Annotated in this window: 110 protein-coding genes (2 of these 110 cut by a window edge); 71 read left to right on the forward strand and 39 right to left on the reverse strand. The window is 60.8% G+C overall.

The features are described from left to right. The 11 genes from hpaD (HK439_RS05070) to eutB form a co-directional block, all read right to left on the reverse strand. On the reverse strand, positions 1 to 670 hold the 5' portion of the coding sequence (gene hpaD / locus HK439_RS05070) for a 3,4-dihydroxyphenylacetate 2,3-dioxygenase (protein WP_190290302.1). Its footprint begins 176 nt before the window's first position; 670 of the gene's 846 nt are visible here — the first part of the coding sequence; its start codon is at positions 668 to 670; its stop codon lies off the left edge, out of view. 168 nt (positions 671 to 838) lie between these two features. Beyond that, the gene (locus tag HK439_RS05075) at positions 839 to 2065 is read right to left on the reverse strand and encodes a M24 family metallopeptidase (protein ID WP_190290303.1); all 1227 of its coding nucleotides are present in this window, start codon (positions 2063 to 2065) and stop codon (positions 839 to 841) included. 177 nt (positions 2066 to 2242) lie between these two features. After that, positions 2243 to 3097 (reverse strand): ABC transporter permease, encoded by an 855-nt coding sequence (locus HK439_RS05080; protein ID WP_190290304.1) that lies wholly within the window; start codon positions 3095 to 3097, stop codon positions 2243 to 2245. A 10-nt stretch (positions 3098 to 3107) separates the two neighbouring features. Continuing rightward, a complete protein-coding gene (locus HK439_RS05085; protein ID WP_190290305.1) occupies positions 3108 to 4367 on the reverse strand; it encodes an ABC transporter permease in 1260 nt (419 codons plus the stop codon). Between the two features lie 77 nt (positions 4368 to 4444). Beyond that, on the reverse strand, positions 4445 to 5545 hold the full coding sequence (locus tag HK439_RS05090) for an extracellular solute-binding protein (protein ID WP_190290306.1): 1101 nt from the start codon (positions 5543 to 5545) through the stop codon (positions 4445 to 4447). Positions 5546 to 5630: 85 nt separating this feature from the next. Further along, positions 5631 to 6725, reverse strand: coding sequence for an ABC transporter ATP-binding protein (locus HK439_RS05095; RefSeq protein WP_190290307.1), 1095 nt, complete (start codon positions 6723 to 6725; stop codon positions 5631 to 5633). Positions 6726 to 7094: 369 nt separating this feature from the next. After that, positions 7095 to 8465 (reverse strand): aspartate aminotransferase family protein, encoded by a 1371-nt coding sequence (locus HK439_RS05100; RefSeq protein ID WP_190290308.1) that lies wholly within the window; start codon positions 8463 to 8465, stop codon positions 7095 to 7097. A gap of 49 nt (positions 8466 to 8514) precedes the next feature. After that, positions 8515 to 9996 carry an NAD-dependent succinate-semialdehyde dehydrogenase gene (locus tag HK439_RS05105; RefSeq protein WP_419247576.1) on the reverse strand — a complete coding sequence of 494 codons (1482 nt, stop codon included), beginning with the start codon at positions 9994 to 9996 and terminating at the stop codon, positions 8515 to 8517. Positions 9997 to 10140: 144 nt separating this feature from the next. Beyond that, positions 10141 to 10644, reverse strand: a complete 504-nt coding sequence (locus tag HK439_RS05110; protein ID WP_190290309.1) for an Lrp/AsnC family transcriptional regulator — start codon at positions 10642 to 10644, stop codon at positions 10141 to 10143. Positions 10645 to 10668: 24 nt separating this feature from the next. Then, positions 10669 to 11664, reverse strand: a complete 996-nt coding sequence (locus tag HK439_RS05115; RefSeq protein ID WP_190290310.1) for a cyclodeaminase — start codon at positions 11662 to 11664, stop codon at positions 10669 to 10671. After that, entirely contained in the window at positions 11654 to 12661 is a 1008-nt protein-coding gene (gene eutB / locus HK439_RS05120) for a hydroxyectoine utilization dehydratase EutB (protein ID WP_190290311.1), read from the reverse strand. The genes HK439_RS05115 and eutB overlap by 11 nt, the downstream gene beginning before the upstream one ends. A gap of 172 nt (positions 12662 to 12833) precedes the next feature. Here eutB and HK439_RS05125 point away from each other — a divergent pair, with 172 nt between their 5' ends. The 15 genes from HK439_RS05125 to HK439_RS05195 all read left to right on the forward strand — a co-directional run bounded on the left by HK439_RS05125 (position 12834) and on the right by HK439_RS05195 (position 32267). Next, a complete protein-coding gene (locus tag HK439_RS05125) occupies positions 12834 to 14018 on the forward strand; it encodes a M24 family metallopeptidase (protein ID WP_190290312.1) in 1185 nt (394 codons plus the stop codon). A 13-nt stretch (positions 14019 to 14031) separates the two neighbouring features. Continuing rightward, entirely contained in the window at positions 14032 to 15201 is a 1170-nt protein-coding gene (argE, locus tag HK439_RS05130) for an acetylornithine deacetylase (RefSeq protein WP_190290313.1), read from the forward strand. Then, positions 15198 to 15899, forward strand: coding sequence for a GntR family transcriptional regulator (locus HK439_RS05135; protein ID WP_190290314.1), 702 nt, complete (start codon positions 15198 to 15200; stop codon positions 15897 to 15899). The genes argE and HK439_RS05135 overlap by 4 nt, the downstream gene beginning before the upstream one ends. 147 nt (positions 15900 to 16046) lie before the next feature. Next, complete coding sequence (acsA, locus tag HK439_RS05140; protein ID WP_190290315.1) at positions 16047 to 17798, forward strand: acetate--CoA ligase; 1752 nt, start codon at positions 16047 to 16049, stop codon at positions 17796 to 17798. Further along, positions 17795 to 19822 carry a pyruvate dehydrogenase (acetyl-transferring) E1 component subunit alpha gene (pdhA, locus tag HK439_RS26795; RefSeq protein ID WP_190290316.1) on the forward strand — a complete coding sequence of 676 codons (2028 nt, stop codon included), beginning with the start codon at positions 17795 to 17797 and terminating at the stop codon, positions 19820 to 19822. The genes acsA and pdhA overlap by 4 nt, the downstream gene beginning before the upstream one ends. A gap of 3 nt (positions 19823 to 19825) precedes the next feature. Further along, positions 19826 to 21058, forward strand: a complete 1233-nt coding sequence (locus HK439_RS05150; protein WP_190290317.1) for a dihydrolipoamide acetyltransferase family protein — start codon at positions 19826 to 19828, stop codon at positions 21056 to 21058. After that, complete coding sequence (locus tag HK439_RS05155; RefSeq protein ID WP_190290318.1) at positions 21055 to 21300, forward strand: acyl carrier protein; 246 nt, start codon at positions 21055 to 21057, stop codon at positions 21298 to 21300. The genes HK439_RS05150 and HK439_RS05155 overlap by 4 nt, the downstream gene beginning before the upstream one ends. A gap of 130 nt (positions 21301 to 21430) precedes the next feature. Beyond that, on the forward strand, positions 21431 to 21982 hold the full coding sequence (locus tag HK439_RS05160) for an HPF/RaiA family ribosome-associated protein (protein WP_190290319.1): 552 nt from the start codon (positions 21431 to 21433) through the stop codon (positions 21980 to 21982). A gap of 172 nt (positions 21983 to 22154) precedes the next feature. Next, positions 22155 to 24617 carry a Lon protease family protein gene (locus HK439_RS05165; RefSeq protein ID WP_190290320.1) on the forward strand — a complete coding sequence of 821 codons (2463 nt, stop codon included), beginning with the start codon at positions 22155 to 22157 and terminating at the stop codon, positions 24615 to 24617. A gap of 3 nt (positions 24618 to 24620) precedes the next feature. Next, positions 24621 to 25379, forward strand: a complete 759-nt coding sequence (locus HK439_RS05170; protein WP_190290321.1) for a hypothetical protein — start codon at positions 24621 to 24623, stop codon at positions 25377 to 25379. Positions 25380 to 25476: 97 nt separating this feature from the next. After that, positions 25477 to 25827, forward strand: coding sequence for a c-type cytochrome (locus HK439_RS05175; RefSeq protein WP_235987616.1), 351 nt, complete (start codon positions 25477 to 25479; stop codon positions 25825 to 25827). After that, positions 25824 to 28220: a phosphoenolpyruvate synthase gene (ppsA, locus tag HK439_RS05180; protein ID WP_190290322.1), complete on the forward strand. Its 2397-nt coding sequence runs from the start codon at positions 25824 to 25826 to the stop codon at positions 28218 to 28220. The genes HK439_RS05175 and ppsA overlap by 4 nt, the downstream gene beginning before the upstream one ends. A gap of 390 nt (positions 28221 to 28610) precedes the next feature. Beyond that, entirely contained in the window at positions 28611 to 30524 is a 1914-nt protein-coding gene (locus HK439_RS05185; protein WP_190290323.1) for a TRAP transporter permease, read from the forward strand. Positions 30525 to 30563: 39 nt separating this feature from the next. Next, positions 30564 to 31538 carry a TAXI family TRAP transporter solute-binding subunit gene (locus HK439_RS05190; RefSeq protein WP_190290324.1) on the forward strand — a complete coding sequence of 325 codons (975 nt, stop codon included), beginning with the start codon at positions 30564 to 30566 and terminating at the stop codon, positions 31536 to 31538. A 75-nt stretch (positions 31539 to 31613) separates the two neighbouring features. Further along, on the forward strand, positions 31614 to 32267 hold the full coding sequence (locus tag HK439_RS05195; protein WP_235987618.1) for a dienelactone hydrolase family protein: 654 nt from the start codon (positions 31614 to 31616) through the stop codon (positions 32265 to 32267). A gap of 101 nt (positions 32268 to 32368) precedes the next feature. Here the strand turns inward: HK439_RS05195 and HK439_RS05200 are convergent, their stop codons facing one another. Beyond that, on the reverse strand, positions 32369 to 33757 hold the full coding sequence (locus HK439_RS05200) for a sensor histidine kinase (protein WP_190290326.1): 1389 nt from the start codon (positions 33755 to 33757) through the stop codon (positions 32369 to 32371). Then, positions 33754 to 34422 (reverse strand): response regulator transcription factor, encoded by a 669-nt coding sequence (locus tag HK439_RS05205; protein ID WP_190290327.1) that lies wholly within the window; start codon positions 34420 to 34422, stop codon positions 33754 to 33756. The genes HK439_RS05200 and HK439_RS05205 overlap by 4 nt, the downstream gene beginning before the upstream one ends. A 148-nt stretch (positions 34423 to 34570) precedes the next feature. Here HK439_RS05205 and HK439_RS05210 point away from each other — a divergent pair, with 148 nt between their 5' ends. The 4 genes from HK439_RS05210 to HK439_RS05225 all read left to right on the forward strand — a co-directional run bounded on the left by HK439_RS05210 (position 34571) and on the right by HK439_RS05225 (position 40569). After that, the gene (locus HK439_RS05210) at positions 34571 to 35671 is read left to right on the forward strand and encodes a tricarboxylate transporter (protein WP_190290328.1); all 1101 of its coding nucleotides are present in this window, start codon (positions 34571 to 34573) and stop codon (positions 35669 to 35671) included. Positions 35672 to 35750: 79 nt separating this feature from the next. Further along, a complete protein-coding gene (locus HK439_RS05215; protein WP_190290329.1) occupies positions 35751 to 37766 on the forward strand; it encodes a tripartite tricarboxylate transporter permease in 2016 nt (671 codons plus the stop codon). Positions 37767 to 37793: 27 nt separating this feature from the next. Next, positions 37794 to 38888 carry a 4-oxalomesaconate tautomerase gene (locus HK439_RS05220; protein WP_190290330.1) on the forward strand — a complete coding sequence of 365 codons (1095 nt, stop codon included), beginning with the start codon at positions 37794 to 37796 and terminating at the stop codon, positions 38886 to 38888. 13 nt (positions 38889 to 38901) lie between these two features. Continuing rightward, positions 38902 to 40569 carry a thiamine pyrophosphate-binding protein gene (locus HK439_RS05225; protein ID WP_328804108.1) on the forward strand — a complete coding sequence of 556 codons (1668 nt, stop codon included), beginning with the start codon at positions 38902 to 38904 and terminating at the stop codon, positions 40567 to 40569. A 37-nt stretch (positions 40570 to 40606) separates the two neighbouring features. Here HK439_RS05225 and HK439_RS05230 read toward each other — a convergent pair whose 3' ends face one another. The 5 genes from HK439_RS05230 to HK439_RS05250 form a co-directional block, all read right to left on the reverse strand. Continuing rightward, entirely contained in the window at positions 40607 to 41101 is a 495-nt protein-coding gene (locus tag HK439_RS05230) for a hypothetical protein (RefSeq protein ID WP_190290331.1), read from the reverse strand. Further along, positions 41101 to 41724 carry a permease gene (locus tag HK439_RS05235; RefSeq protein WP_190290332.1) on the reverse strand — a complete coding sequence of 208 codons (624 nt, stop codon included), beginning with the start codon at positions 41722 to 41724 and terminating at the stop codon, positions 41101 to 41103. The genes HK439_RS05230 and HK439_RS05235 overlap by 1 nt, the downstream gene beginning before the upstream one ends. A 126-nt stretch (positions 41725 to 41850) precedes the next feature. Further along, on the reverse strand, positions 41851 to 43032 hold the full coding sequence (locus HK439_RS05240; protein WP_190290333.1) for an osmoprotectant NAGGN system M42 family peptidase: 1182 nt from the start codon (positions 43030 to 43032) through the stop codon (positions 41851 to 41853). After that, complete coding sequence (gene ngg, locus HK439_RS05245; protein WP_190290334.1) at positions 43029 to 44810, reverse strand: N-acetylglutaminylglutamine synthetase; 1782 nt, start codon at positions 44808 to 44810, stop codon at positions 43029 to 43031. The genes HK439_RS05240 and ngg overlap by 4 nt, the downstream gene beginning before the upstream one ends. Before the next feature lie 4 nt (positions 44811 to 44814). After that, positions 44815 to 46590 (reverse strand): N-acetylglutaminylglutamine amidotransferase, encoded by a 1776-nt coding sequence (locus HK439_RS05250; protein ID WP_190290335.1) that lies wholly within the window; start codon positions 46588 to 46590, stop codon positions 44815 to 44817. An 85-nt stretch (positions 46591 to 46675) separates the two neighbouring features. On the opposite strand from HK439_RS05250, the gene HK439_RS05255 reads away from it, so the two are divergent. Beyond that, positions 46676 to 47152 carry a MarR family winged helix-turn-helix transcriptional regulator gene (locus HK439_RS05255; protein WP_190290336.1) on the forward strand — a complete coding sequence of 159 codons (477 nt, stop codon included), beginning with the start codon at positions 46676 to 46678 and terminating at the stop codon, positions 47150 to 47152. Between the two features lie 2 nt (positions 47153 to 47154). Here the strand turns inward: HK439_RS05255 and HK439_RS05260 are convergent, their stop codons facing one another. The 7 genes from HK439_RS05260 to HK439_RS05290 form a co-directional block, all read right to left on the reverse strand. After that, on the reverse strand, positions 47155 to 47709 hold the full coding sequence (locus HK439_RS05260) for a DUF2478 domain-containing protein (protein ID WP_190290337.1): 555 nt from the start codon (positions 47707 to 47709) through the stop codon (positions 47155 to 47157). A 131-nt stretch (positions 47710 to 47840) separates the two neighbouring features. Continuing rightward, positions 47841 to 48647 carry a 2-oxo-hept-4-ene-1,7-dioate hydratase gene (gene hpaH, locus HK439_RS05265; RefSeq protein WP_190290338.1) on the reverse strand — a complete coding sequence of 269 codons (807 nt, stop codon included), beginning with the start codon at positions 48645 to 48647 and terminating at the stop codon, positions 47841 to 47843. Beyond that, a complete protein-coding gene (locus HK439_RS05270) occupies positions 48644 to 49504 on the reverse strand; it encodes a fumarylacetoacetate hydrolase family protein (RefSeq protein WP_190290339.1) in 861 nt (286 codons plus the stop codon). The genes hpaH and HK439_RS05270 overlap by 4 nt, the downstream gene beginning before the upstream one ends. After that, positions 49501 to 50919: a pyridoxal phosphate-dependent decarboxylase family protein gene (locus HK439_RS05275; RefSeq protein ID WP_190290340.1), complete on the reverse strand. Its 1419-nt coding sequence runs from the start codon at positions 50917 to 50919 to the stop codon at positions 49501 to 49503. Before HK439_RS05275 ends, HK439_RS05270 begins: the two co-directional genes overlap by 4 nt. 9 nt (positions 50920 to 50928) lie before the next feature. Continuing rightward, positions 50929 to 51909: a 3,4-dihydroxyphenylacetate 2,3-dioxygenase gene (gene hpaD / locus HK439_RS05280; RefSeq protein WP_190290341.1), complete on the reverse strand. Its 981-nt coding sequence runs from the start codon at positions 51907 to 51909 to the stop codon at positions 50929 to 50931. Positions 51910 to 51932: 23 nt separating this feature from the next. Next, positions 51933 to 53444, reverse strand: coding sequence for a 5-carboxymethyl-2-hydroxymuconate semialdehyde dehydrogenase (gene hpaE / locus HK439_RS05285; RefSeq protein WP_190290342.1), 1512 nt, complete (start codon positions 53442 to 53444; stop codon positions 51933 to 51935). 3 nt (positions 53445 to 53447) lie between these two features. Beyond that, a complete protein-coding gene (locus HK439_RS05290) occupies positions 53448 to 53834 on the reverse strand; it encodes a 5-carboxymethyl-2-hydroxymuconate Delta-isomerase (protein ID WP_190290343.1) in 387 nt (128 codons plus the stop codon). 102 nt (positions 53835 to 53936) lie between these two features. On the opposite strand from HK439_RS05290, the gene hpaR reads away from it, so the two are divergent. After that, positions 53937 to 54389: a homoprotocatechuate degradation operon regulator HpaR gene (hpaR, locus tag HK439_RS05295; RefSeq protein WP_190290344.1), complete on the forward strand. Its 453-nt coding sequence runs from the start codon at positions 53937 to 53939 to the stop codon at positions 54387 to 54389. 15 nt (positions 54390 to 54404) lie between these two features. Here the strand turns inward: hpaR and HK439_RS05300 are convergent, their stop codons facing one another. Then, on the reverse strand, positions 54405 to 55058 hold the full coding sequence (locus HK439_RS05300; protein ID WP_190290345.1) for a GntR family transcriptional regulator: 654 nt from the start codon (positions 55056 to 55058) through the stop codon (positions 54405 to 54407). Positions 55059 to 55356: 298 nt separating this feature from the next. On the opposite strand from HK439_RS05300, the gene HK439_RS05305 reads away from it, so the two are divergent. The 32 genes from HK439_RS05305 (at position 55357) to fliQ (ending at position 84103) form a co-directional block, all read left to right on the forward strand. Further along, entirely contained in the window at positions 55357 to 56568 is a 1212-nt protein-coding gene (locus HK439_RS05305; RefSeq protein WP_190290346.1) for an amino acid ABC transporter substrate-binding protein, read from the forward strand. An 80-nt stretch (positions 56569 to 56648) separates the two neighbouring features. Continuing rightward, positions 56649 to 57512, forward strand: coding sequence for a branched-chain amino acid ABC transporter permease (locus HK439_RS05310; protein WP_190290347.1), 864 nt, complete (start codon positions 56649 to 56651; stop codon positions 57510 to 57512). Next, the gene (locus HK439_RS05315; RefSeq protein WP_190290348.1) at positions 57509 to 58435 is read left to right on the forward strand and encodes a branched-chain amino acid ABC transporter permease; all 927 of its coding nucleotides are present in this window, start codon (positions 57509 to 57511) and stop codon (positions 58433 to 58435) included. Before HK439_RS05310 ends, HK439_RS05315 begins: the two co-directional genes overlap by 4 nt. Then, on the forward strand, positions 58432 to 59166 hold the full coding sequence (locus HK439_RS05320; RefSeq protein ID WP_190290349.1) for an ABC transporter ATP-binding protein: 735 nt from the start codon (positions 58432 to 58434) through the stop codon (positions 59164 to 59166). The genes HK439_RS05315 and HK439_RS05320 overlap by 4 nt, the downstream gene beginning before the upstream one ends. Then, complete coding sequence (locus HK439_RS27220) at positions 59166 to 60353, forward strand: ABC transporter ATP-binding protein (RefSeq protein ID WP_190290350.1); 1188 nt, start codon at positions 59166 to 59168, stop codon at positions 60351 to 60353. Before HK439_RS05320 ends, HK439_RS27220 begins: the two co-directional genes overlap by 1 nt. A gap of 2 nt (positions 60354 to 60355) precedes the next feature. After that, entirely contained in the window at positions 60356 to 61816 is a 1461-nt protein-coding gene (locus HK439_RS05330; protein ID WP_190290351.1) for an aldehyde dehydrogenase family protein, read from the forward strand. Positions 61817 to 61845: 29 nt separating this feature from the next. Beyond that, entirely contained in the window at positions 61846 to 62655 is an 810-nt protein-coding gene (locus HK439_RS05335) for a coniferyl-alcohol dehydrogenase (RefSeq protein WP_209011575.1), read from the forward strand. 12 nt (positions 62656 to 62667) lie between these two features. Beyond that, a complete protein-coding gene (locus HK439_RS05340; RefSeq protein WP_190290352.1) occupies positions 62668 to 64278 on the forward strand; it encodes a flotillin family protein in 1611 nt (536 codons plus the stop codon). A 161-nt stretch (positions 64279 to 64439) separates the two neighbouring features. Next, the gene (flgB, locus tag HK439_RS05345) at positions 64440 to 64817 is read left to right on the forward strand and encodes a flagellar basal body rod protein FlgB (RefSeq protein ID WP_190290353.1); all 378 of its coding nucleotides are present in this window, start codon (positions 64440 to 64442) and stop codon (positions 64815 to 64817) included. A 22-nt stretch (positions 64818 to 64839) separates the two neighbouring features. Beyond that, entirely contained in the window at positions 64840 to 65256 is a 417-nt protein-coding gene (gene flgC / locus HK439_RS05350) for a flagellar basal body rod protein FlgC (RefSeq protein WP_190290354.1), read from the forward strand. A 2-nt stretch (positions 65257 to 65258) separates the two neighbouring features. Continuing rightward, on the forward strand, positions 65259 to 65594 hold the full coding sequence (locus HK439_RS05355; protein ID WP_190290355.1) for a flagellar hook-basal body complex protein FliE: 336 nt from the start codon (positions 65259 to 65261) through the stop codon (positions 65592 to 65594). Between the two features lie 37 nt (positions 65595 to 65631). Then, positions 65632 to 66420, forward strand: coding sequence for a flagellar basal-body rod protein FlgG (gene flgG / locus HK439_RS05360; protein WP_190290356.1), 789 nt, complete (start codon positions 65632 to 65634; stop codon positions 66418 to 66420). Positions 66421 to 66443: 23 nt separating this feature from the next. Next, positions 66444 to 66908 (forward strand): flagellar basal body P-ring formation chaperone FlgA, encoded by a 465-nt coding sequence (gene flgA, locus HK439_RS05365; RefSeq protein WP_190290357.1) that lies wholly within the window; start codon positions 66444 to 66446, stop codon positions 66906 to 66908. Between the two features lie 2 nt (positions 66909 to 66910). Then, a complete protein-coding gene (gene flgI / locus HK439_RS05370) occupies positions 66911 to 68011 on the forward strand; it encodes a flagellar basal body P-ring protein FlgI (protein ID WP_190290358.1) in 1101 nt (366 codons plus the stop codon). A gap of 86 nt (positions 68012 to 68097) precedes the next feature. After that, positions 68098 to 68643: a MotE family protein gene (locus HK439_RS05375; RefSeq protein ID WP_190290359.1), complete on the forward strand. Its 546-nt coding sequence runs from the start codon at positions 68098 to 68100 to the stop codon at positions 68641 to 68643. Beyond that, entirely contained in the window at positions 68643 to 69344 is a 702-nt protein-coding gene (gene flgH, locus HK439_RS05380) for a flagellar basal body L-ring protein FlgH (RefSeq protein WP_190290360.1), read from the forward strand. Before HK439_RS05375 ends, flgH begins: the two co-directional genes overlap by 1 nt. Before the next feature lie 34 nt (positions 69345 to 69378). Then, on the forward strand, positions 69379 to 69891 hold the full coding sequence (locus tag HK439_RS05385) for a flagellar basal body-associated FliL family protein (protein WP_190290361.1): 513 nt from the start codon (positions 69379 to 69381) through the stop codon (positions 69889 to 69891). Continuing rightward, entirely contained in the window at positions 69888 to 70631 is a 744-nt protein-coding gene (gene fliP / locus HK439_RS05390) for a flagellar type III secretion system pore protein FliP (protein ID WP_190290362.1), read from the forward strand. The genes HK439_RS05385 and fliP overlap by 4 nt, the downstream gene beginning before the upstream one ends. A 166-nt stretch (positions 70632 to 70797) precedes the next feature. Beyond that, complete coding sequence (locus HK439_RS05395; RefSeq protein ID WP_190290363.1) at positions 70798 to 71706, forward strand: flagellin; 909 nt, start codon at positions 70798 to 70800, stop codon at positions 71704 to 71706. Between the two features lie 194 nt (positions 71707 to 71900). Next, on the forward strand, positions 71901 to 73541 hold the full coding sequence (gene fliF, locus HK439_RS05400; RefSeq protein ID WP_190290364.1) for a flagellar basal-body MS-ring/collar protein FliF: 1641 nt from the start codon (positions 71901 to 71903) through the stop codon (positions 73539 to 73541). Between the two features lie 2 nt (positions 73542 to 73543). Next, a complete protein-coding gene (locus HK439_RS05405) occupies positions 73544 to 74179 on the forward strand; it encodes a hypothetical protein (RefSeq protein WP_190290365.1) in 636 nt (211 codons plus the stop codon). A 2-nt stretch (positions 74180 to 74181) separates the two neighbouring features. After that, the gene (locus HK439_RS05410) at positions 74182 to 75519 is read left to right on the forward strand and encodes a MotB family protein (protein WP_190290366.1); all 1338 of its coding nucleotides are present in this window, start codon (positions 74182 to 74184) and stop codon (positions 75517 to 75519) included. Continuing rightward, positions 75519 to 76712: a chemotaxis protein gene (locus HK439_RS05415; protein WP_190290367.1), complete on the forward strand. Its 1194-nt coding sequence runs from the start codon at positions 75519 to 75521 to the stop codon at positions 76710 to 76712. The genes HK439_RS05410 and HK439_RS05415 overlap by 1 nt, the downstream gene beginning before the upstream one ends. A gap of 1 nt (position 76713) precedes the next feature. Next, positions 76714 to 78054 (forward strand): flagellar hook-length control protein FliK, encoded by a 1341-nt coding sequence (locus HK439_RS05420; RefSeq protein ID WP_190290368.1) that lies wholly within the window; start codon positions 76714 to 76716, stop codon positions 78052 to 78054. Continuing rightward, positions 78035 to 78583 carry a lytic transglycosylase domain-containing protein gene (locus HK439_RS05425; protein ID WP_235987632.1) on the forward strand — a complete coding sequence of 183 codons (549 nt, stop codon included), beginning with the start codon at positions 78035 to 78037 and terminating at the stop codon, positions 78581 to 78583. The genes HK439_RS05420 and HK439_RS05425 overlap by 20 nt, the downstream gene beginning before the upstream one ends. Positions 78584 to 78742: 159 nt before the next feature. Next, positions 78743 to 80017 (forward strand): flagellar hook protein FlgE, encoded by a 1275-nt coding sequence (locus tag HK439_RS05430; protein WP_190290369.1) that lies wholly within the window; start codon positions 78743 to 78745, stop codon positions 80015 to 80017. Between the two features lie 28 nt (positions 80018 to 80045). Further along, a complete protein-coding gene (gene flgK / locus HK439_RS05435; RefSeq protein ID WP_190290370.1) occupies positions 80046 to 81533 on the forward strand; it encodes a flagellar hook-associated protein FlgK in 1488 nt (495 codons plus the stop codon). 6 nt (positions 81534 to 81539) lie between these two features. Further along, complete coding sequence (locus HK439_RS05440; RefSeq protein WP_190290371.1) at positions 81540 to 82586, forward strand: flagellar hook-associated family protein; 1047 nt, start codon at positions 81540 to 81542, stop codon at positions 82584 to 82586. Positions 82587 to 82640: 54 nt separating this feature from the next. Beyond that, positions 82641 to 82991, forward strand: coding sequence for a flagellar biosynthesis regulator FlaF (flaF, locus tag HK439_RS05445; protein WP_190290372.1), 351 nt, complete (start codon positions 82641 to 82643; stop codon positions 82989 to 82991). A gap of 4 nt (positions 82992 to 82995) precedes the next feature. Next, positions 82996 to 83418 (forward strand): flagellar biosynthesis repressor FlbT, encoded by a 423-nt coding sequence (flbT, locus tag HK439_RS05450; protein ID WP_190290373.1) that lies wholly within the window; start codon positions 82996 to 82998, stop codon positions 83416 to 83418. Between the two features lie 14 nt (positions 83419 to 83432). Next, positions 83433 to 83834: a flagellar hook assembly protein FlgD gene (flgD, locus tag HK439_RS05455; RefSeq protein ID WP_190290374.1), complete on the forward strand. Its 402-nt coding sequence runs from the start codon at positions 83433 to 83435 to the stop codon at positions 83832 to 83834. Positions 83835 to 83836: 2 nt separating this feature from the next. Next, on the forward strand, positions 83837 to 84103 hold the full coding sequence (gene fliQ, locus HK439_RS05460; protein ID WP_190290375.1) for a flagellar biosynthesis protein FliQ: 267 nt from the start codon (positions 83837 to 83839) through the stop codon (positions 84101 to 84103). Between the two features lie 62 nt (positions 84104 to 84165). Here the strand turns inward: fliQ and HK439_RS05465 are convergent, their stop codons facing one another. Beyond that, on the reverse strand, positions 84166 to 85260 hold the full coding sequence (locus HK439_RS05465; RefSeq protein WP_235987619.1) for an isocitrate/isopropylmalate dehydrogenase family protein: 1095 nt from the start codon (positions 85258 to 85260) through the stop codon (positions 84166 to 84168). Positions 85261 to 85439: 179 nt separating this feature from the next. Between HK439_RS05465 and flhA the strand changes: the two genes are divergently transcribed. The 6 genes from flhA (at position 85440) to HK439_RS05495 (ending at position 90082) form a co-directional block, all read left to right on the forward strand. Further along, positions 85440 to 87530, forward strand: coding sequence for a flagellar biosynthesis protein FlhA (gene flhA / locus HK439_RS05470; RefSeq protein WP_190290376.1), 2091 nt, complete (start codon positions 85440 to 85442; stop codon positions 87528 to 87530). Then, positions 87527 to 88303, forward strand: a complete 777-nt coding sequence (gene fliR, locus HK439_RS05475; protein ID WP_190290377.1) for a flagellar biosynthesis protein FliR — start codon at positions 87527 to 87529, stop codon at positions 88301 to 88303. Before flhA ends, fliR begins: the two co-directional genes overlap by 4 nt. Before the next feature lie 5 nt (positions 88304 to 88308). After that, positions 88309 to 88698 carry a flagellar biosynthesis protein R gene (locus tag HK439_RS05480; RefSeq protein ID WP_190290378.1) on the forward strand — a complete coding sequence of 130 codons (390 nt, stop codon included), beginning with the start codon at positions 88309 to 88311 and terminating at the stop codon, positions 88696 to 88698. Positions 88699 to 88816: 118 nt separating this feature from the next. Then, positions 88817 to 89230 carry a rod-binding protein gene (locus HK439_RS05485; RefSeq protein WP_190290379.1) on the forward strand — a complete coding sequence of 138 codons (414 nt, stop codon included), beginning with the start codon at positions 88817 to 88819 and terminating at the stop codon, positions 89228 to 89230. Next, positions 89230 to 89631 (forward strand): hypothetical protein, encoded by a 402-nt coding sequence (locus HK439_RS05490; RefSeq protein ID WP_209011577.1) that lies wholly within the window; start codon positions 89230 to 89232, stop codon positions 89629 to 89631. Before HK439_RS05485 ends, HK439_RS05490 begins: the two co-directional genes overlap by 1 nt. Continuing rightward, entirely contained in the window at positions 89624 to 90082 is a 459-nt protein-coding gene (locus HK439_RS05495; protein WP_190290380.1) for a hypothetical protein, read from the forward strand. Before HK439_RS05490 ends, HK439_RS05495 begins: the two co-directional genes overlap by 8 nt. 196 nt (positions 90083 to 90278) lie before the next feature. On the opposite strand, the gene HK439_RS05500 is transcribed toward HK439_RS05495, so the two are convergent. The 7 genes from HK439_RS05500 to motA form a co-directional block, all read right to left on the reverse strand. Continuing rightward, positions 90279 to 90734 carry a hypothetical protein gene (locus tag HK439_RS05500; protein WP_190290381.1) on the reverse strand — a complete coding sequence of 152 codons (456 nt, stop codon included), beginning with the start codon at positions 90732 to 90734 and terminating at the stop codon, positions 90279 to 90281. 46 nt (positions 90735 to 90780) lie between these two features. Beyond that, a complete protein-coding gene (gene flhB, locus HK439_RS05505; RefSeq protein ID WP_190290382.1) occupies positions 90781 to 91848 on the reverse strand; it encodes a flagellar biosynthesis protein FlhB in 1068 nt (355 codons plus the stop codon). Positions 91849 to 91891: 43 nt separating this feature from the next. Further along, on the reverse strand, positions 91892 to 92926 hold the full coding sequence (locus HK439_RS05510) for a flagellar motor switch protein FliG (RefSeq protein ID WP_190290383.1): 1035 nt from the start codon (positions 92924 to 92926) through the stop codon (positions 91892 to 91894). A 16-nt stretch (positions 92927 to 92942) separates the two neighbouring features. Beyond that, on the reverse strand, positions 92943 to 93218 hold the full coding sequence (fliN, locus tag HK439_RS05515) for a flagellar motor switch protein FliN (protein ID WP_209011591.1): 276 nt from the start codon (positions 93216 to 93218) through the stop codon (positions 92943 to 92945). Between the two features lie 125 nt (positions 93219 to 93343). Next, a complete protein-coding gene (locus HK439_RS05520; protein ID WP_190290385.1) occupies positions 93344 to 93901 on the reverse strand; it encodes a hypothetical protein in 558 nt (185 codons plus the stop codon). Next, positions 93882 to 94838, reverse strand: a complete 957-nt coding sequence (locus HK439_RS05525) for a flagellar motor switch protein FliM (RefSeq protein ID WP_190290386.1) — start codon at positions 94836 to 94838, stop codon at positions 93882 to 93884. Before HK439_RS05525 ends, HK439_RS05520 begins: the two co-directional genes overlap by 20 nt. Before the next feature lie 3 nt (positions 94839 to 94841). After that, a complete protein-coding gene (motA, locus tag HK439_RS05530; protein ID WP_190290387.1) occupies positions 94842 to 95744 on the reverse strand; it encodes a flagellar motor stator protein MotA in 903 nt (300 codons plus the stop codon). A gap of 151 nt (positions 95745 to 95895) precedes the next feature. Here motA and HK439_RS05535 point away from each other — a divergent pair, with 151 nt between their 5' ends. From HK439_RS05535 to HK439_RS05590, 12 genes are all read left to right on the forward strand, one after another. After that, on the forward strand, positions 95896 to 96684 hold the full coding sequence (locus tag HK439_RS05535) for a DUF1217 domain-containing protein (protein WP_190290388.1): 789 nt from the start codon (positions 95896 to 95898) through the stop codon (positions 96682 to 96684). Positions 96685 to 96688: 4 nt separating this feature from the next. Beyond that, positions 96689 to 97414 (forward strand): flagellar basal-body rod protein FlgF, encoded by a 726-nt coding sequence (gene flgF, locus HK439_RS05540; RefSeq protein WP_190290389.1) that lies wholly within the window; start codon positions 96689 to 96691, stop codon positions 97412 to 97414. Further along, entirely contained in the window at positions 97411 to 98124 is a 714-nt protein-coding gene (locus HK439_RS05545; protein ID WP_190290390.1) for a hypothetical protein, read from the forward strand. Before flgF ends, HK439_RS05545 begins: the two co-directional genes overlap by 4 nt. Continuing rightward, positions 98111 to 99433 (forward strand): flagellar protein export ATPase FliI, encoded by a 1323-nt coding sequence (fliI, locus tag HK439_RS05550; RefSeq protein ID WP_190290483.1) that lies wholly within the window; start codon positions 98111 to 98113, stop codon positions 99431 to 99433. Before HK439_RS05545 ends, fliI begins: the two co-directional genes overlap by 14 nt. Positions 99434 to 99783: 350 nt before the next feature. Beyond that, a complete protein-coding gene (locus HK439_RS05555) occupies positions 99784 to 100569 on the forward strand; it encodes a response regulator transcription factor (protein ID WP_190290391.1) in 786 nt (261 codons plus the stop codon). 151 nt (positions 100570 to 100720) lie between these two features. Continuing rightward, the gene (locus tag HK439_RS05560) at positions 100721 to 101692 is read left to right on the forward strand and encodes a GAF domain-containing protein (RefSeq protein ID WP_190290392.1); all 972 of its coding nucleotides are present in this window, start codon (positions 100721 to 100723) and stop codon (positions 101690 to 101692) included. A 176-nt stretch (positions 101693 to 101868) separates the two neighbouring features. After that, on the forward strand, positions 101869 to 102558 hold the full coding sequence (locus tag HK439_RS05565; protein ID WP_190290393.1) for an SRPBCC family protein: 690 nt from the start codon (positions 101869 to 101871) through the stop codon (positions 102556 to 102558). Positions 102559 to 102694: 136 nt separating this feature from the next. Further along, complete coding sequence (locus HK439_RS05570) at positions 102695 to 103183, forward strand: (2Fe-2S)-binding protein (protein ID WP_190290394.1); 489 nt, start codon at positions 102695 to 102697, stop codon at positions 103181 to 103183. Between the two features lie 162 nt (positions 103184 to 103345). Beyond that, positions 103346 to 105706, forward strand: coding sequence for a xanthine dehydrogenase family protein molybdopterin-binding subunit (locus HK439_RS05575; protein ID WP_190290395.1), 2361 nt, complete (start codon positions 103346 to 103348; stop codon positions 105704 to 105706). Positions 105707 to 105823: 117 nt separating this feature from the next. After that, a complete protein-coding gene (locus tag HK439_RS05580) occupies positions 105824 to 106624 on the forward strand; it encodes an FAD binding domain-containing protein (protein WP_190290396.1) in 801 nt (266 codons plus the stop codon). 264 nt (positions 106625 to 106888) lie between these two features. Continuing rightward, a complete protein-coding gene (locus tag HK439_RS05585) occupies positions 106889 to 108640 on the forward strand; it encodes a type I secretion system permease/ATPase (protein WP_190290397.1) in 1752 nt (583 codons plus the stop codon). 2 nt (positions 108641 to 108642) lie between these two features. After that, a complete protein-coding gene (locus HK439_RS05590; protein WP_190290398.1) occupies positions 108643 to 109956 on the forward strand; it encodes an HlyD family type I secretion periplasmic adaptor subunit in 1314 nt (437 codons plus the stop codon). Positions 109957 to 109977: 21 nt separating this feature from the next. Here the strand turns inward: HK439_RS05590 and glp are convergent, their stop codons facing one another. The 5 genes in view from glp to HK439_RS05615 are tightly spaced (at most 34 nt apart) and all read right to left on the reverse strand, a layout consistent with a single transcriptional unit that may run on beyond the window. Further along, positions 109978 to 111183, reverse strand: coding sequence for a gephyrin-like molybdotransferase Glp (gene glp, locus HK439_RS05595; RefSeq protein ID WP_190290399.1), 1206 nt, complete (start codon positions 111181 to 111183; stop codon positions 109978 to 109980). Positions 111184 to 111187: 4 nt separating this feature from the next. Beyond that, positions 111188 to 111697 (reverse strand): cyclic pyranopterin monophosphate synthase MoaC, encoded by a 510-nt coding sequence (gene moaC / locus HK439_RS05600; RefSeq protein ID WP_190290400.1) that lies wholly within the window; start codon positions 111695 to 111697, stop codon positions 111188 to 111190. A gap of 10 nt (positions 111698 to 111707) precedes the next feature. Beyond that, positions 111708 to 112520 carry an indole-3-glycerol phosphate synthase TrpC gene (gene trpC / locus HK439_RS05605; RefSeq protein ID WP_190290401.1) on the reverse strand — a complete coding sequence of 271 codons (813 nt, stop codon included), beginning with the start codon at positions 112518 to 112520 and terminating at the stop codon, positions 111708 to 111710. Between the two features lie 4 nt (positions 112521 to 112524). Then, positions 112525 to 113538 (reverse strand): anthranilate phosphoribosyltransferase, encoded by a 1014-nt coding sequence (gene trpD / locus HK439_RS05610; RefSeq protein WP_190290402.1) that lies wholly within the window; start codon positions 113536 to 113538, stop codon positions 112525 to 112527. A 34-nt stretch (positions 113539 to 113572) separates the two neighbouring features. Then, positions 113573 to 114194, reverse strand: partial view of a SurA N-terminal domain-containing protein gene (locus HK439_RS05615; RefSeq protein WP_190290403.1) — the final stretch only. The gene runs 1277 nt beyond the window's last position; only the last 622 of its 1899 coding nucleotides appear in the window; its start codon lies beyond the right edge, outside the window — the gene reads right to left on this strand; it ends in the stop codon at positions 113573 to 113575.

Below are 114194 nucleotides of genomic sequence, written 5' to 3' on the forward strand. Positions count from 1 at the left end.
ATTCGGGATAACGGCGCTGACGCCACAGATCCAAGACCAGCATGTCCACCTGCCTGTTGAATTCGCTGGAGATGGAGGTCCAGGCATCAGGGCCGAGCTTCTTGTTCGGCCAGAGCTTGTGGGAGAGCGATCCGCTGGCCAGAAGAACCGCCTTTTCGCCTGACTGTTCAACGGCATCCCTGACCGCTTCGCCGACTTTGCGGATCTCGTCGAAGTCGGCAAACAGCGGCGTGGCGATCGAAACCACGGTCTGGGCGCCATCGGTGTTCATGTAGTGCATGGGCACGACGGTACCGTATTCCAGAGCCAGTGTCGGAACATGATGAGAGCGGATCTGCAGGCCCTTGTCCGCTGCCCGGGCGGCAATGGCGTCTGCAAGCGCCGGGTTGCCGGGAACGTCGTACTGGAGATCCTGGATCATGTGCGGCGCTTCGTGGCTGGTATAGGTGCCTTGGTGACGCGCATTGGCATTGATATGAAAACCGAAGTTCGACAGCCAGTGGGTATCGAAGACGATATAGGTCGTCGCGCCGCGGTCGCGGGACCGTTTGCCGATTTCGCGTAGCGACCTGATGGCCCCGTCGCGGCAGCCTTTCAGCGGCCCTTCCATTTCCGACAACAGGATTGAGGGAACATGTGTGATCTTGGCGGCCAGTACGATTTCGCCCATGACGTCCTCCCGGATAACATTGCCTATCTGCGCCGCGGTTGTGCGGCCGTGCAATTAATTGCGATGTTAAATAAACAAAGGCGAACAGGAATTGATCTAGATCATGCCCGGTCCGTGTTCCGGTCCGGTTGGCCGGGAAGCAGGTGAACTTCCCGGCCTGGCCGTCTTTTACGAGGCCACGATGTTATGCTCCGGACCGAAGGGGAAGCCGGTGATGTTTTCCGCCCCCGTTTCGGTGACGATCAGGATGTCGTGCTCGCGGTAGCCACCGGCGCCCGGCTGGCCTTCCGGAACCATGATCATCGGTTCCATGGAGACCACCATGCCCGGTTCCAGAACCGTCTCCACATCCTCGCGCAGTTCCACCGACGCCTCACGTCCGTAGTAGTGGCTGAGGACGCCGAAGGAATGGCCGTAGCCGAAGCTGCGGTATTTCAGCAAATCGTGGCTGCGGTAGATGTCATTGAGCGCGCTGGCGATATCGCAACAGCGCACGCCGGGTCTGATCAGCTTGAGACCGGCCCGGTGAACATCGCAATTGATCTCCCAGAGCCTCAGGTGCGCGTCGGAGGCGTATTCGCAAAACAGCGTGCGTTCGAGCGCCGTATAATAACCGAAGATCATCGGAAAGCAGTTCAGGCTGAGGATGTCGCCCGGTTCGATCTTCTTGTTTGTGACCGGGTTATGGGCGCCGTCCGTATTGATTCCGGACTGGAACCAGGTCCAGGTGTCCATCAGCTCCACGAAAGGGAACGAGCCGGCGATCTCGCGGATCATGGCGTTGGTGGAGGCGATCGCGACCTCGTGCTCGGGTACGCCTGCGGCGATCGCTTCCACGGTGGCCGCCCCGCCGATATCGCAGATGCGGGCGCCCTCGCGGATCAGGACATGCTCCTCAGCGCTCTTGATGGTCCTCTGGGTCATCACGTCGGCGGCAATGTCTACCAGATCTACGCTCGGCAGGGCGGCTTCCAGTTGGGCCTTAAGGTCCAGGGAAACATGATCGAACTCGATGCCGATCCGCTTGATCGACGGATTGGGCATCTTCAGCAGTGACTGGATCGCGAAGAAATAGTTGTCCCGCCGCCAGTCCGTATAGGTGAGGGCATTGCCATGGGTTCTGCGCCAGGGTTGGCCGCCGTCGATCCCGGCGGAGATGGTGGTCGCATCCGTTTCGGTGACCAGAAACCCGTATTTCCGGCCGAACGAACAGTAGAGGAAGCCGGAGAAATAGCAGATGTTGTGGTAGGACGTGAACAGGCAGGCATCGATCCGCCTGGCTTCCATCAGCTTGCGCAGTCTCGACTGCCTGCCGTCCATTTCGGCACCGGAGAAAGGCAAATACGCCTTTTCGCTGTTTTCCATTTCATAGATACGATCCATGTCAGCACTCATCTCGACGTCCTTTCTTCAGAACAGGGCCTTAAACGGAAAACGGGCCGGCCTCTTGAAGAAGAAGCCGGCCCGCCAGGCCTGATTTGATTTTGTTGTCTGCCAGAAAGATCGCTCGGCGATCTTCCTCCGGTGACTGGCGTACCGCCACCGGCCTCGGTGAGGAACAGAAGCGGGGTTTTATCCCGGCGTAAGACCGCGCAGGCGTTCGGACCGCCGGCGCAGAAGTTCAAGAACCGTCAGCAGGACGATGGAGATCGCCACCATCAGAGAGGCGACGGCGAGAATTGTCGGCGAAATCTGCTCGCGCAGGCCGGTAAACATCTGCCACGGCAGGGTTTTTTGGCCGGCGGACCCCAGGAAAAGCACGACAACGACTTCGTCGAAGGAGGTGATGAAGGCAAACAATGCCCCGGAGACGACGCCCGGAATGATCAGCGGCATCTGCACCTTGAAGAACGTCGTGACCGGATTGGCGCCCATGCTGGCGGCCGCCCTGACCAGGCTGCGGTCGAAGCCGACGAGCGTTGCCGTCACCGTGATGATGACGAAGGGCGTTCCGAGGGCCGCATGGGCCAGCACCACGCCCCAGTAAGTGCCCTGCAGGCCGATGCGGGAATAGAAGAAATACATGCCGGCGGCCGAGATGATCAGCGGCACGATCATCGGCGAAATCAGGATGGCCATGATCGCCGACTTGAACGGCACGTGCGACTGGGAAAGGCCGATGGCGGCAAGGGTCCCGAAACCGGTCGCCAGGATCGTCGCCACAGGCGCGATCAGGAACGAGTTGGTCAGCGCCTGTTGCCAGTCCGGATTGGTGAAGAAGTCATGATAATGCTTCAGCGAATAACCGGCCGGGTCGAATGCCAGCATTTCCTTCGTGAAGGTGAAGAAGTCCTCCGCGTTGAAGCTCAGCGGCAGAATCACCAGGATCGGGAAGATCAGGTAGAAAAAGATCAGCCCGCAGATGATCCTGAATCCATAGTACCAGAGACGTTGTCCGGTGGAGGCGTATGCAGGAAGGTCGCTCATCGTCAGCCTCCTAACCGAGCTTCACGTTATCGATGCCCACGATCTTGTCGTAGACGATGAACAGGATAAGAACCGCAGCGAGCAGCATCGTTCCGAGCGCAGCCCCAAGCCCCCAGTTCAGCGAGCTGGAAATATGGTATGCGATCCGGTTGGAGATGAAGATACCGCTGGTGCCGCCGACGAGTTCCGGCGTGATGTAGTAACCGATCGCCAGAATGAACACGAGCACGGCACCGGCGCCGATCCCGGGAACAGATTGCGGGAAATAGACCCGCCAGAAGGCGGTCCAGTCGGTCGCGCCGAGGCTCTTAGCGGCGCGCACATAGGACGGAGAGATCGTCTTCATCACCGAGTAGAGCGGCAGGATCATGAACGGCAGCAGGATGTGGGTCATGGCGATGATCGTCCCGGTCTGGTTGTTGATCATAACCAGCCGGTCTGTATTGGACACGACGCCGATCCAGACGAGGAAATCGTTGATAACGCCTTGTTGCTGCAGCAGGACCTTCCAGGCGGACGTTCTCACCAGCAGGGATGTCCAGAACGGCAGGAGAACGAGGATCATCAGCAGGTTGGACGTTCTGAGCGGCAAGGCTGCAAGAATGAATGCGATCGGATATCCCAGCACGAGGCAGGAAACCGTAATCACGATCGACAGGAACAGGGTTCGGCCGAACAGGAGCAGGTAGACCCGCTGATCCTCCGGCTTCATCTGGATGCCGTCCGGCGTCTGTTGCGCATCGACGGCCGCAAGGTAGTAGCCGGCGGTATAGGGCGGCGAGAACCGTTTCAGCGTTTGCCAGACATCAAGATCGCCCCAGTCCTTGTCGACCTCCAGGAACTGCTCCTTGTAGGGCCCTTCCTTCATCTTCTTGACGTGGCGGCCGGTCTTGCGGAACAGGCTGGACATGCCGGTTTGTTCGTAGTTCAGCCGTGAACCGAGCCGGGTGTGGGTTTTTTCCTTCACGGCGACCTTAAGGTCTGCGGCCAGCGCCGCAAAGACGGCTTCGTCGGGCAATTTCCCGGATGTCGGGTCCCAGCTCGCCAGTGCCTGAACCGTTTTGGGCAGCGTTTCTTCAACGATGCTGTTTTCGACGGAGCGAAGCAGCATGTCCGCAATAGGCAACACGAAGGTGACAATGACGAATAGCAGCAGCGGCGCGATCAACAGGAACGCCCTCAACTTCTCTCGGCGCAGGGCCTTTCGAAGGCTCGCCTTCAAAGGACGTCCGTCCTGTGTCGTCAGAACTGTATCGCTGGCTTCGCTCATTGGACTACCGGTCCCGGTTTATCAGTCAGATGGGTGGACGGGGCCTCATTCGGCCCCGTCCTGCGTCAGGGAGCGGCTTATTTAGCCAGCCAAGCCTGGAACTTGGCGTCGATGTCGTCCCGGTAATCAGCCCACCACTCGTAGTTATAGAGGAAGGTGTTCTTGGCGTTTGCCGGGTCGGTCGGCATGTGCGGAGCCATGTCGATGCCGAGGGTTGCGTGCTTGCCGACCAGCGGAGCGGACGACTTGCGTGCCGGGCCGTAGGAAATGTACTTGGCCTGGTCAGCGAGACGCTGCGTGTCGGTCGCGAACTTCACGAAGTCCTTGACCATGGCAAGACGGTCTTCCGGCAGGCCGGTCGGAATGATCCAGCCGTCAAGGTCGAACACCTGGGCGTCCCAGAGCATGGCGACCGGCTGCTTCTGCTCTTCGATCAGCGAGAACAGGCGGCCGTTGTAGGTCGAGCCGATCACGACTTCCTTGTCGGCGAGAAGCTGCGGCGTTTCAGCACCGGCAGACCACCACACAACCTGGTCCTTGATGGTGTCGAGCTTCGCAAAGGCGCGGGCCTGGCCTTCTTCTGTTTCCAGAACGTTGTAGACTTCGTCCTTCGGAACGCCGTCGCAAAGAAGGGCCCATTCCATGTTGTTGATCGGGCGCTTTTCAAGAGACCGCTTGCCGGGGAAGGTCTTCAGATCGAAGACGTCGCAGATGTCATCCGGTGTCTTGCCGTTCCATTCGGCAACGTCCGTGCGGTAGCCGAAGGTCGTGGAATAGACAATCTGCGGAATAAAGCATTCAGAAACCAGAAGGTCGCCGAAGTCTTCCGAAGCGGGCGTACCGTCCGGAGCCGCTGCGAGGTCCTTGTCGGGATCGATCGGCATGGCGAGGCCTTCGTCGCAAAGACGGATGGCGTCGGATGCCACGACGTCAACGAGGTCCCAGGTGATGTTGCCCGCTTCGTTCATGGCGCGCAGCTTGGCCACGGCCTCGGCAGAAGATTCGTCCCAGATCACGTTGATGTCCGGATGCATCTTCACATAAGGATCGGTGTAGGCGGCTTTCTGGGACGCCTGATATGCACCACCCCAGGACACGACGGTCATGTCTTTTGCCAACGCGGCGGTGCTGAACAGGGCCAGTGCAGACCCTGCAAGAATTGCTGTTTTGAGCTTCATAGATATAGCTCCCTCTTTCTGGTTATGAACGGGGTTCTCCCGTCTTCTCACCCGGGCAGGCACCTGGAGTGCGCCGCCAGTGATCTTATGCAACGGCGTCGAGCGCCTTGCAGTCGTTGAGCGACCAGCCGATCGGGACAATGTCTCCGGTTTCGAGCTTGCGCTTTTCGCCCCGGTTCCGCACCTTGACGACGAATTCGTCATTCCCGGCGACATTCATGCGCACGCGGATGTGGTCACCGAGATAGATAAGTTCCTCGATCCGGCCCTTGACCAGATTGTCCATCTGGTCGCTCGGATCGAACTCGACGCGTTCCGGGCGCAGTGACAGGGTTGTCTTGTCGCCCACGCCGCTGACATTGACCTTGTCGGCCTTCAGCCGGGTGCCGTCGCCGAGTTCCACCAGGCACTGGCTGCCGTTGACCTCGACCACCTTGCCGTCCAGCTTGTTGTTCTCGCCGATGAACTGGGCCACGAACGAGTTTTGCGGATCCTCGTAGAGCGAATCCGGTGTCGACAGCTGCTGAATGATGCCGTCGTTGAAGACGGCAACCCGGTCGGACATGGTCAGCGCCTCGGTCTGGTCATGGGTGACGTAGACGACCGTAACGCCGAGGTTCTCGTGAATGTGCTTGATCTCGTATTGCATCTGCTCGCGCAGCTGCTTGTCGAGAGCGCCGAGCGGTTCGTCCATGAGGACGAGTTCCGGATCGAAGACCAGGGCGCGGGCAACCGCCACGCGCTGCTGCTGACCGCCGGACAATTGGGCCGGGCGCCGGTTCCCGAAATCACCGAGTTCCACCATCTCAAGCGCCCGCTTGACCTTTTCCTGCTGCTCCGCCTTGCCCATCTTGCGAACCTGCAACGGGAACGCCAGGTTTTCGGCAACGCTCATATGCGGGAAGAGGGCATAGTTCTGGAAGACCATGCCGATCCCGCGCTTGTGCGGCGGAACGTTGTTGATCGGCCGGTCGTTCAGGAAAATTTCGCCGTGCGTCGCCGGCTCAAATCCTGCCAGCATCATCAGACAGGTCGTCTTGCCTGATCCCGAAGGCCCGAGCATCGTGAGAAACTCGCCCGGTGGAATGTCCAGATTAAGATTCTTAACGACCAGAGTTTCCCCGTCGTAGCTCTTCTGGACGTTTTCGTAGCGTACTGCCGCGCCCCGGTTATCCGCCATGCTGTCCCCAAGTTCTGACTTTTAATTCTTTTGTCGTCGAAACCTTTCGGCATCCGCACCCTTGATGGGTATCTGTTGATGCCGCTCGGTTAAGTCTCCGAAAGAAAAACAAAATCTGTGCGATAAGGGAAGGGGTTTGGAGGAAAAAAATGAGTAATTTTTGCACTTCGTTGCTTCAAAATTTAGCTCGAGGATATTTTTGCGGAAAATTTTGTTCAACGCAAAAAGGCCGGAGCCGCGAGGCCGGCTTCCGACTTGAAATTGCATTCCGGAAGGAGGCTGATCATAGGATCAGCCGGCGCCTTTCGATATGTACTTCCCGTCACGCGGGGCAGGCCGAACCGATCGGCCCGGCCCGTTCACCCGTCGTTATTTCAGGACCGCCGAAACGGCCTGCCTGGTCGCGTCGACCACCCGGTCGAGTTCGCTCTCCGTGATGCAGAGCGGCGGAGCAAATCCCAGAATGTCGCCCTGCGGCATCGCCCGGCCGATCACGCCTTCCGCCAGCAGCGCGGCGGAAATTTGCGGGCCGACCTTTTTGGCCGGGTCGAAATAGGTCCTTCCGGCTCGGTCCTCGACGAATTCGAGCGCGCACATCAGGCCTTCGCCGCGGATGTCGCCGACATGAGCGTGGTCCTTGAAGGCGTCGGTGAGTGCAGCCTTGAAATAGGCGCCGGCCTTGGCCGCATTTTTGACCAGCCCGAGCTTGTCGATCAGTTCCAGGTTCGCAACGCCGGCCGCCGCACCGATGGGGTGGGCCGAATAGGTCCAGCCATGCCCGATCGGACCGAATTCGTCCGTGCCTTTTTCCAGGACGGTCCAGACCTTGTCGGAGACGATGGAGCCGGAAAGCGGCGCGTAAGCCGACGTCAGGCCCTTGGCGATGGTGATGATGTCCGGCTCCATGCCGTAGTGATCGGACCCGAACATGCTGCCGAGACGCCCGAATCCGGTCACCACTTCATCGGCGATCAGCAGGATGTCGTGTTTTTTGAGGATCGCCTGAATTGCTTCCCAGTAGCCGGCCGGCGGCGGTGTGATGCCGCCGGTTCCAAGAACCGGTTCTCCGATGAAGGCGCCGATCGTGTCGGCCCCTTCGCGCTCGATCAGGGCTTCCAGTTCGGCCGCGCAATAGGCAACGAAGTCGCTCTCCGACATGGACAGGTCATCGCGCCGGAAATAGTCCGGGGCAACCGTATGCAGGACCGTGGAAAGCGGCAGGTCGAACTTCTTGTGAAACAGTTCCAGTCCGGTCAGCGAACCGGTCATGAGGCCTGAGCCGTGATAGCCGCGCCAGCGGGAGATGATCTTCTTCTTCTCAGGACGGCCGATAATGTTGTTGTAGTACCAGACCAGTTTGATGTTGGTTTCGTTGGCATCGGACCCGCCCAGGCCGAAATAGACCTTGGACATATGTTTCGGTGCCCGGTCCATGATCATCTTGGCCAGGGTAATGGAGGCTTCCGTGCCGTGACCGACATAGGCGTGGTAATAGGCAAGTTCCCGCGCCTGTTCGGCGATCGCATCGGCAATTTCCGTCCGGCCGTATCCGACATTCACGCAGTAGAGGCCGGCAAACGCGTCAAGCAGCCGGTTTCCGTCCCGGTCTTCGATGAAGACGCCGGAGCCGCCGGTGACGATCCGGTTCGGGCTCTCGCCGCGCGCATGCTGGGCGAGATGCGTTGAAGGATGGAAAAAACTCGACCTGTCCCATTCATCGAGCCTGTCATTCTTCAACATCGGTCTTCCTTTCCTATGATCAACGTCTGTTTGCAGGTTTGGTTCCGGTTCACGCCCAGTCGCGGCAGACGTATTTCACGTCCATGAAGGCTTCCATGCCGAAGCGGGCGCCTTCACGCCCGATGCCGGACTGTTTCATGCCGCCGAACGGGATCGGCGCGCCGGTCACCTTGGTCCGGTTGACCGCGACCATGCCATAGGCAAGTCTGCGGCTCGCCCGGTAGATCCGGCGCGGATCCTTCGTGTGGAGATAGGCGATCAGCCCGTATTCGGTTTCGTTCGCAATCCGCAGGGCCTCTTCTTCACTATCGAATGCGGCGACCGCGGCGACCGGGCCGAAGGTTTCTTCCCGCATGATCAGGGCGTTGGCGGGAACGTCCGCAAGCACCGTCGGTTCGAAGAACAGGGATCCGACGGCGTGACGTTTGCCGCCGGTCAGAAGTTTCGCCCCGAGGGCGAGCGCATCTTGAACATGCGCTTCCTGCTTTTCGACAGCACGTTCGTTGATCATGGGACCAATATCGCTGTCGATCATCCCGGGGCCCGTCGTCAGTGCGGCGGTGCGTTCTGCAAAAGCGTCACAAAAGGCGTCATAGACGGGCCGCTCGACAAAGATCCGGTTGGCCGCGAGGCAGTCCTGGCCGGAGGTGGCGAACTTGGCGGAAACGGCCTGTTCGACGGCCTTGTCAATGTCCGCATCGGCAAAGACCAGCATCGGGGCATGGCCGCCGAGTTCCAGGACCAGGCGTTTGATGGTGTCCGCGCTGTTGCGGTAGAGCAGGCGGCCGACTTCGGTGGAGCCGGTGAAAGACAGCGCCCGCACCCGCGGATCGTCGGTCCACGGCGGGACGATTTCCGACGCCGTACCGGTCAGGACGTTGAAAACGCCGGCCGGCATGCCCGCCTGATCGGCCAGTTCGGCAAGCGCAAGCGCGGAAAACGGGGTTTCTGCCGAAGGGTGGACCAGGACGGTGCAGCCGGCCGCAAGCGCCGCGGCGGCCTTGCGGGTGATCATGGCGGACGGGAAATTCCAAGGTGTGACCAGAGCCGCAACCCCGACCGGCTCGCGCCACACTTCCATTTCCGCATCCGGCAGGTGAGAGGTGACGCCTTCGATGTTCGGGCGCTTGGCTTCTTCCGCATAGAAGGAAACAAAAGACGCGGCGTAGTCGATCTCGCCACGGGATTCGGAAAGCGGCTTTCCCTGTTCCCGGGTCATGATGACGGCAAGGTCTTCCCGGTTTTCCAGGATCAGATCGTGCCACTTCATCAGATAGGCGGCGCGTTCCTGGGGCAAAAGGGACGCCCAGGGCTCAAAGGCCCGGTCGGCACATGCCACCGCGTCGGCGCTTTGTCCGGCGGAGAGTTTTGCCACATCGCCAAGCCAGGAGCCGTCGGCAGGGTCGGTTACGGCAAATTCGGACCGGGTATCGGAATCCAGCCACCGGCCGTCCACATAGCCGAACCGCCGGATCAGATGGCGGTTGCTGATCTGGGCAAAAAGCGATTTGCAAAGAGGTGCATCTTCAATGGTTTGCACGGTGCTCTCATCCCTGGCTGACTTGAAACAAAGCCTACAGGGACGGGCGAAGACGATTTGATCGAAATTAGGGGGCTTTGCAGATGATTTGACTGAATAGGGGCCTTGTTACCGAGGATCATTCCGTTTCTCGGGCTACCCTTCGGCCGCTTCATCCGAAAACGCCGGCACCAGCTGATCGAGAGGGAGAGACGTCCCGGTTTTCACAGCCTTTGTCATGACATAGGTGAAATAACGCACCACGCCGAGACCCTGGTCGAGAAGGTCGTCAATCAGCCGCTGGTAGGTATCGATATCGCGTGTGACGATCTGAAGAAGGTAGTCGAGACCGCCGCCGATTGCCCAGCACGCGGTTACCTCGTCGCGATCGCGAATTGCCTGTTCGAACCGCTGGAAATATTCCGCCCGGTGATGTTCCAGTTCCATGGTAACGAAAACCGTGACGTGGGGTGCGATCTGCTTCAGGGAGATCCGGGCGTGATACCCCTCGATGATGCCGGCCTTTTCAAGCCTCTCGAGCCGTTTCCAGCAGGGACTCGGACTGAGATTGATTTTCTTGGCAAGGTCCGCCTTTGAAATGCGGGCTTCATTTGCCAGCACCTTCAGGATTTGCAGATCCCGGTCGTCCAATTTCAGCATCGGGTCTTGACCTTAAGTATCGGATCAAACCGAAATTGTGGTGCCGATATCCGTCTTTTCCAGGCGATGCCGGGCAAAGGTCGCGATGGCGGTATCCTGAACGCCTGTGCCGGTAAGATCGCAGAAAGTGATGTCGTCATCCTTCTGGCGGCCATCATGGCTGCGACTGACGACGTCGCCAAGCTCTATTATCGAGTTGCGGTCCTGAATAGCGCCGGCTGCGAGCGCGCTTCTGAGTTCACCGAGCAGCTCGCATTGGGAGATCCGGTCGCAAACCACGAGATCTGCCTGTTTGAGCACGTCCGGATCGATTTCATTCTTGTCGTCCTGATCCGATCCCATGGCGGTAATGTGAAGGCCCGGATGCAGCCAATCGGCCGACAGGACCGGCTCCTTTGCCGGGGTCGTTGTCACCACCAGCTGGCTTTGGGCGACGAGCCGTGACGGATCTTCAACCGCTTCAACCGGAATGCCGAGGCTTTTGGCGAGATCCGTGGCGGTGACTTTCGCCTTTTCCATGTTGCGGCCCCAGACAAGGGCCCTTTCAAACGGCCGCACAAGGTGGGCGGCCTGCAGTTGCAGCCGCGCCTGCACGCCCGTGCCCATGACACCGGCGGTCCTGATCGTCTTCGGTGCAAGGTGTCGCGCAGCCACGGCGCCGGCTGCAGCGGTTCGAACGTCGGTGAGGTAGCCGTTGTCGAGGAACACGGCTTCCACGAGCCCGGTCTTTGCCGAAAACAGGATCATCAGACCGTTGAGGCTCGGCAGACCGATCGACGGGTTGTTGAAGAAACCCGGGCTGACCTTGATCGCAAACCCGTCGAAACCGGGCACATAGGCGGTTTTCACATCGACTTCCGCGTTGGCGTCCTTGAGCGCCATGGACAGCACCGGCGGCATCACGACCTTGCCGGTCGCAAGCAGGCCGAAGGCCTTTTCGACGCAATCGACCGCCGCCGGGTCCAGATGGACCACCCGGCGCAATTCGGTTTCGGTCAGAATTTTCATGTCATGCGTCATAGGCTTTGCCCTGTACGAGTGTGTCGCCGAGTTTGACCGGGCGGCCGCTGATCGCGTCGGTAAACTGGGCCATGTCCACATTGCGCCCGGTCACGATCGTGGCGGTCGGGCCCTTCGGTTTCGGCAGCTTGTCCGCCAGAAGCGCGGCGATGCCGACGACACTGGCTCCTTCGGCAACGTGGCTGTCCTCAAAATAGAGCGTTTGCAAGGCCCGGTAGATCTCTTCTTCGCTCACCAGAACAATATCGTCGAGCAGGGTCCTGCACAGGCTGAAGGAGAGCCGGTTATTCAGGCCGATACCGCCGCCCAGCGAATCGGCGAGACTTGCAACTTCGGTCACCTCGACGGGGCGTCCCGCCTTGATCGACGCATCCATGGCTGCACCGCGGTCCATGGAAATGCCGATCACCCGGATGTCCGGATTGATCGCCTTGGCGGCAAGGGCCACGCCTCCGGCAAGTCCGCCGCCCGACAGGGGAACAAGCAGCATGTCCAGGTCCGGCCGGTCCTGGAGCATCTCCAGTCCGACGGTGCCCTGGCCGCTGATGACATGCCTGTCATCGAAGGGCGAGATGTCGACGAAGCCATCCGTTTCGCAAAGGCGCAGGCACTCGGCCATGGCATCGTCCTGGCTCGTGCCGACGATCCTGACCTCGGCGCCGAGCGCCCGGATCCGGTCGACCTTGTTTTTCGGAACGAGGGACGACATGCAGATGGTCGCCCGGATGCCCTGTTGCCGCGCGGCATAGGCGACCCCGCGTCCATGGTTCCCGGTCGAGCAACAGGTGACCGCCTTCGTCCCCGCCGGCGCGCTCAAGATGGCATTGGTCGCGCCCCGGAGCTTGAAGGCGCCGGTCGGCTGCATGGTTTCCATCTTGAGAAGAAAGGGTACGCCGGCTCTCTCCGACAGGAAGGGGGAGGGGATGAGCGGCGTACGGACGACCTCACCGGCAATCGTCTTTTGTGCGGCGAATACGTCGGCCAGCGACAGGGACATGCGTCGGGGTTCCTCTATCGGGAGCGGTCATCGGGCAAGGGCGTCTTTCTTGTTGTGTACAACATCGCATAAAAATGACGCCGGTCAACGCAATCCTGCGAAAAAAACTTGCATGATTTGTGTTTTAGGGAAACTGTTGTGCACAATAGCGGTGTAGTGGAGACGCGTGACCATGCCAGCGAATGATTTGCCGTTCAGTTCCGCCGAATATGACCGTCGTATTGCCAAGGTCCGCAAGGAAATGGCGCGCCGGGATATCGACGTTCTTTTCATCGAGGATCCGTCAAACATGGCCTGGGTCACGGGCTACGACGGCTGGTCGTTCTACGTCCACCAGGGTGTTCTCGTGTTTCATGACGAGGATCCGATCTGGTGGGGGCGCAGCCAGGACGCCAATGGTGCGCTTCGAACCGTCTGGATGGCGCCGGATCGGGTCGCCAAATATGCCGACAAATACATCCAGTCGAGCCGGCTACACCCCATGGAAACCCTTGCCGCCATTCTTCGCGACAAGGGCTACGGCGGCAAACGGATCGGGGTCGAGCTGGAAAACTACTATTTCACTGCAAAGGCTTTCCTGACGCTCAACGAAGAACTTCCAAATGCCACTTTCGTCGATGCGACGGCGCTTGTGAACTGGCAGCGCACGGTGAAATCTGACGAGGAAATCGTCCATATGCGCAAGGCTGCGCGTATTTCGGAAAAGATCATCGACGGTATTGTCGCACGGGTCGAACCGGGCGTGCGCAAGGTCGATGTCGTTGCCGAAATCTATGCAGACGCCGTCCGGGGCCTGGATGACGCCTGGGGCGATTATCCGGCGATCGTGCCGCTGTTGCCGAGCGGCGCCGATGCCGCTGCCCCGCATCTGACCTGGGACGGTCGGCTGCTTGAGAAAGGCGAGGCCACCTTCTTCGAGATTTCCGGGTGTCACCGCCGCTATCATGCGCCGCTCTGCCGAACTGTCTTCCTCGGCAAGCCGCCGCAATTCATGAAGGAGGCCGAAGCTGCCCTTGTGGAAGGGCTGGAAGCCGGCCTGGAGGCCGCCGTCGCCGGCAACAGGGCGGGCGATATCGCCAGAGCCCTGGCAAAGCCGCTGGAGGCGGCCGGAATCGAACGCGGCTCCCGGGCGGGATATCCGATCGGCCTGTCCTATCCGCCGGATTGGGGCGAACGCACGATTTCGATCCGCGATGAGGACGAAACGATCCTGGAGCCCGGAATGACCTTCCATTTCATGCCCGGCCTCTGGATGGACGACTGGGGGCTTGAGATCACCGAAAGCATTCTGATCAAAGAGAAAGGCCCGGCGGAGTGTTTCTGTTCCAAGCCTCGCAAGCTCTACGTGAAAGACTGACGGGGCGCGTGTCATGAGCCTCATGAACGACACGATCGGGATTCTGGACCGGCTGATCGCTTTTCCGACGGTGTCCACCGACAGCAATCTGGAACTGATCGTCTATGCGTCGGAACTGTTGGAACACCACGGGTTCCGCACGACGGTCTCGCGCGACGACACCGGCAAGAAGGCCAATCTTTTTGCCACGCTCGGTCCGGATGCGCCCGATGGCATCGTTCTGTCGGGCCATTCCGACGTGGTACCGGCGGATGCGGAGGACTGGACATCCGATCCCTTCCGGCTCCGCCAGGATGGCGACCTGCTTTTCGGCAGGGGCACCTGCGACATGAAGGGCTTCATCGCCGCGGTGCTGGCCATGGCGCCGGCCTATGCCGAATTGAACCTTCAGCGTCCCCTGCATGTGGCCCTGACCTATGACGAGGAAACCGGCTGCTTCGGCGCCCGGCATCTGGTCGAGGAACTGAAAGCCCAGGATATCCGCCCCGCGGTTGCCATCATCGGCGAACCGACCATGATGCGGGTGATCGAGGGTCACAAGGGCTGTTACGAATACACCACCTGCTTCCACGGCACGGACGGGCACGGTTCGGATCCCGACCGGGGCGTCAACGCCATCCATTATGCGGTACGTTTCATGACGCGGCTCATGGAACTGGGTGAGACGGTGAAGGCAGGCGCCAAATTCTCCAACGAGCGCTACCAGCCGCCCTGGACGACCGTCCAGGTCGGCCGGATCGAGGGCGGCAAGGCGCGCAACGTGATTGCACGAAACTGTTCGGTGGAATGGGAGATGCGCCCGGTCCGCCAGGCCGATGCCACGATGATCAAGGACGCGCTTGAAGAGTATTGCCGGACGCAGCTCCTGCCCGAGATGCAGGCGGTCTCCGAAGATGCGCGCATTGTTACCGAAATCATTGGGGAAGTTGCCGGACTTGAGGTCATGTCGGACAACGAGGCACGGGATATTGTCTGCCGATTGACCGGGTCGGACCTGTGCGACGTGGTGGCGTTCGGAACCGAAGCGGGCCTGTTCCAGTCGCTTGGCATGTCGGTCGTTGTCTGCGGACCGGGATCGATCGCCCAGGCCCACCAGCCGGATGAATATGTCAGCATCAGCCAGATGCAGTCCTGCCTCGATATGTTGGCCGGTTTGTCGGCAACCCTGGAGCAGCGGTCATGAAACCGTCCGATGAACTGGTCGCTGCGCTCGAAGAGGCCGGCAGTGCCCAGGAACGGTTCGAGATCATGTATGACACGCTCCGCGACCGGATCAGCGTATCGGACTATCCGCCGGGAACGCGGCTCAGCGAAGAGGCGCTTGCCGCCGAGTTCGGAGTGAGCCGCAGCCCTCTTCGCAAGGCGCTCAAGATCCTGGAAGCAGACGGCCTTCTGCAGTCGGTCCAGGGGGTCGGAACGATCGTGACCGATGTCGATCTCGATGAATTGACCCAGGTCTATCAGTTGCGGATGGAGCTCAACGAACTGGTCGGACGGCTCTCGCCGAAACATCCCGACGAGACAACCCTGGCGCTGTTCGAGGACATCAGAAAACGCGCGGAAGCGCTGCGTTCGGCGCCGGACATGAAGATCTTCGCCAGACTGAACATCGATTTCTTCCATGTCTTTGTACGGCTTACCGACAACCAGCCGCTTGTGGAAGTCTCAGAGCGATTGTTTTATCAGACCTGCCGGATCTGGTTGAAAATGATCCCCATGATGGATCTCGCAGAAGAAGTCGCCATTTTTGCGGGCGAGATAGCCGCGATCACCGATGCGGTGCGGCTTGGCGATACGGAAGCCGCCGGTCACATCCGTAGAGCCCATCTTTCCATGGGCTTTGCCCGCCTGAAAGGTCACGCCCGCCGCCACACGTTATAGACGGTTTGGCCGGCTCGTCCGGAAGCAGGCGCAACGTGGCCAGACAGCTGGCCCGGCAAACCATTGATCCACGTCATTTCAAATGCCGTGTCCTCCCGTTAGGCTTTCCGGACAACAAACTGCAACCTGCAGGAAAGGGCCGGGAGGATGGCTCGGGAGATTATCCGTAAGGATACGGCGTATGCCGCGAAGGCGAATATGCCGGACTACGACAAAGAGCGTGCATCCTTCAGTTGGGAGGATGCCAAGGCAGAGCTCGACGGTCTGCCCGGCGGCAAGCTCAATATCGCCCATGAAGCCCTCGACCGGCATATCGCCAATGGCAATGCGGACAAAACCGCGTTGCGCTGGATTTCCAAGGATGGCGAACCGACCGATTTCAGTTATCGGGACCTGATCGGGCAGACCGCCCGTTTCGCCAATGTTCTCCGAAGCATCGGCGTGGAAAAGGGCGAGCGGGTTTATTCGCTGCTCGGCCGCGTCCCCGAACTTTACGTCACGGCTCTTGGAACGCTCAAAGCCGGCAGCGTGTTCTGCCCGATGTTTTCCGCCTTCGGTCCGGAGCCAATCCAGTCGCGTATGGAGATCGGCGGCGGCAAGGTGCTCGTCACCACCAAGGCACTCTACCGGCGCAAGGTCGCCGGTATCCGCGATCGCCTGCCGGAACTGAAGGAAGTGCTGCTGATCGATGGCGACGGCAGCATGGACGGAACCCGCAATCTTGCAGCCTTGATGAAGGACGCATCGCCAGACTTCCCGGTCGAACCGATGGATCCGGAGGATATGGCACTCCTGCATTTCACCAGCGGCACGACCGGCAAGCCGAAGGGCGCCGTTCATGTCCATGGCGCCGTCGTCGCCCACAAGACGACTGGCCGGATCGCCCTCGACCTGAGACCAGAGGACACCTTCTGGTGCACCGCCGATCCGGGCTGGGTGACCGGCACGTCCTACGGCATCATTGCGCCCCTGACGATCGGCGCCACCATGATCGTCGATCAGGCCGAATTCGACGCCGAGCGCTGGTACCGGATCCTGGAAGAGGAAAAGGTCACGGTCTGGTACACGGCGCCGACCGCGATCCGCATGCTGATGAAGGCAGGAGCGGACATGGCGAGGGCCCGTGATCTTTCGCGCATCCGCTTCATGGCAAGTGTCGGTGAGCCGCTCAACCCGGAAGCCGTCGTGTGGAGCAACGATGTTTTCGGCATGCCGTTCCATGATAACTGGTGGCAGACGGAGACCGGCGGTATCATGATCGCCAATTACGCTTCCATGGACGTCAAGCCCGGCTCCATGGGCAAGCCCTTGCCCGGGATCGACGCCGGCATCGTCGCCCGGCAGGACGGCGGGGTGAACGCGGTCGACGATCAGATGGTGATCGGCGAACTGGCGCTGAAGCCTGGTTGGCCGTCGATGATGCGCGCCTATCTGCATGAGCAGGCCCGCTACGACAAATGCTTTGTCGGTGGCTGGTATCTGACCGGCGACCTCGCCATGCGCGACACGGAGGGGTATTTCTGGTTTGTCGGCCGTGCCGATGACGTCATCAAGAGTTCCGGCCATCTGATCGGCCCGTTCGAGGTTGAAAGCGCGCTGATGGAACATGAGGCCGTCGCCGAGGTCGGGGTGATCGGTATTCCGGATGAAACGGCGGGCGAAATCGTCAAGGCCTATGTGGCGCTGAAACCGGGTTACGAGGAAAGTGATGATCTGCGCCTGGACCTGATCGGCCATGCGCGCAAGCGGCTCGGTCCGGCCGTGGCGCCTAAGGAAATCGCCTTCCGGGCGAACCTGCCCAAGACCCGCAGCGGCAAGATCATGCGCAGGCTTTTGAAAGCGCGTGAACTCGGACTTCCCGAGGGCGATATCTCCACCCTGGAGAGTGATGAAAAATGATTGATTCCGGCCCCGCACAAGCTCTGAAAAAAGACCTGAAACCGCACCTGACCCGCGCGCACGCGCTTGACCTGCTCAAGGCGATGATCCGCATCCGGCGTTTCGAGGATAAATGCGCGGAACTCTATACCCGGGAAAAGATCCGGGGCTTCCTGCATCTCTACGACGGTGAGGAGGCGATCGCAGCCGGTGTGATCCCGGTTCTGACCGAAAACGATCGGCTGGTCGCAACGTACCGCGAGCATGGCCATGCCCTGATGCGCGGACTGCCGATGAAAGACGTTCTGGCCGAGATGTACGGCAAGGCGGAAGGCTGTTCCGGCGGCCGGGGCGGCTCCATGCATCTCTTCAGCGCCAAGGCCAATTTCTACGGCGGCAATGCCATTGTCGGCGGCGGCCTGCCGCTCGCCGTCGGACTGGGGCTTGCCGACAGGATGCGGAACGAGGATCGGGTGACTGCCTGCTTCTTCGGTGAGGGTGCGGTCGCCGAAGGCGAGTTCCATGAAAGCATGAACCTTGCCTCGCTTTGGCAGCTGCCGGTTCTCTTCGTCTGCGAGAACAACGGCTATGCCATGGGCTCCGCGCTGGCCCGCACGGAGTCGGAGACGGATATCCACGCCAAGGCGGCGAGCTACGCGGTCCAAAGCGAAGTCGTTGACGGCATGGATATCGTTGCTGTCGAGGCCGCTGCCCGCCGGGCCCTGGCAACGATCCGGGAAACCGGGAAACCGTTTTTCCTGGAATGCCGGACCTATCGTTTCCGGGCCCATTCCATGTTCGATGCCCAGCTTTACCGGGACAAGCAGGAAGTTGAGGAGTGGCGCAGCAAGGGGCCAATCCTGCGTTTCCAGACCTGGCTGGAACAGACCGGAATGCTGCATGCGGCCGACCTGGAGCGGATCGAGGCGGACGTCGAGGCGGAAATCGAAGAGGCGGTGGCCTTCTCCGAGGCGGGAACGCTGGAACCGGTCGGGGACCTGACCAGATATGTCACGGCGCCGGAGAGGCCGGAGCCGCCGGCCGTACCGGAACCTTCGGGCGAAACCATCACCACCACCTATCGGGAAGCGGTCAAAGCGGCGATTTCGGAAGCCTTGAAGCGTGACGACCGGGTGTTCCTGATGGGCGAGGATGTCGGTGCCTATGGCGGCTGCTATGCCGTTAGCATGGGATTGTTCAATGAGTTCGGACCAGACCGGATCCGCGACACGCCCTTGTCGGAGTCCGGGTTTACGGGTGCGGGAATCGGCGCCGCCATTGCCGGCATGCGTCCAATCGTCGAGGTGATGACGGTCAATTTTTCTCTCCTTGCCATCGACCAGATCCTGAACACGGCAGCCACCTTCCGCCACATGTCCAACAACCAGTTCGGCGTTCCGGTGGTGATCCGCATGGCGACCGGGGCCGGCAAACAGCTTGCCGCCCAGCATTCCCATTCGCTGGAAGGCTGGTATGCGCATATTCCCGGGATCCGTGTTCTGGCGCCGGCAACCCTGGAGGATGCCCGGGGCATGCTCTGGACCGCGCTGGAAGACCCGGACCCGGTGCTGATTTTCGAAAATGTCATGCTCTACAACATGGAAGGCCAGCTTGCCGCCAACGCCGGGCCGGTCGATATCGACAAGGCGGCCGTGCGCAGGGAAGGGGGCGACGTGACCCTCGTCACCTATGGCGGCTCCCTGTTCAAGACCCTGGAGGCCGCCGAAGAGCTGGCGAAGGCTGGTATAGATGCAGAAGTGATCGATCTCAGATCGCTGCGCCCGCTTGACATGGAAACGATCCTGGCTTCGGTCAACAAGACCCATTGCGCGTTGATCGTCGACGAGGGCTGGAGAACCGGAAGCCTCTCTGCCGAAATCGGCATGCAGATCGCAGAGAATGCCTTCTTCGACCTCGATGCGCCGCTTGCCCGTGTCTGCAGCGCTGAAGTTCCGATCCCCTATGCCCACCACCTGGAACAGGCCGCAATCCCCCAGGTCGATAAGATTGTTGCTGCCGCTCGGACACTCGTAGGAGGAGCGTGAACGATGGCCGCCTTCGTCATGCCCTCCCTGGGGTCCGATATGGATGCGGGTACCCTGGTCGAATGGTTGAAAAAGCCGGGCGACGAAGTGCACCGCGGCGACATCGTTGCCGTCGTCGAAACCCAGAAAGGTGCGATCGAGATCGAATCCTTTCAGGAAGGGATCCTGACCGGCTACCTGACTGACCTCGGCAAGAAGGTCCCGGTCGGGACGCCGCTTGCAGTGATCAAGGAAGAGGGCAAGGACGATCCGGAAGACGCGGCGCTGCTGAAAGGCGGGGCGCCGGCCGCCGAAACGCCGACGCCCTCCGCGGAAAGCGCCCAGGCTACAACCAAAGCGGCTGCGCCTGTTGCCGAACCGCCTGTCGCAAAACCAGGTGGAGCAGCCGGGGAACGTTTGAAGATCTCGCCGGCGGCGCGACGGTTGGCGCAGACCTCGGGCATCGATCCGACGACGCTCACGGGATCGGGGCCGGAAGGCTCGATCGTTCTCGCCGATGTCATGGCGCGGCTGGAGCAGAAACAGCCCCCGATACGATCTGCGAAAAAGACGCCCCGTGAAGGCGGTGAGCAATTGACCGGGATGCGCGCGGCAATCGCCGCCGCCATGGCGCATTCCAAGCGGGAGATCCCCCATTATTATCTCAGCCAGACGGTCGATCTGACCGATGCGGACGCGTTCGTTTCCGCGATAAATGCCGATCGGCCGCCGGAAAAGCGCGTCTTGTTGGGAGCACTGTTCGTCAAGGCGGTTGCCATGGCGTGCCGGAAATTCCCGGAATTCAACGGTCACTTCGAGGACGAGACGTTTCACGCCTCCAAGGCCGTTCATGCCGGCATGGCGATCAATATCCGCGGCGGAGGCCTGGTTGCTCCGGCAATCCACAATGCCGAAACACTCGATCTCGATACTCTGATGGACAAGATGCGCGATCTGGTGGCCCGCGTGCGGGCAGGGCGGTTCCGGGCTGCCGAGCTTTCCGATCCGACGATTACGGTTTCGAGCCTGGGCGATCGCGGGGTGGAGGCGCTCTACGGAGTCATTTATCCGCCCCAGGTCGCCATCGTGGGATTCGGAACGCCCTTCCTGCGGCCGTGGGAACAGGCCGGCGATGTGGCGCTCAGGCGCGTCGTCACCCTGACCCTTGCCGCCGACCACCGCGTCAGCGACGGCCACAGCGGTGCCCGGTTCCTGAATGCCATCGAAAAGCATCTGCAAAAACCGGAGGAGCTATGACCCGCGAAGAGATTGAAGCCGTGTTGGGCGCAGAATTGCACCAGATTGCACCGGATATCGAAATCGATGACATCGACCGTCAGGAAGATCTGCGCGACGAATTCGACATCGATTCCATGGACTTCCAGAACCTGGTCGGAGCTCTGTCCAAGCGCCTCGGTATCCCGATGCCGGAAGCCGATTACGGTGAAATGGGGTCCTTTGATGCGATGCTGGACTATCTGACCGCCCATGCCGGCTGATCATCCGAAAGTTTGATTACGGTCAATGCCGGACGGTCACAGCGGGAACAGATTTGAATTGTCAAATGACTACAGGCCCGGGCGGCAACCCGAAAACCGCGTAACAGCCGGGCCGGACGGGAGAACGAAAATGGATTCACCGGCAAACATCACTTTCCGCCACATGGAACCGACACCGGCCGTGCGCGACGACATCGAGAGCCGGATCGCCGACCTGGAAAAATTCCACCATCACGTGATCAGCTGCAATGTAGTGGTGAGCGGCCCTTCTCAAAAACACGAAACCGGACAGGAGTTCCATGTCCAGGTGACGGTACAGGTGCCCGGCCAGAACATCACCGTTTCCGACAAACTCGGGCGGAGTGAGGCGACCCCCGATCTCAGCCTGCTTATCAACCGGGTATTTGAGGCGGCCGACCGGCAGTTGCGTGAACGCACAAGGGTCATGGGCGGCCTCGAAGTCAAGCATCATGCGGAGATCATGCACGGCACGATCGACCGGCTGTTCGAAGGTGAGGGGTACGGCTTCATCACGGCAGAAAACGGCGACGAGGTCTATTTCGAGATGGACAATCTCACCAACGGCGACTGGAAGAAGCTTCGCGTCGACATGAAGGTGAAATTCCGCGAAGGCATTGGTGACAAAGGTCCCTACGCGATGAACGTCTCCGTTTCCTCCTGAGCCGGATCTTCGCTTGACATTAACAGGCATTGCCGAAGGCCGAAGTTGGACTTGGCCTTCGCCCTGCCTCAGCCGATAGTCCTTATCGGACAATTGTTTGCGGTTGCCCGGGAGCGCCGGGGAACCGGAACCATTTTGATCCATATGAAGACCGTTTCCACAGGGGACCGCCTTGGCTTCCAAATCTGAGAAATCCGATCCGCAGGCCGGTTCGGCCACCAGCCCGATAAAACCGCTTACGCCCGATCAACTCCTGCGGAAGGCGGATCTTTCGGCACTGGATTTCAAGACCACGCAGGATCTGGAGCCCCTGAAAGGGCTGATGGGTCAACGCCGGGCGATCGACGCAATCAATGTGGCGACGGGCATTGAAAATGTCGGCTTCAATCTCTTCGTCCTCGGCGCTTCGGAGCGTCTGGCCAGAGAAGCGGTCACGGTGACTTTGAAAGGGTCTGCGCAGACCCGGCCCACTCCGCAGGACTGGATCTACGTCAATAATTTCAAGGAACCGCACAAGCCGACCGCCATCGCCTTTCCAGCAGGCCGGGGCGGAAAGTTCAAGGATGCGATGGAAAGCCTGGTCGATGATCTGATGGCTGCCCTGCCGGTCGTCTTTCAAAGCGACGAATATCAGGCACAAAGAAGCGCGGTCGACGAAAAGTACCAGAAACTGCAGGGGGAAGCCTTCGCAGAACTTCAGAAAAAGGCCAGCGAAAAGCAGATCGCGCTGTTGCGCACGCCCATGGGGTTCGCGCTGGTCCCCTCCAAGGAGGGAAAGGTGGTTCCTCCTGAGGAATTCAACAATCTGGATGAGGAAGAGCGGAACAAGATCCAGGCCGTCATCAAGGAACTGGAAGCCGAACTCGAACACATCATTCGTCAGATTCCGCGATGGGAAAAGCAGCGCCGCGAGGAAACCAAGCACCTGAACAGCGAAACGACGCAGGCAGCGGTCGACCCGGAGATCAACGAAATCCTCGCGGAATATTCGGACCTGCCGCGGGTGGTGGAATATCTGGAGGCCGTCCGTGAAGATCTCGTCAAGAACGTCGCGATCTTCATTCTCAGGGATGAGGAAGCGTCGCAAGGAGGCGAGGAAAACTATCCGCTGGGCAATGCGTTCGACCGTTACAAGGTCAACCTGCTGGTCACGCGCGCCGATCACGAGGAAGGGGCGCCGGTCGTCGAGGAATTGCACCCGACCCTGAGCAATCTGACCGGGCGGATCGAACATATTGCCGCCCAGGGGGTCCTTGCGACCAACTTCAGGCTTATCAAGGCAGGCTCGCTTCATCGGGCCAATGGCGGTTATCTGCTTCTGGATGCGCGCGGTCTCCTCACCGAGGCTTTCAGCTGGACCGCCCTAAAGCGGGCGCTTAGAAGCCGGACGATCAAGATCGAGGACATCAATCAGCTGATCGGGCTCACCAGCACCATATCGCTGGAGCCGGAGCCGATCCCGCTGGATCTGAAAGTGGTGCTCTTCGGCGACCGCTACACCTACTATCTGCTGTCGCTTCTCGATCCGGAATTGCAGGAACATTTCAAGGTCCTGGCAGATTTCGAAGACAGCATGGAACGCACACAGGAAAGCGAAGCGCTGATGGCGCGGGCCGTCGCTGCCATCCTGGAGCGCGAGAAGCTTCTGCCCATGGACCGGCACGGTGTGGAACTGGTCGTGGAGAATTCGGCCCGTCTGATCGAGAATGCCGGGAAATTGGGCCTGTCGCCGGATCAGGTCCGCGACCTGCTTGTCGAGGCAAATCACTATGCGCGGGCGGCCGAACGGACCGGGATCGCAAGGGATGACGTCCAAAAGGCGCTTGATCAGCGGATCGACCGGGCCTCGCGAGTGCGCGAACTTCTTCAGGAACAGGTCCTGAAAAAGGTCGCCCTGATCGATACCGAAGGCAGCCGGGTCGGCCAGATCAACGGCCTGAGCGTCATGAAGATCGCCGGCGAATCCTTCGGTCATCCGACGCGGATAACCTGCCGGGTGCGGCCCGGCTCAGGCAAGGTGGTCGATATCGAGCGCGAAGTCGAAATGGGAGGTCCGATCCATTCCAAGGGCGTCCTGATCCTGTCCGGTTTCCTCGCGGGCCGGTTCGCACTCGATGCCCCCATGTCGGTGCAGGCAAGTCTCGTCTTCGAGCAATCCTATGGAGGCGTGGAAGGCGACAGCGCTTCGTCTGCCGAACTCTACACGTTGCTGTCCGCTCTTGCCGACGTGCCGATCCGCCAGGATCTCGCAGTTACCGGTTCGGTCAACCAGCACGGAGACGTCCAGGCGATCGGCGGAGCGAATGAAAAGATCGAAGGCTTTTTCGACATATGCAAGGCAAGGGGCCTGACCGGAAGCCAGGCCGTGCTGATCCCTGCGTCCAATGTCCAGCACCTGATGTTGCGCGCGGATGTGATCGAGGCCTGCGAACAAGGGAAATTTGCCATCTATCCCGTCGCAACCATAGATGAGGGGCTCGAACTGGTGACCGGTCTGCCGGTGGGCAAGCGGGAAGACGACGGACAATTCACCGACGGCTCCATCTACCGGATGATCGAAGATCGGTTGAAAGCCTTTACCCAGGTCAGAAAGAGCATTGCAGAAGGCGGCAAGGGCGAAAAGCCGGGGAACTGAGCCATGATCACCTATTCGCGTCTCGTTTTCGGATTTCATCAGGCCGCGTTCAATACGGCGATCGTTCGCCAGACTGTCGAGGCCGCCGGGCTTCTGGATCTTGAGCTGCACGGCATCTTCGTCCGCGATCCGGAGCTGATGGGGGCTGCACGCCTCGCCGGCCTGCGCGAGTACCGCTTGCTGGGAAACCGCGTGGAAGCGATGGATATCGGATCCCTTGCGGAATCGATCGAGGCGGCGGCCAGGAGGGCGCAGGATCTGGTCGAGACGGAAGCGGCTCAGAAGAAAGTCCGAAGCCGCTTTGAAATCCTGACATCTGCTGTTGGAGAAGCCATTCATGCGGCTGCGAAAGCCTCCGATATCGTGGTTCTATGCCAGCCGGACAGCCCATTGGAGAGGTCGAGCGAGCCATATCGGCAGTTTCTGCAGGCGGTAAGCCAGTCCAAATCCGCTGTGCTGTTGTTGCCGCGCCGGTCAAGGTCCGGCGGCGGCCGGATATTGGCGCTGGCAAGGACGCCGGAAGACAGGTCGATCGACATTGCCCGGCAGATTGCCGAGCGTGTCCATGGCCAGGCGGGGGTCGAGGACATGCGCAGCCCGCAGCATAAAAGGCATTCGACAAAGAAACCGTCGGAACGGGAGCGCCTTGTCATCGCCACCCGGGACCCTGGAAACAACAAGCTTTTTTCCCAGTGGCTTGAACTGATTGGCGAACGTCAGGCGCCGGTGTTGCTGCTGCCGAGCGAGCCGGAAGCGGATTGACAGTCCGCGCCATTGACAGCGGTCAATGGCCTCCTGAACGCCATTCGTTAGTGTGATGGTGATGTGGAAATCACGACACAAGGAACAGGCGGCGGATATGCGATCCAATGTCCCGTCAGGAACAGCAGCACTGATTGCCCTGACCTGCATTGCATTCACCGCGCCGGTTCAGGCCGGTGGAAGTGCGGAACGGGGTAAGGCCGTGATCGAGCAATGGTGCCGCACCTGCCATCAGCGGGCGTCCGACAAACCGGATCCTGATATGGCGCCGCCCTATGAGAAGATCGTTCTGCGGCCAGGTCATACACGGGCCTATTTCGTGCAATTCCTGAAGGAAGACCATTTTCCGATGACGACTTACCGCCTTTTCGACAGCGAAAGGGAAGATGTGGTGGCCTATCTGATGGACCTGCAAAAAACGGAATTGAACAAGAGGGGACGGAAATGAGCAGTCCGGCAAAAACGGTCGTCCGGTTCAGGGACTGTGGCAGGAAGGATGTCGGTCTGGTCGGCGGCAAGAATGCCTCTCTGGGTGAAATGGTCAATACGCTGGTTCCGAAAGGGATCCGGGTTCCGGACGGGTTCGCCACGACGGCCGCGGCATACTGGCAGTTTGTGGATGCGAATGACCTGAAGCCTGAAATCGAAAAGGCCTTGAAGGAATTGAATTCAGGAAAGGCCACGCTGGCCGAAACCGGCAGCCGGATCCGCAAGGCGTTTCTGCGCGCGGACTGGCCGGATGATCTGGCCGAGGCGATCCGGGATTACTATACCGAGTTGAGCCAAATGTCCGGCCGGGAGGGCGTCGATGTCGCCGTCCGCTCCAGCGCGACCGCGGAGGATCTTCCCGATGCAAGTTTTGCGGGCCAGCAGGAAACATACCTGAACATCACGGGAGCCGATGCTCTGCTCGACGCCTGCCGGCGTTGTTATGCATCCCTGTTTACCGACCGGGCGATCACATACCGGCAGGTGAAAGGGTTCGACCACCTGAAAGTCGCCCTGTCCATCGGCGTGCAGCTGATGGTGCATTCGGACCGGGGCGGGTCCGGCGTCATGTTTTCCATCGATACGGAAACCGGTTTCGACAAGGTGGTGGTCATCAATGCCGCCTGGGGGCTGGGCGAAAACGTCGTCCAGGGTGCCGTCGATCCGGATGAATTTGTTGTCTTCAAACCGCTTCTCGCCGACAGCGCGTTATCTCCGATCGTCGAGAAAAAACGCGGCGCCAAGGAAGTGAAAATGATTTACGGAGATGGCGATACGCCGACCCGTAACGTACCGACCTCCAAGGCGGAACGGGAAGCCTTTGTGCTCGCCGATGAGGATATTCTGACGCTGGCCAGATGGGCCGTGGCGATCGAAGCCCACTACGGCTGTCCGATGGATATGGAATGGGCCAAGGACGGTGATACGGGCGAGTTGTTCATTGTCCAGGCGCGGCCGGAAACGGTGCAGTCGCAGCGCAACATGTCGTCACTCCGGACCTACAAGATCGGATCGAAGGGCAGGGTCCTCGTCAAGGGGCTGAGCATTGGCGATGCGGTGGTCGCCGGACGGGTCTGCCTGATCGACACCGCCGCGGATATCGATCAGTTCGTCGACGGCAGCATTCTGGTCACGCAGACAACCGATCCCGACTGGGTGCCGATCATGAAACGGGCTGCCGGTATCATCACCGATCACGGCGGACGGACCTCCCATGCGGCCATTGTCAGCCGCGAACTCGGACTGCCGGCGGTCGTCGGAACCGGTGACGCGACGCGTGTCCTGCATTCGGAACAGGATGTGACCCTGTCCTGCGCGGAAGGAGATGAGGGCTTCGTCTATGAAGGCCTGGCGGACTTCAAGGTCGAGGAATTGGCGCTCAGTGACATTCCTCAGACCCGGACCGGGGTGATGCTGAACCTCGCCAATCCATCTGCGGCCTTTAGATGGTGGCAGATCCCCGCCGACGGAGTCGGGCTGGCGCGTATGGAATTCGTCATCAGCAATTACATCCGGGTTCACCCGATGGCTCTGCTGCACTTTGACAGGCTTCGCGACGAAGACGCGAAGGCGACCATCGCCGACCTGACCAGGGGATATTCGGACAAGGCGGAGTATTTCGTCGACCGCCTGGCACGCGGACTGTCCCGGATTGCGGCGGCGTCTTATCCGAAGCCCGTGATCGTGCGCATGAGCGACTTCAAGACCAACGAATATGCTGGTCTCATCGGTGGCGCGGAATTCGAGCCGAAGGAGGAAAACCCGATGATCGGCTTCCGCGGCGCCTCGCGGTATTATTCGGAGGCTTACCGCGACGGTTTTGCGCTCGAGTGCCGGGCAATCAAGCGCCTGCGTGATGACATGGGTCTCTCAAACGTGGTCGTCATGATCCCGTTCTGCCGGTCGACCAGGGAAGCAGACCGCGTTCTGGAGGTCATGGCCGCAAACGGTCTCAAGCGCGGAGAGAACGGGCTGCAGGTCTATGTCATGTGTGAAATCCCGTCCAATGTGATCCTGGCAAAATCATTTGCCGATCGGTTTGACGGCTTTTCCATCGGCTCCAACGATCTGACCCAGCTGACCCTGGGCGTCGACCGGGATTCCGAGCGCCTGTCCGAACTCTTCGACGAACAGGACGAGGCAGTGAAATGGATGATTTCCACGGTCATTCGGGAGGCCCACGAAGCGGGTGCGAAAGTCGGTCTGTGCGGACAGGCACCAAGCGATCATCCGGAGTTTGCGCGCTTTCTCGTCGAAAGCGGGATCGATACGATTTCCGTTACGCCCGACAGTTTCATCGAAGTGAAGAAGCAGGTTGCGGCGGCCGAGAAAACGGGCGGACCGAAGGCTTGAAAAGCCAAGCCTTCTTTGCGGTTATTGCGATTGATTGAATAAATACCGTTGGCATTGCTGCGGCTTGCGTGAGTTAAAGTGACTGACGGAACTGTAATCCGCAGAAATTGGCCAAATATCATGATCTGATAGGATGATCGGAAGCTGCCGCCAGACTGCCGGCAGGCAGGGGTCTATTGTCTTTTTGTTTATCCCTAATAGGAATTTCTTATGTGCATTTGAGAAATCGGGGGTGTTAGATGCCCTCGAGGAACCTTGTTGCGTTATAGGAATATCCGGGGAGGGTAGCGGCATGGCCGTGGAAGACGCCGCATTGGAAAACAATGCGCAAATGTCTGAACTTTGCGAAAAAAGAATAGAAAATACCGGTGTCTGGGGCGAGGCCGGACGATGAACGAAGCGTCGAAATCCCGGCCCTACAGGGACTGGCTGATTGCTTTTTTCGCCACGCTCATGTGTGTCGCCTGCATTCTCTGGAACATCGAAGCCCCGACCCGCCTCGGCTTCGCGATCCTGAAGCAGCAGTATATGGCATTCCAGCTGGGGCTTGCCCTGACGATCGCCTATCTGCGTTACAACGGCCGGGGCGAAACCAAGGACCGCGTCGGCTGGCTGGATTGTGCAATCGCACTCATTGCCTTCGCCGTGCTGATGTACGCCGCTTACGATTTCAGCTGGCTCCTGAAAGAACAGGCCTACCGGCCGTGGCAGATCACCGTTATCGGTGCGGTGGTGACAATAGCGGTGATGGAGGGCGTGCGCCGCAGGGCAGGGTGGATGCTGTTCGGCATCGTCGGCGTGTTTCTGATCTACGCGCTGTTCGCCGACAAGGTTCCCGGCGATCTGATCGGCAAGGCCCTGACGCCCGTCCGGCTCGTCCAGTATGTCGGCTTTGATCCAAGTGCGGTGTTCTCGACGCCTTTGGCCGTCGGCACGATCATCGTTCTTCTGTTCGTTTTCTTCGGCCAGTTGCTCTTCGCCGCCGGCGGAGGCACGTTCTTTACCGATCTTGCCATGGCCGCCACCGGCCGCGCACGCGGCGGCAGCGCCAAGATTTCCGTCGTTGGCTCAGCACTCTTCGGTTCGATTTCCGGCAGTGCGGTCTCCAACGTGGTGACCACCGGGGTCGTCACGATCCCGCTGATGAAGCGCGGCGGATATTCCGGCCGGGATGCAGGCGCCATTGAGGCCGTCGCCTCGACCGGCGGCCAGCTCACCCCGCCGATCATGGGGGCCGCCGCCTTCCTCATGGCCGAACTGCTGGACATATCCTATCTGACGGTTGCCGCGGCAGCGCTCATTCCGGCGATCCTCTATTACGTCAGCGTTTTCATTCAGGTGGATCTGATCGCCGGGCGCGACCACATCAGCCAAAGCGACGAAGAGGCCTTGTCGGTCAAGGAGGTGATGCGCGAAGGCTGGCATTTCTGTCTGCCTTTCGGCGTATTGCTCGGCGCCTTGTTCTGGTGGCGGTTCGATCCGGAGGATTCGGCTCTCCTGGCATCCATCGCGATCGTTCTGGTCGGCTTCCTGCGCGGATACCGGGGCGAACGGCTGACCCTCAAGAGCCTCGGAAACGTCTTTACGGAGACTGGGACATCCATGGTCGATCTGATCCTGGTGGTGGCTTCCGCCGGCTTCGTCATCGGGATCTTGAACATCACCGGGCTAGGCTTTGCCCTGACACTTCTTCTGGTCAACTCGATCGGGGCGAATGTCACGCTGTTGTTGCTGGTTTCCGGCCTGATCTGCACGGTCCTGGGCATGGGGATGCCTACTTCGGGCGTTTACCTGCTGCTTGCAGCCCTGGTGGCGCCGTCGCTGGTGGAAGCGGGCATCGAACCGATCGCGGCCCACATGTTCATCCTCTACTTCGGCATGATGTCGATGATCACGCCTCCGGTTGCGCTCGCCGCCTTTGCGGCTGCGACAATAACCAAGGAAGGTCCGCTGATGACCGGATTGACTGCCATGCGGATCGGATGGGCGGCCTATATCATTCCGTTTGTTTTCGTCGCCACGCCGGCCCTGCTATTTAACGGAACCTGGGGCGAAGTGGCCTTGGCGACGGCCCTGGCCGGCATCGGAGTGGCCGCAATCTGTGCCGGAATGGTCGGCTTCATACAGTCGAAGCTCACAATGCCTGTCCGGCTTCTGCTCGGTGCGCTCGGCGCTTTGTCGCTGCCGTTGGGCTTCATTCCCCAGGACCACTTCCTGCACATTCCCGCAGCGGCCGGCGCCGTCGTCCTGACGGCAGGACTTCTCATCTCCGACAAACGAAAAGGCCGGCAAGCAGCGGCCTGAAACCGAGGAAATCACGAAACCAACCCAAGGGAGGAATAAATGAAAACCTGTATGAAGATTGTGGGAGCCGGCCTGCTGGCATCCGCCTTGTCTGCAGCGAGCGCCTACGCCCAGGTGGTCACGATCGCGACGGGCGCGCAAGGGTCCTTGGCCTATAACTCCGGCCAGGCGGTTGCGAAGGTCGCCAATGATGCCGGGATCACGGCACGAACCCAGCCGCTTGTCGGCTATCTGCCTCTGATCAATTCCGGCGAAGTCGACTTCGGCTTTTCCAATGGCGTTGAAGCCGAATACGCGTTTTCGGGAACCGGCAACTACGACCGCAAAAACCCCAATATGCGTCTGGTGGGGGTCATGTTTCCGCTCACCACCGGCTTGATGGCGCCCTGCGATCTCGGTCTTAAGACCATTGCCGATGTGAAGGCGAAGGCTTCCGACCTGCGGATCGCATCGGAATACACGTCTTCCACCATCATTCCGTTCTACATCGCCGGCGGTCTTGCCAATGCCGGTCTGACCTACGACGACTTCAAGAAGGTTCCGGTCGCCAGCTTCGTGGCCGGCATCAACGCGCTCGGCGACGGCCTGGTGGATATCGCGCTCGTCAGCCTGAATTCCGGTGCCGGACAGCAGGCAGCGGTCAAGCTGAAGTCCCGTGGCGGCCTATGCTATATCTCGCAGGATAATTCGGAAGCCGGTATTGCCGCCTTCAAGAAGTATCTGCCGGCCGGGGATATTGTCTCGCTGAAGCAGAACGAGAAGATCAACGGTCTTCAGGACAGCGGCGCCAACATCATGCGGATCCCGTGGATGATGCTGACCAATGCCGACGTCAGTGATGATCTCGTCTACAAGATGACCAAGGCAATTGCCGAACACAAGGACGCCCTGAAGGCGTCGTTCGGTGCGTTCGCCAGGGCAGACCTGCAGACGATGGCGCCGGCCAACATGGTTCCCTACCATCCGGGCGCCATTCGCTATTTCGAGGAAGCCGGCGTCAAGGTCGGTAACTGATATTTTGCGGCGCCGCCCGAACGGGCGGCGCCCATTCATAACTTGAACTCTCGCAATCTGGAGTGATTTGAAATGATGAGGCAACTGACTGCAGCCGACGGACATTCGTTCGATTGCTGGTTTGAACCGGCACAGGGGACATGCCGCGGAGGTCTCGTTATTCTCCAGGAAATTTTCGGCGTGACCGATCAGTTGAAAGGCGTTGCGGCGCGCTATGCAAAGCTCGGCTATGAGGTCGCGATTCCGGCCCTGTTCGACCGGAAGGAAAAGGGGGCCGTGATCCCCTTCGATCAGGCGACACGCGGCCGGGACCTGATGCTTTCAATCGATATGGCCGACTGTATCGCCGATGCGGCGGCTGCCGTGGACGCTTTGAAGGAAAACGGCGGAAAGGTCGCCGTCATGGGCTTTTGCTGGGGCGGTGGCCTTGCTCTGCGTGCGGCCCAGAAGCTGGATATCGCCGGTGGGATTTCCTTTTACGGCACCCGTTTGAAACAATATCTGGATTGCCCCCTGAAGGCGCCAATGCAGGGCCATTTCGGCACCACGGACGACCACACGCCCGCCGACCTTCTGGAAGAAGTCAAAGCCTATCTGCCGGACTTCGAAATGTACATGTACGAAGCCGGCCATGCCTTTGCGAACGATGCCCGGGCGACCTACGTCGCGGATGCGGCAGAACTGGCCCACCAGCGGACGGAGGCCTTTCTGGCAAAGGTATTGGGCTGAGAAGACCCGGTCTCTTTTCCTGAACGAGATACGGACGCCGTCATCCCTTGAACAGGGGGAAGCGGACCTGACGGCTTCGAGGAGGGCGGGACACCCCGCCCTCAATCTTTTTGGGTAGGTACGTCTCTTTTCAGGGTCAGCTTGAAGCAGGTCCCTGTCTCCACGGGAACAGGTTCGACGGTACCGCCGTGCTGGCCCATGATTTCCCGCACGATCGGCAATCCCAGACCGCTGCCTTCGCCGCCGCTGAGCTGGCCGAACCGTTCGAATGCAACGGACAGGTTCTCAGTATCGAGACTGTTGCCGTCATTCCTCACCAGAAACGAAACGGTTTCCTTGTCGGCCTCGACCTGGACCTCGACGGTCGTCAGCCCGGGACCGGAATGGGTCAAGGCATTGTCGATCAGATTTTGCAGCGCTTCGGACAGCATGAGCGGATCCGCCAGGATCATGGCGCCACCGGACTGGTCATCAAACACGAGTTCGGCATCGCGGTCGAATATCGCCTTGGCATTCCGGGTGCACACCTCCCGGGCGAGATCGGCGGCGGCGATTTCCTCAAAGTTTCTGGGACCGGCCGGATCCCTGGCCCGTTCATAGGACAGAAGCTGCTGGGTCAGCCGGCTGGCATGGCGGGCGGCCTCGACCACCTCTGTCGTTCTTTCCCGCCGGTCCGTGTCGGTTTTCGCATCCCGCGCGGCCGTTGCCATTGTCAGGATGGAGGCGATCGGATTGCGCATCTGATGGGCGGCGTTCGAGATGAACACGTCTCGGGAGGCAATGGCCTTTGACACTTCCCCGAAGAGGTTGTTGAGCGTCTGCACGACGCCCGACACCTCCGGTGGAACAGGCCGGCGAATGATGCTCATGTCCTTCGGTGATCGGATGGCGATCGCATCCTGCAGTTCCAGCAAGGGTTTCAGTCCGAGATTGATCCCGAACCAGACGACCCCGGCCACCGTCAGGATCAGGGAGCCCATCAGGAGAGCGGCCCGCACCGCCAGGTTTCGCGCAAAGGCCTCGCGCGCCGCCTTGTTCTGCCAGACCGTCACGGTTGCAAAACCGGATACGCCACCGACGTTCAGGTACTCCGTCAGTCGGGCGACGCGAACGCCTTCGTGCCGGTAGGTACCTTCAAAAAGCACCGGAAAATCCGCCTTGTCGCGAATGTCCTTTGGCGCCGCGGGCGGATAGGCGTAGCCGGTCACGAAGACGCCATCGGGTCCAGTCACATGGTAAAACAGCTTTCCGCCGCCACTGGAATCCCGCAAAAGGTCCAGCGTTGTTTCCGACAGGGCGTCGCCTTCCTTGATGACCACGTCGCGGGAAATCGCCATGGTGACGGCAACGAGGGTCCGGTCGAACAGGGCTTCCGACGTTGCCCGGGCTGCCTTGAAGCGCCAGTAGCCCGCAATCAGGGAAATGATGATCAGCGGCACGAGGATGAGAACCATCAGCCGGATCCGGAGGGACGTCGCCTGGGTGATCATTCTTCTTCTTCGAAATAATATCCCAGACCGCGGGCGGTGCGGATCTTCAGCCCGTGACCTTCCAGCCGCTTTCGCAGGCGGGAAATGTAGATTTCGATGACTTTCTCCTCGATTTCCGTACCAAGCCCGTAAACGTGGTCGGCGAGGGTGCGCTTTGGCACCAGTTGGCCGCGCCGGTCGATCAGGCACTCCAGGACGGCCAGTTCGCGCCTCGGCAACTCCATGGCCGCGCCATCGCGGAAAAGCCGTCGGGCGCCGCGATCGAACTGGAGTTTGCCGACCTTGATCGGCGCGCCGCCATCTGTATTGCGGCGGCGGGCGAGGGCGCGCACCCGAGCTTCCAGTTCCTCCGCCTCGAACGGTTTGACGAGATAATCGTCCGCACCGAGATCAAGACCGGTCACGCGGTCCTTGGTTTCGCCGCGGGCCGTCAGAAGAAGGACCGGAGTATTGTCGCCTCGGCCGCGCAGGTTCTTCAGGACTTCCAACCCGTCCTTGCCGGGAAGGTTGATGTCGAGAATCACCAGATCGGCGCCCTCATCTGCAAGAAAGGAATCTCCATCCGATCCGTCATGCAGGAGATCCACCGCATGGCCGATATCCTTCAGGCGGTGGCTCAGCCCGCGCGCAAGCGTCTTGTTGTCTTCGATTATGACGATCCGCATCATTTTCTGTCGTGTGTTGAAAGCTTGCTGAAAGCTTGGACTGTTAGAGACATGATCGCAACAGGATTGAAAAACCTGATGCAATAAATGCGATGGGCGAAAACATCGCCATCGAAATCAGAATTTCAAAGGCATTCGGGAGGAAATAATGCCTGTATTTACCAAAATCGCCCGAAGTGTGTCCGCTGGTCTGCTGGCTGGTGTCGCCGCATTGGCGCTGAATACATCTGCCCAGGCTGAAGTGGATCTGGCCGGCAAAACCGTCGAATTCGTCATTCCGTTTTCCGAATCCGGCGGGTCTGCCCGTTGGGCAAACTTCTTTGCGCCGCTTCTGAGCGAGGCGCTTCCGGGCAATCCGACCGTGGTCGTTCGCTATCGTCCGGGGGCCGGTTCCACCAAGGGCGCGAACTGGTTCCAGGATCAGGATACCGCTGACGGCACGCTGATCTTCGGCTCTTCCGGGTCCACCCAGTTCCCGTATCTGCTCGGCGATCCGCGCGTGAAGTACGAATACAAGGACTGGCAGGTGGTTCTTGCCTCCGGCGTCGGCGGCGTTGCCTATCTGCCGCCGGACATTGCCAAGAAGTTCGACGGTGACGCCGATGACCTGAAGGACATCGACTTCATCTGGGGCAGCCAGGGCGCAACCCGCCTCGACCTCGTTCCGAACCTGGCCTGGAAGATGCTCGGCATGAAGGTCGAGCCGGTGTTCGGCATCAAGGGTCGCGGCGACGGTCGCCTGATGTTCGAGCGTGGCGAAGCCAACATCGATTACCAGACATCTCCGGCTTACCTGAAAAGCGTCGTGCCGATGGTCGAAGCGGGCCGTGCGGTTCCGATGATGACCTGGGGCGCCCTCGACGACGATGGTAACATCGTCCGCGATCCGACCTTCCCCGACATTCTGACCTTCAAGGAAGTCTGCGAAGCAACGGCCGGCTGCGAGACCAGCGGAGATGCCTGGGAAGCCTGGAAAGCCTTCTTCATTGCCGGCTTCCCGGCCCAGAAGATGGTCTTCCTGCCGAAGGCGGCCCCTCAGGACGTCGTCGATACCTACACCAAGGCGTTCAACGACATCATTGCCCGCCCGGACTTTAAGAAACTGGCGGAAACGACACTGGGCGACTACCCGCAGATGACCGGCAAGGCCGCGAAAAAGGCGAAGGGGCTCGCAACCGAAGTGCCCGATTCCGCCAAGGCTTATGTCGTGAGGTGGCTTGAAGACGACTACGGCGTGAAGCTGAAGTAGGACCAAGTCCGCCGGTTCCGCGTCAACCGCGGGGCCGGCTTATTCTTTTACCCATGCGCACACAATAAGCAGGCTTCCCATGGACCTGATAGGCACAGCCTTGCCTGCGCTCGGCGAGGCATTTTCCCTCATTTTGCAGCCCCACCACCTTTTGTTCCTTGCAATGGGCGTTTTGTTGGGGCTTTCCGTCGGCGTGTTTCCAGGCCTTGGCGGCATTGCCGGCCTGAGTCTGGTCCTGCCGTTCATGTTCGGCATGGATCCTGTTTCGGGGCTGGCGCTCATGGTCGGTCTTGTGGCCGTGGTGCCGACGTCGGACACGTTCGCCTCCGTGCTTCTCGGCATCCCCGGCTCGACGGCGAGCCAGGCAACCGTGCTCGACGGCTTTCCGCTGGCCAAGAAAGGCGAGGCGGCACGTGCCCTGTCGGCAGCGTTCATCTCCTCGCTCTTCGGCGGGTTGTTCGGCGCCTGCGTCCTGACCCTGTTCATCCTGATCGCACGCCCGTTGATCCTCGCTTTCGGTCTGCCCGAAATGCTCATGATCACGCTTTTGGGCCTTTCCATGGTGGCCATTCTGGCCGGTCGCATTGCGCTCAAGGGTGTGGTTGCGGCGGGCCTGGGTCTGATGATCGGAACGATCGGCGAGGCGGGAGCCGGCGGGTCGTTGCGCATGTCGACCTATGACATTCCCTATCTGACCGACGGCCTGTCCCTCGTCATCGTCGGTCTCGGCATCTTCGCCGTGCCGGAAATCGTTGCGTTGCTGCGGCAGGACCAGGCAATTTCGGATACCGGCAGTCTCGGCAAGGGCTGGATGCACGGCATCCGGGACTGGTGGCAGAATATCTGGCTGTCCATCCGCAGCGCCACGATCGGCGTTATCGTCGGTGTTATCCCGGGTCTCGGCGGGTCGGTGGTCGACTGGATCGCCTACGGCTTTACCGTCCAGACCTCCCGCGACAAATCCCAATTCGGCAAGGGCGACATTCGCGGCGTCATCGGGCCGGAATCCTCCAACAATGCCAAGGAGGGGGGCGGTCTCGTGCCGACCCTTATCTTCGGCATCCCCGGTTCCGGCAGCATGGCTGTCTTCATCGGCGGCCTCGCGCTGCTCGGTTATGACGCCGGTCCGCAGATGGTGCGTTATGAACTCGATCTGACCTACACGATCGTCTGGTCGCTGGCCCTTGCCAATGTGCTCGGCGCCGGTCTCTGCATCGCACTTTCCGGACAGATCGCCAAGCTGACCACCATTCGCTTCACGCTTCTTGCGCCGTTCCTGTTCATGGTGATCGCGTTCGCGGCCTTCCAGTCCCGGCAGTCTCTCGGCGACCTGGCGACCTTGATGGCCGTCGGTGTCCTCGGCATTTTCCTGCGCCGCTTCGACTGGCCGCGGCCGGCGTTCCTGATCGGTTTCGTTCTGTCCCGTCAGGCGGAGAACTTCACCAATATGGCCAACCAGGTCGCCGGTGCGAAATTCCATCAGGGCTTTACCGTCGGACTGGAATATATCGCATCGCCGATCGTGCTGGTCATTCTTGCGCTGACGATCGTGTCCGTGGTTGCCGGCATCCGCCAGGCGAAACACATCATGGGCTCCGCGGAATGGGCGGCCGGCTCCAAGCGCGCGCCGTTCATCTTCCTGCTGTGCATCACCGCCTATCTGATCGTTGCCTGGTACAATGCCTGGAGCATCGACCTCATGAGCGACAAGATCTTCCCGCTCACCGTCGGTACAGTCACGCTGCTGGGATGTTTCGTGCTCATCGCAAGGATGATGCTGTTGCCCGAAACGGACGGCATCTTTGCCGATATCGAACGGGTCAAAGGCGACGATGCCGCTCCGCACGGATTGTGGACGACCCTGGCATGGTTTGCGTTCCTGCTGCTGCTGTCATCGCTTCTGGGCTTCATTCTCGCCCTGTCGATCTTCTTCCTCGCGTTCTTCCGCATCAGAGCCCGGGTTTCCTGGCTGAAGACGATCATTTTCAGCGTGTGCGGCATCGGCTTCATCTGCTTCCTTGGCGGCATCCTCGGGCGCGATTTTCCCGCCGGACTGCTGCAGGAATTCTTCAAGCTTCCGTGGCCCCTCACATGACCCGAAACAAAAAGACATGAGCCAATCATGACCCAGACTGCAATTCCCTTTCACTTTCTGCGCGGCGGCACATCGCGCGGACCCTACTTCCTGCGCTCCGATCTGCCGGCGGACGAGGCCACCCTGTCCGAAGTGCTGATCTCCGTCGTCGGGGCCGGCAACCCACGCAATATCGATGGTCTGGGCGGCGGCAATGCCGTGACGACCAAGGTTGCAATGCTCAGCCCCTCAAAGGAGCCGGAAGCCGATGTGGAGTATTTCTTTGCCCAGGTTTCGGTCGAGGAACGGCTCGTCGACTACGGTCCGACCTGCGGTAACATCCTCGTCGGCGTCGGTCCTGCCGCCATCGAAATGGGGCTGGTCAAGCCGACGGGAGACGAAACGCCGGTCAGGATCCGGGCGGTGAACACCGGAGCCCTGGTCGAAGCCATCGTCCAGACGCCCGGCGGCAAAGTGAACTATGACGGCGATGTCGCCATCGATGGCGTCCCAGGGACGGCCGCGCCCGTCGGCCTGAACTTCCTGGACGTCATCGGTTCCAAATGCGGAACGATGCTGCCGACAGGCAATGTTCGAGATGTTATCGATGGTATTGAAGTCACCTGCATCGATGTTGCAATGCCGATGATGATCGCTAGGGCCTCCGACTTCGGCCTGACAGGCTATGAAACCCAGGACGAATTGGACGCGAACACGGACCTGTTTGCGCGCATGGAAACGATCCGGCTGGAAGCCGGACGCCGCATGGGGCTGGGCGACGTCGCGAAATCGGTGACCCCGAAAATCGGTCTCCTGTCCAGGGCCCGGGAGGGAGGACATTTCTGCGCGCGCTACTTCATGCCGTGGAACACCCATCCGACCCTGGCGGTCACCGGATCCCAGTGTCTGGCCGCCTGCGCGCTTACGCCGGGAACGGTCGCCGAAGGTCTTGTGGAGCCGATCGGAGCCTCGCCGGCTGTCGTGCGGATCGAACATCCCATGGGGGTGATGGAGGTGACGGTGACCTTCAAGCGGGACGGAAACGACTTTCAGTTCATCTCGGCCGGTGTCATCCGGACCGCGCGCCTGATTGCCCGTGGTGAGGTCATGGTGCCTGCAGCCATATATGCGCCTGGCCGATAGGAGGACCTGATCCGTGAGTGACGCCGGCCACGACGTTTTGCGTGTCTATGACATTCTGGCCCGGTCTTTCGTTCAGGAAGATGTCAGGACCTGTTTCTCCCTTCTTGGCGATGCGAACATGAACTTTGCATCCCGGCTTGGCGAACAGGGCTGCCGGATGATTTATGTCCGCCACGAGCATTGCGCCGTTGCCGCCGCAATGGCCTTTGCGCGCAAGACGGGGGATATTGGTGTGACCACGGTCACCTGCGGCCCCGGATTGACCCAGTTGATGACCGCCTTGCCCGCCGCGGTCCGGGCCCGGCTGCCGCTCGTGATCTTTGCCGGCGAAGCGCCGCTGAAGTCCGGCTGGTACAATCAGGGCATCGATCAGGCGCCTTTTGTCACCGCAACGGGTGCGGCCTATCACAGCCTCCATCTCCCGGCCCGCATGCCCACCGCCATCCGCGACGCCTTCCTGCAGGCCCGCCGCGAGCGACGTCCCGTGGTGGTCGGTGTGCCGTTCGATCTTCAGGATCTCGCCTGGACGGGCAGTGAAGCCTTGCCGTCGCCGTCCAGGACCCTTGTGCCGAAACTGTCCCCGGTCCCTCCGCATCCGGATGATGTTGCCCGGGCAGGACAGATGATCGGGGAGGCCGGCAAGGTGATCGTCATGGCCGGGCTCGGTGCAGTCGAGGCAGGGGCAGGGGCGGCGTGCAGAAAGCTTGCGGAAACCTGCGACGGTCTGCTGGCTGAGACGCTCCCGGCGCGCGGATTGTTTCATGACGATCCGTTTTCACTGGGTGTTGCCGGCGGGTTTTCCTCCGAAATCGCGTTTGAGTGTTTCGGCGAGGCGGATCTCGTCATTGCCGTCGGGTGTTCGCTGACCTTCCACAATGCGGCTGGCGGCAAATTGTTTCCAAACGCAAAGGTGCTGCAGCTCGATCTGGATCCGGTATCCGTCAACCAGGGCCGTATCGCTGCCGATGCCCACATGCGGGCGGATGCACGGCTTGGCGTCGAAGAGCTTACGGCTGCTTTGACAAGGCGAGCTCCCTCCTGGCGGAGCGACGATCTGGCTGAAAGGATCCGGACGCTGCCGGCGGACAGCATGTCCTTCGACATCGAGCCCGGCGTGTTTGATCCCAGGGATGTGGTGGCCGCTCTCGAGGAGGCGCTTCCCGCCGACTGGGAAATGGTGAATTCCTCCGGGCACTGTTCCTATTATTTCGCCCACATGCGTTCCAGGCCTCAGTCGCAGTTCCTGACCATCCGCGAATTCGGCGCCATCGGCAACGGTACGTCCTTCGCCATGGGCGTCGCCGCGGCCAGGCCCGACAAGACCGTTGTCCTCTTCGATGGCGACGGCAGCCTTTTGATGCATGTCCAGGAGCTTGAAACCATCAAGCGTCACGGGTTGAACATCCTGATTGTGGTGCTGAATGACGGCGCCTACGGATCGGAAATCCATAAACTGCGCGCGGAGGGACTTCCCGAAGAAGGTGCCGTCTTCGGCCGGACCGACCTTGCCGCGATTGCCCGTGGTTTCGGTCTGGGCGGCGAAACGGTCACGGATCTCGGCAGCCTGCCGGATCTGATCGACCGGTTCGCGAAGACCGGCGGTGCCGCGGTCTTCGATATTGCCGTATCTGACCGGGTCGTGTCCCCGGTCATTCGCCGGGCGCACCCGCCCAGGTCCTGATTGCGGTCGGCAGGGGCCACGAACGGAGCTCGCTGCCTCAACCGGCTGAGAGCATGGTCAGGTGGCCGACGATCAGCGGAATGGGAGCCGACAGCAGGATCCGTGCACCGGTAAAGCGCGCGCGCATGACCGGCAATTCCCAGATGAGCGTCCTGTTGAAGGAAAACAGCAGCCACGAGACTACGAAGCCCATGATTTGCGGGGAGCCGGCGCCGGCCTTCAGGGCGGCCGCGCCGATTGCAAAGGCAACCACCGGTCCGCCCGGGACAAAAGCACCGGCGATGGACGCGATCAGAATGCCGAGGCTGCCGGATCCCGAACCGAGCAGGGAACTGACTGTTTCCTTGGGCAGAAGCTCGGCGATGAATCCGGAACCGAAGATTCCGACGCAGACCCTTGGTGCGATAAAAAGACTTTCGCGGGCCGCGTCCCTGAAGCCGGCCACGAAGGTGCCGTCATCCTTGCGCCAGGCAAGCACGCCCATGGCGACGGTCGCGGTCCACAGGAATATCGTGAAGAACACGAGGGCCATCAGTGGTTGGCCTCCGATATAAGCACCTTGCCGCGATAGAAATACTGCGCGGCAAAGCCGAGCAGAAAGGGAATTGGCAGGCAAAGGAGCAGGCGCCAGCCCACCAGATGCGTGTCGATGAACGCCATTTCCCAGACGATCGTCCGGTTGGCGCTGAGCAGCAGCCAGCTGGTCAAAAAGGCGACAATTACCGACAGGGCGGCTCCCCCTTGCGAAAAGGCGATGGCCAGGGGAAACGCGGTCATCGGCCCGCCGGGCAGGATCACACCCGCCAGGACGGCCAGAAACATGCCGCGGATGCCGGATTGGTGGCCGAAATGTCGGGCAATGACCTCCTTGGGCAGGAGACGGCGCAGCCAGGCTGCCAACAGAACAGCGGCCAGAACCTTGGGCGCGATATTGACGGCCAGAACGCTGTCCTTGGCAAGGATATCGAAGACATGTTGCGCGCCGCGCCTGTAGTAGACGATACCGGCGGCCAGGAACATGATCGCGGATATCGTGAGAAAACCCGCATCGAACATGCGCCGCTTTTTCGGGTGGTGCGGGGTTCGGGCGGAGCCTATGTCCGAGATAAGCTGGCCCGCTGGCGAACCGGAGTTGTCGGTGTCTTCCTGCTTCAATTTCTCCTCCGGCACACCGGTTGGCCGGTGTCATGCCAGCACTCTGTATCAGCTAAACCATCGGAATTCGCCCGCCGCAGCACTACGGGCTGCGACGCGGCAGGGAACCACGGCCCGCTCGCAGGTTTATTCAGCCGGCCCGTGTTGGGGTTCGGATTGCGGTTTGCTGGTATCCGGGGTGAGGACCTGCTCCGCATCTTCCGTCGGCTGCGAGGTAAAGCCCTCGAGGTCCGAAAAGTCGCTGGCATCCCGGGTGATCTCGACCGTGCTGGTGGCATAGACGGTCGCCAGTTCGGCAAGCGACCGCAAGGCATGCATGTGGATGCGTTCATAACCATGGCTGGCATCGATGCCGAAGGTGATCAACGCTGTCCGCACGTCCGCACCGGCTTCGACGGCCGAAGCCGCATCGGAGCGGTAATACCGGAACACGTCCTTCTGATACTTGATCGCGTTGTCCTGGCACAATTGGGCGATCTTGCGGGTGAGATGATAGTCGAAGGGACCGGTCTGGTCCCCCATGGCTATGGTGACGCCGAATTCGTCGGAATTCTGGCCCGGCGCGGACGTGCCGTTGTCGATTGCGACCAGGGAGGCGACTTCCAGCGGCAGGATAGCCGACGCGCCATGGCCGGTTTCTTCCGCAATCGTGAAGAGCCAGTAGATATCTACCGTCGGCGTCACACCGGAATCGATAAACGCCTTCAGGGCGGCGAGCATCACGGCGACACCCGCCTTGTTGTCCAGATGGCGTGAAACGATAAAGCCGTTGTCGAGGAATTCCGACTGGGGATCGATCGAAACGATATCGCCGACGTCGACCCCCAGCTTTTTCAGGTCGTCGTTTGTGCGGGCATAGGCATCGACGCGCAATTCGACGTAATCCCATCCGATCGGCAATTCGTCGACCCCGGTGTTAAAGGTATGCCCCGACGCCTTGAGGGGCAGGATCGTACCGGTATAGGCGCCGCTGTCGGTAAAGATCGTCGTGCGCGCGCCTTCGGCGAAGCGGGCGGACCAGCTGCCGATCGGGACGACTTCGAGACGTCCGTTGTCTTTCAAGGATTTGACTTGCGCGCCCAGCGTGTCGAGGTGAGAGACGAATGCCCGCGCCGGTTTTTCGTCTTTTCCTTCCAGACGCGCGCGGATCGCACCACGCCGGGTCAGCTCGTAAAAAACGCCGAGCCGCTCCAGTTCATTGCAGACATGCCGGACGATTTCATCCGTGTAGCCGGTCGGGCTCGGAATCTTGAGGAGGTCTTCCAGGATATTGCTGAGATAGGGGACGTCGATTGAAAGCAGGGTCATAAGCCAGTCCGGTTCAATGCATTCCGCACGGATTGCGGCATGGACAGAGGAAAGAGGAAGTCGACGAAACGTTCCGCCGTCGGCTGCGGTTCGTGATTGGCGAGGCCAGGACGTTCGTTGGCTTCAATAAACCAGTAATCCGGTCCGCGGTGCGATGGCACCATCAGATCAATTCCGGTCACAGGTATTTCGATAGCTCGAGCAGCACGGATAGCCGCATCGATCAGTGTGTAATTGGTCTCGCCGGTCACGTCGTGGATCGTACCGCCGGTGTGCAGGTTTGCCGTCTTGCGGACCTGAACCGACTTGCCCTCTGGCAGAACGCTGTTCAGATCGTAGCCCGCGCTCTTGAGACAGCGCATCGTCTCTTCGTCAACGGGAATGCGGGATTCGCCGCCGGTTGCCGCCGCCCGGCGGCGCGATTGCGCTTCAATCAGATCGCCGACGCTGTTTCTGCCGTCTCCCATGATCTCGGCAGGCCTGCGGATAGCGGCAGCGACCACCTTGTAATCGATCACGACCAGACGCAGGTCGTCCCCGGTGACGCATTCCTCGATCAGGACGTCATTGGAGAATGTCCTGGCGGCTTCGACCGCAGCCTGTACCTCATCGAGTTCGGTCAGGCCGATGGAAATGCCCTTTCCCTGTTCGCCTCTCGCCGGTTTGACAACCACCGAACCGTGGGTTTCGAGAAACGCCTCGGTTTCTTCGGCGTCGCCCGCAAGTATTTGTCTCGGAATGGTCAGTCCGGCCCTGGAGACGACCCTCTGGGTCACCGACTTGTCATCGCAGATCGACATGGCGACGCCGCTGGTGAAGTCGGTCAGGGATTCCCGGCAGCGGACGGAGCGGCCGCCATAGGAGAGACGGAAAAAGCCGCCTTCGGCATCCAGGATTTCGGCCCGGATCCCGCGCCGTCTGGCCTCGTTCAGGATGATGGTCGCATAAGGATTGAGCTTTTCTTCCACCGTCGGGCCGGCATAGAGGGCCTCGTTGATCGGGTTCTTCATCTTTACCGTGAAGAAAGGGACCCGCTTGAAACCCAGCTTCTCGTAAAGGGCGATGGCCTGGGTGTTGTCGTGCATCACCGACAGGTCCATGTAGGGGATGCCCCGACCCTTGAACTGCTCGGCCAGCCGGCGGACCAGCGCTTCGCCGATGCCCGGAAACCGGGCCTTCGGCGAAACGGCCAGGCACCACAGTGAAGCCCCCTTGTCCGCTCCGTTGGTTGCCACGTCGTGGTTGATGCCCATGGCCGTGCCGACGATCTCGCCGGTTTCGTCTTCTTCCGCCACGAGGACGGTCATTTCCCTCTGGTCCATCTGGTTCCAGAAGAAATCAAGTGGCACCGGGACCATGTTCCGGCTGCCGTAAAGCACGTTGATGGCCTCGGCATCCCGGCGCGACGCAAGCCTGCGAACCGTAAAGCCCTTGCGCCGGTTTCGTGCGGGCCGGTAGGTCGCGAGGTCCAGACGATAGGTGTGCGACGGATCCAGGAACAGTTCCTGCGGCGCCGAGCCCACAAGAACATGCGGATCGCGGACGTAGAACGCGATATCGCGCCGGTCGGGCTGTTCGTCGCGCAGGACCGAAATCAGGTCGTCGGGGTCGGAAAAGGTGTTGCCGAAAATCAGCCGGCCCCAGCCGCATTCCACGATCCGGTTTTTATGCGCTTCGATCTCGTCCGCCCGGTATTCCGGCTTCATGCCGTGGTCGCGCAGGCGTTTCAGGCGGTGGTCGTAGGCGCCCTTTGGCCGTGACACCTCATGTTCTGCCATTTATTCAGACCTCCTGAGCCTGTAACCACATTTCCAGAAGGGCGGCCTGCCAAAGTTCGGAGCCGCGCAGTTTGGTGATGTATTTGGTCGGGTCCTTGAAGAGCTTGTCCAGATAAGCCTCCTGGAAAAGACCACGGCTTCGGGCGGATTCGTTGGTCAGGGTATCACGAACCATGTCCAGATAGCTGCCCTGGATGTATTTCAGGGCAGGGACCGGGAAGTAGCCTTTCGGCCGGTCGATGACTTCGGCCGGAACCACGAGACGTGCGGCTTCCTTCAGGACGCCCTTGCCGCCCTGGGCCAGCTTGTGTTCCGCCGGAATGCGTCCGGCCAGTTCCACGAGTTCGTGGTCGAGGAACGGCACACGCGCCTCCAGCCCCCACGCCATGGAATGGTTGTCGACCCGTTTGACCGGATCGTCCACCAGCATGACATTGGTGTCTAGGCGGAGCGCCTTGTCGACCGGGTCATCTGCGCCCGGTCGGGCAAAATGCTGCTCCACGAAGGCCAGGCTCTCGTCCCGATCGCATTGATATTCCGGCGAGATCGCCTCGTTCATCGCCTGGTTGGACCGGTCGAAGAAGGCGTCCCGATAGGCGGCAGACGGCGTATTGGCGCCGACCATTTTCGGATACCAGTGATAACCGGCGAAGACTTCGTCCGCGCCCTGTCCGGACTGGACGACCTTGATGTACTTGGAGACCTCGCGGGACAGCAGATAGAAGCCGATATTGTCGTAGGACACCATCGGCTCCGACATCGCCTTGATCGCCCCCGGCAGATTGCCCTGCAGCTCCGAGGAGGGAATGAAGATTTTCTTGTGATCGGTGCCGTAACGCTCGGCGATCAGGTCGGAGTAGACGAACTCGTCGCCCTTTTCGCCGTTGGCCTCTTCAAAACCGATGGAAAAGGTCGCCAGATCCTTCTGGCCTTCTTCCGCCAGCAGACCGACGATCAGGCTGGAATCGACCCCGCCCGACAGAAGCACGCCCACCGGCACGTCGGCGACCATGCGCCTGCGCACGGCGGTGCGCAGGCCGTCGAGAACCATGTCGCGCCATTCATCCGCCGAGCGGTTCAGGTCTTCCGACGATTTTTCAAACCGCGGTTCCCAATAGGTGACGTCCTTGAAGGCGCCGTTCTTGTCGATCGTGCGTACCGTGGCGGCGGGCAGTTTGCGCACGCCCTTCAAGATTGTGTGCGGCGCCGGGACGACTGCATGCCAGCTCATGTAGTGATTGAGTGCGATCCGGTCGATCGACGTGTCGATATCACCGCCTGCGAGAAGGGCAGGGAGCGAGGACGCGAAGGCCAGGCGCCCGCCTGCTTCCGAGTAGTACAACGGCTTGATGCCGAAACGGTCGCGCGCAAGATGCAGCCGGCCGCTGTCATGTTCATGGATCGCGACGGCGAACATGCCGTGGAACCGCGAAAAGCAGTCGGCACCCCATTGCGCCCAGGCCTTCAGGATCACTTCCGTGTCGCTCGTCGACACGAACGAATGTCCCTTTGCCTGCAGTTCTGTGCGCAGGTCCTGGTAATTGTAGATGCAACCGTTGAACACGAGCGACAGTCCGAGGGACATGTCGGTCATCGGCTGCGCGCCCTTGTCGGACAGGTCGATAATTTTCAGGCGGCGATGACCGAAGGCGACGCGGCCGCGCATGGAAACACCCATGGCGTCGGGGCCGCGGGCGGCCATGGCCCGCGCCATTCTGTCGACACGGGCCGTATTCGCCAGGTCGTCTCCAAACACCACTTCACCGCAAATGCCACACATTGAATCGCTTTTTCCTTGTCAGTTAGCTGTTGACGCAATAGATAGAGATCAAATCATTAGAGGTCAAATCATCAGAGCTATAAATATGGAAAATGCAGAAACGGCCAAGGTCTTCAAGGCGATCAGGCGCATCGTCAGGGCAATCGATTTGCGCTCGCGGGAGGTTTCGCGAGCCGTCGGGCTGACCATTCCGCAGATTGTCGTGCTTCAGGCCATCCGGGATCTGGGCCAGGTCACGACCAAGGCCCTGTCGGCACAAGCGGACCTGTCGTCTGCAACCGTTGTCACGATCCTCGACAAGCTGGAGGAAAAGGGGCTGATTACGCGCTATCGCTCGGATACGGACCGGCGTATCGTCCATACACGCCTGACGAAGACCGGGCACACGACCCTGGCGGAGGTGCCGAGCCTGCTTCATGTGGATTTTCAGGAAAAGTTTGCAAGTTGTTCGCCGGAAAAGCAAAAGCAACTTGTCGAAGCGATAGAAGAAATTGCTGAAATGCTGAACGCGGACAAGCTCGATGCCGCGCCGATCCTGACAACCGAAGAACTGGGCCTATAGGCTCAGGCGGGGCTTTTCACCGCCTCACAGACGGCGTCGCACCAGGACAGGATGGCGTCCCGATCCAGAGGCAACAGCTCGCCCATGCCGCCGTGAAACTCTTCCCAGGCTGAAACATAATCCTCGCGCACGGCAAGCAGGACCGGAATCCCGGCGCAGACCGCCTGTTCGAGAACCTGACGCAAACCGTAGCCTTCCGATTCCGCCCGGCCGAAGCGATTGACGATCAGGATATCGGCACCGGCCTCCAGATCTGCCGAGAGCCGGCCGGCAACATCCGTAATCGCATGGGGATCGAGCCTGCAGCCCTGGGCATGCTGACCGCGGTCCTGCAGAACCGGCATCTGCCAGCTGCCCCTCAGGCTCGACAGGCAGACGTTTTTCTCGGTGCGGCCTTCCGGTACGACGGCCTGTTGCAGCACGCCGGCAAGGTTGAGCCCGCGCGCTGCAAGCGTCCGGCTGACATCCTCCAGGAGGCTGTTGACCGGATCTTTTGACTTGAAGACGATCCCCGCAAGCGGGAGCCGGGACTGATCGGAACCTTGGGGAAGAGACACGAACCGCTTTTCCGTTTTGACTGTTGTCCCGGGGATCGGGAAATGTCGTCTTTAGCAGGTTCCGGCCTTATTTCACAACTCCATTGACTATGCCGGCCTCGCAAAGTCGGAAGCTGTATTTCCCGGAAAGCCTATTCGAATGAACAACTGACCTTCCCGAAAGTGCCGAAATCGGCCTCGATCCTTGACCCCGGAGGGCATTCCAGCGGGCGGATGAAGGAACCGGAGAGGATGATCTCGCCGGCCTTGATCTTCTGGCCGTATTGCGCCATGCGCCGGGCAAGCCAAACCACGCTTTCCACCGGGTCATTGAGCACGCCGGCGCCGAGACCTGTTTCCTCGACATCGCCGTTATTGGTGACGATGGCCCCGACCCAGCGCAGGTCGACCGCGTCCACTGCGTGCCGTTCGTCGCCAAGGACGATACCTGCGTTGGCGGCATTGTCGGCGATGGTATCGAAGATCTTGCGGGCTTCACCGGTCTTCGGGTCCTTGCGCAGGATACGTGTGTCCAGGATCTCGATGCTGGGTGCAACGTAGTCGGTCGCAGCCATCACGTCCGCCCGGGTGACATTATCCGTCGGCACGTCCGACTTCATGACGAAGGCAATTTCCGCTTCCATGCGCGGCTGGATGAACCGGCCTTTCGGCACGACCGCGCCATTTTCAAACAGCATGTCGTCGAACAGAATCCCGCTGTCGGGAATGTCGATATTGAGCGCCTGCTGCATCGCCTTTGACGTAAGACCGATCTTCCAGCCGATCACTTTCCGTCCGGCACCGATCTTGTGCGCGGTCAGGGCGTCCTGCACCGCATAGGCATCGTCCATGGTCATGCCCGGGTGGCGCAGCGACAAAAGGCCGATCTGCCTGCCGGAGACTTCGGCGTCATAAAGATCGCGGGCTGCCGCGGTCACATCGTCTTTCGATAGCGTCATGCCTCGTCCTCCACGCCGTTGCGCAGCATGCCGATGCCTTCAGCCTCGATTTCCACCACATCGCCGGGTTTGAGATAAACCGGCGGATCGAAGCGGGCACCGGCCCCGGTCGGTGTGCCGGTGACGATGATGTCGCCGGGCTTAAGTGTGGTGAACGTCGAGATGTATTCGATCTGGCGGGGAATCGGAAACAACATCCGGCTGGTCCGATCGTCCTGACGCAGCTCGCCGTTGACCCTGGTGGTGATCCGCACGTCCTCAAGCTGCTCCCTGGATTTGAACGGAACGAGCCAGGGCCCCATGGCGCCGGACTGATCGAAGTTCTTGCCCTGGGTCACGTTGAATTTCGCATGGCGGACCCAGTCCCTGAGCGTGCCTTCATTGCAGAGCGTGACGGCGGCGATATGGTCATAGGCGTCCGCCTGCGAAATGTGCCGGCCGCCCTTGCCGATGATGATGGCGATCTCGCCCTCGTAATCCAGTTTGTCGGACGCCTTCGGCCGGATCAGGGGACGGTCGTGACCGGTGAACGAACCCGGGAAGCGGACGAACAGGGACATGTTCGGCAGGGCTTCCTGGCCGTCCTTGTATTCCGCGTTCCGGTCCGGGAAGTTGACGCCGACACAGATGATTTTTTCCGGCGCCGGCACGGGGATTTCATAGGCGAAGCTGCCGTTGGGATGAGTAACGGCTTTGCCCTCCGCAGCCTTTTCCAGCTCCGAAATCGCATCCGCGGCGAACACCTCCCGCATAGTCGGCCACTGCGGAAACCGGGGCGACAAGGCGATCATGCCCCCGTCGGTCACGGCACCGTAAAAGGTCTCTCCATTGGCGGTATAGGTTGCGAACTTGGTCATTGTGTCTCCAGGGCACGGGCGATTTCGGTGATGACGTCGAAGGCGGTCGAGACGTCGGCCTCGGTGCAGTCGAACTGGCCGACCTGAAAGCGGATCGCCTTCTTGCCCTCGAAAATGGTTTGCGTGAGGTAGATCCGGCCGTCGTCGTTGATGGCATCGACGAGGTGCTGATTGAGGCTGTCGAGATCCGTGGCGCCCTGCGGCGTGTAGCGGAAGGAAAACAGGGACAGCACCGGCTCGGTGACGATTTCGAAATCGGGTTCCTTGCGCAGTCTTTCGGCGAGGGTTTTTGACCAGGTGACATGGTTGCGGATCCGTTGGCGCAGGTCTTCCAGGCCGTAGCTGCGGATCAGGAACCAGAGTTTCAGCGCCCGGAAGCGCCGGCCGAGGGGCACCGACCATTCGGAATAATTGATCATCCCGTCATGGCCGTGGGTTTTGAGATACTCGGGCCGGATCGCCAGCGTGCGCACCAGGTCGTCCGGGTTTTTCAGGAAATGGGCGGAACAGTCGAACTGGGCGCCGAGCCACTTGTGCGGATTGAAGACCATGGAATCCACGCCGTCCACGCCCTGCCACAGATCCCGGAATTCCGGAACGATCATGGCGGCACCCGCCCAGGCCGCATCGAGATGGGTGTAAAGACCGAATTCCTGGGCCACCTCGACGATGGCGGCAACATCATCCGATCCGCCGACACTGGTGCCGCCGGTGCTCAGGATAATGCCGGCCGGTTTGAAGCCCGCCTTGAGATCCGAATTGATCGCCGCCCGTAGCGCGTCCGGTTTCATGCCGCGCCGTTGGCCTTCGACTTGGATCCGGATGAGGTTGTCCTGACCGATGCCGGAAACCCACATCGCGCGGTCGACGGAAGTGTGCACTTCGCCGGAGGCGTAGATGCGCAGGCGCGGTTGGTCGAACAGGCCTTGCCGATTGCCCTCCCAGCCAAGAGCCTTCTCGCGCATGGTCAGGACGGCCGCCAGGGTCGCCGAGGAGGCGCTGTCCTGGATGACCCCGGCAAAGGTGTCGGGCAGCCCGACGGCCTGTCGCAGCCAGTCGAGCATGCGGGTTTCCATCTCGGTCGCCGCCGGCGAGGTCTGCCAGAGCATGCATTGGGCCGCCATGGTGGAGACGATATATTCCGCCAAGACCGATGGCGGGGCGGCATTCGCCGGAAAGTAGGCGAAAAAGCGCGGGTGCTGCCAATGGGTCATGCCCGGCAGCACCAGGTTTTCGAAGTCCGCGAAAATCGCGTCCATCGGTTCGCCGGTTTCTGGCGGCGATTGCGGCAGGCGGGCAAGCAGATCCCCCGGTTTTACCTGTGCCCGGACCGGGCGGTTACGCAGGCCCTTGTGATAGGCCGCGCCCCAGTCCGCGATCCGGCGTCCCCAGCGGGCGAAATCCTCCCAGTTCATAGTGTCTCCTCAGGGTGCGATGATCGGTTGCGCGGCGAGCGTCGGTTCCAGGACTTCGGCGCCGGTGAACAGGGAACCTTCCTCGAACCAGCTTCTGGGAGCCGGGGCGCCCCAAAGGGTCTGGCGCTGCGGATCCTTCAGGTCCCATTTGATCGGCTCCAGGTCCGGATCGACGGTCTGGTAGTCGGAACAGTAAATCTCGATCCGGTGCCCGTCCGGGTCGCGGATATAGAGGAAGAAAGCATTGGAAATGCCGTGCCGTCCAGGGCCTCGCTCGATGTTGTCGACCCAGCCCGTGGTGGACATCAGGTCCAGGAGGTCGATGATATTGAGCGGGGTCGGCACCCAGAAGGCGGTGTGATGCAGGCGCGGACCTCTGCCGTTGGTAAAGGCGATGTCGTGGACACCGCCCTTGCGGTGGGTCCAGGCGGCCCACAGGCGTCCGCTGACTTCGTCCTCGGTATATTCGGTCACGCGGAAGCCGATCTCGTTGTAGAAGGCGACCGAGGCATCGACATCCGGCGAGAAGCAGTTGAAGTGGTCGATGCGCAGCGGTTTGACGCCCCTGTAGAGTGCATATTTCTGATGGATCGGTTCCAGCCGGTCCATGCGTGCATAAAACTCCAGCGGGGTGCCGAAATTGTCGCGGGTGCGGAAGGTGCGGGACTGGTACGGACGCTCGACCGATTCAACCGGCAGATCCTTCGACTTGAAGAAATGCGCGGCCTTTTCAAGGTCTTCCTCGTCGAAGACCTTGAAACCGAGTTCACAGGCGCGCGCTTCTGCAGCCTGTCTCAGGACGATGCAATGGTGGCCGCGTTCTTCCATGGCGCGCAGATAGATCGCATCTTCGGTCTGGTCGGTGATCTGCAGTCCGAGCGTATCGACATAAAAAGCCTTGCTCTTGGCCAGGTCCGTCACGCCGAATTCGACATGGCTCAATCGGACGATGTTGAACGGCGGATAGAGGTTCGGAGCCGGTATCGGCATTGGTTTCTTCCCTTTTATCTCTGTTATGCGCCAAGCCGCGGAATGGCGTGCTGGCCGGTCGCAAAACCGATGTGTTTCTGTTCCATGTAGAATTCGAACGACCAGTCGCCGCCGTCGCGGCCGATGCCGCTGGCCTTGACGCCGCCGAAGGGCGTCGGCAGGTGACGGACATTCTCCGAGTTCACCCAGATCATGCCGGCCTCCAGCTTCCCGGTGAACCGCAGCGCGCGGCTCAGATCGTTGGTCCAGACGTAGCCGGTCAGGCCGTACTCGACGGCGTTGGCCAGTTCCAAAGCTTCCTCTTCGGTCTTGAAGCGGATCGAGGTCAGCACCGGTCCGAAGATCTCCTCCTGGGCAATGCGCATGTCGTTGCTGGCGCCGGTAAACAGGGTCGGGCGCACGAACCAGCCGGTGTCGCCCGCACGCTCACCGCCCGCGGCAACCGTCGCACCGCCCTCGCGGGCGATGTCGAAATAGCTGGTGACCTTGTCGAAATGGGTCTTGTGGATCAGCGGGCCGATTTCGGTTTTCGGATCGAGCGGGTGACCCACCCGGATATTGTTGACCCGCTCGACAAGCTTGGCCTCGAATTCATCCGCGATCGTGTCCTGCACCAGCAGCCGGGAGGACGACGTGCAGCGTTCGCCGTTGAGCGAGTAGATCATGAAGATCGCCGCATCGAGCGCCCGGTCGAGATCCGCGTCGTCGAATACGATCACCGGGTTCTTGCCGCCGAGCTCGAAGTGCACCCGCTTCAGGGTGTCGGCACCCTGTTTCATGATCATGGAGCCGGTCTTGCTTTCGCCGACAAAGGCGATCGCCTTGATGTCCGGGTGTTCGGTCAGCGCCTTGCCTGCGTCTTCGCCGAAGCCGTTGACCAGGTTCCAGACACCCGCCGGCAGGCCGGCCTCTTCGGCGATCTCCATCAGGATGCGGGCGGTGACCGGGGAGAACTCGGCCGGCTTGTGCACGACGGTGCAGCCTGCGGCCAGCGCCGGAGCGATCTTCCAGGTCGACAGCATGAACGGCGTGTTCCACGGCGTGATCACGCCGACCGGGCCGATCGGTACCCGGGTGGTCACGTTCAACAGAGTGGGCGAGGGCAGGGCCTGGCCGTCGCGGGCCGCCGGTGCCCTATCGGCAAAGAAGCGGAAATTCTCCGCTCCGCGGATGGCGGCCTTGGACATGAAGCGCAGCGCCTGGCCCGTGTCCCAGCATTCGCAGAAGGCGATTTCCTCGGCCCGTTCCACGATCCTGTCGGCAATCCGGTGCAGCACCTTCTTGCGCTCTGTCGCGGCGAAATCGCGCCAGGCCGGAAAGGCCTCCTTGGCAGCCTTTGCAGCCGCATCGATGTCTTCGGCACCGCCCCGGGCGACCTGGCAGATCAGGCTGTCGTCGACGGGGGAGCGGGTTTCGAAGGTGGCGCCGGCTTTGGCCGGAACGGCCTTGCCGCCGATCTGGTTGAGGACACCGCCGTCCTGAAACCGCTTCAGATAGCCGGCCAGTTTTTCGATGTTCTTGTTGAGGTCGGACATGTTTCAGGAATCCTTCAGGTACTTGCGGATTGTTCCGGTCTTGGGCGAAAGCTCCGGATCGATGTCGCGCATTTCAAATGAGATCGCGAGCGACCGGCTTTCGAGCGTGGGAGCGAGATAGGACGTGATGGCGGCGAACATTTCCTCCGTAGAGGCCTTTTTTACCTCGTCGGACCGGCCGCCTCTCAGCCGCAGGGAGATGTCGATAAAGGCGTGATCCGGATTGCCGTCGGCTATGGCGTAGAAATCCGCCTTGAAGGCCCGGACCCGGATTCCCGGTGTCGGGAAGGCGTCGATACCCGCCGCCGTTTTGCGCAGGTGCTCGCAAAAGGCGGCCATGTCGAGCGTGTCTTCTAGATTGGCCGAATATTCGATGATGATATGGGGCACGTTAGCCTCCCGTGCTTTTATTATTTAAGATGTTAAATAAATGGAGCGCGCTTGTCAATCAATGGGTATGAATCTTTGAAATAAGCCGATATTTATCAGGTTATGGACGGAGAATCAGACAGCAACAATGACCGCAAATTGCCTTCAACAGCGCGGTCCTTGCCGATTGCCTTGATCCGGGCGCGCGAAAAAGTCATGGGCCCGATCAGGGAAATGCTGTCGAACTCCGGTCTGACCGAACAACAATGGCGCATTCTGCGGGTTCTGGACGAACTGGGTCCTCTGGATTCGACCAAACTGTCGGAAAATGCCAGCCTGCTGTTACCGAGCCAGACCCGGATTGTCCAGACCCTGGTTGAAAAGGGACTGGTGACCCGCCAGGCCGACCCGTCCGACCGCCGCCGCCAGACGGTGGCCATAACGTCGTCCGGCCAACAGATCATTCTCGACAATCTGGATGAGGCGCAGCGGATCGCCGCGCATATCGAGACCGTGCTCGGCAAGGAGACCGTGGACCGGCTGCTCGATATCCTGGAAGAGTTCGACCGCCTGTAAGCGGCGGGCCGCGGTCTATTTCGAATACAGCATGGAATAGTTGACGGTCGCGTGGGAATGCTCGCGCATCATCGCCTCTGCCCGTGCCGGGTCTCTTTTCGTGATAGCGTCGAACACGATCAGGTGCTGGCCGTGACCGATGGTGAGACGCTGAAACTCCATGTCGAAGTTTTCCGAATTGAAGACCAGGGTGCCGGGCTTGAGGAGAGGCAGGTTCTCAAGGCGGGTCAGCGTGAAGGGGACGAAGGCGTTGTCGCAGGCGTCCAGGATCGTCTCGTGAAAAAGCGTGTTGGCTTCCTGATACATGTCGACGCCGCAGTCGTCATGGGCCCCGATCAGGCGTACGGCGTCCGCGGTCATTTGCAGGGACCGGCGCAATTTGAGCTCCACATCCGGAGCAAGGCCGCTCATGGCCAGGCGGCGGGCAGCCAGCCCCTCCAGGACGCCCCGGACTTCATAGGCCTTGGACAGATCGTCGAAATCCAGGTCGCAGACCGTGTAGCCCCGGCCGTCGCGTTTGCGGATGAGGCCCTCGACTTCAAGGGTCTTGAGCGCCAGCCGGATGGGAGTCCGTGAGATCTTCAACAGGGATGACAGGCCGACTTCGGTGATCTTGGCCCCCGAAGGAATGCTGCCGTCCATGATCAGCCTGCGGAGCGCCGTCAGCACCCGTTTGTCGGATGTCGTTGGGTGTCCATTGGAGTTTGAAGTCCCGTCGAGGGACTCGATTGCCTCAAGTACCGGCTCACTATCCGCATAACTTTTCATTGGAGCACTATAATTTTTGGATACATATAGTGTCAATATGGATCCAATTATGGGTCTGTTTGACGGCAATATCCGCAAAAACTGAGAGAAACGAGAAATACTCTTGTCATTCTGGATCCAGAATGCATAAATTCGGGCGGTTGGCGCCCAGGCTTCGGGAGACATGCACGAGGCGCCGGTCTGCTCAGGGAGGAGTGACATGAACAGACGTGAAGTACTTGCCCGTTTGTCGACGGGTCTGGCGGTCGTCGGTACGGCCGGCCTGCTTTCTTTTTCCGCGCTTGCTGCTGACACGATCAAGATCGGGGCTGTCGCTCCGAAGACCGGTCCGTTGGCGGGCGGCGCTGCCGTGTCCCAGTGGCCGAACATCGAGCTGTGGGCCAAGGAAGTGAACGACCGTGGCGGCCTGAAACTGAAGGACGGCCAGAAGAAGGTCGAGATCATCGAATATGATGACAAGACCAATCCGGGGGAGCACATCAAGGCCGCACAGCGCCTGGCGACCCAGGACAAGGTCGACTTCATCATCGCGCCGTACGGGACCGGCTTCAATGTTGCTGCGGCTCCGATCTATGCCAAATACGGCTATCCGCAGATCGCGGTCACCTCGATCAGCGATCAGATCGGCGAACTGACCGGCCGTTATCCCGGCCTTTTCTTTACGCTGGGTTCGACGACCGATTTCGTGCAGGGCGTGGTCCACGTGCTCACCGGCCTGCGTGAAAAGGGCGACATCGGCAACAAGATCGCCATGGTCAACGTCGCCGACGCCTTCGGGATCGAACTGGCTGACGTGGCCCGTCCGCTGTTTACCGAAGCCGGCTTCGAGATCGTCTACGACAAGTCCTATCCGCTCGGGACGCCCGACCTTTCTCCGATCATCAAGGGCGCCAAGGCCGCCAACCCGGATGCCTTCGTTGCCTGGTCCTATCCGCCGGACACCTTCGGCCTGACCGAGCAGGCGATCATCGAGGACTTCCAGGTGAAAGCCTTCTACACCGCGGTTGCGACTGCTTTCCCGGCTTACGGCGGCAAGTTCGGTTCCAAGATCAACAATGTCCTTGGCGCCGGCGGCACCAATCCGGACGATCCGAAGATTGCCGACTACCGCAAGCGGCACAAGGAAGTGACCGGCAAGGAGCCGGACTACTGGGCATCCGCCAATACCTACGCCGCTCTTGAAGTTCTGGCGCAGGCGATCGAAGGCGTCGGCGAAGCCGATCGCGAGAAGGTCACCCAGTACATCAAGGACCACAGCTTCGACACCGTCATGGGTGAGCTGAAGTTCGAGAACCAGAACTCGCGCAAGTACTGGACCGTCGGCCAATGGCAGGACGGCGTCTTCCGCGGCGTCGATGCCGTCAACATCGACGGCGCAGCGCCGGTACGCGTGAAGGAAGGCTGGGAGTAATCTTCCGCCAAACCGAAACCGTGTTGAGTCCGGAGCGTTAAGGCTCCGGGCTCTCCCTTTGCTCCAACAAACAGACCGAGATGGATATTCTGGTTTCCGGCCTATTGCTTGGTGGCACCTATGCGCTCGTGGCGATGGGGCTCAATCTGCAATACGGCGTTGCCCGCATCATGAATCTTGCAAGCGGCGAGATGCTGGTGCTTGGCGCATTGGCCGCCTTCTGGCTGTTCACGACCGCTCAACTTAGTCCCGTGCTGACCATGATCATGGTCGCGCCGCTCGCCTTTATCGGCAACTGGCTGATCTATCAGCTTCTGCTGCGGCCGCTCGTAAAGCGCGCGAAGAACCAGGGACAGCTGGAAGTCGATTCAATCTTGGCCACGTTCGGCATGAGCTTTGCGCTCGTCGGCATCATGGTGGCGATCCACGGCGAGTATTTCACCTATTCCTATCTCGCCAACCCCTTCGAAATTCTCGGCACCACCGTTGCGCTGAACCGGTTTGTGGCGTTCGTCGTCGCCCTGATTATCGGTGTCACGCTGGTGCTGTGGCTGAACTTCACCCGCCCGGGAACGGCGGTACGTGCAGTCTCGGTCAACACGGAAGCCGCCAAACTGGTCGGCATCAACGTACCCCGCATCTCCGCCTTGTCTTTCGCGCTCGGCGGCGCGGTGACGGCAGCCGGAGGCACCCTGATTTCGACCTTCATCACGCTGGATGCGTCCGTCGGCGTCATCTTCACCATGAAGGCGCTGATCATCGTCATCATGGGCGGCGTCGGCGACATGCGCGGGTCGATCATTGCCGCCCTGCTGCTCGGTCTCGTGGAGACCGCCGTTGCCACCCTGATCGATCCGGGCCTGACGCTCGTGTCCGCCTACCTGATCTTCCTCGGGATTCTTCTGTTCCGCCCGCAGGGCCTGTTTGGAAAGCGAGCGACATGACCGGCAGCGGCTGGAAAGAAATAGGTCTTGCTGCCGGCCTTGTGATCCTGGCAGCCTTTGTCCCCCTTGTGACCGACGGCTACTGGTTGTCCATCGCGGTCACGGCGATGATGTATATCGCGCTCGCCACCGCCTGGACCCTGTTTTCCGGGCCGACCCACTATATCTCGCTGGCAACCGGCGCCTTCTTCGGGATCGGCGGTTATCTGGTGGCAACCGGCATGAGCGACTATGACATCAGCTTCTGGGTCATGGCGGCTGTCGCACCCTTCGTCGCCGTCGTCCTGGCGGCCATCGTCGGTGCCGCGACGCTGCGCCTGTCGGGCATCTACTTCGTGATCTTCACACTCGGCCTTGCGGAGATGATCCGGGGCCTCGTGTCCTGGGTGCAGAACAATTTCCTCGGCTCCCGCGGTCTTTATGTGCTGACCGATTTCACCGAGGCCCACATCTACTGGATGCTGCTTATAATCGCGGCGGTCGTCTATCTGATCGGCTGGCTGATCGAGCGGTCGCGCCTGGGCTTTGCCATGAAGATTATCGGCAATGATGAGGGCGTCGCCAAGCATCTCGGCATCAATACCGCCGCAGCCAAGGTGGCGCTATTCATGATCACAGGCTATTTCACCGCGCTGGTCGGCGTGGTGATCGCGCCGCGTTATTCCTACATCGAGCCCAACCTGGTGTTCTCTCCCGAACTCAGCTTCCTGGTCGTGATCATGGCGCTGCTCGGCGGCACCCAGCGGCTTTGGGGCCCGATCGTCGGCGTCATTCCCTTCACGCTGATCTGGGAAACGATCAGCGTGTCCTTTCCCAACGCGACGACCTTTTATCTCGGGCTGTCGTTTCTGCTGATCGTCTATTTCATCCCGAATGGTTTCGTCGGCCTCGTCGAAAAACTCGCCAGGAGGAGGCAGGGATGACCAAGCCGGGACGCACCCTTCTCAAGGTTCAGGGCCTGACAAAACGCTTCGGCGGTCTGGTCGCGGTCAACAACATGACCTTCGATGTCCACGAGCACGAGGTTCTGGGGCTGATCGGGCCGAACGGGTCTGGCAAGACCACGACCATGAACCTCATATCCGGCGCCTTTCCTCCATCGGACGGGTCGATCACCATGAACGGCCAGCGCCTCAGCGGCCTGGCTGCCCATCAGATCGCCCGGCGCGGGGTTTCCCGCACCTTCCAGCTTGTCCGGGTTCTGCCCGGCCTAAGCCTGGTCGACAATGTGGTTGCCGGTGCGGCGTTCGGCTATCGCAAGCGCTGGGGCGCGGAGGCGGAGCAATTTGCGCGCGGTCTGCTGGAACGCATCGGCCTTGGAGATCACATGCACCTGCCGGTCGGTTCTCTGACCTATATCGACCAGAAGCGCCTGGAACTCGCACGGGCCCTGGCAGGCGAACCGGAAGTGCTGCTGCTCGACGAATGGCTGGCGGGCCTCAACCCGACCGAGCTTCAGGAAGGCATCGACCTGATCGCCGAACTGAGGCGCGAAGGCCGGACGATAATTCTGGTTGAGCATGTGATGGATGCGATCCGCTCGCTGTGCGACCGCTGTGTGGTGATGAATTCCGGCGCCAAGATCGCCGAAGGAACGCCTCGCGACGTCCTGTCGGATCCGGAGGTGATCCGGGCCTATCTGGGGGATGAGTGATGCTGGAAATCCGTAACCTCTCAGCCGCCTACGGCATGCACCGGGCACTCGCCGGTGTGTCGATCGATGTCGAAGAAAGCGAAATCGTCGTCATTCTCGGTGCGAACGGAGCGGGCAAGAGCACGCTTCTGCGCGCCGTGGCCGGCATGTGCGAAGGACAGGTCCAAGGCGAGGTTTTCCTGGACGGCGAGCCCCTGGCCGGTGTCACGGCAGACGAGATCGTCGAGCGCGGTATCGCCTTCGTTCCCGAAGGCCGGGGGATCTTCGGCGACCTGACGGTTGCGGAGAACCTGCAACTCGGGGCCTATTCCAGGCATGCCCGGGCGCGCCAGCAGGAAAATCTTGCGAAGGTCTATGACCTCTTTCCCAAACTGCGCGAGCGGAAAAGCCAGACGGTGCGCACCATGTCGGGCGGGGAACAGCAGATGGTCGCGATCGGCCGCGCCATCATGGCCGATCCGAAAATCCTGATGCTGGATGAGCCGTCTCTCGGGTTGTCGCCGATCCTGTGCAAGGAACTGTTCCAGAGCCTGTCGCACATTACCGAAAGCGGCATGGGCGTCCTGCTTGTCGAACAGAACGCCAAGCAGTCGCTGGCGATCGCCGACCGCGGCTTTCTCCTGGAAAACGGAGAGATCACCGGTCAGGACAGCGCCGAAGCCCTGTTGAACGATCCGGCGGTGCAGGCTGCCTATCTCGGCGGCGCCGCCGGCGAGACCCGGACGGGCCGCGCCGGGGATGCGGCGGTTGCGCAGACGCCTGCAGCGGCCGAAACACAAAAGCCCTATATCCGCCCGAGCGCGAAAGCGGGCGCCGCTGTCTCTGCCGACACCTTCGCAGGCGAGTCGATCAGCGCGCTCGTTGCCCGCGCGGCGGGCAAGGCGAGGGTGGAAACGCCGACCCAACGGCCGGCAGCGCCCGCGCCCCAGGTCAAAGCGCCGTCCATTACCCCGCGCGGCAGCGCTTCTTCCTACAGGATCGCCGATGATCCCGAGCTCTCGAAACTGCTGAAAAGCATGGAAGAGGCGGCACAGGCGGCGCGTTCCGGCGGTTCGACCTATGGAACCCGGCGCCAGTCTACGCGCATCGAAAGCGCTCCGCTTCCCGAAATCGAAGTTTACCGGAAAAGCACTGTCGAGGTTTACCGGCGCGGTCCCGGTGGCAAACTGGAAAAGGTGGAGAAATAGCCATGGCACGGGTTTTTGACAGTTACTACGCAGGCGGTAGCTGGAACAGGACCGCCAGGACATTCCCGGACATCAACCCGGGCAACGACCAGGTCTGGGCCAATATCGCCGACATGGACATCAATGATGTTCGCCGCACGCTTCAGGCCGCCCAGGAAGGCTTTTCCGAGTGGTCCCAGATGCCCTTTACCGAGCGTGCCAACTTCATGCTCAAGGCCGCCGACGAATGCGACCGGCGCAAGGACGATCTTTGTGCCGCCCTTCAGGCCGAAGGCGGCGGCTGGTGGGGCAAGGGCATGTTCGAAGCCGGCTTCATTTCCACCGTGTTCCGGGCTGCGGCTGCCATGGCCTACCAGTCCATTGGTGAGGTTCTGCCGTCCGAACATGGCAAGGTTTCCATGGCCGTACGCGTTCCGATGGGCGTTATTTCGGTCATTTCTCCCTGGAACTTTCCCGGCATCCTCAGTTCCCGCGGCTTTGCCATTCCGATGGTCGCCGGCAATTCCATCGTTCTGAAACCGTCCGAAGAAACCCCATACTGCGGCGGTATCTTCTTTGCCGAGGTTTTCGACGCCATCGGCCTGCCGAAGGGCGCCTTCAACGTGGTGACCTGTTCACGCGACAACATTGCCGAGATCGGCGACGAACTGATCGAAAACCCGATCATCAAGGGCGTGTCCTTTACCGGTTCGACTGCCGTCGGGCGCATGATCGCCGCGAAGGCCGGCGCCCATCTGAAGAAGACCTGCGTCGAACTCGGCGGCAAGGATTCGCTCATCATCTGTGACGATGCGGATCTGGAAAAATCCGCGCAGCTGGCAAATTTCGGTTCCTTCATGCATCAGGGCCAGATCTGCATGAGTGTGGAAAAGGTCCTGGTCCACGAAAAGGTCTACGACAAGTTCCTGCCGATGTTCATCGAACGCGCCCGCAAGCTGAAAGTGGGCGACCCGACCTCCGACCGCTCCAATGTCATTGGGCCGCTGATCAACGACAAGCAGGCGGGGATTGTCAAAACCCAGCTTGAGGATGCCATTGCCAAGGGCGCCAAGGTGCTGCTCGGCGGCGGCGTCAACGGCCGCTATGTGGAACCGACGATCCTCACCGGCGTGACGCCGGACATGCTGATCTACCAGTTCGAAACATTCGGCCCGGTGGTGCCCGTCATTCCCTTCCGAAACGACGAGGAGGCGATCGCGATCGCCAACGATACCGACTACGGCCTGTCGTCGGGCATCATGACCGCGGATGAGAACAGGGGACTGGAGATCGCCTCCAGGCTTGAGACCGGCTCGAGCCACGTGAACTGTTCGTCGGTGAACGACGAGCCGCATGCGCCCTTCGGTGGCGCCAAGAGTTCGGGCGTCAGCCCGCACGGTGGCCGCTGGTCGCTGGAAGCCTTCACCCAGACGCGCTGGATCACGCTCGATCGCGGTCACCGTCATCTCCCGCCGGTCTTTTGAGGGCTGTCGGAGGGACAAGGGAGGAACCCATGGCAAGACAGACCTGGACGGAAGGACGCCTGCTTCAGGACAAGACCATTGTCGTGACCGGCTGCGCCTCCGGGATCGGCTGGGAAACGGCAAAGCTGGTCAAGGCGCTCGGCGGCGATGTGATCGGCGTCGATATCAACAGGACCGAAGACCACGTCGACGAACTCTATATTGCCGATCTGTCCGACCGGATGGCGATCAAGGCGCTGGTCAATGCCTTGCCGTCCGGGATCGACGGGATTGCCAATATCGCCGGCCTGCCGCCGACCGCGCCGGCGGACATGGTGCTCAAGGTCAACCTGGTGGGCCTCAAGTTCTTTACAAACGCCATGATCGGCAGGCTGAACGACGGCGCGTCGATCGTGAATCTGGCGTCGCTTGCCGGTTTCGGCTGGGAAGAGTCGATCCCGGCGATCAAGGCCAGCGAGACGCTTGCCTTTGAAGATGTCGAAGACTTCATCAAGACCCATAACGTCGGCAATGAGGTTGGGCGCAGCTATTTCTTTTCCAAGGAGGCGGTGGTTGCCTGGACGATCCAGAACCGCTGGACCTGGCGCGATCGCGGCATTCGTATGAATGCGGTCTCACCGGCTGCGGTCGATACCCCGATTCTGAAGGATTTTCTCGCCACGCTCGGTCCGCGTGGGGAGGAGGGGATCCGGCTGACGGAAAGGCCCGGACGTCCGGAGGAGATCGCGCCGGTCGTCGCCTTTTTAATGTCCGACATGACACACTGGATCAGAGGCACGAACATTCCCGTCGATGGCGGAATGGCGTCGCATTTTCTGGCCCAAAGACATCAGCTCTGAGGGAGGAGCGCCATGACCACATTCATCTCTCTCATCATCCTGGTCGCGATCGTCATCGCTGCCGTCGTGGTGGTGATTGCGGGGTTCTATCAGCGTTCCACCCGCGAGGTTAGCCTGGTGCGCACCGGCGTCGGCGGGCGGAAGGTGATCGTCGACGGCGGCACGATCGTGCTGCCCTATTTCCACGACATTGCCCGGGTGAACATGCAGACCCTGCGTCTGGAGGTCCATCGCACCGGTGAAGCGGCGCTGATCACCAATGACCGCATGCGCGTGGATGTCGGGGTGGAGTTTTATGTTTCCGTCGACGCGAACGAAGAGGCAATTGCCCGTGCCTCCCAGACGCTCGGAAACCGCACCTTCAGCGCCGACAAGCTGCGCGACCTCATCGAAGGCAAGCTGGTCGATACCCTGCGCGCCGTCGCCGCGCGCATGACCATGGACGAACTGCACGAAAAGCGGGCCGAATTCGTCCGGGAAGTATCCGCCATGCTGGAAGAGCCTCTGGCCCGCAACGGCCTGGCGCTTGAAAGCGTTTCGCTGGCGGCCATGGATCAGACGCCGTTTTCCGCTCTGGATGAAAACAACGCCTTTAACGCCGTCGGCATGCGCAAGCTTGCCGAAGTGATCGCCAAGTCGAAAAAGGAACGGGCGGAAATCGACGCGGAATCCGACGTTGCCGTTCACCGGTCTGCGATGGAGGCGTCCCGGCGCCGTCTCCAGATCGACCTTGAAGAGCAGCAGGCAAAGATCGCGCAGGTTCAGGAGCTTGAACGTCTTCGGGCGGACCAGTTGGCGGAAATCGCCGAACGAAAGGCGCAAAGCGAGTCCGCTGTGAATGCCGCACGCATCCGGATGGAACAGGAGATCCGGGCCGCCGACATTGCCCGCGAACAGGCGGTCCGCGAAGCCGAAATCGCCCAGGCCCAGGCACTGGAAATGGCCGAACAGGACCGCGCCATCGCCATTGCCATGAAGACCCAGGAAGAAAGCAAGGCGGTGACCGCGGCCGACCTCGCCAAGGCCGAAGCCGTCAAGGCGGCGGAAGCCATCGCGACGGCCAGAGCGCTTTCCGAAGCCCAGAGGCGCAAGGACGTGGCGGTCCTTTCTGCCCAGCAGGAGGCGGATATCTCCGGCCGGAAACTTGTGGCTCAGGCAAATGCCGAGGCAGAGGCCTCCGTTGCCCGCGCAAAGGCGACCCTGGAAAACGCCAAGGCGGATGCCGAAGCCGCGAAGCTCCGGATTGCCACCCTGAAGGCCGAAATGACGGCGAAGGCGGAAGGCCAGAAGGCCCTGAACGAGGCGGAAAACGTCTTCACCAAGGAAATCGTCGCGCTGAAGGCCGACATCGCCAGGCTGGAAGCCTTTCCGAAGATCGTCGAGCAGATGGTGAAGCCGGCCGAAAAGATCGAGTCCATCCGCATCAATCATATCACCGGCCTGCCGACCGGCGGCAGCGGTTCGGCAGGCGAGGGCGGTGCCAACAAAACCGCGATCAACCAGGCGCTCGATTCCATCCTCGACATGGCCGTTCAACTCCCGGCCCTCAAGAAAATCGGCGAGGAACTGGGCATATCGCTTGAGGAAAGTCTGAACGGCGTGACCGGGAAGACCAAGTCCTGACGAATTTAAACGCCGCCGGACCCACGCCGGCGGCCTTTGAAGAGGAGCGGTCGGCATTGCCGGTCGCTTTTTCTTTGCGCGCAGATGAAATCCCCCGCCAGCCTCGGACAAGCTTCGCCTCCTAGACCTTTAAGCGACCAATACTCGTTTGGAGCTGTCTGATGGAACCGGTCTTTTTGACCAAACTGGTGTCTCACAACAATGACTGGCTGTCCGTGCGGCAGGCGACCATTGCCGAGAACATCGCCAATTCGAATACGCCCGGGTTTCGTTCCAAGGACGTCGAGCCCTTCACCTCCGTCATCAGCAAGACGCAGCTGGCCATGGCGGCGACCCATGCGGGCCATCTTGGAACCGTCATGGACGTTGCAGAGCCCACCGACGTCAAGAAGGGCGACAGCTGGCTCGTGACCCATTCCGGCAACTCCGTCAGCATCGAACAGGAACTGATGAAAGCCGGCGAGGTGGCGCGCAATCATGCGTTGAACACCAGCATCGCGAAGTCCTTCCATCGCATGTACCTGGCAAGCCTGAAGTAAACGCAAACCGAAGGGGTGACTAATGTCCGATCCACTCAGCGCCGCGCTGCATATTTCCTCAAGCGGCTTGCGCGCCCAGTCGGAGCGCCTGCGGGTCGTTTCTGAAAACCTGGCCAATGCGCGCTCCACCGGCAAGACGGCCGGGTCCGATCCCTATTCGCGCAAGACGGTCACCTTCGAAAGCGTCTTCGACCGCGTCCAGCAGGCCTCATTGGTCAAGGTCAAGGGCGTCGGCACCGACAAGTCGCCGTTCACCGTCGAATACGAACCGGGCCATCCGGCTGCCGACGAAAACGGCTACGTCAAGATGCCGAATGTGAATGTCCTCATGGAACTTGCGGACATGCGCGAAACCAACCGGTCCTATGAGGCCAATCTCAAAGTCATGACGCAGGCCCGAGAGATGGTCATGCGCGACATTGCCTTGCTGAGGGACTGATCATGCTTGAACAGATTTCCGCTCTTACCTCCAGCACCGACAGTCTTCTGAAGTCGGTTTCCGAAACCCGCTTCATGAGCGGCGGTCAGGAAACGTCTTCCGTCGGACAGACCGGCGAAGCCGCAAGTTTCAGCGATACGCTCGCCAGTGTCTCCCAGGACGCGATCCAGCGCCTGAAGGACGGTGAAGCCGCATCGCTTGCCGGTGTCGACGGCCAGGCCTCCGTCCAGCAGGTGGTCGAGGCGGTCATGGCCGCCGAACAGAGCCTGCAAACCGCAATCGCGATCCGCGACAAGGTGGTGGGTGCCTATCAGGAAATCAGCCGGATGACGATCTGACCGGTCGGACACTCCCGCGACGCGAAAGGAATGTGACATGAAGGCCCTGGCCATCGCAGCAACCGGCATGAGCGCTCAGCAGCTCAACGTCGAAGTCATCGCAAACAACATCGCCAACATGAACACGACCGCCTTCAAGCGGGCCAAGGCGGAGTTTTCCGATCTTCTGTATCAGGCCGAACGGCTCCAGGGCGTCCCGAACCGCGGTGGTGAGGACCCCGTGCCGGAAGGCGCCCAGCTCGGCCTCGGCGTGAAAACGGCGGGTATCCGCAAGCTCCATGTCCAGGGCACTTTGAACAACACCGGCAACGATCTGGATATCGCCATCGACGGCCGGGGCTGGTTCGAGGTTACCGGACCCGATGACGAAACGCTCTATACCCGGGCAGGCTCCTTCAACAAGAATGCCGACGGCCGTCTTGTCACCATCGACGGTTATCCGGTCGAACCGGCAATCGTCTTCCCGGAGAACACGGTCAAGGTCATCGTCAACGAATCCGGCCAGATCTTTGCCCAGGTCGACGGCGAACAGACCCCGCGGGAACTCGGACAGCTCAATCTTTCCAATTTTGCCAATGACGTCGGTCTTGAACCGGTCGGCGGCAATCTCTTCCGCGAGACGCCGGCCTCCGGCGTGCCGGTTGACGGCGTCGCCGGCGATCCCGGCTTCGGCATTATCCGCCAGGGATATCTGGAAGATTCCAACGTCGACCCGGTGAAGGAAATCACGGCGCTCATTTCCGCGCAGCGCGGCTATGAAATGAATTCGAAGGTCATCAAGGCGGCCGACGAAATGGCCGGCACCGTGACCAACGGCATCCGCTAGTCCTGGTAAGGGGAGATGAGGTCATGATCCTTCGATCGGCCGGCTTTTGCCTGACCTTCTGGGGTGCGGTCCTGGCCTCAATGGCAGCACCGCAAGCGGGCAGTATTCAGTTGCCCGTTCCCCGTTCGACTATTCATCCGGGTCACGAAATCACCCAGCAGAACCTGATCGAGCGGTATTTCCCCGAACGCACCACCCTGCAATTTGCCGTCATCAGCGACCGCAGTCAGCTCGTGGGCATGGTCGCCCGGCGGACGTTGCTGCCGGGCAAGCCGGTGCCGGTCAATGCGGTGAGTGTCCAGACGCTGGTCGATCGCGGCGGTCAGGGCCGGCTCGTCTTCCGGGAGCAGGGGCTCTTCATCGTCATGCAGGTGGAAGTCCTGCAATCGGGCGGCGTCGGCGACTACGTGCGCGTCCGCAACGTCGACAGCGGCGTCGTGGTCACCGGCAAGGTGCAACAAGACGGAACCATACTGGCGGAAAATTGATAATGCGTCTGATAGCCCTGTTTCTCGCAGCCCTTGTCTCGGCCGCGCCTGCCTCCGCCCTGGTCCGCATCAAGGACATCGCCTCCCTTCAGGGCGTGCGTGACAATCAGCTGGTTGGTTATGGTCTTGTGGTCGGCCTGAACGGATCCGGCGACAGCCTGAGAAATTCGCCGTTTACCGAGCAGTCCCTGCAATCCATGCTGGACAGCCTGGGCGTGAATGTCCGGGATGCGCGGCTCAGGACGCGCAACGTGGCGGCGGTGGTAGTCACCGCGGAAATGCCGGCCTTTATCGGCAAGGGATCCGAGATTGATGTATCTGTATCGTCTCTTGGAGATTCCACGTCGCTAGCCGGCGGCACGCTGATCGCGACGCCGCTCCTTGGTGCAGACGGGGAAATCTACGCCGTCGCACAGGGCGCCCTGGCGGTGTCCGGTTTTAACGAGGCCGGCCAGGCTGCGAGCGTCAAAAAGGGCATTCCGACCGTCGGCCGGATCCCCAACGGTGCCCTGGTCGAGAAGGATATTTCGGCACGCTTCAAGAATATTCCGAACCTGGTCCTGGAACTGGGCAATCCGGATTTCAGGACAGCGGTTCGCATCACAGATGCCATCAACCAGCACAGCATGGCGCGCTATGGCATGAAGGTCGCCCGGGAACGCGACCTGAGGACAATCGACCTTCGGCCGCCGAAGAAAGTGAGCGTCACCCGGTTCATTGCCGAAATCGAAGGCCTGAGGGTCGCGCCCGATCAGTCGGCAAAAGTGGTCGTCGATGAGCGGACGGGCACGGTGGTCATCGGGTCCGATGTACAGATTTCGACCGTTGCCATCACCCATGGCAACCTGACGGTCAGGATTACCGAGACACCGCAGGTTTCTCAGCCGTCTCCGTTTTCCCCGCAGGGCCAGACGGTCGTCGTTCCGCGGACCCAGGTGGATGCACAGGAAGCCGGCGGGCAGCTGGCGATTGTCGGCGGCGCGGATCTGCAAACCCTCGTCCGCGGCCTGAACCGTATCGGTTTGCGACCGACCGGCATCATCGCGATCCTGCAGGCGATCAAGACAGCCGGCGCGCTTCAGGCAGACCTGATCATCCAGTAATTTCCGTTGCCGCGTACGGCCTCAAGCTTGAGGCAAGCCACACCCTGCAATGTCCTGTTAAAGCCAATCAGGAAAGGACACCGGGGATGGTGTTGGAACGAGAAAAGCGGCGCAGGATTTCGGTCCTGACTTTGACCTGCGCCTTTGCAGCCCTCGGTATCCTGCCGGGCAGCGCCCAGGAACCGAAACCGAAGCCGGACGCCGAAACACGGAAAATCGAACAGCTTCCGGGAAGCGACGCGGGTTTCTACTGCAAGAATATCGCCGACAAGGCTTCCGAAGCCCGGCTCGCCTGGCAAACCTGGAAGCTGGTCGGGCTCGAGGCCAAGCTTCGCGAGCGTGCCGAGGAACTGGAACGCAAGGAGGCCGAATACAAGGCCTGGGTCAAGCGGCGCGAGAAGCTGCTCGAAAACGTGGAGGGTCAGGTGGTCTCGATCATTGCCCGGATGCGTCCGGAGATGGCAGCCGCACAGCTTTCGACCTCGGATGAGGATACGGCGACCGGCGTCCTCTTGAAACTCAAGCCGCGGGTGGCCAGCGAAATCCTCGATGAGATGGAGCCCGCACGGGCGGCACGCCTGACCCAGTTGATGGTCGGATTTTCAGAGTCCCTGGAAGATCGGAGCTTTTGATGCGCACTGCACTCGGTCTTGGCGGACTGCTCCTGCTCACAGGATGTGCCGGCCAGCTTGAAGATGTCGGCAAGGCTCCGGCGATGACGCCCGTGGGATACGGCCTCCAGTCAAATCGTGCCGCCTATCCTTTGAACACTTTCGCCCCTGGCGGCGTGAAGGATTACAATTCTCTCTGGGTTTCCAATCGCGAGAATTTCTTTGCCGATCCGCGCGCCCGCAAGATCGGCGATGTGCTGACCGTCCGGATCTTCATCAACGACAAGGCATCCCTCGACAATACCACCGACCGAAGCCGGGATTCCTCCATCGGTATCGGCGGCGACCTGTCCGCCACCTGGGATGGCGACAGCGTGTCGGGCGATGCGTCCCTGAACGGGGATTCCGGATCGTCGTCGAAAGGGCAGGGCTCGATCGACCGGTCCGAACAGATCGTGCTTTCGGTCGCTGCCGTCGTCACCGACCGGTTGCCGAACGGCAATCTCGTCATTTCCGGTTCCCAGGAAGTGCGCGTGAATTACGAAATGCGCATTCTGCAGATCGCCGGCATCGTTCGTCCGCGCGATATCCAGAGCGACAACACCATCCCCTACGACAAGATCGCCGAAGCGCGTGTCTCCTATGGCGGCAGGGGCCGCCTGTCGGAGGTCCAGCAGCCCGGCTGGGGACAGCAGATCTACGACGCGATCACCCCTTTCTAAGAATTCCAAGGAAAAGAGAGAGACAGACTGCACCATGTCCAATCTCGTTTCGCTGCCGTCCGGCCGCGCCGCCTATACCCAGGACCAGCCTTCCACGGCCTCTTTCGTTCTCGGTTTCCTGATGCTGACGGCCCTGTCCGTCGGGTGCGGCGCCATGCTTGCGTCGCATCTGGTCAGCGAGACCCGGGACCAGGTTCTCCAGCTTGAGCGGGACCACCGCCAGGGGGCGGCCGCCAACCTGAATTATGTGCTCAACGCCCGTCTCAAGACATTGAAACCGCTGGTGACCAACCTATCTGCGCCGAAGAACGCCTGGGTACGCCTGCAGGCCTCCCTCATCCTGAGCGAAGAAGCCAAGCAAGACGTCGATATCGTTGTCAGCCACATCGAAGAAGACATGCTGGCCTACATGAGAACCCTGACGATCGCCCAGATCGAGGGGCCGCTCGGCCTGCAGCACCTCAGAGAGGATCTGAACGAGCGGGCGCGCATGCGTTCCAAGGGGCAGGTCCGCGAAGTCGTTCTGGAATCCCTGGTGGTGCAATGAAGCGGATAACGTTAGCGGGTTTCATCCTTCTGGCCGGCGTAACCGCAGCCGCAGCCCAGGTTCCCGGTCTGTCCGATCTGCTGCCGGCCGGAGAGGCGAGCGCAAGCGGGCGGATCATCCAGGTTATCGCCCTGCTGACGGTTCTGTCCGTCGCCCCGGGTATCCTGATCATGGTGACCAGTTTCACCCGGTTTGCGGTGGCGTTTTCCTTCCTGAGGTCCGGCATCGGGCTGCAGACGACACCGGGTAACCTGATCCTGATCTCCCTGTCGCTGTTCATGACCTTCTACGTCATGGCCCCGACCTTCGATCAGGCATGGAAGAGCGGCATTCAGCCGCTGATGAAGAACGAGATCACCGAGGAAGAGGCCTATACGCGGATCACGAAGCCGTTCCGCACCTTCATGCTGTCGCAGGTACGCGAGCAGGACCTGGTCCTTTTCGACGATCTTGCCGTCGGCCGGGTGACGGACGAAGAGGCCAAGGCGCCCGAGGACGTCGAAATGCGGGTGCTGATCCCGGCTTTCATGATTTCCGAATTGCGCCGGGGCTTCGAGATCGGCTTCCTGATTGCACTGCCGTTTCTCGTCATTGACATGATCGTCGCCACGATCACCATGTCCATGGGCATGATGATGTTGCCGCCGACGGTGATCTCTCTGCCCTTCAAGGCGTTGTTTTTTATCCTGATCGACGGCTGGAACCTCCTGGTCGGCAGCCTTGTCAGGTCGTTTTTCTAAAATTGGTCTCGGCCGCGCAAGCTTCACGTAAGCTTGCGCGTCTAGTCTGAAATTCACGGCAGGTTGAACCGCCAACTTCAAGGTTCAAGTGCATGACGCAATTCCTGCCGTGCCGGTGAAAATCCGGCATGTCCCGCTCTAACTTCAATCTTGAAAGGGACATATCATGTCTAGCCTTATGACAAATGCGTCGGCAATGACCGCGCTGCAGACTCTGAACGCCACCAACAAACAGATGGACCAGGTGCAGAACCGCATTTCCACCGGTTACCGTGTGTCGACTGCCTCCGACAACGCGGCCTACTGGTCGATTGCGACAACCATGCGCTCTGACAACATGGCCCTGTCTGCCGTTGAGGACGCTCTGGGTCTTGGTGCAGCAACGGTCGATGTCATGTACACGGCGACGGAAAGCACCGTGGATGTTGTGAACGAGATCAAGGCAAAGCTTGTTGCCGCCCGCCAGCCGGGTGTCGACCGCGCCAAGATCCAGTCCGACATCACCGAGCTTCAGGGCCAGCTGCAGACGATTGCCGACTCCTCTGTCTTCAACGGAGAAAACTGGCTCTCGGTCGACTCCGGTGCTGCAGACTACAACGCAACCAAAACCATCGTGGGTTCCTTCACCCGCTCCGGCGGTGCGATCACGATCGATACCATTGCCATCGACATCACCCAGACCGAGCTGTTCGACGCGACTGCGACCGACGGCATCCTGGACGGTGCCAAGACCAATGGTAACGTCGTTTCCACGCTTGACATCTCGGCCCTGACCGACTCGGCAGCCGACCTGACGACCCTGGAAAACATGATCTCCGACGTGGACGAAGCCCTTGGTGAAATCACGGACTCTGCAACCCTGCTGGGTTCCGTGAAAAAGCGCGTTGACCTGCAGAAGGACTTCGTTTCGGCCCTGACGGACGCCATTGACCGTGGCGTCGGCCAGCTCGTCGATGCGGACATGAACGAGGAATCGACCCGTCTCCAGGCTCTGCAGGTGCAGCAGCAGCTCGGTATCCAGGCACTGTCGATTGCCAACTCGAACAGCCAGAACATTCTCTCGCTGTTCCGTTAATCCATCCGGTCTTCCGGACGGCGCGGGCCGCGCTCTTCCCTCGAAGAGCGCGGCCTTTTCATATGCGCATTTCCTGTCCGTCCGGCGCCCCGGGCGACGTCCACGCGCGCCAAGGTATGCCGGCGCAACCTTCGCACAAGCTCAGCCTTCGATAGTGGCCCAAATGATAACGGGCGATGCAACAGGGGTGATCTATGCCTGGCCGCGAGCAAGCAGAAAAACTTTGGGCAAATCTCCAGGAACTCGGTGCAAGACGGTTGATTGCGTTGGCTCTTATTGGGCTCGCAACCATCCTGACGGTCGGGCTGGGAGCCTATTATCTTTCCCGGCCCGAGCAGACGGTGCTCTATACCGGCCTGGACGGAGAAGATGTCACCCGCATCGGTTCGGCCCTTCAGGACGCCGGCATTCCCTATGATGTGAGTTCGGATGGCTCCGCCGTCATGGTCAATCACGCAGCGACCGCCAAGGCGCGGATGCTGCTGGCCGAAAAAGGCCTGCCGAGGGGCGCCAACGCCGGCTACGAACTCTTTGACGATCTCGGGTCCCTCGGCCTGACCTCCTTCATGCAGGAAGTGACCCGGGTTCGCGCCCTTGAGGGCGAACTCGCCCGGACCATCCAGCTGATGCAGGGCGTGCGGGCCGCCCGGGTCCATATCGTCCTGCCGGAAAAAGGCTCGTTCCGTCGCGATCAGCAGCCGCCATCGGCCTCTGTTGTGATCCGATCGGAAAAATCCGACGACATCCGCACTGCCGACGCGATCCGCCATCTGGTGGCAGCCGGCGTGCCGGGGATGACGCCTGACAAGGTCACCGTTCTGGATACATCGGGCGAACTGCTTGCAGCGGGCGACGATCCGTCAAAGGCATCCGCCGGCCAGCTCGCCACCCTCGAGGCCGTCGTTTCCAGCCGGATCCAGGAAAACATCCGCAAGACGCTGACGCCCTATCTGGGGATCGACAATTTCCAGGTCAGCGTTGCCGCCGATCTGAATACCGACCGCCGCAAGATTGCCGAGACGATCTACGATCCGGAATCCAGGACCGAAAGATCGGTCCGCACCATCCGGGAAAACGAAAATTCCCAGAACGCCAGCACGGAGCAGCCCACAACGGTGCAGCAGAATATTCCGGAGCAGAACGTTCAGGCGAAAAACGGTGAGCGGTCCAGCGAAGAAAATCAACGTCGCGAAGAAACGGTCAACTACGAGATTTCGTCCAAGCGAATCGAGACGTCACAGGACGGTTTCAAGGTGGATCGGTTGTCTATCGCGGTGCTCGTCGACCGTGCCAGACTAAATGCCTCACTTGGCGGCGAACCGGACCAGACGGCGATCGACAAGCAGCTTGAGGAAATCCGGCAACTTGCCGCGTCGTCCGCAGGCGTCGATGCCGCACGCGGTGACATGGTCAAGGTCTCCGTGGTCGACTTCATCGATGCCGGCCGTGACCTCGAGCCGATTCCGCCCCTGAGCGTATCGGAATACCTGCTGCGCCAGTTCGGCAATATCATCAATGCCGCGGCCATCCTGATCGTGGCCGGCATGGTGATCTGGTTCGGTCTTCGTCCGGCCGTTGCCGCCCTTGTCCCGAAAGCGGCAACGGCAACGGCGGAAATCGCCGAGATGGCGATGATGCCGGAAGGCGGCAGTTTGAATGGCGAATATTCCGAACAGAACTATCTCACGTCGCCGGATCATACCGCCATGCTGAGCGACCTGAATTCCAAGCTCAATCAGTCGCCGTTGAAGAAGCTCGAATCCCTCCTGGACTACAACGAGGAACAATCGGCCGCGATCCTGCGCCAGTGGCTCTATGAAAGCGAAAGGGCATGACGATGCGCGGGAACATTGCAGCCTATATTCCGACACTGAACAGCGGGCCGTTCCAGACGCTGAATTCGACGGACGCCGTCATGGCCGAAGTGATGCCGGTGCATGTCCAGGAACAGCCGGAGCCGACCCTGGAAGAAAAGCTTGCCGCAGAATACGAACGGGGCCGCAAGGCTGGTGAGGCCTCGGCGACCGAGCGCCTGGAAGCCCGGCTTGCCGAAGAACGCCAGGCCCATGACGCGGAAGTCGCCGCTCTTCGGGAAACGTTGCTTTCGGATCAGGCCGCTCTTCTGGGCGAAGGTATGAAAGCCGCGTTCGATGATCTCGAGAACCGGATCGCGGCCTGCGTGGCAGACGTCCTGGAACCTCTGATCGAACAACAGATCGCATGCCGGATCGTCGCATCGTTCCGCGACACGCTTTCCCGGTTCCTGGAAGGCGATCAGGGCATGTTGGTCCGCGTCAGCGGGCCAGAGGCGCTTCTGGACCTGCTCCGGGCAGACCCGGGCGGGCTGGAAGGGCGGATTGAGTATCAGCCCGCTGCCGCTGCCGAGCTGACAACCGTGATCGGCGAAACAACCTTGAACACACGGTTTGCCGAATGGATGGCGCAACTGCGTCTGGCAATGGAGGCAGAGTGAGCATGCAGGATACCTTGCCCAACGAAATCGTCATTGTCCGGCGCAGGCCTGCCTGGGAAGGGGAAGCCCATCCCCATGGCGTGTGGAAGATCGCCTATGCCGACTTCATGACCGCAATGATGGCGTTCTTTCTTGTCATGTGGCTCATCAACGTGACCGACGACAGCGTCAAGAGCGGCGTCGCCCAGTATTTCAATCCCGTCAAGCTCGCTTCGACCGCGCCGAACAAGAAGGGGCTGAACGATCCGAATGTCGCCGGTACGACCAACGAAGACGGTGCCAATCTACCGGAAGGCGACCTGAATGCGGGCAACGGCCGCAAGGATGGCGTCGATATCCGGAAAGGGATTGCTCCGGAGGCTTCCGAACGCAGCTCCGGGGACACCAAGGGGCAGTTCACCCAGACCCATTCCGAGGCCCAGCTTTTCGCCGACCCTTACGCCGTGCTCGACAAGCTTGCCGGGATGGCGGCCTCTACTGAGGAAGTCAAATATTCAGATCGTGAATCCTATGGCGACGGACTGGAAAAGCAGGCCGGAGCGCGCGGAGGCGACGCGTTTCGCGATCCGTTCGATCCGCTCTATTGGCAGTTCCTTCCCACACGCGGCGCCGGTGAGGTCGATTTCACCGCAGAGAAGTCGGACAAGACGCAGCCGGAGATGGTTACGGTCATCGAACCGAAGTCTCAGCCGATACCGGGCTCGGAGGACCCTGCCAAGGTCGGGGACGGCAATGCAAGCGTGGTTGCCCACCTCCTGGCTGGCAAAACGGCTGCTCACGAGGCAAATGAGGCCAAGCCCGGCGACTATGGTCTTTCCGACCAGCAGAAAGCGCTGCTGAAGTTGAAAGCAGCCGGAGCGTCCGATCCGGCTGACGGCGTCCCGCTGATGGAACGTTTGAATATCGCTCTGTCCACGACGGGCAGCGGCGCCATGAAGGAGACCGCGAACCGCGTCACGATCGATAAAGTCGACGACGGGGTCCTGATCAGTCTCACGGACGACCAGAATTTCGGCATGTTCGCCATCGGGTCGGCCGAACCCCGGCCGGAGCTCGTCGCCTTGCTCGGGCGCATCGGCAAGGTCGTCAGTGCGGAGAAGGGGCAGATCGTCATCAAGGGCCATACGGATGCCCGGCCGTTCCGCTCCAGGAATTATGACAACTGGCGCCTGTCGACGGCCCGGGCACACATGGCTCTCTACATGCTCGCCCGCGGCGGTGTCCCGATGAAGCGCTTCGAGCGGGTCGAAGGCTACGCGGACCGTGACCTGAAACATCCCGAAGATCCCAATGCGGCATCCAACCGGAGGATTGAAATCTTCCTGAAGGAGGCGAGCTGATGCTGTGCAGACTTTCAGCTTCTTTTCTGGCGGTTTTAGGCTGGGCCGGTCTTGCGGTTTCAACGCTGCACGCGGAACCGGTCATGCCGCCTTATGAAATGGTCCGGACCCTGCAGTCGCTGCAGGCACAGGTCGCCCAGGGAAACAGCCAGGCCCTGGCAGCCCAGCGGGCCCTGCTGCTGCGCATGGAAAAGGACTTCATGGATGCTCCGGCTGTGGTCTGGCAGGATCCGCGCAATGCGCGGGCCGCTGTCATTCACCTGTTGAGCGGCGGTCATCCGGCGGTCATGCGGGAATTGATGAAATTCGATCCCTTGCCCCGAACCGATCCGGATCTGATGAAAGGGGCGCTGGCCTACGTGGAAGGCCGGGAACAACAGGCCGCCGAATTGCTGGCCCAGTTCGATCCCCGCGAACTGCCGCCGAGCCTCGGCGGTCATGTGGCCCTGGCCCTGGCGGCCGTCACCGTGCGTGACAAGCCAGAGACCGCCTTGACCTATCTCGGCCTTGCCCGGCTGCTGTTGCCCGGAAGCCTGGTCGAAGAAGCCGCCCTGCGCCGGGAGGTTTTCGTTGCCGGCACACTCGGGGATATCGAACGGTTCCAGACGCTTTCCATCACCTATCTGAGACGGTTCCGGAATTCCATCTATGCCGGCGATTTCAGGCGCCGGTTCATGCTGGCGATCGACACGCTCGGATTTGCCAAAAGTCCCGAGAAATTCGCACTGATCGAAAGCCTTCTGAACGAATTCGATGAAGACACCCAGCGGACCCTTTACCTGCGTATGGCGCGAACCGCCTTGCTGAACGGCCAGCTTGCCATCGTGCGCAAGGTGGCGGATCGGGCCATCCCCCTGGCCATGGGCGGAACCCGCGAGGAAGCGCTTTTGAAGATCTACAAGGCCGGCGCCACGCTGGACGCCGCCGACATCAAGGCCGTCCGGGATACGCTCTGGTCCGTCGACAAGACCCTTCTGGAACCGGACGAGCAGGATCTACTGGATGCGGTCTATTCGGTGATGAATTCCGTGCGCCACTGGCCGGAACCGCCCACCAATGTCATCGGCGAATTTTCTTCCTATACGCCGGAAAGCAAACCGGCGGACCCGGAGTGGATCACCCCGGTCATGCACCATGCCGATCAGCTGCTGACGGAAACGGACAAGCTTCTGGACCAAGCGGGGAACCCTTGAGATGACTTACACGAATTCTCCCCTGCTGCAATCGAGCGGCCCGGCACCGTCGAAGACAAACCTTGGCGGCAACCAGCAAAAGGGCGACGGCGGTGAACCGTCCCAGGAGAACCAGTTCCTGAACCTGATGCGGTCCCTGACCGGGAAAAAGCCGGCCTCGGCTCAACCCGGGACCGCGCAGGCAAGGTTGCAAGGCACAGCAAAGAAGGATGGCGAAGAGGGCGCTACGACGGCGAAGCCCGTGCAGCCCCAGCTTGCTGATGCAACGCTGAAAAAATCCGCCGCCCAAGGCGCCAATTCAGGCGGGAGGATGAAAGCCGGTACAGGCACCCCATCGGGCATGGTTGATCCCGCCGCAACAGCAGCTGATGCAAACGTTGAGGACCGATCAGATGCCGGTGAAAACGGGAATGGACCTAAGGATACGGCCCCGGGCGGTGCCGATGTCCTTGCCGGCGTCTTGAAACAACTGGCCGGCGGAGCCGCTCAAAACACCAGGGCTGCGCCGAACACGGCGGCCGGGCAGACGGGCGGGCAAGCATCTTCGCAGAATGCCGCCCAAGGCGGGCAGACCGCCAATACCCAATCGGCAAGCGGAGCCAGGACACCGGCGATCGGCGAAATGGGGGTCGAGGACCTGTTCGCCAAGTTCGGCGTCGAACCGGAAGCCGTTTCAGAAGGCCGCGTTGCCGACAAGCAGACGGCGGCTTTGAAGCCTCCAATCGATGCGGCGTCGGTCAAGGTCATCCGCCAGGAAACCCATTTTGCGCCGTCTTTCCGCCTGTCTCCGATCCAGCAGCTGGGCGAGGGGATTGTGGCAAGCCTGAAGGCGGAAGCCTCCCGCGCTGCCGCCGAACCCCAAGGGCTGTCGATCAAGCCGGAGGGCGAGGCCGTCAAAACCCTGGAAATCAAACTGACGCCGGTTGAACTCGGTACGGTGAAGGTTTCGCTGAAAATCACCGGCGGCAATGTCGAAGTGACCATGACGGCCAGCAATCCGCAAACCGCCGAAATGCTGAAACAGGATCGGCAACTGCTCGATCAGATGCTTCGCGCGACCGGGCACAGGGCGGAATCGATCACCATTCACGCCGCGGCGGACGACCGGGTTGCCGGTCCCCATCATGGCGGACAGCCCCAATCAAACGGCGCTTCGTTCTCCCAGGCGGACCAGAATGCAGGCAACGGATCCTTCCAGAACCCGCTGCAGCAGGGCGGCCGCCAGGAAAACCGGGAGCAGGGCCGCCAAGCCCCGGATCAATTCGCCGGCGAAGACCTCACAAGGAGTGTTGAAGATGAAAAAGGTATGGATCAGCGCCACGATGGCGGCGTCTATCTTTAGCGGTCTGTCTTTGACGGGCACGCCTGCATCTGCGGAAGTCCAGAACGTCTGCGAACAGGAAATGGTCGCGGCCGCACGGCAATATCACGTTCCGCTTGGGGTGCTTTATGCCGTCGGTCTGACCGAAACCGGTCGGCGCAATTCGCTTTACCCCTATGCCCTCAACATTGAAGGAGCGGCGGAATTTCCGCCCTCGGCGGCAGCCGCAAAGGCCGATGTGCTCAAGGCCCACAAGCAGGGCAAGAAGCTGATCGACATCGGCTGCATGCAGATCAACCAGTATTACCACGGTTCGAAATTCACATCGCTCGATCAGATGCTGCAGCCCCGCGCAAATGTGCGCTACGCGGCGCGCTTCCTGAAGGAGCTGCGCCGGCGCCAGGGGTCATGGACCATGGCGGTCGCCCGCTACCATGCCGGCCCGGACAATGACCCGGCGCAAAAGCGGTATGTCTGCAAGGTGATCGAAAACATGGTAGCGACCGGCTTCGGCAAATGGACCCAAAAGTCCCGGGATTTCTGCAGTTAAGCGCCGGCGGCGAGATATTACCAGAAGCTATATTTAAAATTTAAAATAATTCGTCTCGTATTCAAATAAAATATCCGTCTATTTTTCAAGGCGACAGCTTCGCGCAAGATAAACCCCCTTGAATAGTCTCCAGTAAGTTTTGGAAACGGGAGACGTTCCATGGGTCTTTATGGAGTAATGCGCACCGGTGTTTCGGGCATGAACGCTCAGTCGAGCAAGCTTGGCACGGTTGCAGACAACATCGCCAATTCGAGCACCACTGGCTACAAGCGCGCGGCGTCGGAGTTCTCCTCCCTGGTTCTGTCTCAGGGAAGCGGGACCTACAATTCCGGCGGTGTCGAGGCCCAGACCAAATATGCCATCACCGACCAGGGCGCGTTGAGTTACACGACGTCCAGCCTGGATCTCGCGGTTGAAGGCAACGGTTTCTTCGTGGTCTCCGACAAGGATGGCAGCCCGATGCTGACCCGGGCGGGATCGTTCGTTCCGACCGACGAAGGCTACCTGATCAACACGGCCGGCTATTACCTGCAGGGCTATCCGATCTCCAACGGTTCGACACCGACGCCGGTGGCCAACGGCCTTGGCGGCATGGAGCGGATCAACATTTCCCAGAACCGGCTCGAAGCGGTTCCCACCGATGACGCAACGCTCTGGACCAACGTGCCGGAGGATGCCGCGATCGTGGCGGCGGCCAACCTGCCGTCGGCCAACGCGGCGACCGCCACCTATTCGGCCAAGACCTCGCTGGTCGTCTATGACAACCTCGGCAACGAGGTGACGCTGGATGTCTATTATTCCAAGGTCACGGAAACCGCGGTCGACTCCGATTGGGAAGTGGCGATCTACGATGCTGCGGATGCGGCGGCCGGCGGTGGGTTTCCCTATTCGTCCGCCGCACTTTCGACCCAGACCCTCACCTATGACGTCACGACCGGTGATTTGACCGGGGCAAGTCCGACCGTCATCAATGTGACTGTTCCCAACGGCGGAACCTTTGATATCGACCTTGCGGAATCCACCTATCTGGCGGCCGATTTCACGGTGACGGAAGTCAACGCGAACGGCAATGCGCCGAGCTCGGTGGAAGACGTCGAATTCGATGAAAACGGTACGCTCTACGCCCTTTACGCCAATGGCGACCGGCGCGCGATCTACCAGATCCCGCTCGCAGACGTGGCCAGCCCCGACAAGCTGACCCCTGTCTCCGGCAACCTCTACCGTGTGTCCAATGAATCCGGTGACGTGCGGGTCGGTTTCCCGGGTGAGGGCGGTCTCGGCAACCTTGTCGTTGGCGCCCTTGAAAACTCCAACGTCGATCTCGCCAGCGAGCTGACTTCGATGATCGAGTCCCAGCGCAGCTACACCGCAAGTTCCAAGGTGTTCAAGGCCGGCTCCGACCTTCTGGAAGAACTGGTCAACCTGGTCCGCTAACGCACGGAAAAGTCGAGAGTAACATGTCATGAGTCTGTCCGTCGCACTCCAGGTCGCCCAGTCCGCACTCGCGGCCCGGCAAGCGGAAACCGCAACGACCTCGCGCAATATCGCCGGGGCCCAGGACGCCGGGTATACCCGCAAGTCGGTGATGCTCAGCTCGGTCTATTCCGAAGCCGGCCAGTCCGGCGGTGTCCGGGTCGAGGGCATTGCCCGCACCACCGACAGCGCGCTCTATACGTCGCTGCTGACCTCCACTTCAGCAGGGTCTTCCCAACAGGCGGTGCTCGACGGGCTGGAGCGTCTGAACGAGACCATCGGCGATACGGCGCTGGAGATGTCGCCGTCCGCCCGTCTCGGGGACCTGAAAACATCAATTCAGGCCTACGCATCGGACCCGAACAACACCATTCTCGCTCAGGATTTCCTGCAGAATGCCAAGGACATGGCAAGATCCCTGAAAGAGGGGTCTGACCTCGTGCAGTCGGTTCGCGCCGACGCCGACGCGGCCATCGACGACTCCGTCGATGAAATCAACAAGCTGCTCGGCCAGCTTGAGGATCTCAACACGGTGATTGTCCGGGGAACCCAGAGCGGTGCGGATGTGACCGATGCCCTGGACAGCCGGGACCAGGTCCTGCTTTCGCTGTCGGAGGAAATCGGGATCCGGACCCTGACACAGGCCGACGGCGGCATGGTGGTCTATACCGACAGCGGCGTGACCCTGTTTGAAACCACGGCCAGGACGGTGAGCTTCGACAAGACCAACACGTTCGGGCCGGCAACCATCGGCAATCAGGTCTATATCGACGGGGTGCCGGTCGCCGGACCGAATGCGATCATGCCGATTTCAAGCGGACGGCTGCAGGGGCTGACCACGCTTCGCGATGATGTCGCGGTGACCTATCAAAGCCAGCTCGACGAAATTGCCCGCGGCCTGGTGGAAGCCTTCGCCGAAATCGACCAGGTCGCCGCCGGACCGGACCAGGCAGGTCTCTTCACCTGGACGGGCGGGCCGGCGGTTCCCGCGACCGGTACACTGGTCATCGGTCTGGCCGCAGACATCCAGGTGAACGCCAATGCCGATCCCGATCAGGGCGGCGACCTGGACCTTTTGAGAGATGGCGGTATCTCGGATCCGCTGGATCCGAACTACGACTACAACCCGGGCGATCTCGCCGGCTACAGCGGACGCCTGCAGGACTACCTGGACGCCATGGATGCGCCGCGGGTTTTCGACAGCGGCGTGGAACTCGATCCGACCGACACGCTGTCCGGTTTCGCCTCGTCATCGGTCAGCTGGCTGGAAAGTCGGCGTCAGACGGCAACCAGCGATCTGGAAGTCCAGTCCGTCATCGTTTCCAGAACGGCGGAATCCCTTTCGAACGCCACCGGCGTGAACCTCGATGAGGAGATGACCCGCATGCTCGACATCGAGCGCGCGTATGCGGCCGCCGCAAAACTGATCACCGCCGTCGAAAGCATGCTCGACGACCTTCTGGCCGCTGCGAGGTAAGCCGCTATGAAAATGACCTATATTTCAACGATTTCCATGTCGGACGGCGCCCGGCGGCAGATGATGAGCCAGGCCGGCAACGTCAACAAGCTTCAGACGGAGCTATCCTCCGGCCGGAAATTCGATGTCGGGCTCGATCTCGGCAGCAAGACCGGGGAAACCGTCACGCTCCGCTCCGAGTTCGAATTCCTGAACACCATTGCCGACACCAACGGCCTGACGGCATCGCGGCTCGACGTCGCCCAGGCAGCGATGGAAGACATGCGCGGCGTTGCGGAAGACTTTCTGGCGACCCTGGTCGCCGTGAGGAACAGCAATGGCAGCAATTCGGTGACGCAAACGGAAGCGGCGGGCAATCTGGAGCTGCTGATGTCGCGTCTGAACACCCAGCTGAACGGCAACTTCATCTTCGCCGGGATCAATTCCGATGTGGCGCCGATCAACGATTACAACGATCCGTTGCAGCCCAACAAGATCGCGGCCGATGCGGCCTTCCTCGGACAATTCGGCTTTACCCAGACCGATTCGAACGTATCGACGATTACCGGCGCGGCCATGACGGCCTATCTGAACGGGCCGTTCGACGCGCTGTTTGCCGATCCGAACTGGGGCAACGACTGGTCGAGTGCCTCCGATCAGACCGTCGTCAGCCGGATTTCGGCGAGCGAGGAACTGACCACGTCGGTGAGCGCCAATGAAGTGCCGTTCCGCAAACTGGCCCAGGCCTTCACCATGATGTCCGACCTTGGCAACGACAACCTCGGCGCGGATGCCTACAAGGCCGTTGTCGACAAGTCGATCTCGCTGATCGGTGAGGCGATCGTGGGCGTTACCAACCTCATGGGTGAGATGGGGACGGCCCAGGAACGCGTCTCGGTCGCTAACGATCGCATTTCCATTCAGACCGACATTTTGAACCAGCGCATCAATGCGCTTGAAAACGTCAATCTGGAGGAAACGTCGGTTCACCTGAACACCGCGATCACCCAGCTGGAGACGACCTATGCGATCAGCGCGCGGATCCAGCAGCTGAGCATTCTCAACTACTTCTGATCCCGCCGGCAATCTGGCCCCGCAGCAACGACTTGAATAACGAGAGAGGGTTCCATGTACAATTTGTCTTATGCCGAGACCATGGACGATATCTGTGCCGACGAAAAACTGAACGAACTTGAAGCGATGAACATCGTCATCGCCAAGCTGGAGCTGGCGAAAGACACCGGGACGAATTCCCGCGAAACGGTCGAAGCCCTGTTCTACACCCGGCGTCTTTGGGGCTACTTCCTGGAAAGCCTGACCGACGACAACAATGAATTGCCCACCTCGTTGCGCGCCCAACTGATTTCGATCGGCATCTGGGCGATCAAGGAAACCGAACGGATCCGGCAGAACGAAAGCCAAAGCCTGGATCCGCTCATTCAAATCAACTGCATCATTCGCGACAGCCTGAACGGATAAATCGATGAAAATTGGTCTGAAAGCGGGCGAGCGCCTGTTCGTGAACGGAGCCGTCCTGCGCGTGGAGCGCAAGACTAATCTGGAACTGATGAATGATGCGGTCTTCCTCCTGGAAAACCATGTCCTTCAGCCCGAAGATGCGACGACCCCGTTGCGCCAGCTCTATTTCGTCCTGCAGACGATGGTGATGGACCCGGTCGCGGCACCGTCGGTCCAGGGCCTGTTCGAGATGATGATGCGCTCGGCAAAGGCCGTCTTTTCCAATCCGCACATTCTGGAGTCCTTGAAAGAGGTCAAAACCATGAACGAGCAATCCCGCTGGTTCGAGGCCATGAAGATTGTGCGCAGCCTCTATCCGACGGAAGCCGCGTTGATGAGCGGCGGCGAGGCCGAAATCGAGCAGGTTGTCCGCCTGGCCTGTGCCTGAAAGGAGTTTCCGACATGACCGTTTCCGCAGTAAATGCCGCGACCGCCGCGGACAAGACCACCACGGCCAGCGCAGCCAAGGAACAGCTCACCGTCGATTATGACGCCTTCCTGCAGTTGATGATGGCGCAAATGCAGAACCAGGATCCGACCGATCCGGTGGATTCCTCCGAACAGCTCGCCCAGCTTGCCAGCTTCTCCCAGGTGGAGCAGTCGATCGAAACCAATTCCAAGCTCGATACCATGCTGACCAACATGTCCTTCGGCCAGGTGGATGACCTGATCGGCCGCACGGCGACCGATGCCAACGGCAATTCCGGCGTGGTGACCTCCGTCGAAATCTATTCCGACGGCACGGTTCTCGGTCTCGACAACGGCAAGGGCATCCTGCTGGGTGCCGGCGTGACGATCACCTGACCATGAACGAAGTCGATGCACTCGACCTGGTCAGGTCGGCGATCTGGACGATCATCATCGGATCGGCGCCGGCCATCGTGCCCGCGATGGTGGTCGGGATCGCCATCGCCTTGCTGCAGGCGCTGACCCAGGTTCAGGAAATCACCCTGACCTTCATCCCGAAGATCGTTGCAATCCTGGTGATGATCATCATCGCCGGTCCGTTCATCGGGGGGCAGATCTACGGCCTGACCGTCCTGATCTACGGACGGATCGAGCACGGGTTTTAAAACAGGTCGGCCGGCCTCCAGGGCCGGCCGTTTGCTTTTTCGCAGCTAAGACCGATTACGCGTCAGGTCTGGAGCGCTTCGGCGAGTTTCTGCGAAAAAGCCCTGGTGCCGAGCGGTCCGCCAAGATCCCGGGTCCGGGTTTCCGGCTTTTCCAGAAGGATGTCGACCGCCTTTTCAATTGCGTCTGAAGCCGCAATCAGCCGTTTATCGCCTTCCCGCCGTCCGATCCAGTTCAACAGCATGGCGCCGGATGCAATCAGGGAGACGGGATTGGCAATGTCCCTGCCGGCGATGTCCGGTGCCGAGCCATGCTGCGCCTGGGCCATGGCATGGTCTGCCCCCGCATTCAGCGAGGCGGCGAGGCCGAGACCTCCGGCCATTTCGGACGCCTGATCCGAAAGGATATCCCCGAACATGTTCGTGGTCACGATAACGTCGAATTCGGCCGGATCGCGTACCAGATACGCCGCCATGGCATCCACCAGCCGTTCCTCGTAGGCAACATCCGGAAATCCCTTGGCCACGGTGCGAACGCATTCCAGAAAGAGGCCGTCCGAGACGCGCAGCACATTTGCCTTGTGGACGGCCGTGACCTTCTTTCTGCGCTTTCGGGCAAGCGCAAAGGCCGTTTCCGCAATTCGCAGGGACGCCTCGCGTGTAACTTTCCGGACCGAAAGGGCGATGTCGGGCGTGGGCATGAACTCGCCCGGTCCGAGATACATGGATCTGTCGGAATAGAAGCCTTCGGTGTTTTCACGAACGATGACGAGATCGAGGCTCTTGTCCAAGGGGGACTTGAGACCGGGTCGTAAATAGGCCGGACGGATATTTGCATAGAGGTCCAGTCCGATCCGAAGCGCGCCGGATGGGTTGATGCCGCCCTGATCCCGAGGCGGATACTCATTGTGGGAAACGGGTCCCATGAGAATGCCGTCTGCCTCCGAGGCCTTGGCAAGCGTATCCTGCGGGAACGTGGTCCCGTGGGTTTCGAGCGCCGCAAAACCGGCGGGAAGAGCTCTATAGCTTATACCGAAGCCGAACATTCCTGCCGCCGCGGACAGGACGGCTTGCGTCGCAGTCGTGATTTCCGGGCCGATACCGTCGCCGGCCAGAACGGCGAGTGTCAGATTGGTCTGCTGACTGGTCTGGTTGGTCAATCCTTGGCTCCCTGAATTTCAATTTTGAAACGTATTTTAGGTTCCGGTGGTTTTGTCCCTGTTAACATGCCGGACTTTGCCCGGGCCTTTCGAAACTCCGGGTTCGGTCGCCCAGGCACAAAGTTCACGCAAGCTTCGCCGGTCATGGTGCGGACAGTTCTTTCCGACCGCGAGAAGACATGTCTGACACCACCCTCACTTCAGCCGGCACGAATGCACCCGACAGCCGGCGCGATATCGGCTTTGCCGTCGGCATCGTTCTGATCCTGGCCGTCCTGTTCCTGCCGATCCCGACCTTCCTGATCGATGTCGGCCTGGCCATGTCGATCGCGCTGTCCGTGTTGATCCTGATGGTGGCGCTGTGGATCCAGAAACCCCTGGATTTCTCGTCCTTTCCGACAATCCTTCTGATTGCGACGATGCTGCGCCTGTCGCTCAATATCGCGACCACGCGCGTCATCCTGGCCAATGGCCATGAAGGCCTGAATGCCGCCGGATATGTCATCAACGGTTTTTCCCAGTTCGTGATGAGCGGCGACTTTGCCATCGGCCTGATCGTCTTCGCCATCCTGGTCACGGTGAACTTTCTGGTGATCACCAAGGGCGCGACCCGTATTGCGGAGGTCGGCGCCCGGTTTACCCTCGATGCCATCCCGGGCAAGCAGATGGCGATCGACGCGGATCTTTCCGCCGGCCTGATCAACGACAAGGAAGCCCAACGCCGGCGGAGCGAGCTGGAAGAGGAAAGCTCTTTCTTCGGCGCCATGGACGGCGCCTCCAAGTTCGTTCGGGGTGATGCGATTGCCGGCCTGATCATCACTGCCGTCAATGTCCTGGGCGGCATGGTGATCGGGGTGACCCGATATTCCATGAGCCCGGGCGATGCCGCCGATGTATTCACCAAGCTATCGGTCGGTGATGGTCTGGTCTCCCAGATCCCGGCCCTGATCGTGTCCCTGGCGGCAGGTCTTCTCGTGTCCAAGGGCGGGACGAGGGGATCCACGGACAAGGCGGTTCTCGGTCAGCTCGGCGGTTATCCGCGCGCGCTTTATGTCGCCGCGATCCTGATGGCGATCTTCGCGCTGATGCCGGGTCTGCCGCTGGTCCCGTTCGCTCTGCTTGCCGGACTGATGGGCTTTACCGGCTATGCCATTCCCAAGCGGTTGGCAGCCAAGAAGAAGGAAGAGGACGAACAGAAGGCCCTGGAAGACGCCCGCACCAAGCAGGAAAGCCGGGAATCGGTCAAGGAATCCCTGAAGACTTCGGAAATCGAACTTTGCCTGGGCAAGCAGATCTCCAGCCAGTTGCTCGCCAATCACGGCGAACTTGCCCGCCGGGTCGGCAAGATGCGGCGCAAGTTTGCCGAACAATACGGCTTTGTCGTGCCGGACGTCCGGGTGACCGACAGCCTGACCCTCGATCCGAAAAGCTACCAGATCAAGATCCACGGAACGATCGTCGCCCAGCAGCAGCTCAAGGTCGGCGAACTTCTGGTCATGCCGGCCTCCGACGCCAATCTGCCGGTACCTGCGGAAGAAACCCGCGAACCGGCCTTCGGAATGCCGGCATTCTGGGTGCCGCTCGCCTATCGCGACGAGCTGAAGCGGGACGGTCTGGAACCGGCCGACAACAACACTGTCATCCTGACCCACCTGAGCGAGGTGATCCGCAACAACCTGCCGCAGCTCCTGTCCTACAAGGACATGCGCAACCTGTTCGACCGGCTGGATCCGGAATACCGCAAGCTTCTCGACGACATCTGCCCGGCCCACACATCCTATTCCGGTCTGCAGGCGGTGCTGAAGCTGTTGCTTTCCGAACGGGTGTCGATCCGCAACCTGCACCTCATTCTGGAAGCGATCGCGGAAATCGTTCCCCATGTCCGCCGGTCCGAACAGGTGGCCGAACACGTGCGCATGCGGATCGCCCAGCAGATCTGCGGCGATCTCTCCCAAGGCGGGCCGTTGAACGTGCTTCGGCTCGGAAACCGCTGGGATCTGGCCTTCCACAATGCCCTCAAACGGGACGCCAAGGGCGACGTGATCGAATTCGACATCGAGCCGCAGCTCGTCGAGGAGTTCGGCAATCAAATGTCCGAAGCGGTCCGTAAGCATCTGAAGGGGGGAAGGAATTTCGCTATTGTCGCCACGCCCGATGCCCGTCCTTACGTGCGCATGATCGTGGAACGCATGTTCCCGACATTGCCCGTACTGTCTCACCTGGAAATCGCCCGGGGCGTGGATGTCGCTTCCCTGGGCAGTGTCTCATGATCGCCAGCGGGCTAATTCTCGGCGAGGCGGGAACCGCGGTCCTGCTGTCGGTGTTTCTGCTGTTCTGCCGGATCGGCGCCTGTCTGATGATCATCCCCGGGTTTGCCAGCGACCGCGTCGCCATGCGGATCCGGCTGTTTATCGCGCTTTCGGTGACCCTTGCCCTGACGCCGTTGCTTCTGCCCACCATGGAGGCGGCGCTTCCCGATCAGACGCTTGCCACCACCGCACGGCTGATCGCCTCGGAACTCTTCATCGGTTTCCTGATCGGGTTTCTCGGACGCATCTTTCTGGTCGCGCTGGAAACCCTCGCGACCTTTGTTTCGATGGCCGTCGGCCTGTCCAACATGCAGGGCGTGGCGATCGAAGGCAACCAGGCACTGCCGCCACTGGCAAACCTGATGACGCTGACCGCAACGGCGATGATCTTCATTTCCAACCAGCATTGGGAGGTGCTGAGGGGGCTGGCTGCGTCCTACAAGGCGCTGCCGCCCGGCGGGCCCATGGATGTGGTGGGTGCGCTGGAGCGTCTGTCCGATCAGCTCGATACGACCTTCGTCCTGGCGCTCAGGATCTGCAGCCCGTTCGTCGTCTACACGGTGGTGGTCAACTTGACCATCGGGTTGGTCAACAAGCTGACCCCACAGATCCCGGTCTACTTCATTTCCATGCCGTTCGTGATCGCCGGCGGCATGTACTTCCTCTTCCTGGTCTTCTCGGAAGCGATCACCCTTTTCCTCGACGGATACTTCACCTGGCTCAAATTGGGATAAACTAAATGGCACGCACCAGCCACGATATCGAACGGATCTTCAAACTGCAGAAACAGATCCACGTCTTGTCATCCTGGCTTCTTCAAAAACTCGACGGGCAGGCCACGGAGCTGGCCGACAAGGAACAGCGCATCCTGCTTGCGCTGTCCAACGGCGACCTGGCCCGGCACGATCTGTTCATCGCCCGGGCGGCGGACCGGCTGAAGTCCATCCTGGCCGAACTCGGCGAGCTCACGGAAGCGCGCGACAAGGTTCAGACCGAATACATCCGGCAGCGCATGATGCTCAAGGTCATGGAACAGCGCCTGGCGAAAATGCGCGGCGACGAGCAGCGCAAGGCGGAAGACCGGGAGCTGACCGACCTTCTGGAACACCATCTGCGCCGGTCCGCGTAAGGCTGCCGCAAGTTCCAGACGGTAGAAATGAAGTGAGACGGCGAGGGCGCTTTCAGCTCCGCCAATCGGCAGAACAACGGCTCCGAAGGGCCGGGATGCAAAGTGCAGGAGTGCCCCCATGGCGATCGCGCCACCATCCGATCTCGTACTCGACGTGGTTCGTGCGGCCGACCCGGTCGAAAGAAGTGCTGCCGCCGGCAAATTGCAGCGCATCGCTGCAGGAGCCCATGCCGACGGGTCGGGTTTCCGTTCGGCCATCGATGACACGCTGACTTCCTCCGTTCGCGCGTCCGGGTCTGCGGCAGGTCCGGCAGGCAAATCGCCAGCGGAGAAATTCGAAGCCCTGGTCCTGCACCAGTTTGTAGAAACCATGCTGCCGGATGATGCCGGCGATGTTTTCGGCAAGGGCGCGATCGGTGAAATCTGGAAGTCGATGCTGGCCGAACAGGTCGCCAATCAGATGGCTGCAAGCGGCGGTATCGGGATCGCCGACCTCATGTCGGATACCTTGAAGCGGGGGACTGAAACCTGATGTCGGAAGAGCTTGACCGGGATATGTCCCTGACCCTCTCCAGTCCGGTTGCCGAGGCCATTCTGAAGGCCGCGATCCACCGGGCGCTGAACGTGGTGGAAGCCGAAACGCGGGCCTTGCGCGAAGGCGGAGGCACCGATCTGAAATCTTTTGAATACCGCAAGAGCCAGGCGCTTCTGGACCTGAGCCGGGCACGCCAGTCGGTCTCCTCCACCGCTTTGGGGCAGGAAGTCAGGGACTTGCTGGAAAGCCTGCGCATCGCATTGATGGATAACCTGCAACTGCTGTCCCGGCATCTGGCGGCGGTCAAGGAAATTGCCGATCTGGTGGCGCAGTCCATGCTGGACGCGGATTCAGACGGCACCTATGCGCGTCCGTTCCCGGAGTATCTTCATGATTAAATGGATCTTCGTCGGGATCTGGATGCCGCTGGCAACGGTCGCATCCGGCTACGGTACGCAATACTGGCTCAACGATCAGATGGCCCAGGGTGCGGCCCAGCAGGCCAAGCTCGGCGGCCTGGACTACGAAACCGTCCAGCCGGTGAACGTGCCAATCCTGAAAGACGGCGCACTGCAGGGCTATGTGGTCGCCAACCTGGTGTTTACCGCCGACGCCGACGTTCTGCGCAGCCTGTCGGTGCCGCCGCACCCGTTCCTGGTCGACGAGGCGTTCCGCCTGCTTTACGCCGACAAGGCGCTCGATTTCAAACACCTGGAACGGTATGACCTGGACGGTCTGACAAAACATCTGAGGCAGGCGGTCAATGCCCGCCTGGGCGAGGATGTGGTCAGGGAGGTCCTTGTCGAGGAGTTCAACTACTTCACAAAGGACGATGTGGTCACCCACTAGGCCACGGCCAGCTGGTTCAGTCAGCTCCTGCAACATACACCGGAACGACTGGTTCCGGTGTTTTTTTATGGGCTGCGACGGGTTTTCAAAACGGATCCCAGCCGCTTGCCCTGCGTGGGATGGAACCAAGGCGGCGGACGTTTGCGACCGGTCCTGGCCGTGTTCATGGCAACGCCGGCAATTTGGATTGGAAAGGCTAGCCTCTCGCTTGCGCGCGGGCATCGTCCAGGGCTTCGAGAAGCCGGCGGGTATTTTCCTCAGGGTCGTCCGATGCGTTGGTGAACTCGATATAGGAGACGTTCACCGCGTTTTCCGGTTCACCCAGGACCAGCGAGAAATAGACCCACACACCCTTGTGGTAGAATTCCAGGTCGAGGCTGATGGTCGGCGGCCGGTCCCAGTCGAGGTCGACGCCGGCGGCCATGCCGTAGCGCAGCGTATCGTCCTTGAAGAAAAGTTCGGCCGAGGATCTGACGAGATCGGCGATGTTGCCGTGCTGCTCGGTGCGGACAAATGCCACAAGATCGACGACATCGACCAGCTTCATTTCGCTGGTGAAGTCCTTCAGAGCCAGCGCGAGGGCTTCCTTGCGCTGTTCATCGGCGAGCGCGGCAACGGCAGCCTTGCCGTTTCCTCCCGTATGATCCTGCATCGCGCACCTTTCTTGATGCGATGGAATGGTCAACTGCTTGATATTGCTACCCAGCACGGCGTGAGTACACATAGCAGATGATTTCCGCAACAGCGCGATAGAATTCAGGGGGAATCATGCGGTCGAGTTCGGTACTAGCGTACAGCGAGCGGGCAAGTGCGCGGTCTTCAATAACCGGCACGTTATTTTCTTCCGCGATCTGGCGGATCTTCAGGGCGATCAGGTCCTGTCCCTTGGCGACCACCACGGGAGCGGCGGACTGATCGCTGTCATAACGCAGCGCGACAGCAAAGTGGGTCGGGTTTGCAACGACAAGTGTGGCGCCGGGAACCGCATTCATCATTCGGTTGCGCGCCCGGTCGCGGGCAAGCGAGCGCTGGCGGGCCTTGACGATCGGGTCACCTTCCATCTGCTTGTACTCGTCCTTGATCTCCTGCTTGCTCATGCGCAGGTTCTTGCGCCAGCTGAAGCGGGACCAGACGATATCGACGGCCACCAGGACGATCGTGACGATACACACGCCGCCGACCAGCTTCATGGACAGCTGGAGGATGATTTCGGGAAGGGCGCTCGGGTCGGTAAACATGGAATTCAGCAAACTCGGCAGACCGGCCTTGAACTGAAGAAAGGCCACGATGCTGACGGCCGCGAACTTGAAGGCGGCCTTGAGGAATTCGACAAAGCCCTGCAGGCCGAAGATCCGACCCCAGCCTTTTGCCAGGGAAATGCGCGATGGGTCCGGTTTGATCCGGTGCCCCACGATCCGTGGTTTGTTCTGGAGGAAAGCCGCGGCAAGGCCGGCGAGGGTGAGCGTTCCGATGATCGGCGCGAGAAACAGCATGGTTTCCACGGCGAGCGCATGGGTGAGCAGAATTGCATCGGCGCCATTTCCAAGTCTGAATCCTCCCGCGTTGTCGATCAGGTGCATGAGCGCTGACCTCAACTTCCCCGCATCTGCGGATATGATGAAGCCCCCGATCAGCAATGTGGCCAGAAACGATGCCAGGATAGGCGCTTCCCTGGATGTGGGAATGTTGCCCTTCTCTATGGCATCCTGGATTTTCTTCTCGGTCGGCTCCTCTGTTTTTGAGTCCTTGTCGCTATCTTCGGCCATATGGGGACTTTCCCGGCTCCGACTTCAGGCATCCGGTTCCGACCTACGCGAAGTAGGCGCCTTCGTCCTGTTTCGGATTGAGATCGATTTCGCCGCGCCCGGCCATTTCCAGCGCCAGGTTGGTGATGAAACTGCGCGCTTCCAGAACATCGCGCTGAGCGGCCGGTTCGCCGCCGGCCAGTTCGTGCTCGGCGATCCTGCGTGAGCGGGACGTGAGCGACGACAGAATGACTTCCCGGAACGATCCGTCGGTTCCCTTCAGGGCCATCACGATCCGGTCGGTGGGGATCTGATCGAAAATCGCCATGCGGGTACGAGCGTTGAGATTGACGATGTCGTCGAAGGTGAACAGGAGGCCCTTGAGCATTTCGGCGGTTTTCGGGCGGACCTCGTTGAGGTTGTCCAGCGCGTCTTCCATGTGGTCCCGGTCCATCTTGTTCAGGATATCCGCCATGCGCGCATAGGAATCCGCTTCAAGCGTGCCGGACAGGTTCAGCATGAAGTCCTCATGCATGGTCTTTTCCACCTCGCGCATGATTTCGGGAACCACCGCCTTGATGGACAGCATGCGCCTGACCAGCTGGTTGCGCATCGGTGCGGAAATCTGCCCGAGCACCTTGGCGGCCGCCGACGGTCTGATCTTGGTCAGGATCAGGGCCGCCGTCTGCGGATGCTCCTTAGTCAGGTAGTTGGCGAAGACCGTTTCGGAAACGGTCGCCAGCCGGTCCCAGATGTTCCGGTTCGAATTGCCCAGAACATCCGACATGATGTCGGAAAGCTGGTCTTCCGACAGAACGCCCTCCAGCAGTTTTTCCACTTCGTTGGCCGATCCGTAAAGGGCAGGGCCGTTTGAAAACTGCTCGATGAATTCCTCTGCAAGCTTGTCCAGTTCTTCCGATGCCACGGTGCCGAGCTGGGCTGCGGTCACCGTGATCATACGGATTTCCTCCTGATCGAAATGGCGCAGCAGCTTCGATGAACTCTCCTTGCCGAGTGACAGGAGAATTGCCGCGACTCTTTCAACGCCATTCAGGGGTTTGGCTGGCAGCATTGCCGGCATCGTTGCAGTGGCATTCATCGTCTATTGTCCGATCTCAGGCTTCCAGGGCGCCGGTTTGGGAACTGATGATTTCAGTCAGGGAGACGCCGAAGCGGGAGTTGTCGTCCTCGACAACCACGACTTCACCCCGGGCGATCACACGGCCGTTGACCACGATGTCGATCGGTTCGCCGACGCGGTGGTTCAACGGAATGACGGCGCCGCGGCCGAGTTTCAAAAGGTTGGACACCAGCATCGTTGCCGATCCGAGAACGACCTGGATATCGACCGGGATCCCGAGAATGGTGTCCAGGTTGCGGTCGTCGCCCATCACTTCGGTGTCGGCCTTGCCGTTGACACCTTCCGGTGCCTCGACCTTGGCGAAATTGGCCGGCTTTGCCGTATGCACGCCGTTGTCTTTTTCGACCACGTCGTGGTCAATCGTGGTGTCATTCATCACAGGTCATCCTTCTGGGTCATGGAGACGGAGCGAAAGGGGCTGCCGAAGGCGTCGTCGATCCGGTGGATCCGTGTCGCCTTGGGTGAGTGTGCGCCGGCTGCTCCGGGAAGCGGCGCGGAAGCCAGCAACGGATGGGAACGGACCCTATCGGTCTTCGTCTCATCGATGCGGTCTTCGCCGGCGGTGTGAAAGGCGCCGTCATCGGGCTTGCGTTTGGTAAGCATCGCGGTCGCCTTGGACAGTTCCTTCAGTTCGGCGCGCAGGACGGACTGCTGCCGCTTGGCTTCGCGGGTCAGGCCGTCGATTTCCGCAATCAGCTCGCGGGCGTCGTCCATGCGGCTGCCCAGGGCGTTCAGCACCTGCGCCCCGCGGACGTTCAATTCCTGGATCGAGACCTCGATGCCGTCGAGGGCGAGCGCGGTCTGATCGAAGATGCGCTGATAATCCACGTGATAGGAGCCAAGCCGTTTCAGTTCCCGGTACATGGACACGATTTTCCAGGTCGTAATGACCAGGGCGAGCAGAAGCACGCCGTCAACGAGAGCGGAGATCATCGATTAGATCCTTTTCTTCATGGATCAGATCTTCGACCTTGAGGGTGTAGGAGCCGTCGAGCTGACCGAGCTGGCAGGTGAAAATCGGCTGGCGGTTGCATTTCAGGGTGACCGGCGTGCGCGCGGTCGCCTGAAGTTCAATGACCTGTCCGATTTCCAGGTTGCAGATGTCGGCAAGGGTCAGTTGCCGTTCTTCCAGAATGGCCTGCAGCTTCACCTCGGTGCGCTGGATTTCGCTGTGGAAGTGCTGGGTCCATTTCTTGTCGCGCGTCGACATCTCGCCGGAAAGCACCTGCGACAGGCCCTGGCGCAACGGGTTGAGCGTGGAATGCGGCATGACGACGAAGACTTCGCCGCCGCGGCCGATCGCCTGCAGCAGCAGGCGGGCGACGACGGCCGGGTTGTTGCGACGGCCGACCACGGCGAAGTCCATGCGGCTTTCGATCCGCTCGATCTTCAGGGTCGTTTCGGCGATCGGCTTGAAGGACTCCTCCAGCGCCTTGGCCGCGACCTCGAAAACCGTCCGCGCGATGCGTGTCTCGATATTGGAAAAGGACCGTTCTTCGTCGATCGGCGGTTCGGTGCCGTCGGCCCCGAACAGGACATCGACCATGGTGAAGATGAAATCCCGGTCGAAACCGACCAGAACCCGGGCATCCCATTCGGGGGAATAGAGCACGGCAACCAGTGCATTGGCCTCGAATTCGTCGAGAACGTCGCCGATGCGGTCGTTTTCGATACAGCTCACCGAAACGTAGGACGGTGAGGCGGATTTCTGACGCATGGCGTCTGCCATGACACGTGCCATCCGGTCGAAGACCACCGGCAGCATGGGCAGCCGGTCCACCGAGATCCCGGCGGCGTCCAGCAGCCGGTCGGTGATCATGGCGCGTTCGGAACTGGTTGCGTCCAGTTGGGCGGTATGAGCCTCCATCATGGCTTAGGCGGCTCCCTTCTGACGCATTTCCTGCACGTTTTCCGAAACCGGTGTGCTGGAGCTGAGCGTTTCGCTTTCCACTTCGTCGATCGTCGGCCGGTCGGTATCGGAAATCGTCTTGCGGCCGTGTTCCAGGGCGATCTGGGGCGCCGCGCCGTTCATGAAGGCAAGCAGGGTCTGCTTGACGACGATATAGGGGCGGAGCCTCGCTTCACGCACGCCCTTGATCTTGTTCGCGACCGGCGCGACCAGGGCATAGGACAGAAGAATACCGAGGAAGGTGCCAACCAGGGCCGCTCCGATGAGGGAGCCGAGCAACTGCGGCGACTGGTCGATAGCGCCCATCGCCTTGATCACACCGAGCACGGCGGCGATGATCCCGATCGCCGGCAGGGCTTCCGCCAAGGCGGTCATCGCCTGATAGGGCTTCATCTGGTCCCGGTGAATGGTGTGCAGTTCCTCGTCGACAAGGGCCTCGATTTCATGGGCCCGGGCATTGCCGACAATGATCAGCCGGAAATAGTCGCAGATGAAGGTCGTCAGACTCCTGTTGCGCAGGACGGACGGGAAATTCTGGAAGATCGGCGAATTGAACGGTTCTTCGATATGCGGCTCGACCTCATTGCGGCCCTTGGCGCGCAGTTCGCGCATGAGACCGTAAAGCAGGGCCAGCACATCGAGGTAATCCCGTTTCTTCGGCACGGCATTGCGGACGGCATCGCCTGTGGCTGTCAACGTGTCCAGGATCGACTTCATGGGATTGCCGACAACATAGGTGCCGATTGCGACGCCGACGATGATGACGAATTCCCAGGGTTGCCAGAGAACCGACACCTTGCCGCCGAGGGCGGCGAACCCGCCGATCAAAGATACGCCTGCGATGATCAGGCCCATTAAAATAGTCACCGAGCAGCTCCTTGATGGTGCATGTGAGGCTTCGATGACGAAACATTAGGAAGCGAGACTTGCCTGAAGCTGGCGCGGTTGCGAACAGCCTGGCGTAAGCTCCGCGCGCAAAGGTTCTTCCACGCAAGTGAATGAGCGAAAGAAGACCGCCATGATCAGCACGCTGCTTCAATACCAGATGGTGACATCCGACCTGACCAGGTCGCTGAAGACCGTTACGGCCGACCCTATGGTCGAACGCAACACCGAGTATTATCTGGAAAACATCGACTCCATAAAATCCACAGACGACTTCCTCGGCAACGACCGGATCTACGCCTATGCGATGAAGGCCTTCGGGCTGGAGGACATGACCTATGCCAAGGCCTTCATGCGCAAGGTCCTGGAAGAGGGGATCGATGAGCGCACCTCTTTCGCCAACCAGCTGACCGACACCCGGTACCGGGAATTTGCCGAAACGTTCAACTTCGTGCGCTACGGCAAGACGGCGACCGTCTTTTCCCGCGCGCAGGAAGGCGTCACCGAAGCCTATGCGCGTCAGACGCTGGAGGAGAAGGAGGGGGCGTCCAACGAAGGCGTTCGCCTCGCGCTCTATTTTGCGCGCAAGGCGGAGGATATCGATTCCGCCTATGACATCCTCGCCGACAAGGCGCTCGCCGAAACCGTCTACACGGCGCTCGGTCTGCCCGACGCATTCGCCATGTCGGACCTCGACAAGCAGGCGGCCTACATCGAAGACCACGTCGACATCGAAAAGCTTCAGGACCCGGAGTATCTGAACGATTTTCTGGAGCGGTTCTCGACCCTCTACGACCTGGAAAACGGCCAGAACCTACAGACTGTTCCGAACCTGCTGATATCCGGCGGATCCACTTCGGTCGTCAGCTTCGGCGAAAGCCTGCTCGCCAGCATCCAAAAACTCAAGCTTGGAGGATCGTGACCCCATGCAATCGGCTCTTTATGTCGCCCTGTCCGCCCAGGTCGCCCTGTCCAAACGGCTTGAAACCGTGTCGCGCAATGTCGCCAACATGAACACCGCCGGCTACCGGGCCGATGAGGTCAAGTTCAAGGAAATCCTGGACAAGGCCGGACCGGACAAGGTCAGCTTTGCCAGTGGCGGCGAAATCTTTATTTCCCGCCAGACCGGCAGCCTGAACAAGACAGACAATCCGCTCGACATCGCCGTCGAAGGCGAGGGATTTCTCGCAATCCAAACACCGTCCGGCGTGGCCTACACCCGCGATGGCCGGATGCAGATGGGAACGGACGGCGTCTTGAGAACCGTCAACGGTTATGAGGTCCTGGATGCCGGCGGGTTGCCGGTCATTATCGACCCGGAAGGCGGCCCGCCGAACATCTCCCAGAACGGTGAAGTCACCCAGGGCGAGGATGTGCTCGGCACGATCGGCCTGTTCCAGATCGCCGCCGACGCCAAATTGACCCGGCATGACAATTCGGCGGTTATTCCGGACAAGCCGGCAACGCCGGTACAGGAATTCAGCAAGGACGGTATTCGTCAGGGCTATGTCGAAGGGGCGAACATCAATCCCATTCGTGAAATGACCAAGATGATCATGATCACCCGCGCCTTTGAAAGCGCGACGGCGATGATCGATCAGAGCAATGACACCCAGCGGACCGCGATCAGGGAACTTGGAGAAACGTCATGACCTTGGTGGCACCCGTTTCGGCCGAACCGTCGGATCCGGCCCGCACGTCGCCGGTGCCGGTGCCGAAACCGGCCACGAGTATCCCTTCTGCCGGCAAAGGGCAGGGAACGGCACAGGGGTTCGGGTTCAAGGATTTCCTGGACGTCATCAATCCGCTCCAGCACATTCCCGGCATTTCGGAAGTCTATCGTGCGATAACCGGTGACCAGATATCCGAGGGCGCGCGGTATTCGGGTAATGCCCTTTACGGCCTCGCCCTCGGCGGTCCGGTCGGCTTCAGCGTCATGACCGGCTATTCCATTGCCTCGACGGCCGTCCGGGATCTGTCGGATCGGACCGATCGGGAAACGGAAATGGCCGCGGTCCCGGTGCCGCCGGAAAAACCCGAAACGGCCGCGGAGCCGTCCAAGGTCGTGACTTCGGTTGCCGGCGGCGAGGTCCTCGGAGCGGACGTCGCCCGTGTGACCGGACCGGGCAACGGTGCGCCTTTCGATCTGACGGCGATGTTGACCGGAGGCGTACCGGATCCAAAACCGGAAATGGCACCGGCATCGGCTCCGGCGCAAGTCGCCGCCGAGAAGGTGGGCGCCGTTTCTCCTGAGGAAGGGCTGGAAAGAATTGCCGCTCACAAGGACAACCATCTTCCGATCGATGTCCTGAAGGCGCTTCAGGAAAGGTATCTGGCGCGTGCAAACGATGAATCTGCTTGAGCGGGTCGCCGTTTCGCTGTCTGCGGCGGAAACGGAATTCGGGGCCATCAAGATCGGCGGACACGTGACACAGGTGTCGACCGGCGCCATCCGCGTCTCAGGCTTGTCCAGGTCGGTGTGTCTCGGCGATCTCGTGCTCGTTGAGGGGCAGGACCGGGTGCGGCAGGGCGAAATCATCCTGCTCGACGAACGGGATGTCGTGGTCAAGCCGTTCGAAAGGTCGAGTGACATCGGTATCGGTGCAAAGGCCTGGCGCATGGGCGGTCTTGCGGTCCATCCCGACCTGTCCTGGAAGGGACGGGTCATCAACGCACTGGGCAAACCCATCGACAGCCGCGGCACCCTCAAGACCGGCCCTGCGGGATTTCTGCTCGACAGGGATCCGCCCCAGGCAATGGAACGGGCACGCGTCAGCAAGCCGGTGCGGACCGGGGTGAGGGTGATTGACCTGTTCACGCCCCTTTGCGTCGGCCAGAGGATCGGTATTTTCGCCGGGTCCGGCGTCGGCAAATCGACGCTTCTGGGAATGCTCGCCGGCTTTGGCGAATTCGATACGGTCGTTGTCGGCCTGGTCGGCGAACGCGGCCGCGAAGTGCGGGAGTTCATCGACGAAGTGCTCGGTGACGCACTGGAAAATTCAGTGGTTGTGGCTGCGACCGGAGACGAGAGCCCGATGATGCGCCGGCTTGCGCCCAAGACCGCCATGAGTGTAGCCGAATATTTTCGCGGGCTAGGACATTCCGTTCTTCTGATCGTCGATTCCGCGACCCGCTTTGCCCATGCGGCCCGTGATGTCGCTATGGCCGCAGGAGAACCGCCGGTCTCCCGCGGCTATACCCCGAGTGTCTTTTCCGACCTGGCCAAGCTGCTGGAACGGGCGGGCCCGGGCGCGGAAGGCGAGGGGACAATCACCGGGATCTTTTCCGTCCTCGTGGATGGCGACGATCATAACGACCCGGTTGCCGACAACCTGCGCGGGCTTCTAGACGGTCATGTCATCCTCGACCGGGCCATCGCCGAGGCAGGACGCTATCCGCCGGTGGATATCCTGAAATCGACATCACGCCTGTCCCAGCGGGCATGGACGGACGACCAGCGCGAACTCATCCTCAGGCTGAAAGGCATGATCGCGCGGTTTGAGGAGACCCGGGATCTGCGGCTCATGGGCGGCTACCAGCCCGGCATGGATGAAAGCCTGGACAAGGCATGTGAACTCGTTCCGAAGATATACGAGGCGTTGAGGCAATCTTCCAAGGCGGCGGAGGCCAACGATCCGTTCACCGACCTCGCCCGCGCCCTGTCCGCCTGATTTTCAAGCTACCACTGTACATCGCGATCGGAGCAAGGTACGCAGTGCTCCGGCAAGCGTATTGCGAATTGTTCGGCTAATAAAAATACCAATAATTTTCTGGAAAATTTTATGCGAGGTGTTATACTTATGCGTATTGACGAGTAAATAAAATATATATTGAATTTTACGCTCTTTTTGCAAAGAATTTTCGATTATATAACTCCTGTTTTTATTATTATATTGTGGCCGAAAGTAGGCAATCGGCGACTCTAGTATTCAATTTCCGGTTTGTTTACACTCCGAAACATTGAACAACCTCCAGCAATAAAATACGACTCTATGTAACGTGTTAATTGCGGAGTGGGCTAATGTTTGTGATTGTTGACGACAGGGAAATTGTAACTGCGGGATACGCATCGGCTTTCGAACGGGAAGGCTATGCATCTTTGGAATTACATTCTTCCGAACTTGTAGACTGGCTGAACATTGCGCCGGACAGCGATTTGCAGGCGATCGAGGCTGTTCTGCTTGGGGCAAGCGAGGATCGTCTGTCGTTTCCGGCGCAAATCCGCAGCCGCTGCAGCGAAGCCCAGATTATCGCCCTCGAAGACAATCCGAATCTTGAACGTACGCTGGAACTGTTTGCCGTCGAGGTCGATGACGTCCTGCGCAAACCGGTACATGTCAAGGAAATCCTGGCAAGGGTCGGTGCCTTCCGCCGCCGCAAGACCACCGAGAGCAAATCGGTGGATGCGGGCCCGATCCAGGTCTTCTTTGACGGCCGTGATCCGGAAGTCGGCGGCGACGTGATGGAATTGCCGCGTCGCGAGCGGCGCATCCTGGAATATCTCGTCCGGAACAAGGGGCGCCGGGTCACCAAGACCCAGATTTTCAATGCCGTTTACGGCATGATGAATGAGGGCGTCGACGAATGCGTGGTCGAAAGCCACATTTCCAAGCTTCGCAAGAAGCTGCGTACGCGCCTAGGTGAAGATCCGATCGAGTCCACCCGTTATATTGGCTACATGCTGAAAACGTCCGCCACGGGCGATGCCGGGACCGCATCGAAAGCAAACGGCCGGGACTCCGATGCGTCCGCCGACTGGCTCAAAAACACAACGGTCGGCATGAAAGCTATAGAATTGGTGGCCTGAGCGGATTCCCGTTCGCTTTTGAGGCTTCCGGGCTTCGATATACGCCGGTCTCTGATCCGGTTTGAGCGAAAGGTTTTGACAAGTCCTCCGTGTTTTGGTCGAGTTGGACCAAAGAGCAGGTCGAAGCCTGCCTCTGAGGGAGGAATTGCTGATGCATCCGGCGAACCCGGTCAGGTCCCATGCCGATCTGGTCGAAGCGGCGGTTCGGGAAAGCATAGCCGCGGCCATGTCCGGCGTTGTGGCGTCCTGGCGGCGGTCGATGGTCTACCATGGACTGGATCCGAGCCAGCGCGGTCCCGCCATGCGGGTCGCCGAGACCGAGCTGCGGCAGGCGCGGGACAAATACGGCGCGCTCCTGGAAATCGCACGGCCAAGTCTCGAACATCTCTTTCGAATAGCCGGTCAGGCCGGGTGCTGCGTCGTTCTCACCGACGACACCGGGCTGATCCTGGACAGCAGAAGCAATGCGGGAGACCGGCAAAGCTTCGAGGGCTGGGGACTGACCGAAGGTGCTGTGTGGAGCGAATCCGCAGAAGGCACGAACGGGATCGGGACCTGTCTGGCGGAAAAGCGCCCGGTGGTCATTCACCAGAACCAGCATTTTCGCGCCGACAATACCGCCATGAGCTGCATGGGTGCGCCGATCCACGATCATCAGGGACAATTGATCGCCGTTCTGGATGTATCCAGTTGCCGGAATGACATGTCCACATCATTCGCGCAGATTCTCGGTGCCGTCGTCAACGACAGTGCCCGGACAATGGAAAACGACCTGTTCCGGGCGGCATTCCCCACAGCCCGCATTCTTGTTGCGGACGGCAACAGCGGCCGGAACGGTCTGTCCCTGCTGGCGGTGGACGAGGACGACCTTGTCATCGGCGCAACCAGGCAGGCCCGCAAGTTACACGGCCTGACCAGCGAACAGATCGAGCAGACACTGCCGTTGTCCGATGTTCTGGGAGACAGGAAAGAGCGGAACCCCGGGTCCGGAGCCCAAAAAGCCGAATTGCGCCGCGCCTTGTCCCACTGCAGGGGGAACATATCCGCAGCGGCGCGCCATCTCGGTATCAGCCGGGCGACGATGTACCGGAGGATGCAGCGGTGCGGGCTGGCGTCAGATTGAATGCATTATGTCCTGCAGGTGTCTCAAAAGTGAAACACTTGCCGGGCCGCGGTCGCCCCGGGGAGCTTTCGGCTCGCGCAATCGTCATGCACTGTTCACGATAACGGTATGTCTTGTAAACGGTAGCGTGTATTGTCAAAACTGACCTGCAGACGAACGCGAAGGGATTTGGTCGCATGGATATGAATGGCAGTTACCGCATACCGGCATCACGGGAGACTGTCTGGGCAGCACTGAACGATCCTGAAGTGCTGAAGGAGTGCATTCCGGGGTGCGAAAAGCTGGAAATGACCAGCCCCACGGAAATGTCAGCCACGGTTACCTCCAAGATCGGCCCGGTTAAAGCCAAGTTCAACGGCGCAGTCACGCTGGAAAACATCAACCCGCCGGAGAGCTACACCATCGTCGGTGAAGGCAAGGGCGGCGTTGCCGGTTTCGCGAAGGGCTCGGCGGACGTGAGCCTGGCCGAGGAAGGCTCCGAGACGGTGCTGACCTACACGGCCCGCGCGCAGGTCGGCGGCAAGCTCGCCCAGCTTGGCAGCCGGCTGATTGATTCCACCGCGCGCAAGATGGCGGACGATTTCTTCGGAAAATTCTCCGAAAAGGTCGGCGGTGGCGGTGCCGCTGCGGACGACGAGCTTGACGCAGGTTTGATGGAGGAGGCCAAGACCAAGGCAATCGAGGAGCTTCCCTCCGATGCCTACAAGGCTGTGCAGGACGCCGAGCATGCCATTGAGGAAAGACTGCACGATGTGGAGGAAAAGGTTGAAGTCGCAGCGGGCAGGGGCGTTTTCGGCGGTCCGCTCGTCTGGGGGCTGATCGCCTTGGCCGCGATCATCGTGATCCTTGCGGTGCAGTCGATGTGATCCTTGCGGTCATGAGTTGAACGAACGGCGAATTGGGCGCCGCGATCTTCATGGCGCCGATTTTTCGGTTTAAGAATTTTTGGATTATCCCGGGGGACGCATCAATGACCCGGGTTGAATGTGAGGGAGAGAAATGATGTCGAAAGTGACGATGCGACTGAACGGCAAGACGGTGTCCGCCGATGTGGAAGACCGGACGCTGCTCGTTCATTTCATTCGTGAAACCCAGGGCCTGACCGGGACCCATGTCGGTTGCGACACGTCCCAGTGCGGCGCCTGCGTTGTTCATGTGGACGGCAAGGCCGTCAAATCCTGCACCATGCTTGCCGCCCAGGCGGACGGGTCCGATGTTCTGACGGTCGAAGGTCTCGCCAACGGCGATGAACTGCACCCGGTCCAGGCGGCATTCCGCGAAAACCATGGCCTTCAGTGCGGTTTCTGCACGCCCGGCATGATCATGACCGCAGTCGACATGATCGAACGCCATGGCGCCAAACTGGACGAAAAGACCATTCGTCATGAGCTGGAAGGCAACATCTGCCGCTGCACCGGTTACCACAACATCGTCAAGGCGATCAAAGCGGCTTCCGACCAGATGGCCGGTATGAAGACAGCCACCGAATAGGTCCGTTCGCCGCCATCGCCGCAAATCGGCGGTCGGTAATTTCGCGTGATTTAGGCCTGCACCGGACAATTCACGGGCAAACGCCGTATTCCCGAGGAGGGGGACGGCCCCGTTGCGGAGATCCGGCAAACAGGCGGAAATGATTTTCCAGGGAGGAACACCATGGGAGTTCAGGGTATCGGGGCACGCGCCCTCAGGAAAGAAGACAAGCGCTTCATCACCGGCAAGGGCCGGTATACCGATGATATGGTTCTGCCGCGCATGACCTATGCGGCCTTCGTCCGGTCGCCGCATGCCCATGCGAAGATCAAGGGCATCGATGCCAGCGCGGCCCTTGCAATGCCGGGCGTGGAAGCGGTCCTGACCGGCGAACAGCTTGTCGGCGACGGGATCGGAAACCTGATCTGCGGCTGGATGATCCATTCCAAGGACGGTTCGCCGATGAACATGGGCGCATGGCGTGCCCTGGAACCGGAGACGGTCCGCTTCGTCGGTCAGGCTGTCGCGGTGGTGATCGCCGATACCCAGGGACAGGCCCGCGACGCGGCCGATGCGGTCGTCGTCGACTACGAGGAACTGCCGGCTGTCGTCGATATGAGCGCTGCCATGGCGCCCGGTGCACCGCAACTGCACCCGGAAGCCCCGGGCAACGTGATTTACGATTGGGAAATCGGCGACGAAGCCGCCACGAACGCGGCTTTCGATAGCGCTGCCCATGTCACGCGCCTGGACATTACCAACAACCGCCTGGTTCCGAACCCGATGGAACCCCGGGCTGCCCTTGCCGACTACGACACGGCGGAAGAGCACTACACGCTCTACACCACATCGCAAAACCCACACGTTGCGCGCCTTGTTCTGTCGGCCTTTTATAACGTGGCGCCCGAGCACAAGCTTCGGGTGATCGCCCCTGACGTCGGCGGCGGCTTCGGGTCCAAGATCTTCATCTATCCGGAAGAAATCGTTGCGCTGTGGGCTTCCAAGCGCGTCGGCCGTCCGGTGAAGTGGGTTTCGGACCGGACCGAGGCCTTCCTGACGGACGCCCATGGCCGCGACCACAAGACGGAAGCGGAACTGGCGCTCGATGCGAACAACAAGATCACCGGGTTCCGGGTCAAGACCGTGGCGAACCTCGGGGCCTACATGTCCCTGTTCTCGTCGTCGGTGCCGACCTATCTCTACGCGACGCTGCTGTCGGGCCAGTACGATATCCCGAACATCCACTGCAACGTGAAGACGGTCTACACCAACACGACCCCCGTGGACGCCTATCGCGGTGCGGGCCGTCCGGAAGCCACCTTCCTGGTAGAACGCATCATCGAAACGGCCGCACGGGAAGTCGGCATGTCACCGGCGGAATTCCGCCGCAAGAACTTCATTCAGGCTTTCCCGCATCAGACGCCTGTCATCATGTGCTATGACGCCGGCGACTATAACGCCACCCTCGATGCGGCCCTGAAGGCGATCGATTATGACGGATTCCCGGCACGCAAGTCCGAAGCCGCGTCCCGCGGCAAGCTGCGCGGCTTGGGCCTGTCCTGCTACATCGAAGCCTGCGGCATCGCGCCGTCGGCTGCAGTCGGGTCTCTCGGCGCCGGCGTCGGTCTCTGGGAGTCGGCTGAAGTCCGCGTCAACCCGGTCGGCACGATCGAGGTTCTCACCGGATCCCACAGCCACGGTCAGGGTCATGAAACAACCTTCGCCCAGCTGATTTCCGAACGGTTCGGTGTCGATACCGACGCCGTGTCCATCGTCCACGGCGATACGGACAAGGTGCAGTTCGGCATGGGCACTTACGGGTCCCGCTCCGGCGCGGTCGGCATGTCGGCCATCGTCAAGGCGCTCGACAAGGTCGAAGCCAAGGCCAAGAAGATCGCGGCCCATCTGATGGAAGCCTCCGAAGGGGACATCCAGATCGAGGGCGGCGAACTGAAGGTTGCCGGCACCGACAAGAAGCTGAGCTTCACCGAGGTCGCTCTTGCCGCCTACACTGCCCACAACCTGCCTGAAGGCATGGAACCGGGCTTGAAGGAAGGCGCCTTCTACGATCCGAGCAACTTCACGTTCCCGGCCGGCACCTATGCCTGCGAAGTGGAAGTCGATCCGGATACGGGCAAGACCGAAATCGTCAACTTCGTGGCGGCCGACGACTTCGGCAAGGTCATCAACCCGATGATCGTCGAAGGCCAGGTCCATGGCGGTCTGACCCAGGGCATCGGCCAGGCGCTTCTGGAAAACGCCGCCTATGATGAAAACGGTCAGCTCGTGACCGCTTCCTACATGGACTACGCCATGCCTAGGGCCGACGACGTGCCATCCTATAACCTGCTGACCACCGAAACCATCTGTCCGGGCAACCCGCTCGGCATGAAAGGCTGCGGTGAGGCCGGCGCGATCGGATCGCCCCCGGCTGTCATCAACGCGATTACCGATGCGATCGGGAACAACCACCTGTCCATGCCGGCCACGGCGGAAAAGGTCTGGTTGGCGGCACAGCCGGGCCTCAGTCAGGCTGCCGAATAGACCGCAAGCGTTCGAACGCGGGGTCGGGATTAAGTTGCCCGGCCCGGCAATCTGGTTTTAATTTCCGGCTTGGGAATTCATCCTGCCGGACACCTTGGCCGACAAGGGGAGAAGAACATGTACGAAACGACTTATCATCGCGCCGGTTCGGTAGCTGATGCCGCTTCCATGATGGCGTCCGCCGAAGACGGCAAGTACCTCGGCGGCGGCCAGACGCTGCTGCCCACCATGAAACAGCGCCTGGCCGCTCCGACCGATCTGATCGACCTGGCGAAGATCGTCGATCTTCACGGCATCAGCGAAGCCGGTGGCGCAGTCGTCATCGGCGCTGCGACGACCCACGCCGAAGTCGCATCGTCGGCGGTGATCAATTCCAAGCTGCCCGGCCTTGCGACGCTCGCCGGCGGCATCGGCGATCCGGCCGTCCGTCACAAGGGCACGATCGGCGGTTCGATTGCCAACAACGATCCGGCTGCCGACTATCCGTCCGCCCTGGTCGCTCTGGGCGCGACGGTCAAGACCAACAAGCGCGAACTCGCTGCCGAAGACTTCTTCACCGGTATGTTCGAAACGGCCCTTGAAGACGACGAAATCGTCACATCGGTCTCGTTCCCGGTGCCGGCGAAATCGGCCTATTCCAAATACCCGAACCCGGCTTCGCGTTATGCCATGGCAGGCGTGTTCGTCGCCAAGGGAGCAGACGACTCCGTCAAGGTCGCCGTGACCGGCGCCGGCCAGGACGGCGTGTTCCGCGTCGGTGAAATGGAAAGTGCGCTCAGCTCCAACTGGTCGCCCGAAGCGGTTGCAGGGATTTCCGTGTCCTCCGACAATCTCCTGAGCGACATTCACGGCTCTGCCGCGTACCGTGCCAATCTGGTGACGGTCATGGCCAAGCGCGCGGTTGCCGCTGCCGGGTGATATTGAGACGCGGCGGATTCAGGTCTGCCGCCATTGGATGATCCAATCCGAAGAGCCGTCCGGTGCCCGCCGGGCGGCTTTTTCTATTGTCGCCGTGCCTGACCCGGGCGACGTCTTCGCAACATCCTGTCGTTACAATCGGCAGGCTTTGCGGGCTATCGTGGGATAAGGAAACTTTTCTCTTTTTGTCCGTATCGTTACCATGCTAGCGCGGAGCAGGGCCGATTGCTCTCTTCGTTCCACAAGACAGGTAGAGGCCTGCATTTGAAAACGGACCACGGCACTACAGACCCCGGCAACCGGGCGTCAGGGCACAGACACAGCGATAACCCGGTATCGCGCGCATTTGCCCCCATTCGTGCGGCCTTTGTAGGCGTCGGTCTGGTCAGCCTCCTGATCAACATCCTGATGCTGACCGGTCCGCTGTTCATGCTCCAGGTCTACGACCGCGTGCTCGCAAGCGGTTCTGTTCCCACGCTCGTGGTCATCGGCATCCTGGCGCTGGTCCTTTATCTGTTTTACGGCTTTCTCGAAGGGCTGCGCAGCCGCATCCTTGCCCGCATCGCGCAAAGGGTGGACGTCCGTCTGACCGGGCTGGTGTATCGGATGTCCAATATGCTTCCAGTGAAGTTGGGGCGCAAGGCAGCCCGGCTTCGCCCGGTTGCCGATCTCGATACCATTCGCCAGTTCCTGTCCGGTCCGGGCCCGGGCGCCATATTCGACATCCCCTGGCTGCCGGTCTATCTGACCATCGTTTTCCTGTTCCATCCGTTGCTGGGCGTGGTGGCGCTTGGCGGCGGACTGCTGATCGTCGTCTGCATCGGCCTGAACGAAGCCATGTCGCGCGGGCCTGTCGCCGAGACAGGCCGCGAGGCTTACCGCCGTGCGGAGGATGTGGAAAGCGGCCAGCGTAATGCGGAAGTCGTCTGCGCGATGGGGATGGATGACGCCCTGGCGTCCCGGTGGCAGGAGCAGAACGACGCCTATCTGGTGACCCAGCGCAGGGCCGCCGACCGGACCGGATTTTTCGGCACGCTCATCAAGACGGTTCGCTTTATTCTGCAGTCGGCCATCCTCGGCACCGGCGCCTGGCTGGCGATCAAGCAGGAGATCACACCGGGTGTCATGATTGCCGCGTCGATCATGACCTCCCGGGCCCTGTCTCCGATAGAACAGGCCGTTGCCCACTGGCGCGGCTTCGTCGCCTGCCGTCAGTCTATCGCGCGTCTGCGGGAGATCCTGTCCGCGGCACCGTTGAATGCGGACATTCTCGATCTTCCGCTGCCCTGCAAGACGCTCGAGCTGGAACAGGTCGCCTGTGGCCCGTTCGGAGAGCCGCTGCCTTTCGTCGTCAACGTATCCTTCAAGCTTCAGGCAGGCGACGGTCTGGGCATTATCGGGCCGTCCGGCTCGGGCAAATCCACCCTTGCGCGGTCGCTGGTCGGTGCGGTTCCGGCACTGAAAGGCACCGTCCGCTTCGATGGCGCGGATCTTGGTCAGTGGACGTCGGAAAAACGCGGCGAGTTCATCGGTTACCTGCCTCAGGACCTGCAACTGTTCGACGGCACGATTGCGGAAAACATATCCAGGTTCCGTCAGGACGCTGCCTCCGGCGCAATCATCGAGGCGGCCACCCTTGCCGATGTCCACGATCTCATTGTCGCCTTGCCGGACGGCTACAACACGGTGATCGGCCGATCCGGGCGCAATCTGTCGGCCGGACAGCGCCAGAGGATCGCCCTTGCGAGGGCGCTCTACGGCAACCCGTTTTTGATCGTGCTCGATGAACCTAATTCCAATCTGGACGCCGAGGGCGAAGCCGCTCTGATAAACGCCATCCGGACGATGCGGGAACGCAAATCGATCGTGGTCATCATCGCGCACCGGCCAAGCGCCATTGCGACCGTCGACAAGATCCTGTGTCTGCAGGAAGGCCGGATGACCGCCTTCGGACCGAAGGATGAAGTCCTGAAAAAGGTCGTGCAGCCCGTTCCGGCGGCAGGAACACGGAGGTAACCATGCCGGACACCTATAAAAAGGCGGGCAGACCGGTTTCCGACGATGTCCTGCGCCGCGCCATCAGGCGCCATCTCCTGATCGCGGCATTCGCGGCCCTGATCGTGGTCGGCGGAATAGGCGGTTGGGCTGCGATCGCAGAGATTTCCGGCGCGGTGGTGACGCCTGCGACGGTGGTGGTCCAAAGCAACGTCAAACACGTCCAGCACCAGGAAGGCGGGATCGTCAAGGAGATCCTGGTCAAGGACGATGACCTGGTATCCGCCGGCGACCTGCTGATCCGGCTGGACGACACGATCACCCGAGCCAATCTTGGCGCGATCAGCAAGCAACTCGGCGAACTGAAGGCGCAGGAGGCACGGCTTCTGGCGGAGCGGGACGGCAGGCAACGGATCGCATTTTCCGATGACGACATTCCGGACGATATCAAGCGCGGCCAGCAACTGCTGCTCGAGGCACGCCAGGCGAGCATTGCCGGACGCAAGGACCAGTTGCAGGAACAGATCCGGCAGTTCAACAAGCAGGCGGAGGGCCTCAAGGCCCAGCTGGAAGCCAAGGAATCGGAAATAGAGCTGATTGATGAGGAACTTGCCGATCTGGACGCATTGCTGAAAAAGCAGTTGGTCTCCAAGAGCCGGGTGTCGGCCCAACGCCGCGAACGGGCCCGGTTGCAGGGGCAATATGGCTCGTTCGTGTCGGAGATCGCCCGGATCCAGGAGGGCATCAGCGAGCGCAAGATCCAGATCCTGCAGATCGAGGAAACCTACCGGGCGGAGCTTCTGGAAAATCTCCATGAGACCCGGTCGCAGATCGCCCAGCTGGAAGAACAGAAGATCGCCGCGCAAGACAAGCTCACCCGTATCGATATCCGCGCACCGCAGGACGGCTATGTCCATGAACTGGCGGTTCACACCATCGGCGGCGTCGTCACGCCCGGGGAAGTATTGATGTCGATCGTTCCCCGCGCCGACCGGCTGGTGATCGAGGCAAAGGTCAAGCCGGTGGATATCGACGAATTGACGCCAGGACAGGAGGCCACCGTCCGCTTTCCGAGCTTCGACCGGCGAACCACGCCGGAACTGAAGGCAAAGCTGCTGAGCGTATCGGCGGACCTGACGATGGATCAGCGAACGGGGACCGGCTATTACACGGCACGGCTGACCATCGATGACGCGGAACTGGCCCTTCTGGAGGGAAAGGTGCTCGTCCCTGGCATGCCCGTGGAAGTCTTCATGAAGACGCAGGACCGGACCGTTCTGAGCTATCTCATCAAACCGGTATCCGATCAGATCGCCCACGCCATGCGGGAACACTGACCAAGGAAAAAAAGCTGCGCCTCAGAGCCGGATGATCGGTACGCTTGCGCCTGCCTTGAGAGCAGGGGCATGCGGCGGCCGGACGATCAATGCGCCGGACCGCGCGAGCAGGGCGAGCATGGAACTGTCCTGCTTGCCGAACGGCGTGGCGATCAGCTTGCCACCTGCGTCTTGCGCCAGCTCGGCCCGGACATAGTCCTGCCGCCGATCGTTCTCACCTATATCCGCCCCCAGGATGGCCTGGCTCTCCAGAGCGGCCGACTGTTGCCGGCCTAACATCGCGGCGAGCAGCGGTTTCAGGAACAATAACCCGCAGACAAGGCTGGAGACCGGATTGCCGGGAAGGCCCAGAACCTTGGTGGCCCCCAGATGCCCAGCCATGAGCGGCTTGCCCGGACGCATGGCGATCCGCCAGAACGCCAGGTCCATCCCTTCCGCGCCGAGCACGTCCTGGACCAGGTCGTGATCGCCGACCGATGCGCCGCCCAGGGTCACCAGAATATCCGCCTGTGCTTCGATCGCCAGGCGGACGTGGCCGGCCATGGCAACGGAATCGTCAGGCGAAATGCCGAGATCCAGGGGCTCGCCGCCGCAATCTTCCACAAGGGCTGCGATGCCGAGATGGTTGGAGGCGATGATCTGGTCCGGCCCGGGTTCGGCCCCCGGCTGGACCAGTTCGTCTCCGGTCGCCAGGATCGCCACCACAGGTTTTTTATGAACCGGCAACCGGGCGTGGTTCATGGCCGCAGCAAGTGCAAGATCGCGATAGCCGAGTTTGCGCTGCGCTTTGAGAAGAACCTCGCCTTCCTTGAAATCGAGACCAGCAGGGCGGACGAAGGCACCGAAGGCAGGCCTTTCAAGCGCCATCACGATGTCGCCGTCGCGGGTCGTATCCTCCTGGATCAGGATCGTATCCGCACCGTCCGGGACCGGCGCGCCGGTAAAAATCCGCACGGTTTCGCCCGGGCCGATGCTTCCGGAAAAGCCGTGGCCGGCGGGCGCTTCGCCAATGACCTTCAGTCGGGCCGGCATCGCACTGAGATCGCTGTGGCGAACGGCGTAACCGTCCATGGCAGATGCGGCAAAGGGCGGCTGGGTCCGTGTGGAGGCCAGGTCTTCACTCAGGATCCGTCCGTTGGCGTCTGCCAGCGCCACCCACTCGGTCGGCCGCGGTTCCACGCCGTCCAGCAGACGGGCTAGCGCTTCGGCAACGGGCATCAGGCTCATGGGGTCACGTCCCGCCGGTGCCGCCGTCGGCGGCCGTCCAGTGCCCGGATTTCCCGCCGGCCTTTTCCAGGAGCTTGATATCGCCGATGACCATGCCCCGGTCGACGGCCTTGGCCATGTCGTAGATGGTCAGGCAGGCGACAGAGCAGGCCGTCAGCGCCTCCATCTCGACGCCCGTCTGGCCGCTGACTTTGGCGGTCGCCTGAACGCGCAGGCCCGGAAGCGTGTCGTCCGGCGTGATGTCGACGCTGATCTTGGACAGAAGCAGCGGATGACAGAGCGGGATCAGCTCGTGGGTCTTTTTCGCAGCCATGATGCCGGCAATGCGCGCCGCACCGATGACGTCGCCCTTCTTGGCGTTGCCGGAGCGGATGAGATCCAGCGTTTCCGGCTTCATGGTTACGGAGCCGCTCGCAACCGCGATCCGCGACGTGACGTTTTTCTCCGACACGTCGACCATGTTCGCCGAACCGGTGTCGTCCAGGTGAGTCAGTTTCGCTGTCTGTTCACTCATGGATTACGCCTTATTCCGCAGCCTTGAGCGCGTTGTGCCGTAAAAGGGACCGGGTCGCAGCAGCCACATCGTCCTGACGCATCAGGCTTTCGCCGATCAGGAACGTCGAGATGCCGACCTTGTGCATCCGGTCCAGATCGTCGGGCGTAAAGAGCCCGGATTCGCCAACGATGATCCGCTCCGACGGAACCTTCGGCGCCAGCTGCTCGCTGGTTTCAAGCCTGGTCTCGAAGGTCTTGAGGTTCCGGTTGTTGATGCCGAGCAGTTTCGAATTGAGCCGGAGCGCGCGCTCAAGTTCCGCTTCGTTGTGGACTTCGAGTAGAACGTCCATGCCCAGCTCGAAGGCGGTGTCCTCAAGAGCCCTGGCCGTTGCGTCATCGACCGCTGCCAGAATGATCAGGATGCAGTCCGCGCCCCAGGCGCGTGCCTCGTGAACCTGATAGGTGTCATAGAGGAAGTCCTTGCGCAGGGCCGGGAGAGAAACCGCGCTGCGCGCCGCTGTCAGGAATTCGGGCCGGCCCTGGAACGACGGCGTGTCGGTGAGCACGGACAGGCAGGTCGCCCCGCCTGCTTCATAGGCTTTTGCGAGGGTAGGGGGATCGAAATCCTCCCGGATCAGCCCCTTGGACGGGCTGGCCTTCTTGATTTCCGCAATCAGCGCGTAGTGGCCATCGGCGAGTTTAGCCTCGATTGCCTTTTGAAATCCGCGCGGAGCTTCGACGTCCCGGGCCGCAGCCTTGAGGTCGGTCAGGGAGACGGCGCTCTTGGCGGCTTCTATCTCCACCCGCTTGTAGGCTTCGATTTTTTCCAGAATATCGGCCATGTCTTTATCCGTTGGACGTTGCGACCAGTCGTTCCAGACGGTCTGCGGCCGAGCCGGTGTCGATCGATGCAGCGGCCGCTTCGACGCCGTCCTTCAGGGTGGCGCAGTGGCCAGCGACCACCAGCGATGCCGCGGCATTGAACAGCACGACATCCCGGTAGGCGTTCTTTGCGCCGCTCAGGACTTCGCGTAGAGCGTGGGCGTTTTCCGCCGGCGTACCGCCCTTCAGATCGGCCGGAGCGGCGACCGAAAGCCCGACGTCTTCCGGCGAGATTTCGAAGGACCGGAGTTTGCCGCCGTCGAGTTCGGTGACGTAGGTCGGCCCGGTGGTCGTGATTTCATCCATGCCGTCCGAACCATGAACCACCCAGACACGCTCGGAGTTCAGGTTCTTCAGCACTTCCGCAATCGGTTCCACCCACTGACGGGCGAACACCCCGACCAGTTGGCGCTTGACGCCGGCCGGATTTGAAAGCGGGCCGAGCAGGTTGAAGATCGTCCGGGTTGCCAGTTCCACCCGCGTCGGTCCGACATGTTTCATTGCCGCATGGTGCAGGGGCGCGAACATGAAGCCGATGCCGGCCGCCTTGATACATTCGGCAATCCTGTCCGGACCGATATCGATGTTCACACCCAGCTCGGCAAGCGCTTCCGCCGCGCCGGACTTTGACGACAGGGACCGGTTTCCGTGTTTGGCGACCGGAATGCCGCACCCGGCGACCACAAGGGCCGTGCAGGTGGAAATGTTGTAGCTGCCCGTGTTGTCGCCGCCGGTACCGACGATGTCGATGGCATTTGCCGGCGCGGTGACCGGCAACATCTTGGAGCGCATGGTTTCCACCGCGCCGGTCACTTCACCGACCGTTTCGCCGCGCACCCGCAAGGCCATCAGGAACCCGCCGAGCTGCGAGGGCGTAGCCTCGCCCGACAGGATGATCTCAAAGGCCGACCTTGCTTCGACGGCGCTCAGAGCGGTGCCGTCGGCAACCTTGGCAATGAAATCCTTGAACGTCTTCATATCCTGTCCACTCTTGCGCGGTTTCCGGAGACAATCAGTTGGTGGCTCCAAGTCCGAGAACATTGGCAACGCCGGTTTCATTGACGTGAATGCCTGCCTTGGTCTCGATATTGGAGATGTACTGATTGAGCAGGGAATCCTGCAACTGGCTTGCAAGCTGCGTTTTCAGCGCCTCATTAAGTGAGTCATCTGCCTTGAATTCCGGCGTATTCGTGGCTGTTACCTTGATGACCAGCCGACCGACCTTGTCGGCGGCCTCGACGTCGAACACGGATCCGTCCGGGCCGTCGAATGCCTTGGCGGCCGCCGGGCCGCTGATATCCCCGGCGGGCTTGTTCCGGGAAATGCCGTCGGCGGTCTTCAGTTCCAGGCCGGCGCTTTCTGCAAGAGCGGACATATCGGTCCCGGACTTGGCCTTGTCGGTCAGCTCGGCGGCCTTTTCAGCCAGTTTCTTTTCGGTCTCTGCCTTCTTCCAGGCAGCTACCACCTGATCCCGGACCTCGTCGAGGGTACGGTCGCGGGAGGGAATGACTTCGTCGACTTCATACCAGAGGAAGCCGCGGTCACCCAGCTGCAGCGGATCGTTCTCAACCCCGACGTCGCTGTCGAAGACGCCTGAGATCAGGTCCTTGGCATCCGGCAGGTCGACCTTTTCC

The sequence above is a fragment of the Roseibium aggregatum genome (assembly GCF_014692675.1).
Lineage (GTDB): Bacteria > Pseudomonadota > Alphaproteobacteria > Rhizobiales > Stappiaceae > Roseibium > Roseibium aggregatum_C.

What these genes read in the sequence shown, in the direction of transcription:
- flgH (WP_190290360.1), top strand. Translation starts at nt 68,643, where the DNA reads ATGCGCACTGCACTCGGTCTTGGCGGACTGCTCCTGCTCACAGGATGT.
- HK439_RS05525 (WP_190290386.1), bottom strand. Translation starts at nt 94,838, where the DNA reads ATGATGGAGGCTCATACCGCCCAACTGGACGCAACCAGTTCCGAACGC.
- HK439_RS05185 (WP_190290323.1), top strand. Translation starts at nt 28,611, where the DNA reads ATGAACGAAGCGTCGAAATCCCGGCCCTACAGGGACTGGCTGATTGCT.
- HK439_RS05075 (WP_190290303.1), bottom strand. Translation starts at nt 2,065, where the DNA reads ATGAGTGCTGACATGGATCGTATCTATGAAATGGAAAACAGCGAAAAG.
- HK439_RS05385 (WP_190290361.1), top strand. Translation starts at nt 69,379, where the DNA reads ATGTCCAATCTCGTTTCGCTGCCGTCCGGCCGCGCCGCCTATACCCAG.
- HK439_RS05590 (WP_190290398.1), top strand. Translation starts at nt 108,643, where the DNA reads ATGCCGGACACCTATAAAAAGGCGGGCAGACCGGTTTCCGACGATGTC.
- hpaE (WP_190290342.1), bottom strand. Translation starts at nt 53,444, where the DNA reads ATGTCCGACCTCAACAAGAACATCGAAAAACTGGCCGGCTATCTGAAG.
- HK439_RS05490 (WP_209011577.1), top strand. Translation starts at nt 89,230, where the DNA reads ATGTCGGAAGAGCTTGACCGGGATATGTCCCTGACCCTCTCCAGTCCG.
- argE (WP_190290313.1), top strand. Translation starts at nt 14,032, where the DNA reads ATGAGCCTCATGAACGACACGATCGGGATTCTGGACCGGCTGATCGCT.
- HK439_RS05110 (WP_190290309.1), bottom strand. Translation starts at nt 10,644, where the DNA reads ATGCTGAAATTGGACGACCGGGATCTGCAAATCCTGAAGGTGCTGGCA.
- ppsA (WP_190290322.1), top strand. Translation starts at nt 25,824, where the DNA reads ATGAGCAGTCCGGCAAAAACGGTCGTCCGGTTCAGGGACTGTGGCAGG.
- HK439_RS05420 (WP_190290368.1), top strand. Translation starts at nt 76,714, where the DNA reads ATGACTTACACGAATTCTCCCCTGCTGCAATCGAGCGGCCCGGCACCG.
- HK439_RS05305 (WP_190290346.1), top strand. Translation starts at nt 55,357, where the DNA reads ATGAACAGACGTGAAGTACTTGCCCGTTTGTCGACGGGTCTGGCGGTC.
- flgI (WP_190290358.1), top strand. Translation starts at nt 66,911, where the DNA reads ATGCGTCTGATAGCCCTGTTTCTCGCAGCCCTTGTCTCGGCCGCGCCT.
- flgG (WP_190290356.1), top strand. Translation starts at nt 65,632, where the DNA reads ATGAAGGCCCTGGCCATCGCAGCAACCGGCATGAGCGCTCAGCAGCTC.
- HK439_RS05115 (WP_190290310.1), bottom strand. Translation starts at nt 11,664, where the DNA reads ATGACGCATGACATGAAAATTCTGACCGAAACCGAATTGCGCCGGGTG.
- HK439_RS05160 (WP_190290319.1), top strand. Translation starts at nt 21,431, where the DNA reads ATGGATTCACCGGCAAACATCACTTTCCGCCACATGGAACCGACACCG.
- HK439_RS05495 (WP_190290380.1), top strand. Translation starts at nt 89,624, where the DNA reads ATGATTAAATGGATCTTCGTCGGGATCTGGATGCCGCTGGCAACGGTC.
- HK439_RS05355 (WP_190290355.1), top strand. Translation starts at nt 65,259, where the DNA reads ATGCTTGAACAGATTTCCGCTCTTACCTCCAGCACCGACAGTCTTCTG.
- HK439_RS05310 (WP_190290347.1), top strand. Translation starts at nt 56,649, where the DNA reads ATGGATATTCTGGTTTCCGGCCTATTGCTTGGTGGCACCTATGCGCTC.
- HK439_RS05085 (WP_190290305.1), bottom strand. Translation starts at nt 4,367, where the DNA reads ATGAGCGAAGCCAGCGATACAGTTCTGACGACACAGGACGGACGTCCT.
- HK439_RS05430 (WP_190290369.1), top strand. Translation starts at nt 78,743, where the DNA reads ATGGGTCTTTATGGAGTAATGCGCACCGGTGTTTCGGGCATGAACGCT.
- fliR (WP_190290377.1), top strand. Translation starts at nt 87,527, where the DNA reads ATGATCGCCAGCGGGCTAATTCTCGGCGAGGCGGGAACCGCGGTCCTG.
- fliN (WP_209011591.1), bottom strand. Translation starts at nt 93,218, where the DNA reads ATGGGCGACGACCGCAACCTGGACACCATTCTCGGGATCCCGGTCGAT.
- HK439_RS05395 (WP_190290363.1), top strand. Translation starts at nt 70,798, where the DNA reads ATGTCTAGCCTTATGACAAATGCGTCGGCAATGACCGCGCTGCAGACT.
- HK439_RS05535 (WP_190290388.1), top strand. Translation starts at nt 95,896, where the DNA reads ATGATCAGCACGCTGCTTCAATACCAGATGGTGACATCCGACCTGACC.
- HK439_RS05155 (WP_190290318.1), top strand. Translation starts at nt 21,055, where the DNA reads ATGACCCGCGAAGAGATTGAAGCCGTGTTGGGCGCAGAATTGCACCAG.
- HK439_RS05545 (WP_190290390.1), top strand. Translation starts at nt 97,411, where the DNA reads ATGACCTTGGTGGCACCCGTTTCGGCCGAACCGTCGGATCCGGCCCGC.
- HK439_RS05125 (WP_190290312.1), top strand. Translation starts at nt 12,834, where the DNA reads ATGCCAGCGAATGATTTGCCGTTCAGTTCCGCCGAATATGACCGTCGT.
- HK439_RS05255 (WP_190290336.1), top strand. Translation starts at nt 46,676, where the DNA reads ATGGAAAATGCAGAAACGGCCAAGGTCTTCAAGGCGATCAGGCGCATC.
- HK439_RS05210 (WP_190290328.1), top strand. Translation starts at nt 34,571, where the DNA reads ATGCCTGTATTTACCAAAATCGCCCGAAGTGTGTCCGCTGGTCTGCTG.
- pdhA (WP_190290316.1), top strand. Translation starts at nt 17,795, where the DNA reads ATGATTGATTCCGGCCCCGCACAAGCTCTGAAAAAAGACCTGAAACCG.
- HK439_RS05375 (WP_190290359.1), top strand. Translation starts at nt 68,098, where the DNA reads ATGGTGTTGGAACGAGAAAAGCGGCGCAGGATTTCGGTCCTGACTTTG.
- flaF (WP_190290372.1), top strand. Translation starts at nt 82,641, where the DNA reads ATGTACAATTTGTCTTATGCCGAGACCATGGACGATATCTGTGCCGAC.
- HK439_RS05330 (WP_190290351.1), top strand. Translation starts at nt 60,356, where the DNA reads ATGGCACGGGTTTTTGACAGTTACTACGCAGGCGGTAGCTGGAACAGG.
- hpaR (WP_190290344.1), top strand. Translation starts at nt 53,937, where the DNA reads ATGGACGGAGAATCAGACAGCAACAATGACCGCAAATTGCCTTCAACA.
- fliF (WP_190290364.1), top strand. Translation starts at nt 71,901, where the DNA reads ATGCCTGGCCGCGAGCAAGCAGAAAAACTTTGGGCAAATCTCCAGGAA.
- HK439_RS05175 (WP_235987616.1), top strand. Translation starts at nt 25,477, where the DNA reads ATGCGATCCAATGTCCCGTCAGGAACAGCAGCACTGATTGCCCTGACC.
- HK439_RS05335 (WP_209011575.1), top strand. Translation starts at nt 61,846, where the DNA reads ATGGCAAGACAGACCTGGACGGAAGGACGCCTGCTTCAGGACAAGACC.
- trpD (WP_190290402.1), bottom strand. Translation starts at nt 113,538, where the DNA reads ATGAAGACGTTCAAGGATTTCATTGCCAAGGTTGCCGACGGCACCGCT.
- HK439_RS05250 (WP_190290335.1), bottom strand. Translation starts at nt 46,590, where the DNA reads ATGTGTGGCATTTGCGGTGAAGTGGTGTTTGGAGACGACCTGGCGAAT.
- HK439_RS05205 (WP_190290327.1), bottom strand. Translation starts at nt 34,422, where the DNA reads ATGCGGATCGTCATAATCGAAGACAACAAGACGCTTGCGCGCGGGCTG.
- HK439_RS05510 (WP_190290383.1), bottom strand. Translation starts at nt 92,926, where the DNA reads ATGAATGCCACTGCAACGATGCCGGCAATGCTGCCAGCCAAACCCCTG.
- flgC (WP_190290354.1), top strand. Translation starts at nt 64,840, where the DNA reads ATGTCCGATCCACTCAGCGCCGCGCTGCATATTTCCTCAAGCGGCTTG.
- flgB (WP_190290353.1), top strand. Translation starts at nt 64,440, where the DNA reads ATGGAACCGGTCTTTTTGACCAAACTGGTGTCTCACAACAATGACTGG.
- glp (WP_190290399.1), bottom strand. Translation starts at nt 111,183, where the DNA reads ATGAGCCTGATGCCCGTTGCCGAAGCGCTAGCCCGTCTGCTGGACGGC.
- HK439_RS05555 (WP_190290391.1), top strand. Translation starts at nt 99,784, where the DNA reads ATGTTTGTGATTGTTGACGACAGGGAAATTGTAACTGCGGGATACGCA.
- HK439_RS05580 (WP_190290396.1), top strand. Translation starts at nt 105,824, where the DNA reads ATGTACGAAACGACTTATCATCGCGCCGGTTCGGTAGCTGATGCCGCT.
- HK439_RS05575 (WP_190290395.1), top strand. Translation starts at nt 103,346, where the DNA reads ATGGGAGTTCAGGGTATCGGGGCACGCGCCCTCAGGAAAGAAGACAAG.
- HK439_RS05135 (WP_190290314.1), top strand. Translation starts at nt 15,198, where the DNA reads ATGAAACCGTCCGATGAACTGGTCGCTGCGCTCGAAGAGGCCGGCAGT.
- eutB (WP_190290311.1), bottom strand. Translation starts at nt 12,661, where the DNA reads ATGTCCCTGTCGCTGGCCGACGTATTCGCCGCACAAAAGACGATTGCC.
- HK439_RS05500 (WP_190290381.1), bottom strand. Translation starts at nt 90,734, where the DNA reads ATGCAGGATCATACGGGAGGAAACGGCAAGGCTGCCGTTGCCGCGCTC.
- HK439_RS05405 (WP_190290365.1), top strand. Translation starts at nt 73,544, where the DNA reads ATGCGCGGGAACATTGCAGCCTATATTCCGACACTGAACAGCGGGCCG.
- HK439_RS05410 (WP_190290366.1), top strand. Translation starts at nt 74,182, where the DNA reads ATGCAGGATACCTTGCCCAACGAAATCGTCATTGTCCGGCGCAGGCCT.
- fliI (WP_190290483.1), top strand. Translation starts at nt 98,111, where the DNA reads ATGAATCTGCTTGAGCGGGTCGCCGTTTCGCTGTCTGCGGCGGAAACG.
- hpaH (WP_190290338.1), bottom strand. Translation starts at nt 48,647, where the DNA reads ATGACGCTATCGAAAGACGATGTGACCGCGGCAGCCCGCGATCTTTAT.
- HK439_RS05320 (WP_190290349.1), top strand. Translation starts at nt 58,432, where the DNA reads ATGACCAAGCCGGGACGCACCCTTCTCAAGGTTCAGGGCCTGACAAAA.
- HK439_RS05440 (WP_190290371.1), top strand. Translation starts at nt 81,540, where the DNA reads ATGAAAATGACCTATATTTCAACGATTTCCATGTCGGACGGCGCCCGG.
- trpC (WP_190290401.1), bottom strand. Translation starts at nt 112,520, where the DNA reads ATGGCCGATATTCTGGAAAAAATCGAAGCCTACAAGCGGGTGGAGATA.
- HK439_RS05425 (WP_235987632.1), top strand. Translation starts at nt 78,035, where the DNA reads ATGGCGGCGTCTATCTTTAGCGGTCTGTCTTTGACGGGCACGCCTGCA.
- HK439_RS05200 (WP_190290326.1), bottom strand. Translation starts at nt 33,757, where the DNA reads ATGATCACCCAGGCGACGTCCCTCCGGATCCGGCTGATGGTTCTCATC.
- HK439_RS05560 (WP_190290392.1), top strand. Translation starts at nt 100,721, where the DNA reads ATGCATCCGGCGAACCCGGTCAGGTCCCATGCCGATCTGGTCGAAGCG.
- HK439_RS05480 (WP_190290378.1), top strand. Translation starts at nt 88,309, where the DNA reads ATGGCACGCACCAGCCACGATATCGAACGGATCTTCAAACTGCAGAAA.
- hpaD (WP_190290341.1), bottom strand. Translation starts at nt 51,909, where the DNA reads ATGCCGATACCGGCTCCGAACCTCTATCCGCCGTTCAACATCGTCCGA.
- flhB (WP_190290382.1), bottom strand. Translation starts at nt 91,848, where the DNA reads ATGGCCGAAGATAGCGACAAGGACTCAAAAACAGAGGAGCCGACCGAG.
- HK439_RS05415 (WP_190290367.1), top strand. Translation starts at nt 75,519, where the DNA reads ATGCTGTGCAGACTTTCAGCTTCTTTTCTGGCGGTTTTAGGCTGGGCC.
- ngg (WP_190290334.1), bottom strand. Translation starts at nt 44,810, where the DNA reads ATGGCAGAACATGAGGTGTCACGGCCAAAGGGCGCCTACGACCACCGC.
- flbT (WP_190290373.1), top strand. Translation starts at nt 82,996, where the DNA reads ATGAAAATTGGTCTGAAAGCGGGCGAGCGCCTGTTCGTGAACGGAGCC.
- flgF (WP_190290389.1), top strand. Translation starts at nt 96,689, where the DNA reads ATGCAATCGGCTCTTTATGTCGCCCTGTCCGCCCAGGTCGCCCTGTCC.
- HK439_RS05220 (WP_190290330.1), top strand. Translation starts at nt 37,794, where the DNA reads ATGACCCAGACTGCAATTCCCTTTCACTTTCTGCGCGGCGGCACATCG.
- HK439_RS05570 (WP_190290394.1), top strand. Translation starts at nt 102,695, where the DNA reads ATGTCGAAAGTGACGATGCGACTGAACGGCAAGACGGTGTCCGCCGAT.
- HK439_RS05315 (WP_190290348.1), top strand. Translation starts at nt 57,509, where the DNA reads ATGACCGGCAGCGGCTGGAAAGAAATAGGTCTTGCTGCCGGCCTTGTG.
- HK439_RS05190 (WP_190290324.1), top strand. Translation starts at nt 30,564, where the DNA reads ATGAAAACCTGTATGAAGATTGTGGGAGCCGGCCTGCTGGCATCCGCC.
- HK439_RS05170 (WP_190290321.1), top strand. Translation starts at nt 24,621, where the DNA reads ATGATCACCTATTCGCGTCTCGTTTTCGGATTTCATCAGGCCGCGTTC.
- flgA (WP_190290357.1), top strand. Translation starts at nt 66,444, where the DNA reads ATGATCCTTCGATCGGCCGGCTTTTGCCTGACCTTCTGGGGTGCGGTC.
- flgD (WP_190290374.1), top strand. Translation starts at nt 83,433, where the DNA reads ATGACCGTTTCCGCAGTAAATGCCGCGACCGCCGCGGACAAGACCACC.
- HK439_RS05080 (WP_190290304.1), bottom strand. Translation starts at nt 3,097, where the DNA reads ATGAGCGACCTTCCTGCATACGCCTCCACCGGACAACGTCTCTGGTAC.
- HK439_RS05230 (WP_190290331.1), bottom strand. Translation starts at nt 41,101, where the DNA reads ATGGCCCTCGTGTTCTTCACGATATTCCTGTGGACCGCGACCGTCGCC.
- HK439_RS05090 (WP_190290306.1), bottom strand. Translation starts at nt 5,545, where the DNA reads ATGAAGCTCAAAACAGCAATTCTTGCAGGGTCTGCACTGGCCCTGTTC.
- HK439_RS05150 (WP_190290317.1), top strand. Translation starts at nt 19,826, where the DNA reads ATGGCCGCCTTCGTCATGCCCTCCCTGGGGTCCGATATGGATGCGGGT.
- HK439_RS05275 (WP_190290340.1), bottom strand. Translation starts at nt 50,919, where the DNA reads ATGAACTGGGAGGATTTCGCCCGCTGGGGACGCCGGATCGCGGACTGG.
- moaC (WP_190290400.1), bottom strand. Translation starts at nt 111,697, where the DNA reads ATGAGTGAACAGACAGCGAAACTGACTCACCTGGACGACACCGGTTCG.
- flhA (WP_190290376.1), top strand. Translation starts at nt 85,440, where the DNA reads ATGTCTGACACCACCCTCACTTCAGCCGGCACGAATGCACCCGACAGC.
- HK439_RS05340 (WP_190290352.1), top strand. Translation starts at nt 62,668, where the DNA reads ATGACCACATTCATCTCTCTCATCATCCTGGTCGCGATCGTCATCGCT.
- HK439_RS05270 (WP_190290339.1), bottom strand. Translation starts at nt 49,504, where the DNA reads ATGACCAAGTTCGCAACCTATACCGCCAATGGAGAGACCTTTTACGGT.
- HK439_RS05195 (WP_235987618.1), top strand. Translation starts at nt 31,614, where the DNA reads ATGAGGCAACTGACTGCAGCCGACGGACATTCGTTCGATTGCTGGTTT.
- HK439_RS05565 (WP_190290393.1), top strand. Translation starts at nt 101,869, where the DNA reads ATGGATATGAATGGCAGTTACCGCATACCGGCATCACGGGAGACTGTC.
- HK439_RS05215 (WP_190290329.1), top strand. Translation starts at nt 35,751, where the DNA reads ATGGACCTGATAGGCACAGCCTTGCCTGCGCTCGGCGAGGCATTTTCC.
- flgK (WP_190290370.1), top strand. Translation starts at nt 80,046, where the DNA reads ATGAGTCTGTCCGTCGCACTCCAGGTCGCCCAGTCCGCACTCGCGGCC.
- HK439_RS05240 (WP_190290333.1), bottom strand. Translation starts at nt 43,032, where the DNA reads ATGACCCTGCTTTCAATCGACGTCCCCTATCTCAGCAATATCCTGGAA.
- HK439_RS05100 (WP_190290308.1), bottom strand. Translation starts at nt 8,465, where the DNA reads ATGTTGAAGAATGACAGGCTCGATGAATGGGACAGGTCGAGTTTTTTC.
- fliQ (WP_190290375.1), top strand. Translation starts at nt 83,837, where the DNA reads ATGAACGAAGTCGATGCACTCGACCTGGTCAGGTCGGCGATCTGGACG.
- acsA (WP_190290315.1), top strand. Translation starts at nt 16,047, where the DNA reads ATGGCTCGGGAGATTATCCGTAAGGATACGGCGTATGCCGCGAAGGCG.
- HK439_RS05485 (WP_190290379.1), top strand. Translation starts at nt 88,817, where the DNA reads ATGGCGATCGCGCCACCATCCGATCTCGTACTCGACGTGGTTCGTGCG.
- fliP (WP_190290362.1), top strand. Translation starts at nt 69,888, where the DNA reads ATGAAGCGGATAACGTTAGCGGGTTTCATCCTTCTGGCCGGCGTAACC.
- HK439_RS05520 (WP_190290385.1), bottom strand. Translation starts at nt 93,901, where the DNA reads ATGATCTCCGCTCTCGTTGACGGCGTGCTTCTGCTCGCCCTGGTCATT.
- HK439_RS27220 (WP_190290350.1), top strand. Translation starts at nt 59,166, where the DNA reads ATGCTGGAAATCCGTAACCTCTCAGCCGCCTACGGCATGCACCGGGCA.
- HK439_RS05095 (WP_190290307.1), bottom strand. Translation starts at nt 6,725, where the DNA reads ATGGCGGATAACCGGGGCGCGGCAGTACGCTACGAAAACGTCCAGAAG.